This is a genomic window from Streptomyces sp. NPDC048417 (genome assembly GCF_040651615.1).
Classification (GTDB): Bacteria; Actinomycetota; Actinomycetes; order Streptomycetales; family Streptomycetaceae; genus Streptomyces.
The window spans coordinates 1-104,078 of the sequence record NZ_JBEZKI010000038.1 but is presented as its reverse complement, the minus strand read 5'-3'; the positions used below and the strand labels follow the sequence as shown (position 1 = coordinate 104,078).

Annotated in this window: 90 protein-coding genes, 3 pseudogenes and 1 riboswitch; of the genes and pseudogenes, 22 read left to right on the top strand and 71 right to left on the bottom strand. The window is 70.9% G+C overall.

What is annotated here, in order from left to right:
- Positions 1-200: 200 nt before the first annotated feature.
- The 16 genes from AB0D59_RS43005 to AB0D59_RS42930 all read right to left on the bottom strand — a co-directional run bounded on the left by AB0D59_RS43005 (position 201) and on the right by AB0D59_RS42930 (position 15,717).
- Positions 201-569: a hypothetical protein gene (locus AB0D59_RS43005; RefSeq protein ID WP_362576756.1), complete on the bottom strand. Its 369-nt coding sequence runs from the start codon at positions 567-569 to the stop codon at positions 201-203.
- A gap of 40 nt (positions 570-609) precedes the next feature.
- Positions 610-1,785: a 2-oxo acid dehydrogenase subunit E2 gene (locus AB0D59_RS43000; protein WP_362576755.1), complete on the bottom strand. Its 1,176-nt coding sequence runs from the start codon at positions 1,783-1,785 to the stop codon at positions 610-612.
- On the bottom strand, positions 1,778-2,785 hold the full coding sequence (locus AB0D59_RS42995; RefSeq protein WP_362576754.1) for a transketolase C-terminal domain-containing protein: 1,008 nt from the start codon (positions 2,783-2,785) through the stop codon (positions 1,778-1,780). The genes AB0D59_RS43000 and AB0D59_RS42995 overlap by 8 nt, the downstream gene beginning before the upstream one ends.
- Before the next feature lie 3 nt (positions 2,786-2,788).
- Positions 2,789-3,718 (bottom strand): thiamine pyrophosphate-dependent dehydrogenase E1 component subunit alpha, encoded by a 930-nt coding sequence (locus AB0D59_RS42990; RefSeq protein ID WP_362576752.1) that lies wholly within the window; start codon positions 3,716-3,718, stop codon positions 2,789-2,791.
- Positions 3,719-3,899: 181 nt separating this feature from the next.
- Positions 3,900-5,006, bottom strand: coding sequence for a C45 family peptidase (locus tag AB0D59_RS42985; RefSeq protein ID WP_362576750.1), 1,107 nt, complete (start codon positions 5,004-5,006; stop codon positions 3,900-3,902).
- Entirely contained in the window at positions 5,003-5,617 is a 615-nt protein-coding gene (locus AB0D59_RS42980; RefSeq protein WP_362576749.1) for a GNAT family N-acetyltransferase, read from the bottom strand. The genes AB0D59_RS42985 and AB0D59_RS42980 overlap by 4 nt, the downstream gene beginning before the upstream one ends.
- Position 5,618: 1 nt before the next feature.
- Positions 5,619-5,879 (bottom strand): phosphopantetheine-binding protein, encoded by a 261-nt coding sequence (locus AB0D59_RS42975; RefSeq protein WP_362576747.1) that lies wholly within the window; start codon positions 5,877-5,879, stop codon positions 5,619-5,621.
- Positions 5,869-7,407 carry an AMP-binding protein gene (locus AB0D59_RS42970; RefSeq protein WP_362576745.1) on the bottom strand — a complete coding sequence of 513 codons (1,539 nt, stop codon included), beginning with the start codon at positions 7,405-7,407 and terminating at the stop codon, positions 5,869-5,871. Before AB0D59_RS42970 ends, AB0D59_RS42975 begins: the two co-directional genes overlap by 11 nt.
- The gene (locus tag AB0D59_RS42965) at positions 7,404-9,419 is read right to left on the bottom strand and encodes a class I tRNA ligase family protein (RefSeq protein ID WP_362576743.1); all 2,016 of its coding nucleotides are present in this window, start codon (positions 9,417-9,419) and stop codon (positions 7,404-7,406) included. Before AB0D59_RS42965 ends, AB0D59_RS42970 begins: the two co-directional genes overlap by 4 nt.
- The gene (locus AB0D59_RS42960) at positions 9,416-10,492 is read right to left on the bottom strand and encodes an FAD-dependent oxidoreductase (protein WP_362576742.1); all 1,077 of its coding nucleotides are present in this window, start codon (positions 10,490-10,492) and stop codon (positions 9,416-9,418) included. The genes AB0D59_RS42965 and AB0D59_RS42960 overlap by 4 nt, the downstream gene beginning before the upstream one ends.
- A gap of 3 nt (positions 10,493-10,495) precedes the next feature.
- Positions 10,496-11,791, bottom strand: a complete 1,296-nt coding sequence (locus AB0D59_RS42955; RefSeq protein ID WP_362576741.1) for a SidA/IucD/PvdA family monooxygenase — start codon at positions 11,789-11,791, stop codon at positions 10,496-10,498.
- A 110-nt stretch (positions 11,792-11,901) separates the two neighbouring features.
- On the bottom strand, positions 11,902-13,137 hold the full coding sequence (locus tag AB0D59_RS42950) for an acyl-CoA dehydrogenase family protein (protein WP_362576740.1): 1,236 nt from the start codon (positions 13,135-13,137) through the stop codon (positions 11,902-11,904).
- A gap of 472 nt (positions 13,138-13,609) precedes the next feature.
- Positions 13,610-14,527 (bottom strand): 3-oxoacyl-ACP synthase, encoded by a 918-nt coding sequence (locus tag AB0D59_RS42945; protein WP_362576738.1) that lies wholly within the window; start codon positions 14,525-14,527, stop codon positions 13,610-13,612.
- A 176-nt stretch (positions 14,528-14,703) separates the two neighbouring features.
- Entirely contained in the window at positions 14,704-14,859 is a 156-nt protein-coding gene (locus tag AB0D59_RS42940; protein WP_362576737.1) for a hypothetical protein, read from the bottom strand.
- Complete coding sequence (locus AB0D59_RS42935; RefSeq protein ID WP_362576735.1) at positions 14,856-15,224, bottom strand: hypothetical protein; 369 nt, start codon at positions 15,222-15,224, stop codon at positions 14,856-14,858. Before AB0D59_RS42935 ends, AB0D59_RS42940 begins: the two co-directional genes overlap by 4 nt.
- Positions 15,225-15,258: 34 nt before the next feature.
- Positions 15,259-15,717: an acyl carrier protein gene (locus AB0D59_RS42930; RefSeq protein WP_362576733.1), complete on the bottom strand. Its 459-nt coding sequence runs from the start codon at positions 15,715-15,717 to the stop codon at positions 15,259-15,261.
- 856 nt (positions 15,718-16,573) lie between these two features.
- Between AB0D59_RS42930 and AB0D59_RS42925 the strand changes: the two genes are divergently transcribed.
- On the top strand, positions 16,574-16,747 hold the full coding sequence (locus tag AB0D59_RS42925) for a hypothetical protein (RefSeq protein WP_362576732.1): 174 nt from the start codon (positions 16,574-16,576) through the stop codon (positions 16,745-16,747).
- A 145-nt stretch (positions 16,748-16,892) separates the two neighbouring features.
- Here the strand turns inward: AB0D59_RS42925 and AB0D59_RS42920 are convergent, their stop codons facing one another.
- Genes AB0D59_RS42920 through AB0D59_RS42900 form a run of 5 tightly spaced genes read right to left on the bottom strand, consistent with a single transcriptional unit; the run spans position 16,893 to position 25,644 of the window.
- The gene (locus AB0D59_RS42920) at positions 16,893-18,152 is read right to left on the bottom strand and encodes a TIGR02679 family protein (protein ID WP_362576730.1); all 1,260 of its coding nucleotides are present in this window, start codon (positions 18,150-18,152) and stop codon (positions 16,893-16,895) included.
- Positions 18,143-22,336, bottom strand: a complete 4,194-nt coding sequence (locus tag AB0D59_RS42915) for a TIGR02680 family protein (RefSeq protein WP_362576728.1) — start codon at positions 22,334-22,336, stop codon at positions 18,143-18,145. The genes AB0D59_RS42920 and AB0D59_RS42915 overlap by 10 nt, the downstream gene beginning before the upstream one ends.
- Positions 22,337-22,344: 8 nt before the next feature.
- Entirely contained in the window at positions 22,345-23,604 is a 1,260-nt protein-coding gene (locus AB0D59_RS42910) for a TIGR02678 family protein (RefSeq protein ID WP_362576726.1), read from the bottom strand.
- Positions 23,601-25,142 (bottom strand): TIGR02677 family protein, encoded by a 1,542-nt coding sequence (locus tag AB0D59_RS42905; protein WP_362576725.1) that lies wholly within the window; start codon positions 25,140-25,142, stop codon positions 23,601-23,603. The genes AB0D59_RS42910 and AB0D59_RS42905 overlap by 4 nt, the downstream gene beginning before the upstream one ends.
- Positions 25,143-25,200: 58 nt before the next feature.
- The gene (locus AB0D59_RS42900; RefSeq protein ID WP_362576724.1) at positions 25,201-25,644 is read right to left on the bottom strand and encodes an ATP-binding protein; all 444 of its coding nucleotides are present in this window, start codon (positions 25,642-25,644) and stop codon (positions 25,201-25,203) included.
- A gap of 146 nt (positions 25,645-25,790) precedes the next feature.
- Between AB0D59_RS42900 and AB0D59_RS42895 the strand changes: the two genes are divergently transcribed.
- Both AB0D59_RS42895 and AB0D59_RS42890 read left to right on the top strand, forming a co-directional pair.
- Positions 25,791-26,639 (top strand): helix-turn-helix transcriptional regulator, encoded by an 849-nt coding sequence (locus AB0D59_RS42895; RefSeq protein WP_362576722.1) that lies wholly within the window; start codon positions 25,791-25,793, stop codon positions 26,637-26,639.
- Positions 26,636-26,866, top strand: a complete 231-nt coding sequence (locus AB0D59_RS42890; protein WP_362576720.1) for a DUF397 domain-containing protein — start codon at positions 26,636-26,638, stop codon at positions 26,864-26,866. The genes AB0D59_RS42895 and AB0D59_RS42890 overlap by 4 nt, the downstream gene beginning before the upstream one ends.
- Here AB0D59_RS42890 and AB0D59_RS42885 read toward each other — a convergent pair.
- From AB0D59_RS42885 to AB0D59_RS42855, 7 genes and pseudogenes are all read right to left on the bottom strand, one after another.
- Positions 26,863-27,294, bottom strand: a pseudogene (locus AB0D59_RS42885) (3'-5' exonuclease); the annotation flags it as partial. The gene AB0D59_RS42890 and the pseudogene AB0D59_RS42885 sit on opposite strands and share 4 nt — an antisense overlap.
- 74 nt (positions 27,295-27,368) lie before the next feature.
- Entirely contained in the window at positions 27,369-29,105 is a 1,737-nt protein-coding gene (locus AB0D59_RS42880) for a CocE/NonD family hydrolase (RefSeq protein ID WP_362576718.1), read from the bottom strand.
- Entirely contained in the window at positions 29,102-30,064 is a 963-nt protein-coding gene (locus AB0D59_RS42875; protein ID WP_362576717.1) for an MBL fold metallo-hydrolase, read from the bottom strand. Before AB0D59_RS42875 ends, AB0D59_RS42880 begins: the two co-directional genes overlap by 4 nt.
- Positions 30,065-30,101: 37 nt before the next feature.
- Positions 30,102-31,025 carry an alpha/beta hydrolase gene (locus AB0D59_RS42870; protein WP_362576715.1) on the bottom strand — a complete coding sequence of 308 codons (924 nt, stop codon included), beginning with the start codon at positions 31,023-31,025 and terminating at the stop codon, positions 30,102-30,104.
- 4 nt (positions 31,026-31,029) lie between these two features.
- Positions 31,030-32,145, bottom strand: coding sequence for an NAD(P)/FAD-dependent oxidoreductase (locus AB0D59_RS42865; protein ID WP_362576714.1), 1,116 nt, complete (start codon positions 32,143-32,145; stop codon positions 31,030-31,032).
- Positions 32,146-32,156: 11 nt separating this feature from the next.
- The gene (locus tag AB0D59_RS42860) at positions 32,157-33,113 is read right to left on the bottom strand and encodes a phosphotriesterase (protein WP_362576712.1); all 957 of its coding nucleotides are present in this window, start codon (positions 33,111-33,113) and stop codon (positions 32,157-32,159) included.
- A 48-nt stretch (positions 33,114-33,161) separates the two neighbouring features.
- The gene (locus tag AB0D59_RS42855) at positions 33,162-34,136 is read right to left on the bottom strand and encodes a phosphotriesterase (protein ID WP_362576710.1); all 975 of its coding nucleotides are present in this window, start codon (positions 34,134-34,136) and stop codon (positions 33,162-33,164) included.
- A gap of 550 nt (positions 34,137-34,686) precedes the next feature.
- Here AB0D59_RS42855 and AB0D59_RS42850 point away from each other — a divergent pair.
- On the top strand, positions 34,687-34,890 hold the full coding sequence (locus AB0D59_RS42850; RefSeq protein ID WP_362576708.1) for a hypothetical protein: 204 nt from the start codon (positions 34,687-34,689) through the stop codon (positions 34,888-34,890).
- A gap of 24 nt (positions 34,891-34,914) precedes the next feature.
- Here AB0D59_RS42850 and AB0D59_RS42845 read toward each other — a convergent pair whose 3' ends face one another.
- The 6 genes and pseudogenes from AB0D59_RS42845 to AB0D59_RS42820 form a co-directional block, all read right to left on the bottom strand.
- A complete protein-coding gene (locus AB0D59_RS42845) occupies positions 34,915-35,523 on the bottom strand; it encodes a TetR/AcrR family transcriptional regulator (RefSeq protein ID WP_362576707.1) in 609 nt (202 codons plus the stop codon).
- Positions 35,524-35,663: 140 nt separating this feature from the next.
- Positions 35,664-36,407: a CoA-transferase gene (locus AB0D59_RS42840; protein ID WP_362576705.1), complete on the bottom strand. Its 744-nt coding sequence runs from the start codon at positions 36,405-36,407 to the stop codon at positions 35,664-35,666.
- A gap of 249 nt (positions 36,408-36,656) precedes the next feature.
- Entirely contained in the window at positions 36,657-37,925 is a 1,269-nt protein-coding gene (locus AB0D59_RS42835) for an FAD-dependent oxidoreductase (RefSeq protein WP_362576703.1), read from the bottom strand.
- A gap of 12 nt (positions 37,926-37,937) precedes the next feature.
- The gene (locus tag AB0D59_RS42830) at positions 37,938-38,582 is read right to left on the bottom strand and encodes a maleylpyruvate isomerase N-terminal domain-containing protein (protein WP_362576702.1); all 645 of its coding nucleotides are present in this window, start codon (positions 38,580-38,582) and stop codon (positions 37,938-37,940) included.
- Positions 38,579-39,406 carry a fumarylacetoacetate hydrolase family protein gene (locus tag AB0D59_RS42825; RefSeq protein ID WP_362576700.1) on the bottom strand — a complete coding sequence of 276 codons (828 nt, stop codon included), beginning with the start codon at positions 39,404-39,406 and terminating at the stop codon, positions 38,579-38,581. The genes AB0D59_RS42830 and AB0D59_RS42825 overlap by 4 nt, the downstream gene beginning before the upstream one ends.
- 128 nt (positions 39,407-39,534) lie before the next feature.
- Positions 39,535-40,677: pseudogene (locus AB0D59_RS42820) on the bottom strand (cupin domain-containing protein); the annotation flags it as partial.
- A gap of 71 nt (positions 40,678-40,748) precedes the next feature.
- On the opposite strand from AB0D59_RS42820, the gene AB0D59_RS42815 reads away from it, so the two are divergent.
- Positions 40,749-41,525: an IclR family transcriptional regulator gene (locus AB0D59_RS42815; protein ID WP_362576698.1), complete on the top strand. Its 777-nt coding sequence runs from the start codon at positions 40,749-40,751 to the stop codon at positions 41,523-41,525.
- 162 nt (positions 41,526-41,687) lie between these two features.
- On the top strand, positions 41,688-43,334 hold the full coding sequence (locus AB0D59_RS42810) for an MFS transporter (protein ID WP_362576696.1): 1,647 nt from the start codon (positions 41,688-41,690) through the stop codon (positions 43,332-43,334).
- A gap of 427 nt (positions 43,335-43,761) precedes the next feature.
- Here the strand turns inward: AB0D59_RS42810 and AB0D59_RS42805 are convergent, their stop codons facing one another.
- The gene (locus tag AB0D59_RS42805; RefSeq protein ID WP_362576694.1) at positions 43,762-45,090 is read right to left on the bottom strand and encodes a TRAM domain-containing protein; all 1,329 of its coding nucleotides are present in this window, start codon (positions 45,088-45,090) and stop codon (positions 43,762-43,764) included.
- Between the two features lie 216 nt (positions 45,091-45,306).
- A complete protein-coding gene (locus tag AB0D59_RS42800) occupies positions 45,307-47,352 on the bottom strand; it encodes an APC family permease (protein ID WP_362576692.1) in 2,046 nt (681 codons plus the stop codon).
- A 363-nt stretch (positions 47,353-47,715) separates the two neighbouring features.
- On the opposite strand from AB0D59_RS42800, the gene AB0D59_RS42795 reads away from it, so the two are divergent.
- Positions 47,716-48,387: a TrkA family potassium uptake protein gene (locus AB0D59_RS42795; protein ID WP_362576690.1), complete on the top strand. Its 672-nt coding sequence runs from the start codon at positions 47,716-47,718 to the stop codon at positions 48,385-48,387.
- Positions 48,387-49,058 (top strand): TrkA family potassium uptake protein, encoded by a 672-nt coding sequence (locus tag AB0D59_RS42790; RefSeq protein WP_351710019.1) that lies wholly within the window; start codon positions 48,387-48,389, stop codon positions 49,056-49,058. Before AB0D59_RS42795 ends, AB0D59_RS42790 begins: the two co-directional genes overlap by 1 nt.
- Positions 49,059-49,204: 146 nt before the next feature.
- Here the strand turns inward: AB0D59_RS42790 and AB0D59_RS42785 are convergent, their stop codons facing one another.
- The 8 genes from AB0D59_RS42785 to AB0D59_RS42750 form a co-directional block, all read right to left on the bottom strand.
- Complete coding sequence (locus AB0D59_RS42785; RefSeq protein ID WP_362576688.1) at positions 49,205-49,960, bottom strand: DUF3159 domain-containing protein; 756 nt, start codon at positions 49,958-49,960, stop codon at positions 49,205-49,207.
- Between the two features lie 3 nt (positions 49,961-49,963).
- Positions 49,964-50,362, bottom strand: coding sequence for an OB-fold nucleic acid binding domain-containing protein (locus AB0D59_RS42780; protein ID WP_351325771.1), 399 nt, complete (start codon positions 50,360-50,362; stop codon positions 49,964-49,966).
- Between the two features lie 191 nt (positions 50,363-50,553).
- Positions 50,554-51,240, bottom strand: a complete 687-nt coding sequence (locus AB0D59_RS42775; RefSeq protein ID WP_351710013.1) for a response regulator — start codon at positions 51,238-51,240, stop codon at positions 50,554-50,556.
- Positions 51,237-53,816, bottom strand: coding sequence for a sensor histidine kinase KdpD (locus AB0D59_RS42770; RefSeq protein WP_362576687.1), 2,580 nt, complete (start codon positions 53,814-53,816; stop codon positions 51,237-51,239). The genes AB0D59_RS42775 and AB0D59_RS42770 overlap by 4 nt, the downstream gene beginning before the upstream one ends.
- Before the next feature lie 168 nt (positions 53,817-53,984).
- Entirely contained in the window at positions 53,985-55,151 is a 1,167-nt protein-coding gene (locus AB0D59_RS42765; RefSeq protein ID WP_362576686.1) for an alginate lyase family protein, read from the bottom strand.
- Between the two features lie 165 nt (positions 55,152-55,316).
- Entirely contained in the window at positions 55,317-56,081 is a 765-nt protein-coding gene (locus AB0D59_RS42760; RefSeq protein WP_362576685.1) for a DUF3710 domain-containing protein, read from the bottom strand.
- Between the two features lies 1 nt (position 56,082).
- Positions 56,083-56,646, bottom strand: coding sequence for a dUTP diphosphatase (dut, locus tag AB0D59_RS42755; RefSeq protein WP_362576684.1), 564 nt, complete (start codon positions 56,644-56,646; stop codon positions 56,083-56,085).
- Positions 56,643-57,227 carry a PaaI family thioesterase gene (locus AB0D59_RS42750; RefSeq protein ID WP_362576683.1) on the bottom strand — a complete coding sequence of 195 codons (585 nt, stop codon included), beginning with the start codon at positions 57,225-57,227 and terminating at the stop codon, positions 56,643-56,645. The genes dut and AB0D59_RS42750 overlap by 4 nt, the downstream gene beginning before the upstream one ends.
- Positions 57,228-57,285: 58 nt before the next feature.
- Between AB0D59_RS42750 and AB0D59_RS42745 the strand changes: the two genes are divergently transcribed.
- On the top strand, positions 57,286-57,747 hold the full coding sequence (locus AB0D59_RS42745; RefSeq protein WP_362576682.1) for a DUF3093 domain-containing protein: 462 nt from the start codon (positions 57,286-57,288) through the stop codon (positions 57,745-57,747).
- 28 nt (positions 57,748-57,775) lie between these two features.
- Here the strand turns inward: AB0D59_RS42745 and AB0D59_RS42740 are convergent, their stop codons facing one another.
- The 4 genes from AB0D59_RS42740 to AB0D59_RS42725 form a co-directional block, all read right to left on the bottom strand.
- Entirely contained in the window at positions 57,776-58,693 is a 918-nt protein-coding gene (locus tag AB0D59_RS42740; RefSeq protein ID WP_362576681.1) for a hypothetical protein, read from the bottom strand.
- Between the two features lie 13 nt (positions 58,694-58,706).
- A complete protein-coding gene (locus tag AB0D59_RS42735; protein ID WP_005481602.1) occupies positions 58,707-59,003 on the bottom strand; it encodes a DUF4193 domain-containing protein in 297 nt (98 codons plus the stop codon).
- 401 nt (positions 59,004-59,404) lie between these two features.
- Positions 59,405-60,664: a HAMP domain-containing sensor histidine kinase gene (locus tag AB0D59_RS42730; protein ID WP_362576759.1), complete on the bottom strand. Its 1,260-nt coding sequence runs from the start codon at positions 60,662-60,664 to the stop codon at positions 59,405-59,407.
- A 5-nt stretch (positions 60,665-60,669) separates the two neighbouring features.
- Complete coding sequence (locus tag AB0D59_RS42725; protein ID WP_351728548.1) at positions 60,670-61,323, bottom strand: response regulator transcription factor; 654 nt, start codon at positions 61,321-61,323, stop codon at positions 60,670-60,672.
- 415 nt (positions 61,324-61,738) lie between these two features.
- On the opposite strand from AB0D59_RS42725, the gene AB0D59_RS42720 reads away from it, so the two are divergent.
- Positions 61,739-61,912, top strand: a complete 174-nt coding sequence (locus AB0D59_RS42720; protein WP_165939545.1) for a hypothetical protein — start codon at positions 61,739-61,741, stop codon at positions 61,910-61,912.
- 384 nt (positions 61,913-62,296) lie between these two features.
- Here AB0D59_RS42720 and AB0D59_RS42715 read toward each other — a convergent pair whose 3' ends face one another.
- Positions 62,297-63,112, bottom strand: a complete 816-nt coding sequence (locus AB0D59_RS42715) for an inositol monophosphatase family protein (protein ID WP_362576680.1) — start codon at positions 63,110-63,112, stop codon at positions 62,297-62,299.
- 8 nt (positions 63,113-63,120) lie between these two features.
- Positions 63,121-64,248: a ferrochelatase gene (locus AB0D59_RS42710; RefSeq protein WP_362576679.1), complete on the bottom strand. Its 1,128-nt coding sequence runs from the start codon at positions 64,246-64,248 to the stop codon at positions 63,121-63,123.
- 164 nt (positions 64,249-64,412) lie between these two features.
- Here AB0D59_RS42710 and AB0D59_RS42705 point away from each other — a divergent pair, with 164 nt between their 5' ends.
- Both AB0D59_RS42705 and AB0D59_RS42700 read left to right on the top strand, forming a co-directional pair.
- Positions 64,413-65,651 (top strand): MFS transporter, encoded by a 1,239-nt coding sequence (locus AB0D59_RS42705; RefSeq protein ID WP_362576678.1) that lies wholly within the window; start codon positions 64,413-64,415, stop codon positions 65,649-65,651.
- Positions 65,611-66,939, top strand: a complete 1,329-nt coding sequence (locus tag AB0D59_RS42700; RefSeq protein WP_362576677.1) for a D-arabinono-1,4-lactone oxidase — start codon at positions 65,611-65,613, stop codon at positions 66,937-66,939. The genes AB0D59_RS42705 and AB0D59_RS42700 overlap by 41 nt, the downstream gene beginning before the upstream one ends.
- On the opposite strand, the gene AB0D59_RS42695 is transcribed toward AB0D59_RS42700, so the two are convergent.
- The gene (locus tag AB0D59_RS42695; RefSeq protein WP_362576676.1) at positions 66,863-67,651 is read right to left on the bottom strand and encodes a hypothetical protein; all 789 of its coding nucleotides are present in this window, start codon (positions 67,649-67,651) and stop codon (positions 66,863-66,865) included. The two genes, AB0D59_RS42700 and AB0D59_RS42695, sit on opposite strands and share 77 nt — an antisense overlap.
- A gap of 471 nt (positions 67,652-68,122) precedes the next feature.
- Between AB0D59_RS42695 and sepH the strand changes: the two genes are divergently transcribed.
- Positions 68,123-69,160, top strand: coding sequence for a septation protein SepH (gene sepH / locus AB0D59_RS42690; protein ID WP_362576675.1), 1,038 nt, complete (start codon positions 68,123-68,125; stop codon positions 69,158-69,160).
- Positions 69,161-69,234: 74 nt separating this feature from the next.
- Here sepH and AB0D59_RS42685 read toward each other — a convergent pair whose 3' ends face one another.
- Positions 69,235-70,077, bottom strand: coding sequence for a sulfurtransferase (locus tag AB0D59_RS42685; RefSeq protein ID WP_362576674.1), 843 nt, complete (start codon positions 70,075-70,077; stop codon positions 69,235-69,237).
- A gap of 314 nt (positions 70,078-70,391) precedes the next feature.
- Between AB0D59_RS42685 and AB0D59_RS42680 the strand changes: the two genes are divergently transcribed.
- A complete protein-coding gene (locus AB0D59_RS42680) occupies positions 70,392-71,195 on the top strand; it encodes a VOC family protein (protein WP_362576673.1) in 804 nt (267 codons plus the stop codon).
- 1 nt (position 71,196) lies between these two features.
- Here AB0D59_RS42680 and AB0D59_RS42675 read toward each other — a convergent pair whose 3' ends face one another.
- The 4 genes from AB0D59_RS42675 to AB0D59_RS42660 form a co-directional block, all read right to left on the bottom strand.
- Positions 71,197-71,844: a thymidine kinase gene (locus AB0D59_RS42675; protein ID WP_362576672.1), complete on the bottom strand. Its 648-nt coding sequence runs from the start codon at positions 71,842-71,844 to the stop codon at positions 71,197-71,199.
- 41 nt (positions 71,845-71,885) lie between these two features.
- Entirely contained in the window at positions 71,886-73,079 is a 1,194-nt protein-coding gene (locus AB0D59_RS42670) for a nucleotide pyrophosphatase/phosphodiesterase family protein (RefSeq protein WP_362576671.1), read from the bottom strand.
- Positions 73,079-73,666 (bottom strand): DUF5998 family protein, encoded by a 588-nt coding sequence (locus AB0D59_RS42665; RefSeq protein ID WP_362576670.1) that lies wholly within the window; start codon positions 73,664-73,666, stop codon positions 73,079-73,081. The genes AB0D59_RS42670 and AB0D59_RS42665 overlap by 1 nt, the downstream gene beginning before the upstream one ends.
- Positions 73,667-73,756: 90 nt before the next feature.
- Positions 73,757-76,630 (bottom strand): GNAT family N-acetyltransferase, encoded by a 2,874-nt coding sequence (locus AB0D59_RS42660; protein WP_362576669.1) that lies wholly within the window; start codon positions 76,628-76,630, stop codon positions 73,757-73,759.
- Positions 76,631-76,806: 176 nt separating this feature from the next.
- Between AB0D59_RS42660 and AB0D59_RS42655 the strand changes: the two genes are divergently transcribed.
- Entirely contained in the window at positions 76,807-77,088 is a 282-nt protein-coding gene (locus AB0D59_RS42655; protein WP_133919479.1) for an HPr family phosphocarrier protein, read from the top strand.
- Positions 77,089-77,396: 308 nt separating this feature from the next.
- On the opposite strand, the gene AB0D59_RS42650 is transcribed toward AB0D59_RS42655, so the two are convergent.
- The 4 genes from AB0D59_RS42650 to AB0D59_RS42635 form a co-directional block, all read right to left on the bottom strand.
- Positions 77,397-78,092, bottom strand: coding sequence for a GntR family transcriptional regulator (locus AB0D59_RS42650; protein ID WP_362576668.1), 696 nt, complete (start codon positions 78,090-78,092; stop codon positions 77,397-77,399).
- A gap of 511 nt (positions 78,093-78,603) precedes the next feature.
- A complete protein-coding gene (locus tag AB0D59_RS42645) occupies positions 78,604-79,359 on the bottom strand; it encodes a M23 family metallopeptidase (RefSeq protein ID WP_362576667.1) in 756 nt (251 codons plus the stop codon).
- Between the two features lie 12 nt (positions 79,360-79,371).
- A riboswitch (cyclic di-AMP (ydaO/yuaA leader) is annotated at positions 79,372-79,535 on the bottom strand.
- 246 nt (positions 79,536-79,781) lie between these two features.
- The gene (locus tag AB0D59_RS42640) at positions 79,782-81,170 is read right to left on the bottom strand and encodes a pitrilysin family protein (RefSeq protein ID WP_362576666.1); all 1,389 of its coding nucleotides are present in this window, start codon (positions 81,168-81,170) and stop codon (positions 79,782-79,784) included.
- On the bottom strand, positions 81,167-82,570 hold the full coding sequence (locus AB0D59_RS42635) for a pitrilysin family protein (RefSeq protein WP_362576665.1): 1,404 nt from the start codon (positions 82,568-82,570) through the stop codon (positions 81,167-81,169). The genes AB0D59_RS42640 and AB0D59_RS42635 overlap by 4 nt, the downstream gene beginning before the upstream one ends.
- Before the next feature lie 280 nt (positions 82,571-82,850).
- On the opposite strand from AB0D59_RS42635, the gene AB0D59_RS42630 reads away from it, so the two are divergent.
- Positions 82,851-85,307, top strand: a complete 2,457-nt coding sequence (locus AB0D59_RS42630; RefSeq protein WP_362576758.1) for a DNA topoisomerase IV subunit A — start codon at positions 82,851-82,853, stop codon at positions 85,305-85,307.
- Here AB0D59_RS42630 and AB0D59_RS42625 read toward each other — a convergent pair.
- Complete coding sequence (locus tag AB0D59_RS42625; protein WP_362576664.1) at positions 85,304-86,377, bottom strand: GTP-binding protein; 1,074 nt, start codon at positions 86,375-86,377, stop codon at positions 85,304-85,306. The genes AB0D59_RS42630 and AB0D59_RS42625 overlap by 4 nt on opposite strands.
- A 131-nt stretch (positions 86,378-86,508) precedes the next feature.
- Complete coding sequence (locus tag AB0D59_RS42620; RefSeq protein ID WP_362576663.1) at positions 86,509-87,672, bottom strand: citrate synthase/methylcitrate synthase; 1,164 nt, start codon at positions 87,670-87,672, stop codon at positions 86,509-86,511.
- Positions 87,673-87,780: 108 nt separating this feature from the next.
- Here AB0D59_RS42620 and AB0D59_RS42615 point away from each other — a divergent pair, with 108 nt between their 5' ends.
- From AB0D59_RS42615 to AB0D59_RS42600, 4 genes are all read left to right on the top strand, one after another.
- The gene (locus AB0D59_RS42615; protein ID WP_362576662.1) at positions 87,781-89,037 is read left to right on the top strand and encodes a citrate synthase; all 1,257 of its coding nucleotides are present in this window, start codon (positions 87,781-87,783) and stop codon (positions 89,035-89,037) included.
- Positions 89,038-89,118: 81 nt separating this feature from the next.
- Positions 89,119-90,063, top strand: a complete 945-nt coding sequence (locus AB0D59_RS42610) for a sucrase ferredoxin (RefSeq protein WP_362576661.1) — start codon at positions 89,119-89,121, stop codon at positions 90,061-90,063.
- Between the two features lie 117 nt (positions 90,064-90,180).
- Complete coding sequence (locus AB0D59_RS42605) at positions 90,181-91,836, top strand: sensor histidine kinase (RefSeq protein WP_362576660.1); 1,656 nt, start codon at positions 90,181-90,183, stop codon at positions 91,834-91,836.
- Complete coding sequence (locus AB0D59_RS42600) at positions 91,833-92,513, top strand: response regulator (RefSeq protein ID WP_362576659.1); 681 nt, start codon at positions 91,833-91,835, stop codon at positions 92,511-92,513. Before AB0D59_RS42605 ends, AB0D59_RS42600 begins: the two co-directional genes overlap by 4 nt.
- A gap of 28 nt (positions 92,514-92,541) precedes the next feature.
- Here AB0D59_RS42600 and AB0D59_RS42595 read toward each other — a convergent pair whose 3' ends face one another.
- Genes AB0D59_RS42595 through AB0D59_RS42585 form a run of 3 tightly spaced genes read right to left on the bottom strand, consistent with a single transcriptional unit; the run spans position 92,542 to position 95,310 of the window.
- Positions 92,542-93,585: an ABC transporter substrate-binding protein gene (locus AB0D59_RS42595; RefSeq protein WP_362576658.1), complete on the bottom strand. Its 1,044-nt coding sequence runs from the start codon at positions 93,583-93,585 to the stop codon at positions 92,542-92,544.
- Between the two features lie 53 nt (positions 93,586-93,638).
- Positions 93,639-94,505 carry an ABC transporter permease gene (locus AB0D59_RS42590; protein ID WP_362576657.1) on the bottom strand — a complete coding sequence of 289 codons (867 nt, stop codon included), beginning with the start codon at positions 94,503-94,505 and terminating at the stop codon, positions 93,639-93,641.
- Positions 94,495-95,310: an ABC transporter ATP-binding protein gene (locus AB0D59_RS42585; protein WP_362576656.1), complete on the bottom strand. Its 816-nt coding sequence runs from the start codon at positions 95,308-95,310 to the stop codon at positions 94,495-94,497. The genes AB0D59_RS42590 and AB0D59_RS42585 overlap by 11 nt, the downstream gene beginning before the upstream one ends.
- A 158-nt stretch (positions 95,311-95,468) precedes the next feature.
- On the opposite strand from AB0D59_RS42585, the gene AB0D59_RS42580 reads away from it, so the two are divergent.
- On the top strand, positions 95,469-96,161 hold the full coding sequence (locus AB0D59_RS42580; protein WP_362576655.1) for a response regulator: 693 nt from the start codon (positions 95,469-95,471) through the stop codon (positions 96,159-96,161).
- A gap of 26 nt (positions 96,162-96,187) precedes the next feature.
- On the opposite strand, the pseudogene AB0D59_RS42575 reads toward AB0D59_RS42580, so the two are convergent.
- From AB0D59_RS42575 to AB0D59_RS42550, 6 genes and pseudogenes are all read right to left on the bottom strand, one after another.
- Positions 96,188-97,771 (bottom strand): annotated as a pseudogene (locus AB0D59_RS42575) (cation acetate symporter); the annotation flags it as partial.
- A complete protein-coding gene (locus tag AB0D59_RS42570) occupies positions 97,768-98,325 on the bottom strand; it encodes a DUF485 domain-containing protein (protein ID WP_362576654.1) in 558 nt (185 codons plus the stop codon). The pseudogene AB0D59_RS42575 and the gene AB0D59_RS42570, both read right to left, overlap by 4 nt.
- 69 nt (positions 98,326-98,394) lie before the next feature.
- Complete coding sequence (locus AB0D59_RS42565) at positions 98,395-99,078, bottom strand: response regulator transcription factor (protein ID WP_362576653.1); 684 nt, start codon at positions 99,076-99,078, stop codon at positions 98,395-98,397.
- The gene (locus AB0D59_RS42560) at positions 99,075-100,226 is read right to left on the bottom strand and encodes a histidine kinase (RefSeq protein ID WP_362576652.1); all 1,152 of its coding nucleotides are present in this window, start codon (positions 100,224-100,226) and stop codon (positions 99,075-99,077) included. Before AB0D59_RS42560 ends, AB0D59_RS42565 begins: the two co-directional genes overlap by 4 nt.
- On the bottom strand, positions 100,223-100,756 hold the full coding sequence (locus tag AB0D59_RS42555; protein ID WP_362576651.1) for a DUF1453 domain-containing protein: 534 nt from the start codon (positions 100,754-100,756) through the stop codon (positions 100,223-100,225). The genes AB0D59_RS42560 and AB0D59_RS42555 overlap by 4 nt, the downstream gene beginning before the upstream one ends.
- A 374-nt stretch (positions 100,757-101,130) precedes the next feature.
- Positions 101,131-103,254 carry a DNA topoisomerase IV subunit B gene (locus AB0D59_RS42550; protein WP_362576650.1) on the bottom strand — a complete coding sequence of 708 codons (2,124 nt, stop codon included), beginning with the start codon at positions 103,252-103,254 and terminating at the stop codon, positions 101,131-101,133.
- A gap of 441 nt (positions 103,255-103,695) precedes the next feature.
- Between AB0D59_RS42550 and AB0D59_RS42545 the strand changes: the two genes are divergently transcribed.
- Positions 103,696-103,926, top strand: coding sequence for a hypothetical protein (locus AB0D59_RS42545; RefSeq protein ID WP_362576649.1), 231 nt, complete (start codon positions 103,696-103,698; stop codon positions 103,924-103,926).
- Positions 103,927-104,078: the final 152 nt, after the last annotated feature.

Sequence of the window (104,078 nt, the reverse complement as noted above, 5' to 3'; positions counted from 1 at the left end):
TGTCGCCGCGGCCGATCCGTACGCCGTTGAAGGTGAAGTCCTCGGTGGCCGTCCGCCGGTTGTACGGCGTCGCCGGCGAGACAGACCCACGGCCGTCTCAGGATCGGTTCGAGGTGGGTGGCGGCCGCGTGTCGGCGCGCTGAGCAGGGCGGAGCTCCGGTGGGACGAGGGTTCTCACACCAAGTCGTCAGAGCCGGAGTTCAGTTGCTGATTGAGTCTGCCATCCCCGAGGTCGGGTTGTCCGCGATCGGGGACCGGGTGTCGTCGCCGGCGGCAGGACCGCCCGTCGAGGTCACCCGCGAGGTGTCGTCGGGTCTGCCGGCCAGGCTGGGTGAGGTGGGCGACGGGCGCCGTGACCAGGGGCGGCTGTATCCGGTGGCGGCGGTGCCGGCGCCGGCCGCCGGGGCGGTGGTGACCGGGACACGGTCGCCGAGCGTCCCGGCGAGCGCCGCGCCGAGGTAGGGCAGGATCGGGTCGGCGGTGCAGCCGGCCGCGATCCCGATCCGTGGACCGGCCGACGCCGGGTCGCCGGCTGCTTGGTAGGCGGCGCGCAGCGCGCGGAGGTCCACAGGGGCGTCGAAGAGCGGCAGTGGCTTCGTCGTCCTCCCGTCAGCCCGCGAGCCGGGCGATGGCGTCGGCGGTCTCCAGGTCCTGCTTCACCGCGGTGAGGAAGCGGACCGCGTCGCAGCCGTTGAGATAGCGGTGGTCGTAGGTGGCGGCGACCGTGGTGACCGGCCGGGTGAACGGCGTGCCGTCCTCGGTCAGCGCGACTTCGCTCCGCTCGGCACACAAGGTCACGACGCAGGTGCGGCCCGGATGGACGATCGGCGCGGCCAGGATGATGTCCGGATCGTTGTGCAGCGAGAGGGTGATGGCCTCGTCGGCGAACGCGTCCTCGCGGAAGTTCTGCCGCAGGGCGCTGACTCGGAAGTCCATGAGGTCGTCGGTCAGGTCGGCGATCGGACGGCGGGCGGCGTCCTTGAGCACCGGGATGAACAGCCCGGTCCCGACGTCGACGGTGACCCCGACGTTGGCGGCCGACGCGAGGGTGAGGGTGTGGTCCGCACCGGGCGTGGCGAAGAACAGCGGGAAGTCGGCGTGGCGAGCGGCCATGGCCTTGACCAGGAGCTCGACCAGCCCGTATGGAGCGCCGCCGCGGGTGGCGCGGAACGCTGTCAGGTCGACCGCGATCGCGGCGAAGGCGGCCGGGATGGTGCGGTGCGCCTCGCTGACGACGGCGGCCACCGCGCGCTGGCGCGGACTGAGGCTGACGACGACGGCGTCCGCGGACGCCGCGGACGCCCCAGCCGTCACGGACGCCGCCTCCTGGTCCATGAACCCCTCGTCGATGAGCCGCTGGACGTCGGAGGCCTTCACCACCCGCTTGCCGAGCTTGCGCAGTTGCTCGGTCCGGATGCCGTGATCCTGGGCGAGGGTGCGCGCGGCGTCGCTGAGGATCGGGTCCTGGCCGCCATCGTGGTCCTCGCCCTCGCCCTCACCCTCGGGTGCGGTGGTCACGACGGCGGCCGCCAGGTAGTCGTCCCGTTCCTGGCGGCTGTCGAACAGCAGCCCCACGGGCCGCCCGAACTCGCAGTGCGCTCCGGCCTCGACGAGCCGGTGGAGGACGCCGTCCGCGTCCGCGACGAGTTCCTCCAGGGCCTTGGCAGTCTCGACCTCGGCGACGACCGCGTCCGCGGACACCGCGGCACCGTCGTCGACCGTCCAGCCGACCAGGACGCAGCCCTCGTCGTTGTTGTTGAACTTCGGCAGCAGCAGTTCACGCATGCAACGCCTCCCAGATGGCGCGGTGGATGTCAGAAGCTTGGGGGAGCACGGCCTGTTCCAGGTGTGCGGCGGTCGGGATCACCTCGGCCTCGGCGCTGCACAGCACGACCGGGCGCCGCAGCCGGCCCCACAGCCGCTGATAGACGCGCGCGGCGACCTCCGAGCCCCAGGTGCCGCCGGCGGCGCAGTCCTCGACCAGGCACACGACCTCGGCGCCGGCCAGGGCGGGCAGCAGTGGCTCCACGTCGAACGGGTACAACCGGGTCGGAACGATCACCTCGCAGGTGATCTCGTGCTCGGCGAACAGCGTCCCGGCCGCCGCCAGCGCCCGCCGGGCCACGCCGCCGGGCACGATGATCACGCAGTCGGCCGCGTCGTCGCCGTCCGACGCCCGCAGCCGCGCCGGGCCGCCGGCTCCGAACGGGAAATCGGCGACGAACGGCCCGTCCGTCCCCGGCTCGTGCATCGGCTGCGTGTAGAGCACCTTGTCCTCGAACAGGACCGCCGGCTCGCCTTCGGCGAGCAGGCCGGCCAGCAGCGCCGAACTGTCGTGGAACGGCGAGATCTCGTGCACCGACAGGTGCGGCACGCCGATGAAGTGCTTCTGCAGGCTCTGACTGTGGGTCGGGCCGTACCCGCGCCGCCCGCCGGTGGGACAGCGCACGATCACCGGGACCTCGACGCGGCGGCCGTACATCGCGACCGATTTGGCCGCGAAGTTCACGATCTGGTCGAAGGCCAAGGTGGCGAAGTCGCCGAACATGATCTCGACGATGGCGCGCCCGCCGGACAGCGCCAGCCCGTTGGCCACGCCCACCAGCGACTGCTCGCTGATGGGCGTGCTCAGGACCCGGTCGGGGTAGCCCGACGACAGCCCTTTGGTGATCTTGAAGGCGCCGCCGTACGGATCGGCGACGTCCTCCCCCAGCAGGAACAGGTCGGGATCGGCGGCGAAGGCCGCGTGCAGAGCCCGGTTCAGATTCTCAGCGACACGCTCCACGGCTCAGCCCCTTTCCCACACCGAGGCCGGACGGGCCAGGACCCGGTCCACGGCCTCGGCGATCCGCGTCCGCTGCTCGTCCTCGACCTTGGCGAACAGGTCGGGGTCCAGGCGCCGATAGGCGTCGTGCCAGTCGTGCTCCCGTTCGGCGGCGATTTCGGCGGCGGAGCGCGTGTCGTCGCCCTTGCTGTGCGGGCCGAGGCGGTGGGTCGCGAACTCCACGACGGACGTCCCGCCGCCGGTGCGCGCCCGTTCGATCACCGGTGCCAGGCGCGCGCGGATCGCGGCGACGTCGCTGCCGGTCACGGACACATGGGGGATTCCGAACGCCGCGGCCCGCCCGGCGATGTCGCCGGCCATGGCGCGCGCGGTCGGCGTGGTCTGCGCGATGCCGTTGTTCTCCACGACCACCAGCAGCGGCAGCCGCCACAGCGCGGCCAGGTTCAACGCCTCGTAAACGGCGCCCTCGCCCCAGGTGCCGTCGCCGATGTAGGCCACGGCGATCCCGGGCCGGCCGGTCCGCTGGAACCACAAGGCCGTGCCCACGGCCACCGGCAGGCTCTCGCCCTGCACGCCGGTGGACAGGTAGGTGCCCCGGAAGATGTGCTGGCTGCCGCCGACGCCCGAACAGACGGCGCCCTCGCGGCCGGTCATCTCGGCCAGCAGGCCCTCGGGGTCGTCGAAGCGGGCCAGGTAGTGTCCGTGGCCGCGGTGGTTGCTGAACACGAAGTCGTCCGGGGCCAGCAGCGGCCCCAGGGCCACCGGCACGTACTCCTGACCGAGGCAGGTGTGCGTGGTGCCGTTCAGCAGCCCGCGCGCGAACAGGTCCAGGACGGTCTGCTCGAAGTGCCTGATCATCAGCAGGCTGGAGAGGTCTTCGACGTCGATACCGGCATCGATCCCGGCGATGCCGACGGCAGTGCCTTCCTTCATGACAGGCTCCCTTCCGGAAACGCTTCTGGCGCGTGTCCCTCGAGGACTGTCGTGAGCTGATGCTCGTGGTTCACAAGGACGACGGATCGCCCGTTCTCGTCATCGAGCACGTTCATGTTCCCGCCCGTCGGTGTTCGAAAAGTTCAAGATGAGGTCGCTTGAGTCATGTCGGCATGGATGGTCAACGCTCGGCCGTGTCCATGTCCTTGTGGATGGGAACGCCGGCAGTGCAGCAGTCCGGGTCCGCAAAGGTGAACTCCCTGGTGACAGATGTGGCGGGATCACCCGGCCTGATGTACAACTCACCGCTCCCCGGCAATGCGACGGCAGCAGCGACGGTGCGCTCGTACCGGACGTCACCGGTTCCGACAACTCGGATGGGAGGGACCGAGAGCAGAGCGAAATGCTCCTCCACCCCTGCGGCCGGTGCCATCGCGGCGAGACCGGCGCGGCACGCCTCCAGCCTTCGGCGTGAGGAGTTCCGCGCGAAGACGTTGATCTCGTCGAAGGGTTCGAACTCGGGGTGGAGGAAGTGGTTGGTGTGCTCGGCCTGTTGGGCTTCGAGGCACCGGAACCGGCCGTCCAGAGCCTCCACCCAGACCGCTTTGCCCGCGTCGCAGAGCATGAACGACCGTGAGCTGGCCAACGGGAGACCGCGGAGGCACTCGACCGCCTCATCGACGGTGGCAGCGGAGTCCAACACGTGGCGAATGGCCAGGTACGGCGGGACTCCGGGTTTCCAGTCGCCGCCGAGGACCAGGTTGAGGCCCACGGCCAGGCCGTCGCTGTTGACCCCGAGATAGCCGAGCAGGCCCGCGAAACTGAGCACCAGGGCCCGGCGCGGGGAACCTGTGAGTCGGACGTCGAGGACGCTGATCTGATCGTCCAGGTCGCCGTTGAGGTCCACAGTCTGGGCCAGGACCGGATGGGAACCGGCCTTGGCGTAGGTGGTGCAGTCGCCTCGCGCCGGGATCTTCCGGTAGCCCAGGATCTCCCGGCGCAGTTGCAGCAGCAGCGCCTGGTCGCGGTGGATTCCGATTCCGTCGGCGAGTCCGGTGATCTCCTCGGCCAGCCGTGGCAGCTCTGCCGTGATCACCTTGTCGAACGCGGACAGCACCGGTTCGAGCCCGGCCGTCGTGACCGGTTCGTCCACAAGCAGGTTGAGGCGGCAGAGCGAGTCGTCGACGAAGCCGCGCAGCGGACCGGCGAGAGCTGCCCCGTGCTGTCGGCCGACCTCATAGGGATCGCCGCAGAGATGCAGATGGGCGACGCCCGCTCCGCCGGTCACACCGCCATGCCCTGACGGGTCACCTTCGCGTGGGTGGCCAGCTCGTCCTTGAGCCACGACCACTCACCGCGCAACACGCTGTAGTAGACAGCGTCCCGGCGCCTGCCGCCAGGCATCGGGTTGAAGCTGCGAAGGACGCCCTCCTCCACGGCGCCGATGTTGCGCAGGCCCCGTCGGGCCTGCGCGTTGAGCTGGTCCGTCTTGAACTCCACGCGCTCGGCGCCCAGGTTCTCGAAGGCGTGCTCGAGCAAGAGGTACTTGGCCCAGCGGTTGATGCCGCGGCCCTGGAAGTCGACGCCCAGCCAGGACCAGCCGATCTCCAGGCGCGAGTCCGCCTCGGAGAGGTTGCCGAAGCTCATGCTCCCCGCGCATCGCCCCGCCGTCTTGTCGGTGATGTGGAAGACCACACGCCTGCCTGCGGCGTGGTCAGCGACCATGCCCTGGAAAAAGGCGTCGAAGTCCTCCTCCGTCTCGACCAGGCTCACGAAGTAGCGCCAGATCACCGGGTCCATCGCGATGTCGTGGATCGACTCGCGGTCCTCGGGACTGATCGGACGCAGCCTCACGTGGTCGTTCTCCAGCGTGGCCGCGGCCAGCTCTGCCCAACTCACTCTAGGAAGCCTTTCCGGCGTAGCGTGACAGTGTGTCTACAACATCGTGGAGCGTGCGCATCTCTGCGACGTCGCGCTCGGTCAGATGCGCGAGGTCGACCGTGAGGTCCTCGCAGAGCCGAGTCAGGAACAGGACCTTCTGCAACGAGGTCAAGCCGTAGTCGGTCAACTCGAGGTCGAGTTCGATCTCGTGCGGATCCGCGGCCGGCTGGAGCGCGGCCGACAGGTTTTCCCGCGCGATGGTCTCGACGTCACTGGGCATGGATACCGTCCTGGTTGTTCGTGATCTCCGACTGGAAGGCAGCGAAAATGGCCTGCCGTTTCGGCTTGAACTGCGAAGTGAGCATTCCGTTGGCGATACTGGGCCGCGGGCTCGCGACCACGACCTTGCGAATCTGTTCATCGCGGCCGAACGAGGCGTTGGTGCGGGCCAGTTGTTCGGCGATCGCCTCGAGGTCGGCCGTGTCGGAGGAAGGCGAGACCACCGCCACCAGTGACGTCTGCGCGGGGCAGAACACCACGCACTCCTCGATCGCCGGACTCGTCCGCATGTGCTCCTCGATCCGCCGGACGATCACCTTCTTGCCGTTCCCAAGCACGATGACGTCGTCGGCGCGGCCCCGGACGAACAGGAAGCCGTCCTCGTCCACGTAACCGAGGTCACCGGTGCGCACCACCCCGTCCGCGACGAACATCCGCTCGGAGTCACCGGGCTCGGCGAACTCGTAGCGCTGGTTCACCGGATGCTCGCTTCGTACCAGGATCACGCCGGCCTCGTCGAACAGCACCTCCTTCCCCCGCAGTACCCTCCCCACGCTGCCCTCCCTGTGAGCACCGGGATGGTTCTTGCTGACGATGCACGTCTCGTTCAGCCCGTAGCCCTCATAGATGGGAAGGCCCGCGTCGGTGAGGTAGCGCAGCACCTCCCTGTCCGCCGGCGCTGATCCAGTCCACAGGTAGCGGATCCGATCGCCGAACAGCCGCCGCGCGGCCGCGCGGCGAGCCGCCTCCGGCGCGACGCCGTCCGCGCGAGCGGCATCCTGGCTGATCTGCTGCCTGGCGGCCTCGAAGAACGCTGGTACGCCCATCACCACAGTCGGCCGGGCCGTTCCCAGTGCGGCGAAGGCCGCCTCGTACGTGGTGACGGTCGCATCGTGGCCGAAGCAGAGGGCGGAGTAGAGCCAGTACCGCTGCTGCAGCAGCGACAGCGGAAGGAAGACGAAGAGATTGTCGTCGCCCCGGTGCTCGAAGATCTCCTGCACAGCCTGCATCGACGCGTCGATACTGCCGACCGTGGCCCCGAGTCCCTTCGGCTCACCGGTGCTGCCGGAGGTGAACTTGATCGTCGTCACATCCTCGGGCTCGTACACGACGGGTCCGGGCGGCTCCGGCCATGCCTGCCTGGCAGCCTCGGCGACATCAGTGAAAGTTCGGACGGCCGCCGGCGCGTCCGCCGGCACGTCCTGGTCGGTGAACACAACCGTGAGCCCGTAGCGTGCCACCAGCTCTCCGGCATCGGTGAACTTGCCTGGCTCGAAACCTGCGACCACCACCTTGAGCCGCAGCGCGGCAAGGTCCAACAGAACCCATTCCAGGCTGTTGGCCGCCAGGATTCCGATGCGGTCCCCGGCCTCGACGCCGAGGCTCCGAAGGTAGGCGGCGACATGGCCTGACTGTTCGTACAGTTCGGTCAGGTCCAGCGTCCTGAGACTGCCGAGCCGGATGAAGGAGATCCGGTGGCCGGGAGCCGGCGGCCCCGCCACCAAGCGGTTGATCACGGAGTCCGTCATCCCATGGCTCCCTCGGCGAGCGACCAGTCCGACGGCAGGGCCTCGAAGTAGGACTGTTGTTCGAGGCCGATCAGGGTGCCGGGCGCGACCAGCTCGACCTGGGAAGGCCAGGACGAGAGGCCGGTCGTCCCCAGCGCCTGGGCGAGCCGCGCGGCGAATCGAGGCATGATCGGCGTGGCCGCGCGGGCCAGCAGTCGTGCCGCGGCCAGTTCCAGCGCGATGGCCGTTCGGGCCTCGTCCTTCCAACCGGCGATCAGCGCGGTCCGTGCCTCTGCTTCAGCGAACCGCCGAGTGTCGACGACGATCCCGTCCAATTCAGCGGCCGCACGGTTCAGCGAGAATCCGTCCTGCCCGAAGCTGTCGGCGACTGCGGCGAGCCGTACGCCCAGGCGGTTGAGGAACGCCGTGTGCTCAGGAGTCCAGACACCGGCGTCAGGGGCGATCCCGCCGTACTGCCCGGCGACCCGTGCGCCCAGGTCGTTCAGCCAACCCTGCCAGCCGTCCACCAGGACCCGCTGGACGGTCTCCGTGTATGCCTCGAGTTCGAAGTTCGTCCGTCGCCGCTCCGGACGCGTGAGCGACAGGTAGTAGCGCACCGCGTCCACGGTCTCCGGTCGCAGGATCTGCTTACCCCAGATGGCATGGCGCCTGCTGGTGGAGAACTTGCCGTCCTCCAACAGGTAGAACTCATTGACGTGGTAATCGATGTCTGGATTCCACTGCGGGTACGCCAACCGGTAGAGAGCCGGGTAGAGCACGGCATGGTAGAAGCTGTTGTCGTAGCCGAAGAAGTGGACGAACTTCCAGTCCTGCTGGGGAGTCACGGCTTGCCAGTCACGGCCCAGACGGCCGCCGAGGGCCTCGATGCCGTGGAGAAAGCCGTAGGACATCTCAGGCCAGACCCAGATCACCTGCCCGTCCACTGTCGTATCCGCGGGCGCGACGCCCCAGTCCGACGGGTGGGTCACGGGAATGTCGAGCCTGGTACGCGCGAACACCCGGTCCGCCAGTTCGCGGAGTCGGGCCGGGACCCGACCGAGACGGTGGTGGTCGGCGACCTCGCTGCCGAACTCGTGGAGGGGCAGGACGAAGCGTGGGACAGGTTGCTGCTTCGGCGGCGCCTCCGACCGGCTGCTGCGCGGGTTGACCAGGTCGACGCAGACGTTCGGTTCGCCGCACTCTTCGCAGATGTTGCCGCTGGTGCCGCCCCCGCATCCGGGACAACCGCCCGAGACGTCCACCTCGTAGAGGTAGGCGTCCGTCTCGTCGTCCACCAGGGCAGCCGCCTGCTGGACGGTAACCGCCCCCGAGTCGACCAGCTTCGAGAAGTATCTGCGTAGACCGTCCCGGCAGCCGGGGTCCTCGTTGGTCACTGTGTACTGGTCGACCTCGATGTCCATCAGACGGAGCGTCGCGGCGATCTCGGCACTGTAGTGCTCGGCGGTACGCGCCGGTTCGCGCTCCTCACGGCGGGCGCAGTCGACCACGTAGCTCTGGAAGTCGTCGCTCCCGGTGAGGTGCCACACCTCAGTGCCCTGCATGCGTTGGAACCGGACGTAGGCGTCAGCTCCCAGGTAGGGACCGGACAGGTGGCCGAGGTGGAGGTCGCCGTTGGGAGTGGGCGGGGTCGAGAAGACGAAGACCGGCCTCTCGTGGAACCGGCGGCGCGTACCGCCTGCCGCTGCGGCCTGGGCGGCGCGCACCGGGTCGCGCCAGTACAGGTCGAAGAAGACCAGGTCGACGTCTCCGTCGTTCTCGACGACGTGTGTCTCGAAGGGCTCGAACTGGCACACCGTTCCCGGCTCCACCCGGATACGCCGACCATCGAAAGCCACCCATCCGGTTCCGGCGACGACGACGAACATCTCGATCTCGTCGTGCTGGTGTGGATCGGAGGTGACGCCCGGCGCGACCCGGCCCCAGCCGGCTCCGGCACTCATCTTCTCCACGGAGCTCATCTCGATGCCGAATGCCTGGTGCAGTTCCTCCGTGGAGAAGACGCTCACGTTCATCGGTGGCTCCCTTGGTCGGAAACGTTCTCAACGGCTTTACGGAGCAGGTGCGCTGCCTCTGCGGCGATGGCGGGTGCGAGCCGGTAGCCGGAGCCGTTGGCGGAACCCGCGAACACCAGTCGGCCCTCCTCGTCCAGAGCGCGTACCAGCGGCTCCCGATCTGCGCTGTACGCGTCGCAGAACACCCTTCCGCTGCGAGCGGAGTCGGCCAGGCGGGGGGCGCGGCTGATCAGCACCTCGCGGGCCTCAGCCAGGTCCGACGGGGAGACGCTGCCGGTGAGCCGGTCGGGGTCGACGTCCCAGACCTGACTGGTGTGGCTGAAGAGCCAACGCCTCTGCTCGTGCAGCGGGAGCAGGAATGCGTCCTCGTCGTGGAAGACGACGACTCCGTCCTCGGGTGCGGGCGGCTGTTCGATGTGCAGCGCGACGACCTTCTTCACCCTGACGTCCAGGGGGGTGAGCCGTTCCCGCCAGGCTGGTGCGGCCAGCCACGGGCCGGGCGCGAGCACGACCGAGTCGGCCGTGACGCGTTCTCCTGTGCCGAGCCCGAGTTCGTAGCCGCTCCCGACCCGGTCCAGGGAATCGACGGAGACCCCTTCCCTGAAACTCGTCCGTGGCCGCAGAGACCGGGCCAATGCTCGGGTCAACGCCCCGACGTCGGCGTACTGGCAGCCCTCGCCCGTCCAAGCCGCCGTCTCGTCCGACAGTGGTGGCAGCCAGTCCGGCAACGCGTCCACGCGGGACAGTCCGGCCTCGTCAAGATAGGCCGCCTCCACCAGGTCCACGGTCGCACGGTCGGACACCACCAGCATGGGAACCGGATGAATGGGCAACGCCGGATCAGCGTCGAGCAGGGCCCTGTAGTAGGCCTGGCTGTAGCCGGCCATGCGGCGCACACGCTCCGTCGCGCCACGAGGGAAATGCAGACCGGCCGACCGGCGACTGGCTCCGGACCCGACGGCATCTTTTTCGAGCACCAACACGGAAGCGTGCGGAGCCCGTAGCACCAACTCCCGCGCGATCGTGCACCCGATGATTCCGCCACCGACGACTGCGAAGTCGACGTGCGTCATGGCTCACACCACGCTCTCGTCCGGGCTGAGCTTCGCCGACCATTCGATGAACGAAGGAACCGGATCGTCACTGCGCACACATCGAACGCGGTCGATGATCCGCTGGCTCCGCCAGGCAAGCAGGCTGAGGTTCTTGTCCGCCAGTCCGCGCTGTCGCAGGGCCGCGTTCTGGAGGAAGATGCTTCGGTTCGAAGGACCGTCCCACTTCACGGCGAAATCACTGTCGATCCGGTACTCGTCGCCCTCACGCTCGAGTCGGTCCGCGATCGGCGCGAGGAAGTCGGGCGCGACGGTGCGGAATCCGGTCGCCCAGACCACTACGTCGGCGTCGACCTGCCCGAGGACCGCCGGATGGTTGCCGTTGTGCAGCTTCAACGACCACGCGTTGTCGGAGGCGGAGACCGCGATCACGTTCCGGTTCGGGTACAGCGAGACCAGGTCGGTGTTGCCGTGGATGAACCGCTCGGCGTAGATACGCTGGTAGATCTCGCGGAGTGTGCCCTCGGAGATGCCGTCACTGGTGAGGACTTGCTCCCGGTTGAGCGATTCGCGCGTCCCCTGGTCCAGCCTGGAGAAGTAGTCCGAATAGCCGGGCATGTAGAAGTCGTTGGTGAAGGGCGAGTCGTCGATGGGGTAGAAGTTGTGGCGGCGCGACACCCACGAGACCCGGCGCGGTCGTTCAGCGGACGGACGCGAGATGAGGTCGAGGAACGCCTCAGCGCCCGACTGGCCGCCGCCGACCACACAGACTCTCTTCCCCGCCAAGTCCCGGCTGAGAGGCACGAATTCGCTGACGTGGAACTGAGTGAGGCCGAGATGGTCACGGGCCACCGCCGGCACCCAGGCATGTCTGCCGATGCCGATTGACACGTTGTTCGCCGTGACAGTGCGTCGGTTGGTGCGCAGAACGAATATGCCGTCGAAGTCGACGGACACGACCTCCTCGCCGAACACCACGTTCTGGTTGCGCCGGCTCGCCCATTCCAGGTAGTTGCGGAACTCCTGCCGCGGCACCGCGCTGAACTGAGCATTGATGAAGTGGTAGATCCGCCCTTTGTCCTTCAGGTAGGACAGGAACGAAAAGGGACTGGTCGGGTCCGACAGACTCACCAGATCCTTGAAAATGGACACCTGGAGGGTCGCATCTGGGATCTGCTGTCCATCATGCCAACTGAACACCTCACGCTTCTCAAAGAAGAGGTTCGGTAGCCCCGGACAACCGTGCAACAGAGATGCAAGACTCAGGTTCGCAGGGCCGACGCCTATACCGACACACTCGTAGTGCTGTTCGTCACTCATGGCTCTCCCCGTGTATGCATCGGATGTCTTTCCGCGCCCGGCAGCCAGTGCGAGCCAGGATGCACGGGTACGGATCTGCCCGCGTCACTGCTACGACAGGGGACGACAAGTCAGCGCTCCACTCGACTTGCACTGCGTCCGGATGCTGCTCGGGATCGGCCCGCGTGCGGCCGTCGTCCTAGCGCGTCCGCGATGATCAGCTTCTGGACCTCGGACGCTCCCTCGTAGATACGCAGGGACCTGACCTGCCGGTACAAGCGCTCGGGGACGCTGTCGGCAACCAGGCCGGCCGCCCCGTGGACCTGGACGGCAGCGTCGACGATCTCCTGTGCGGCCTCGGTGGCGGCCAACTTGGCGATACTCGAGTGCTTCGCGTAGCCGGGGTTCCCCTGGTCGAGCTCCCACGCAGCCCGCGCGACCAACATCGCGGAACAGTTCAGCTTTATTTCCATGTCGGCAAGCGCACCCTTCACAAGCTGAAGGTCCATCAGCTTGCCGCCGTGGATCCGCCGCTCACGGGCCCGCTGGACTGCCGAGTCGAAAGCGCGCCGCGCAAACCCCACCGCGGCCGCCCCCACCGTCATCCGGAATCGCTCCAGCAGGTCCGTCGCGACCACGAACCCCTGTCCGGGGCGTCCGAGTACGCTCGATTCGGGGACCAGGCAGTCTTCGAAGGCCAGGTGTCCGAACGAGCGCGGAGCAACCAACCGCACCTCCTCCAGCACCCGGACTCCAGCCGTGCGCGCCGGCACCAGAAACGCCGTGAGCCCCAGCGCACCGGGTCCCCCACCTGTTCGCGCGATCACGCAGTGCAGATCCGCGATGCCGGCGTTGGCGATCCAGGCCTTTCGGCCGTTCAACAGATAGCCGTCGGACACTCGGTCGGCAGTCAGACCGACTGCTGAGATGTCGGAGCCGGCCTCCTCCTCCGAGATCGCGAACGATCCCGTCACCTCGCCCGACGCCATTCGCGGCAGATACTCCAACTGCTGCTCACTGTTTCCGTATTGGACGATCGGGGTCGCCGACAGCGCTTGGATGGAGAAAGCGAAGTCCGCCAGATCGTCGGCGTACGCAAGGATCTCCCTGGCCAGACAGATCGAGCGCTGGTCACCGGCGGCGGACCCGTTCGCGGGATCGAGGAATCCCAGCCATCCGGCGGAGCCAAGCGCGCTCAGGATCTCCCTGCCGGCCTTCTCCGGGGTCTGCTCCAAAGGACGTGACCACAGGCCGGCGTGGCCGGCGCACCAGTCCGCGAGTTCCACGGCAAACGTGCGGTGCTGCTCCTCGTAGAACGGCAACGCCAGGATGTCCTCATCGAGACCACTGAGCAGCGCGTAATTCATGTCGCCCTTTCAGATTCCGCAGGTCAGCATCGGTCGAGACGGCCGCGACCCGGCGGCACCTTGATCAGGCGATGCTCGATGAAACGTACGCGACCAAGGCGCAGCCCGGCCAGATCCGCCGCCCTCTCGCGGCACCACACCGATGTCGGCGCCGTGACGGGCCTCCTGTCATCAGGAAACGACGATGGTCGTGAATTCACGGGCATGACAGACGGCGAAATCGTGGATCACCAGTGGTCGCAGCACTAGGCGCATCTTCACTTCACCGATGTCGGTTGATCACCTCGTGGCGGGGATTCGGCAAGAAGGCACGGAACCTGATGATCGTCTGGTGCCGGATGCCGTACGACCACAGGATCCGCGCTCCGCCTGCCGTCTTCACCATGAGCCTGCTGCGACGTGTCGGCCGACGCCTGTCTCGCCAGCGAGACAACGCCCCCGCCCGGCGATTCCGATGATGCCGGTTCGAGTGCTAACGCGTCTGCTTGCGAAGCAGAACCCCGTACCGTACTCCCGGAACCGAGGCGGCCAGCAGGTAGTGCCCGTTGTCGCGAAGGCGACCGGCTGCTGCGAGGTCCGTCAGGTTGATGATCGGGTCAGCGGCGAAGCAGTGGCCTACCCGTGCGATGTTGTCTGTATACAGCTGCGCTGCGGCAAATCCCGCCTGAAGCTCTTTCATGACGATGATGGCTTCGAAGATATTGGCGTGCATGAGGATGTCGACCTGGTCGATTCCCATGGACGCACGTTTCATCAGCTGCGTGTTCACGCGGCGGGAGAGGTCCGGGCTGATCTGGTTCGACCAGTCCAGGTCCTTCGTCTCGTGCGCCGCGGCACTTGCGACGATCTCGTACTCCCCGTCGGTGTCCGTCACCAGCACACCGGCCGCGCCATCGCTGAACAGGGCGAACTTGGCCAGTCTTTCCGCCTCGACAGTGACTCGATCGGTGGTGATGACCAGGACCCGCCGATGGATTCCGGCAGCCACGAAGGCCTCGGCGACTCGCAGGCCCGCCAGCAGGTTCGTGCATCGGTCGAGCGTGATGCCGAGGAAGTCGGCCTCACGCGTTCCCAACCCCTCCGAGATGGTCCGCACGAAACTGCCGTGGCTGTCCGGCCCCCCTGGAAAACTGGTGCAGCACAGCACCAGTGCGTCGACGGAGGAGGGGTCGACGCCGGCGGCACGGAGAGTCGCCTTGCCCGCCTCGACCGCCAGGTCCTCCAGCGACTTGTGGCTCCGGTGCACCTGGCCCCAGCCCCAGAGCTCCGGGGCATACGGCACCCCTAGTTCAGCGGCCCGCGCCTCCAGATCCGGAGTCTCGGTATGGTGCGACGCGATCTCCCCCAGCACGTACTGCGGTCCGCTCAGGAAGACAGGGGAGGAAGTCATCGAGGCTCCACAACGGGATGTGTATTGGGTCGGTCAGGCCACGGCGGTGGCTGGCTCGGCCTCGGGCCCGGCACCCGCCGCCGATTCGTCCGACCGGGCCTCCTCGATCATGTACAGGTCCCGCATCCTCCGCAGCGGCGAGAAGAACGCCTACAACCCCGCACACCAGCAACCGATCACCGAGACCCATAGCGTTTCACGGACCCCACCGCCGTGCCCAGCATGCCGCCGACGACCACGCCGACCGGCATCCAGCCCCAGATGATGAAGCGCACGCCGGCGTTCACCCGGCCCAGCAGCTCCGGCGGCGTGATCGACTGACGACAGGTCACCCGCGCGACGTTGAAGACGACCCCCTGAGCAAGCAGAAGGTGCCGCCCACGAACAGCAGCACGCCCCAGCCCGGCGACGCCATCGGCAGCGCGAAGGTGAGGTGCAATCCGGGCAGCGTGGCCGGCGGGATCGAGGCCAGCAGCAGCAAGCGACCGATGTCGCACCACATCATCAGCTTGTGCTTGGCGAGGCGGTCGACGACGACACCGGCCGGGAGGGAGAAGAGCAGGAACGGCAGTACGCCGAGGCTTGACAGGATCGCTACGTCCAGCGTCGATGACTTGAGCGGGACGACGCGGCAAGCGGGATCGCCAGGAGATTCCGCAGTAGAGCCTTGAGCACCGCACAGGTCGTCGGCCGGCACGAACGATGGACGGCCCGTGTCGGGGAGACCGAGCTCAGTCCGCGGGCGTTGTCTCGGATCCGGGTCCGAGTCCGGTCGCCAGGCGCTCCATCCCCGCGTAGTCCAGGCCGTCGAGGGTCGCCAGCAGCTGCGCGGCCGCCTCCGGAGAGGCGTCGTCGAGGTCTGCCCCGGCGGGTCCGCCGGCAACCGGTCCGGCAGCGAACGCCGCGACAGACCCGCCTTCCGCCCGCACCCGCGCCGTCAGGCCGTCCAGGGTGAGGTCCAGCAGTTCGCCGGCCGGGACGTCCACACCGAGGTCGGTCCGCAGCCGGCTCCACAGCTCGATGGCCGCGAGCGAGTCGAACCCGAGCGAGACCAACGGGACGTCGCAGCTGAACGGGCTGGTCAGTCGCGCCCGGATCAGCCCGTCGAGATAGCCGCGGACGGCCAGGAGGCCGTCGCCGTTGCCGATCGTCACCTGCCCGCCGCCTCTCTGCCGCGGCTCATCGGCCATCTCCCTGATCCTCGAACTGGGTTCGCCATGACTCTCCTGTGCAGACAATCCGACACTCGACATCCGAACGGCGGCCGACACCACTTCGCCGCGGCACATGAACACCCTCGCAGGCCCTCCCCATGCTGTGCCTGTCTCGCCGGCGAGACAACACCGCGCAGACCATTCCCGGCCCGCTCCGCATGCAGTGGTCCGCAAGCACGGCCGTTCCAACATCATGATGTGAGTCCGAGGATGTGGAACGGGTGTGCTGCCCGTCGTGCTGCCCGGCGAGTGGCTTCGGCGGTGCCGTCGCGTCCGTGCAGGTGAAGCGCCCCGATGGCGAGGTTCCGCAGCGCGGCCATGACACGCGGGCCGGAACTGGTGCGGACGCGGCCAGGCGCGGCCGCACCCCGTCGAGCCCGCGGCCTGCCAGCAGCCGCCGGCGAAACGCACCCGGTCGCCCATACGCAGCACCTTCATACGCAGCTCACCACCGACAAATCTCCGTGCCGTCGCGGCTCGCGCGTCCGCACGCCGTGGTACAGGCCAGACAGAGCGAAACCCAACCGCTGGGCCTCACGAAACCCGTCCAAGGACGTGCCCTCCGGCTCATCCAAGCGAATGGGCCGGCACCCCCGGCCGCTCCCTCGAAGAGCAGCTCGCCGAGATCGCCCAAGAGGTCACTCTCCGCGGCGAGGCCGCCGGCCGCAGACGCCAGGACGAGATCGAAGCGGCACGCCAGAAGCGCATCCGCTGGGAAGCCGCCAGCGAAGAAGCCCGCATCCGGTACGCGGAGGCGTACCGCATCAGGCACTTCGAGGCGCAGGAAGCGGCTCGGCGCCGCGCCACCCGATTGACCGAGTACGTAAGCGCCGTGCGCGCGCGAGTCGAGGCCATGCCGCCGGGGCAGGCCAGAACCGACGCCGAGGCATGGATCAGCTGGGCAGCGACCACCGTCGAGCGCGTCGACCCGCTGAGCTCACCACCCCGGTTGCCGGACGTCCCCGAACCGCGAGCCGACGACCTGAGGCCCTTCCTCGGGCACTGAAGCCCTTACGGACCGACCTATTGAGCGCCCGCTCCGCCAACGTCCGGCCATGCTTCTCCAGCTGTGGCCGGTGCTGCGCGGACTCGTCGAGGCCCGGCGGCTCGTCGACCGCCGGTCGAGGAGCCTCGGCACCGTCCCACGTCTGTCAGTGAGCCGCGGTCCGCAGATCCGAGAGCAGAGCATCGAGGATCAACTCCTCTTCGACGCGTACTCCGTGCTCGGTCATCGCGGCGGCCAAGCGCGGATCCCACGGCGTCGCGGAGGCCGTGCCCGTCAGGTACTGCGGCTCGCTCACCCCGGCCACGGCCGCCAGGTAGTCGGCGGCTTCGTACCGCCAGGGGCGCCATGGGGCCACTCGCCCGAGCGCGGTGGCGATGCGCGCCCCGCCCCAGTCGAAGTCCGCGTGGTGCAGGAGCACCGCTCCGCGTGCGGACAGGCCGCGCAGCAGGGTGAGCGCTGCCGCCGAGGGCTGTCCCTGGAGGCACACCATGGGCGGGCATGCCGGGCCGAGGGTGTCGGCGGCGGCGGACAGGACGGCCGGGTTCTCGCACACGTGGACGTCTCCGGTCGCCGTCGTGATCCCGTTCGCGGTCCGGCGGGTGAGGGAACGGAGCGTCAGGACCGCGGGTTCGCCCTCGTCGGCCGTCCAGTCGAGGGCGGGTGTGCCGCGCAGGTTGAGGGTGAGGACGGTGGACGACAGGTCGTCCTTGAGCAGTCCGGCCGAAGCCCAGGCCTCGCGCCGCCACTCGGCGCCGGCTCCGTCGGGGAAGTCGGTGAGCGCACGGATCCCCGAGAGCACGAGCGTGGCGAGCGGGGTTCCCTCGTCCAGGGCATGGGCGCCGGTCAGCCGCAGTGCCGCGAACGCCGCCCGTGACATCGGGGGGTCGGCCGGCAGTGCGTGGAGTGCGCGCACGGCGGCGGTGACCAGGGGGCGCGCGGCCTCGGGGGTGCGGGCGAGTCGTCGTACGAGGCCGTCCTCGCGGATCCGACCGGCCCAGTCGGCCAGTTCGGCGTTCACGGTGGCGAGCGGGGCCAGTGCCTCCTCCCACGCCTCGGCAAGCCTGTCCCGTGTCTCCGCGCGCGGTATGACCGGGCCGGTGAGGGCGACCACGGCGGTCTCCAGGCCGTCTGGGCTGACGCCGGAGCGGCGCAGGACCTCGTCCACCGTGTCGAGGCGTACGGTCAGGGACCGTCCGGCGCTCGGGGGGCGTCCGAGCAACCGCTCGGCGGCTCGGCGTTGGAGGTCGTCGGGGCGCGCCAGGGTGACCGTCCCGGTGAGCGGCCGTCCGGCCACCATCCGCAGCCTGACGCGCTCCAGGAGCCAGGCCAGCCCCGGGTCCCCAAGCAGCCGCCCGAGCCGGTCACCGTCGACTTTCGCCTCGGTCGCCAACGGGTTCACGTCCACGGGGTCCCCGGTTCCACCGTGGCGCGGAAGGCGTCGAGGGCGCCGGCTTCATGGGCGGGGCCGGGGAATGGGGCAGGAACCGGTGCCGGGTCCGCGGTGGTGCCGGGCTCGGGACCGCGTCTCCGTTCGCCGCCGTCCCATTCCCACCGGGTCACCAGCACGGCGTCGATGTCGTCGACCCGGGAGAGCTGGGCGATGGCGATGCCGGGCACCTGCGGGTAGCAGGCCCACTCGCGTTCGCTGGTCATGACGACGTCGAGATCGAAGGCGCGCAACAGGCCCAGGCACTTGGCGCGGGAGTCGTCGTCGACTCCCGCGAACGCCTCGTCGAGGGTGACGAGGCGCGGCGCGTGGGCGCCGCCCGCACTCGCGTAGTGGGAGGAGGCGGCGGCGAACAGGGGGACGGACGCGGCGAGGACGCGTTCGCCGCCGGAGGCGGGGCCGGTGGCAGGCACCCATCTGCCGTGCTGGTGGCGCTCGACGCCGAACTCGTGCCAGGCGCGGTAGTCGAGGGCGGCGGTGAGGTCCTCCTGCCAGCTGCCGGTACGGTCGTCGGCCTGCCGGCGGGCGATCTGCTCCTGGAGGAAGGCGCCGACGGCGGCCCGGTCCTCGGGGGACCAGGCGTCGGCGGACTGGCGCAGCCGGTCCCGGGCCTGGGCCAGCCCCTGCGGTGCGCGGCGGGAGGCGCGCCAGACCAGGCGCAGCTTCATGCCCGTGGACGTCGGACGCTCCTCCAACTCCCTGTTCATGGCACGCACTTGGCGTTCGGCCGAACCGATCAGTTCCTGAAGGGTGCCGGCGACCTCGGTGATCAGGTGGGTCTGCAGGATCTCGCGTTCGTGCGCGGACAGGATGCGGGTCAGCTCGGCGACCTCGGTGGTGAGGGCTTCGGCGAGCTCGGGTACGGCGCGTTCGCGGCCCTGGTAGACGATGTCGACGCGCATGCCGTCCTCGCCGGGGCGGGCCGTGGCGGTGTGGCCGTGCCGGGACAACGCGTCCTGGAGCCGTCCGAGTTCCTCGCTGAGATAGCGCTGGATGCGTTCCCAGGCCGCGTCGGAGTCCTCGGTCGTGGCAAGACGGGACTCGATGGCGCGGGCGAGGGTCACGGCGGGGGTGGCCGCCCAGGGTCCGCCGTCCTCGTCCGGTACGGGCAGGTCGGGAAGGGCCACGGCGAGCAGTCCGGTCGCCGTGAACCGCTGGAGCGCGACGACGGCCCGTTCGCGTGCGGCGGTGGCGTCGGTGACGTCCTCGGCGAGCCGCTCGATGCGCCCCTCGGCATGGCCGGCCCGCCGGTCGGCGGCCTGGATGTCCTCCTGGGCGCGCTGCTGTTCGCGCTCGCAGGCGCGTGCGGCTTCCCCGGTCTCCTCCAGCAGCCGCTGGAGTTCGGCGACGGCCGCTCCGACGGTCGAGCGGAGGGTGCGCAGATGTTCGTCGGCGGCCGCGGCGAGGCGGGCCGCCTGCGTTGCCCGTTCGGAGAGTTCGGCGGCCAGTTGTTCGGCGCGGCCGGTCTCGGTGCGTTCCCCTTCGACCGCCTGCTCGGCGTCCGCGCGCTCGCGCGAGGCGGGCCAGAGCGCGGCGAGGTGCACGGCGTGGTCGGCGAGCGCATGCCGTACGGCGGCCAGACCGTCCCGTCCGGCGGGGAGGTTCAGGTCGCTTGCCGTGCCGTCGAGTTCGTTCGCCGCACGATCGGCCTCGGTCACCGCGCCGGCCAGTTCGGCGGCTCGCTCCCGCTGCCGGGTACGGGCCCGGTGGACGGCTTCGGCCGCTGCGCCGAGCAGGGCGTGGGCGCGGCGCAGGTCGTCCTCGCCGGGCACGGCGGCGAGTTCGATGTCGAGGACGGTGCGCCGTTCGGACACCGTCCGTCGGTCCTCGGCGAGTTGCTCCCGTTCGGCCTCCAAGGCGGCCTGTTCGATGCGCAGTTCGGCGATCCGGTTCCGGCGGTCCTGTTCCCGTGCCTTCTCCCCCACATACTGGGCGCTGTCCTTGGCCCAGCCGCCGGTGAGCGCGCCGACCCGGAAACGGCCGTCGGCACAGACCCAGGTACGGCTGTCACCGTCCTGGTCCGCGTCCACCAGCGCGATGGCGGCCAGCAGGCGCTGGACGGTCTGCTCGCCGACGGCCGCGGCCCCGGCGTCGGTGTGGTCGACGGCCGGGCACAGCGCGCGGTCGAGTCCGTTGCCGGTGGGCAGGTCGAGGGGGTCGAGAAGGACGTCGTGGGCGTGCGCCGACACCGCCGTGCCGTCCGGCCGCACCCAGGCGTCGAGGAGCCCGGAGGCCTCCAACGCGGCTTCCAGGCCTGCCTGTTGCGCCTGCGTCACGTGCGGACGGAAGTCGACGAGCCGCCACAGCGGGGCGCCGAGGGCGCGGGTACGGACGTCGGCGGTGCGCGTGTGGGGGGCGGTGGGTCCGCGCTGTCCGCCGGTTTCCAGTGCGGCCAGTTCCTCGGCGCCCCGGCGCAGGTGTTCGGCGGTGGCCATCTCCGACTGAGCCAACGCCGCGGCCCGGTCGGCCAGTCGGGCGCCGAGGACGCGATGGGCCGCGGTGGCGGCGAGTCGGGCCGGGTGGGGTCCGTCCAGGGTGCTCGTCCAGCCCTGCACGGTGTCGAGCACCCCCGGCAGCCCGTCGACGCGCAGTTCCACGAACCCCGACAGCTTCTCCCTGACGGCCGCGACCAGGGCGTCTCCGGCCTCCGCAACCGCCTCCTCCGCCTCGGCCAGCTGTACCGCGCCGCGCCCGGCCTCCTCGTCGGCCTCGTCGGCGCGCAGCCGGGCGGCCCTGCGGGCCTCCTCCGCGCGTTCGGCGGCCGTCACCAGGGTCTCCACATGGTCCACGGCCCGCCGTCTGCTCGCCATGGCCTCGTCGGCGGCCCGGCGCAGGGCCGGGGCGGGGGCTCCGGAGGTCCGGGGTACGTCGATGCGGGCCGCCGCCGCGCTGTCGGCGACCCTGCCTTCGATGTCGTCCAGGGCCTCCTGGGCTGCGGTCAGCCGGTTCGTGGCGGTGGCGAGCCGGCCGCGGGCCCGGGTGTGTGCTTCGGCGGCTTTCTGCCGGTCCGCCTCGAAGCGGACGGCGTCGCCGGCCGTGCGGGAGGCGTCGGCCGCCGCCTGGTCGAGGGCGCGGGCGTCGCGCATCTCGGGCCCGGACCGCAGTGCCGCGTCCTGTGCACCGAGCCGGGCCGCCCGCTCGGCGAGCGCCGCCGCGCGCTCCTGCGCCTCGGTCCGGTCGGTGACGGCCTGGCCGTGGTCGGCCTGTGCCCTGCCGAGTTCCCGCTGGAGGTGTTCGTAGCGGGCGTGTTCGGCGCGGGGCAGGCGGGCCCGGCGCCGGGCGGCGATGCGGGCGTAGCGCCGGTAGTGGTCGAGGAACGCCGACGACGCCTGCTGGGCCTCGCGGGCCGCCCGCAGTTCCTCCTTCTCCTCGTCCAGTGACCGGAAAGCCTCCGCCGCGTCGGCGACGACCGCCTGGTCCATCGGCGGCAGCGCCTCCGTCAACGCCCGTGACAGCGCTGCCTCATTGGGCCGCTTGGACAGCTTGGGCTGGCGCAGCTGGATGAGCAGGTCGACGAGCGCGCCGTAGCGCCGCTCCCCCAGCCCGAACAGGGCCTCGTCGACGGCGCGGCGGTACGCCTTGGCGGTGTCGTAGACCATGCCGTGGCCGCCGATGGCCTCGGCGAGCCGGTCCCGGGACAGGGCGGTGCCGGTGGCGTCGAGCAGGTCGAGTCCGGCGGCGATCCGCTGCGTGGTGACGGCGAACCAGTGGCGGGCGATGCCGCGTCCGGCGACGGCCTTCAGGCCGCACAGCAGGGTGCGGAAGTGGGCCTCGCCGGTGGTGTCGTCGAGCCGGCCGAACTCGATCCAGGTGTAGCCGAGACGTTCCGGGTGGGGGTGTTCGCCGCCCAGGAGCAGGTTCCACTCCATGCGCTTGCCGGGGTCGCCGTCCGGCTCGACACGGCGCGCGGAGAGGTCGCCGTCGAGCAGGAACGGCAGCGTGAGAGCGAGCACCTTCGACTTGCCGGTGCCGTTGTTGCCGCGCAGCAGCAGCCGGCCGTCGCGGAACCAGAACTCCTCGACGTCGTAGTGGAACAGGTCGACGAGCCCGATCCGCAGGGGCCGCCACCGGCCGGGAGCGGCGGCGGGCAGAACGAACGCCGGGGGCTCGGTCCGTACGGTCTGCGCGGGTGGGGCGGTCACGGCGCGGGTCACCTTTCGTCGCCGGTGGTTGTGATGACGGCGTCGCCGACCGCGTACCGCGCGAGGGCGGGGCGGGGCACGACGCCTCGCGGGGTGTCCTCGGCGAGTCCGAGGGCCTGGAGCTTGGTGAGGGCCTGGGCCACGAGTGCGGGTTCGGATCCCGGCTCACGGGCCGTCTTCGACCAGAAGTTGCCGTGCTCCGCGGCGAGTTCACGCACGTGCGCGGCCAGCTCGACGACCGTGACGGGCCCGTCGGCCTGGGCCAGGTGCTGGGCGAGGAGCAGGGTGATGTGGCCGTGGGTGCCCTGTTCCGGCATGCGTACGTCGGTCAGGTCGTTGGGGGCACCTCCCAGGCGAAGCTCTGGGGGAGGATCGACCATGGCGATGCCTTCGGCCCGGACCTCCGCGACCAGGCCGGTCAGTTCGGTGATCCGGGCGGTGATGAAGCCTCGTTGCCGGGTGAGGTAGGCGAGTTCGTCGTCGGTGAGGTCGTCGTAGTAGAGCACGGGGTCGTCGAGGAGACGGCGGGTCAGTGTCCAGCGGATGGTGCGGAAGCGCAGTTCGTCACTGTCGAGGGCGGTCCGCGCCGTCATCTCCGTCAGGCGTCCCGCGAAGTCCTCGGCCTCGATCAGGGAGGGGCCACGCAGGGCGGCGGGCATCCCCGCGAGGACGCGTCGGCGAACGTCGTACAGCACGTCACCGGAGCCGCTGACGTACGCCTCCTCGTCACCGGCGACCCGCCGCAGCACCCCGAGCCGGAGCAGCAGGCGTACGACGGCTGCGAGGTCGAGGCGTTCGTCGCGCCGCTCCAGGGTGAACTCGATTCCGGCGGCGAGGAGTTCGGGGTCGGCGGCGGCCAGGACGACCTGTTCGGCGAGGCGGCCGAGGGCGACCTGGGCCTCGCCGCGCTCCAGGGCGGCGAGGGTCAGGCAGAGGAGGACGTAGCGGCGGCGGGTGAAGGGCAGGGCGGTGCGGGCCGCCTCACGGGCGGGGTGCGTGGCGTCGGTGAGGGTGCCGGGTGTCTTGCGCAGCCGGGCCGCGTCGGCGTCGGTGCGCAGCGTCCAGCCGACGTTGCGTTCGAACCAGTCGCGCAGTGCGGCGGCGTGCCGGCGCACCAGCCGGAACTCGTCGGCGTACGGCCCGTCGGCGGTCAGCAGCGGCTCCTTCAGCAACGCGCGTGCGGCGCGCTGGAGTTCGGCCGCGCGCTGGCCTTCGAGGACCTCCGCCAAGGGGCCAGAGGGGCCGACGGGTCCGGAGGGGCCGGTCATCGTTCCTCCCCCGTCCCGGTCGCGGTGAGGTCGACGATGTCGATCAGGTGGTCGGGGCCGGTGAACACCCCGTCGGGGGTGTGCACTTCGGCCGTCGTGCCGTCGTCGAGCGCGGTCAGCCGTATCTCCATCGAACCGTCCGAGCTGGTCGCCGTGGTGGTGGTCATGCCGGGCCGCCAGGTGGCGAGGGCGTCGCCGAGCAGGCGCAGGAACAGCTGGAAGGCGAGGGGGTCGAGTTCGCCGAGCCGGGACAGCCGTACCGGCCCGCCCGTCGCGAGCCGGTCGCGGGCCCGTCCGGCCTCCGCCGTCTGCCGGGCGGCGAGTTCGGCGAGCCGCCGTTTCGCCTCGCCCCGGTCGGCGACCCGGCGCGGCTTGCCCCGGCGTTCGTAGCTTCCGGTTCGGCGCAGCTGGGGGCTGATCCGCAGCGGACGCGACTTGGCCCAGGGCGTCGAGGCGGGCTCCGGGGCGGCGGCGCGTTCGGCGAGGGTGTCGGCGTCGACGGTGAGGTGCCGGGACGAGTGCAGTCCGAAGGCCACCCGCCACAGCCGGTGCCGCGTCTCGTCGTCCGGTGCCTGGGCGAACCAGCGGGCCAGCGTGCGGAAGTCGGCGGAGCGGTCCGAACGCCCGGCCCGTCGCTCGTTCAACTGCCGCACGACGGCGAGAAGTTGCGGAATCGCACCGAGGGCACGCCCGCGCAGCAGCCGGGCCTGCGACTCCCGGTCCTCCTCCGACACGAACCACTGGGCGAGCCCGGACCAGCGCGCCGCCCACCTCTCGTACGCCACCGCTTCCGCCCGCTCGGCCTCCTCGGGAGCGGCATCGGCGGCCTCCCGCCCGGCAGCGAGGGCCAGCAACGGTTCCACCCTCCCCTGTTCCTCCAGTTCGCCGATGAGCAGGGCGATCCGCCCGCCGAGCGTGATCAGATCCTGGATGAACCGCTCCAGGTACTGGATCAGCCGGTCCTTGTAGGCGAGGAACGCCTCGACCTCGATGTCGTGCAGGTCGATGGTGCGCTGCAACGACCCCATGAAGGCACGCGCGTTGTCCGCGAGGTCGGTGAAGCGTGTCGTGAGGACGGACAGCGCGATGGACGCCTTGGCCGGGTCGGGCTCGTCCTCCTGGGCGATCACCAGCAGCGCCCGCAGCTGCGTGACGATGTCGTGCAGCGCGACCGCCTGGAGTTCCCCGCGCCGTCCGAGCGTCGCGTCGTACGTCCCGAGCGCCGCCTCGGCCGCCTCACCGGCCCGGGTGAGCTGGTAGATGAACCGCCTGCGGTAGAAGTCCTCGACCGCCGTCACCCGGGCGTGGTCGGGATCGGCCCGTAGGTTTCCCCATCCCACAAGCCTGTCCAGCGCCGTCACCACCGACTCGACGTCACCGGGCCGCGCGTCCGCGTCCAGCGCCGCGAACACGTCCTCAGGCCGCAGATGCACCGCGAACCGCTCCTTGGCGGCGAGGAACGCCCCCATCACCTGGCGGTAGAGGGCGGAGTTGGGCGTGGTGAGGTGCGCGAACGGGCTGTAGTCCTGCGAGGTCATCGTGGGACCATTGTCCCTGATGGCCACCCCTGCCCGGGCGCGATGTCCGGTTTTCGTCTCACGCCGGGGGCACGACCGCGCACTCCGCCCACACCGTCTTGCCCGGCCCGTCGGACCGCGCCTGCCAGCCCCAGCGGGACGCGAGCCCTGCGACGATGACCAACCCCCGGCCTTCGGTGTCCTCGGGGTCCGCCGCGCGCAGCGCCTCCGGGCAGGGCGGTGTGCGTTCGGCGCGGGTGTCGGTGACCTCGATCCGGACCACCGCGGCGGCCGGTCCGGTCACGTACAGGCGCAGGTGGAAGTCCCGGCCGGACACGTGCCCGTGCCGCACCGCGTTGGCGGTCAGCTCGCCGACGACCAGCGCGATCGCCTCGTGCGGGCCACCGCCGTACGGGATCCCCCAGGTGTCCAGCCGGTGGGCGGCCAGCCTGCGGGCGAGACGGGCGCCGCGCGGGGTGGAGGTGAAGCGCATCTCGAAGGCGGTGCCGGGTTTGTTCGTCATGCCGACAACGGTGTCTTCGGTCGCGTAGCGTGACCAGTGGTGACGCACTGACGCGGGCCGGTTGTACGCGCGGTGGCGGTACGAGTACGAGCGGCGCGGCGTGACGCCGTCCCGGAGACGGGCGTTGGGGCAGGGAGGCGGCAGAGGTGACCGAGGTTACGGAAGAAGAGGGCACCGCGGGCCAGGCGGCGGACGCCTCGGGCCGGGGCGTGGTCGCCGCGTTCGGCCAGACCATGAAGACGCTGCGGCTGCGGGCGGGCCTGGAACGCGAGGAGCTGGGACGGCGGATCGGCTACTCGGCGTCCACGGTCGCGTCGTTCGAGCAGGGGCGGCGGATCCCGTCCCCCAGGACCATCGACAAGGCCGACGAGGCGCTGGGGGCGGAAGGGCTGCTCACGGTGTGGAAGGAGCAGGTGGAGAGGGCGCAGTATCCGGTGTTCTTCCAAGGGATGGCGAAGTTGGAGAAGGAGGCCGTTGAACTGCTCGCGTACGACACTCATGTGCTCAACGGCCTGCTTCAGACCGAGGAGTACATGAGGGCCGTGCTCGACCTGCGCCGCCCGGTTCTGGACCAAGAGATCATCGAGCAACGAGTGACCGCACGACTGGCCCGCCAGGAGATCTTGCACGGGCGGTCCGCGCCACTGTTGAGCTTCGTGCTCGAAGAGGCGGCACTGCGACATCCTTGGGGCGGCGAGGCCGTGCATCGAGGGCAGTTGGAGCAGCTGCTGTTGACCGGCGAGAGGCGGAACATCGAGATTCAAGTCATGCCGACGGACCGCCGGTACAACGCCGGTGTGGACGGTGCGTTCACGGTCATCACGCGTAAGGACGGAATGAGGTTCGTCTACGTCGAAGCCCAGGGGACCAGCGTCCTGCAGACCGACCCGGAACAGACGACTCTGGCAGCCGCCCGCTATGGGATCATCCGATCGCAGGCTCTCCCCTCGGGAGAATCGCTCGACTTCCTGGAAAGGTTGCTGGGATCGCTATGAACAACTCCGATCTCGTTTGGTTCAAGAGCAGCTACAGCGGAGCTGAGGGCGGCCAGTGCGTCGAGGTCGCCTGGTTCAAGAGCAGCTACAGCGGAGCTGAGGGCGGCGACTGCGTAGAGGTCGCCGCCGACCCCGGAGTCGTGCACGTCCGTGACTCCAAGGCCGTGGCCGGACCCGTCATGCGTGTGTCGCGTGAGGCGTGGGCGGGGTTCCTCGGACGCCGTTAGACCGGCAGGTACGGGCTCGGCCTGCCGTACCAGCTGATGCGCAGGGCGTCACGGGCCCGGGTCGCCGCGACGAACAGCAGGGAACGGGCCTTGAGTTCCTCGCGGGCGAATCGCTGCGGGTCCGTGTCGCGGTAGCGCTGGACGACCGAGGCACGGGGGATGACGCCGTCGCGGGCACCGACGATGGCGAGCCGCTGGTATTCGAGGCCCTTGAAACGGTGCATGGTGCCGACGTGGATGTCGCCGTCTCCCTTCGCGCCGTCCTTGGTGAGTTCGGCGACGGTGAGGCCGGCCTGGGTCACCAGGTGGTACATGACCTGGCTGACGGCCTCGCGGTCGGCGACGCAGACGGCGATGGTGCCGCGCGGGTCCCGGGATGCGCCGTCGGCACCGCCGGTGGCGAGCTCCTCCCGCCAGGCCCGGAGCGTGGTGCCGAGTTCAGGACGCCCTTGCAGCTCATCCGTGCTGAGCGAGCCCGCCCGCTCCTGTCGCGTGCGGCGCGTTACCGGGTCGCGTCCGCGGCCGGTGCCGTCGTGAACGGCAGCACCAGACGGGACGGGTGTGCGGCGTCGCGGTAGATCTTGTGGGTGACGGGGCGGCCCACCGGGAGGTGGAAGGCGTCCGGCGGCAGCAGCGCGTTGTGCGCGTCGGCCAGGGGCTCGTCGTTCGACAGCTCCACCACCAGGCGGTGACCCGGCCGAAACGTCGCGGCGAACGGGTAGAGCCGCAGCACGTACTCCTCGATCTGCCCGGGCTCCACCGGCACCGCCCGGGTGTGCGGGTGGTACGGGTCGCCCTCGGTGGTGCGCTCCTCGTCGAGTTCCCGGTGGGACGCCTTGAGGTAGCCGGTGGTGATCAGTTGCCGCTTGCCGCCGGGTGCCTCGTCCCACAGGCGCAGGATGAAGTTGGTGTCGTCCTGGTCGATCTCGGCGAACAGGTGCGCCGCGCCGGTGCCGATCATCTCGGTGGGTTCCTCGAAGGGCTCCGTGCTCCACTTGAGCACCTCGACCTTGTCGGTGACGGTGAGCGGCGCCTGGTAGAAGCCGTCGGGGGCGGCGTGTTCGGTACCCATGTACTCGGGCTCGAAGGAGAGCTTGTGCCGCGGGCGCAGGTAGAGCGACCTGTGCTGGTTCTCCTTCGGCGGCCACTGCGCCGCGGTGACCACCTCCCGCGAGCCCTCCACGAAGACGCTCACGGCCGGCTCGTCCATGATTCCGTTGTCGATGCCCTTGAGCCAGTACTCGTACCAGCGGAACATCGTGTCGTGCTCCTCGATCCAGGGACGCGACTGCATCGGGGGGTAGGAGCCGATGTCGAGCTTCTTGGGCCCCTTGAGCACGTTGAAGAGCTCGATGTGACCGTCCACCGTCCAGCCGCGGCCCTGGTCGATCTGGAGGTAGACCGGGATGTCGATGTTCCGGGCCAGGTTGACGGGATTGCGTTCCTCGTACCAGTCGCCGTCGAGCGGGTTCATGACGATGTCGAACCAGAACTCGCGGTTCTTGGGGTACTTGAGCACGTGGACGAGGTTCGGCCAGGCCGCGACGTCCGGGTCGTTGAGCCGCTCGTCGACGAGCTTCCTCAGCTTCTCGGGGCTGTGGACCTCCTGCATGCGGGACTTCACGTCGGTGTGCGCGATGCCGGAGTCGCCGCCGCGGCCCTCGCGGGCGGCCCGCGGCATGAACCACATGACGCCGCCGTGGTACGTCGTCTCGTAGAAGTCGAAGTGGCCGCCGCTGACGAAGATCGCCTTGAGGTGCGGCGGGCGTTCGGCGGCGGCGAGCACCTGCATCGAGCCGAAGTAGGAGATGCCGATCATGCCGACGTTGCCGTCGCACCACGGCTGCGCGGCGACCCACTCGATCAGGTCGTGCAGATCCTGTCCCTGGGGGACTCCGCCGGCGTTGTAGTTGCCGATCATCTCGCCGCCGGAGTCGCCCGTGCCGCGCATGTCGCCGATGACGTGGACGTATCCCTCGCGGACGACGCGGGCGATGTCACCGGCCTCGATGCAGCCGTCCCACATCGGGCTGGGCCGGCGCTGTGGGGGCGTCGTCAGGGCGAGGGCCTGCAGCTCCTTGCCGTAGGCGCTCATCGCGATCAGGGCCGGCCGGGGCGCGTCGTCCATGCCGTGGTAGGCGTCCACGGCCAGTTCGACGCCGTCCCGCATCGGCACCCGCAGGTCCTTGTGGACGGCGATGGCCTGCTCGCCCGCCCGGATGGTGTGAAGGTCTGTCATGGTGCGAAGCTCCTGTACTGCACGGTCTGGTGGTGCTGCGCGCGGTAGCCGTGCAACGAGGTGAAGAAGGGCGACGGCTCCAGCGCCGGGTCGCCGGTGTAGCCGAGCGCGTCGGCGACGGGGGTGAAGGGCGAGTACGGCGAGTCCGTCTCGCCGAGGCCGGCGTCGAGGCAGGCGCAGGCGGCCTCGGCGACCCGGTGCTCGGCGGCGAGGCTCTGGGTGAGGGCCTCCCGGGCCTGCGCCTCGTCGAGCTCGACGCCGTACGGGGTGCCGTCGGCGCGGCGGTACGGATGGCCGAGGTACAGGCGCCGCGGGCGGATCTCGTCCCGCAGGTACCGCAGGCTGCCGCGGTAGCCGGCCGGGTCGGTGTAACCGGGGAAGCCGTTGGCGGCGCCGTGGACCTGCACGGCGTCACCGACGAAGACCGAGCGCTGCCCGTCGAGGACGTAGGCGACCGAGCCGGGGGTGTGACCCGGGATCGCGTGCACCGAGACGGTGACGTCGCCACCGAGGGAGAGGGTCTCCCCGCCCCGGACGAGCAGGGAGGGTTCCATCTCCCCGGAGATGACGGCGTGCGCGGCCGCCGCCACCCCGGCCTCGCCCTCGGCGTCGCGGAGGTAGCGGCCGCGTCCGGCGCGGTACTCCTCGACGTGCGCCCGCCGGGAGCGGAGCATCGGTGCGTCGGCCTCGTGGATCACCACCTGTGCGCGCCGGCCGGTGAGTTCCCACAGGGCGTGCGCCCCGCCGACATGGTCGATGTGGCCGTGCGTCAGCAGGATCCAGCGCACGTCCTCGATGCGGCGCCCGATCGCCTCCAGTGCCGGGGCCATGCCCTCGGCGGGCGAGCTGGCGATCCCGGTGTCGACGATCGCCGGTTCGGGTGCGTCGACGAAGAAGCTGTACAGACCGAACCGGCCCCATGGCGAGACCAGGGGGTGGACGGTGACGTCGTGTGTCATGGTCCTCTTTCCGAACTCGTGCGCGACGGCGGCCGGCTCAGTGCCGGGTGAGGAAGTCGCGGGTCTCGGTGAAGACCCGGTGGTACTCGGGGAGCCGGGAGAAGTGCTGGACGAACCCGTGGCCGGCGCCCTCGTACCGGCTCACCCTCGCCGCCACGCCGGCCTGCCGGAGGCGGCGGCCGTAGAGTTCGCCCTCGTCACGCAGCGGGTCGAACTCGGCGGTGACGACCAGGGCCGGCGGCAGTCCACTCAGGTCCTTCCGCTTGACCGGGGAGACCAGCGGGTCCGCGGGGTCGGCGCCGCTGTCGAGGTAGAAGGAGTTGAACGGCTTGAGGCCTGCTGTCTCCAGGCCGTAGCCGACCGCGTTCTCCCGCAGCGAGGCGTACCGGTCCTCGTCGAAGTCCAGGTCCAGCGAGGGGTAGTAGAGGACCTGGTGGGTGATCCGGTCGAAGCCGTCGTCGTGCGCCCGGGCCGCCACGGCGGCCACGAAGGAGCCGCCGGAGCTGTCCCCGGCGAGGGCGAGGGTCGTCCCGTCCCAGCCCAGGCTCTCGCCCTGCTCGGCGGCCCACCGGGTCACGGCGTGGCAATCGTCGAGACCGGCCGGGAAGGCGGCCTCGGGCGCCCGCCGGTAGCCGACGGAGACCACCTTGAGCCCGGTCTCCTTCGCCAGCGAGCGCGCCACGTGGTCGTGCGTCTCCAGGCTGCCGAGGAAGAACGCTCCCCCGTGGAAGTAGACGAGCAGGCCGTGGCGGTCCGCGGCGGTGGGCGTGTAGACGCGCACCGGCACGTCACCCGAGGCGGTGTGCGCGGTCAGGTCCTCCACCGCGTGCAGCGGCAGGCGCTCCTCGACGGGGGGTACGTGTGCCTCTTCCGCGGCGCGCATCGCGACCGGGTCGAGCGGGCCCTCGGGCGGGGGCGGGAGGGTCGCGAGGAACGTCGCGATCTCGGGGTGCAGCGGCATGATCTCACTCCTTCGTCGCGGCGGCCGCGGGCCTCTGGCCGGGGAAGACGTCGTTGATCTCGTCCTCGGTCCAGCCCTGCCGCGAGATGGCCTGCAGCTTGTCGGTGACCGGCTTGCGGGTGGCCTGGTACAGGGCGAGGCCCTCCTTCAGGGAGTCCGCCCCGCGCAGGGCGTCGGCGAGCGCGCCGGCGTCCTCGATGGCCGAGTTGGCGCCCTGGCCCTGGTGGTGCAGCATCGAGTGCGCGGCGTCACCGACGAGGACGACGGAGTCGGAGTGCCAGGTGTCGACCGGGTCGATGTCGTAGACGGCGCGGATGTTCACGGTGTCCATGTCGAGGCCGCGCGTGATGTCGACCAGGCGCTCGTCGAAGCCCTCGACCGTCCGCAGCATGTCCTCCTTGGTGACCTGCGGCGTCCACGTGCCGTCCGGGCACAGGGCGGTGATGTCGAAGGACACCTGGTTCCGGTGGCGCAGCGGCAGCAGGTAGATCTTGGTGCCGCGGCCGATGTACATGCGCAGGTTGTCGTCGGTGACCATGCCGTGGGCGTCGTCCACGGAGATGACGGCGCGGTAGGCGTGCTCGCCGGAGAACACCGGGCCCTTGTCACCGGACAGCTGCTGCCGGACGACCGACTTGATGCCGTCGGCGCCGACGACGAGGTCCGCCTCGACGGTGGTGCCGTCCGCGAAGGTCAGGACGGAGCTGTCGCCCTTGTCCTCGACGGTCTCGAGCCGGTGGCCGAGGCGCACCATGCCCTCGGGCAGCACGCCGAGCAGGGCCTCGATGAAGTCGCCGCGGTGGATCAGGTGCGTGTGGGTCTGCTCGCCGTCGGCCGGCCACGCTTCCTTCATGATCGGGTCGCCGGTGGCGGTGAGGATCTCGAAGCACTCGCTGGGCGAGCTGACCCGGGCGATCGCGTCGAAGATCCCCCACTGGCGGAACCGGTTCATGGTGGCGGGGCGCAGACCGATGCCGGCGCCGACCTCCCGGATGCGGTTGGCCTGCTCGTGGACAGTGACGTCCGCGCCGAGCAGGCTGAGGGCCTTGGCCGCCGCCGCGCCGCCGTATCCCGCTCCGACGATCGCGATCTTCAGGTTCTTCAGGTCCGAGGACTGCATGGGGGTCTCTCTTACTTCTGGATGGTCAGGAAGTCGGCGGGGTTGCCGACGAAGATCGTCCGGATGGCGGTGTCGTCGAGGCCGGCGGCCCGCAGGTCCGGGATCAGGTCGTCGAAGAGGTAGTTGACGGTGTGACCCTTGACGCCCGGCCAGCCCAGCGGGGAGCAGTTGGCGTCGGCGGAGGCGAGGACCTGCCGGATCCGGCGGCCCCCGTCGACGAAGCGCAGGAAGTGGTCCAGGCGCTCCTTGCGGGGACGGGCCCAGAACGGGGGGTCGGGCAGCTCGGTCTCGTAGCCGAAGGTGTCGAAGCCGATGCGCCCGCCCTGCTCGGCGATCCAGACGTCGCGCGTCCTGTCGGCGTTGACCCCGTCGTCGACATGCCCGAAGAGCACGCGGTGCAGGGGGAGTCCCTCTTCCTCGAAGATCGCGATGGCGTTCTCGGCGTCGATCGCGAGGTGGGTCAGGATCGGTACGCCCGTGGTGAGCGCGGCGCGGGCGGCGGCACGGTAGATGCGCTTGTCCAGGTCGGTCATGCGGCCGCCCCGGCTCACGCCGACCTTGACGACGCCGGCGAGGCTGCCGGTGTCGCCGATGCCGACGGTGATCTCGTGGACGAACTGCCGCGTCAGGTAGTCGACGTCGGCACGGGCGAAGTGCGGCAGGGCGGTGTCGCCGCCGACGAAGCCGGTGCAGGCGACGATGTGGACGCCGGTCTTCGCCGACAGCGACTTGTAGTGGTCGACGTCGCGGCCGTTGCAGATGCCGGTCGCGTCGACGAAGGTGCCGCCGCCCAGCTCGTGGAACCTGCGCAGCTTCGGGACGGTTTCCTCGTGACGCTGCTCGGGGGTCTTCCACCATTTCGTGTCCAGCTCGGAGCCGGGCATGCCGTAGCCGACGTGCTCGTGGATCGCCACGAAGCCCAGTTCCTCGGCGGGGACCGGCCCCAGGACGGTGTTCACTCGCGACACAACACTCACCTTCGGAAAAGATCTTGACAGTCGATCGGGACGGCGCGTTCAGCGCATCGCGAGCAGATCGCGCGGGTTGGCCTCGAGGATGCGCCGCACGTCGTCGTCGCCGACGCCGTGCGCCGTCAGCAGCGGCACGAAGGCGGTCAGCACGTGGCTGTACGGCAGGTCGTTCGCGGGGTGCCCCTTGGCCACGCCGGTCGCGCCGACGGAGAGCAGGATCCGGTCGGCGTGCCCGGCCCGCACGAGCTCGGCGACCAGGGCGGCGCGTTCGGCGTCGGTGAGGTGCTCGGCGTCCTCGGTGCCGATGTGGTCGAGGACGAGGTGGGCGCCGCGGTCGGCCACCTTCTCGGGTGCGCCGGCCGCGACGGCGTCCCTGCGGTCCAGTCCGCCGACGGCGACCCGCTCGGCCGGCAGCTTCTCGTCCAGGACGACGTCGAGTTCCCCTACGGCGTCGCCGCCGTACCGGAGGGAGACGGCGACGCCGGTGGCGAGGGCGGCGCGGGCAGCTCCGCGCAGCAGGCTCTCGTCGGTCGGGGTCATGCCGGCGCGGGTGGCGGCGGTGGCGACCAGTCCGGCGGGGCCGCGGCGCTCCACGCGCGGGACGACCATGCCCTCGGTGATCTCCCGGGTGAAGAGGTCGGCGAACTTCTCGGCCGGCCAGGGGGTCGGCGGGTTGGTCTGCGGGGTGAGGAAGTAGCCCCCGAGCAGTTCCTCGGGCCCCTGGCCGGTCGAGGTGACGATGTGCACGCCGGTTGCGCGGGACAGGGCCTCGTACAGCCTGACGTCGCGGCCGTGGAACATGCCGGTGCTGTCGACGACGGTGCCGCCGCCGTGGGCGCGGAAGTCGCGCAGCTTGCCGGCGAGCGTCTCGAAGATCTCGGCGCGGTCCAGGGTGATGTCGAAGGCGTGCTCGGCACCCGGGAGCACCGACAGCAGCGCCTCGTGGACCGAGACGACGCCCAGCTCATCGGCGGGCACGGGGCCCAGGACGGTGTGGACGGTGTTGCTGTTCACGCTCATGGCTGCCTCACGTGTCCGGTGCGGGTGCGGCGGTGCACCCTGTGGCTGCCCGTCACGGTAGCCATTCGGTTTACATGACGTCAATGAAACGTACATCACGAGAAGACATTGTCCACGGGGTTGCGCTGGAGCGCGGCATCAGAGCACGGCACGGGCACCGAGCCAGGCCGTGTGAATCATTCGATGGACGCGACGGGGGCCACTTTCACCGAGGGGCACGCGCTATGAGGTCATCCATAACGCCCTCGCCGACCGGGAGTCGTCCCTCGTCGATGTAGATCGCCTTCGATCCGGCGGCCGACCAGGGCCTGACCGGCACCTGGCCGGCGTCCGACCCGCCGGTGCACACCCGGCTGCCCGCCGCCCTCGCCGAGAACCTCTCGCCCCGCGCCCTGCCCGGACCGAAGGGGCGGATCAAGGCCAAGGACGACGCCGGTCACGGCCGACGGCCTGGCCGAGGGCTCGGTGGGCCCCGGCATCTTCGACGCCGAGGCTCGCGGGGAGGCGAAGGAGGGGAAGTCGATGATCTGCGCTGCCGCTGCCGTTCCACGTGGCCCGCGCCGGGGGCGTCGCCCTGCTGAGCTACCGGGTGGCCGCCACCATGCGCACCCTCGCCGCGCCGCGGGTCGAGGAGTTCCCGTGCCCGCTGCCCGGGCCCGGCGTCCACATGGTCTGGAATCCGCGGCCGGCCGACCGCGCTTCGTCGCCCGGCTGCGGGCGTTGCTGCTCGACGCCGCGACCGACCGAGCGGTGAGAGGACCTGTCCCGCCCGTGGCGGTCAGGTCAGCAGCCGCACCCAGCTGGCGCTCAGCTCGTCGAGCATCTGCTCGCGGGTGAGCCTCCAGTCGGCATCGCCCCAGTGCTGGGCGACGTAGTCCAGCTCGGCCATCGCCAGCACGCCCCGGAAGCGGCGCTGGTGGCGGTCGAAGCGCCCGGCCTGCGTCAGGCCGTCCTCGATGTCGCTGATGGCCTCCTCCAACCACCGCTCGACCAGGTCGCGCAGCTCCGGGTCGACCGCCGCGGCGTCCCGGCCCACGCGGATGATCGGCCGGATCTCGCTCCAGCTGCCGGCGGTGCGGCGCAGCCAGGCGCCGATCGCCTCCGGCGCCCCGTCGGCCACGGTGGCGACCAGGTCCTGCGCCGTGGAGCCGTGCTCGGGCGAACGGACGCGCTGGAGCGCCTCGTTGAGCCGCTCGTCGATGAGCGCCTTCATCAGATCGCTGCGGGAAGGGAAGTAGGCGTAGAAGGTCACCCGGGTGGTGCCCGCCGCGGTCGCGATGTCGTCGACCGTGGTGGCGGCGTAACCCTTCGCGGTGAACAGCTCGAGCCCGGACTCCAGCAGCAGGCGGCGCGTCATCTGCTTCTGCGCCTGTCGAAGGTTCGCCATGCCGGAGATCCTAGCCCCACGTCGCACGCCGGACGTACGGACCGGTTCCGCCGCTGACACCCTGCTCGGGTCATGGACGGTGTGTAAAGCGTCCCGGGGGGCCGGTGCCGTGGGCCGTCACCGCAGCGGCGCCCACGCCTTCAGACGAGCGGTTCGACAGAGAGCCGCTCGCGCAGTTCGGCCACCGTGATGCCGTACGTCTCCCGTACGCGCACCCCGTCCGGACCGGGCTCGAAGACGCCGTGATCGGTGTAGACGAGGCTCACGCAGCCGACGCCGGTCAGCGGGTACGTGCACACGGGCACCAGCTTCGGGGCGCCGTCGCGGGCGAACAGCTTCATCATCACCAGCACCCGGCGCGCCCCCACGGCCAGGTCCATCGCGCCGCCCACGGCGGGAACGCGGTCCGGGTCGCCGGTGTGCCAGTTCGCCAGGTCGCCCCGCCGGGAGACCTGGAAGGCCCCGAGCACGCACACGTCGAGGTGGCCGCCGCACATCATCGCGAAGGAGTCGGCGTGATGGAAGTACGCTGCCCCGGGCAGCTCGGTGACCGGAACCTTCCCGGCGTTCGTGAGGTCGGGGTCCACCTCGTCGCCCACCGCGGCCGGGCCCATGCCGAGCATGCCGTTCTCGGTGTGCAGCACGATGCCCGCGTCGGGTGGCAGCTGCTCGGCGATCCGGGTCGGCTGCCCGATGCCGAGGTCGACGCAGGAGCCGGGCGGGATGCCGCGGGCCGGGAAGGCGCGGTCCGGCTTGGGCACCACCCAGGGCGCGCGGGTCATGGACTCCAAGCCGCCGGCGCCGACGACGTCTGCGTCGCCCGACTCCAGGGTGCGCGAGGCGATGATCGCGGCGTCGAGGCCTGAGCCGCACAGCCGGTTCACGGTGGTGGCGGGGACCTCACCGGCAGCCCGGCCAGCGGGACGGCCATGCGGCCGACATTGCGGTTGTCCTCGCCGGCGCCGTTGGCGTTGCCCCACACCACGTCGCCGACGGCGGCGCGGTCGAGGTCCGGGGGCTGCGCGAGCAGGCCGGTCAGCGCGGTGGCGGCGAGTCGTCGGAGCGCACCCCGGACAGGCCGCCGCCGAACCGGCCGAAGGGGGTGCGAGCGGCGGCGTAGAGGTAGGCGTCGCTCATGCCGTACCAGCCGCCGTCACCGCATCCTCGGCGGCCGTGGAGGCGAGCGGAATCGGCGTGAACATCTCGGGCTCCTCGTCCGGCGTCAGCGCGGTGGGGCCGTACAGCCAGTCGGTGAAGGAGTAGTCGGAGGTGTCGCGGGCGCGCAGCAGCACGTTGCGCTGCTCTCGTGCGAACCCGTCGAGGTGCCACAGCTCGCCCCACTTCCGGGAGGTGGTCAGCACCCGTCGGCAGTGCTCGGGGCGGACGGCCTCGTAGGCGGCGAGGGCGGCGTGCCAGTCGATCGTGCCGTCCTCGGCGCGGTTGCGGGCGACGTGCTCGCCCAGCACCCAGCCGTCCTCGACGGCCATGATCGCGCCCTGCGCGATGTACTGCAGCGGCGGATGCGCGGAGTCGCCGAGCAGTGCGATCCGGCCGTGGACCCACTTCGTGATCGGGTCGCGGTCGAACATCCGCCACCACTTGTCGCGCCACATGAACGGCAGGCCGTCCCTGACGAAGTCGCAGGTCCGGGCGAAGGCGGTGTCGAGCTCGTCGGGTGTGCCCCAGTCCTCCCGGCCGGCCAGGGCCTTGGGCGACTCGAAGACCGCGACCTGGTTGAGCAGCTCGCCTCCGCGCAGGCCGTAGTGGACGAAGTGGCAGCCCGGGCCGACGTACACCACGACCTCGCTGAGGTCGACGGACGTCACCCGCGGCTGCTCGGCGGGGACGGTGCCGCGGTAGGCGACGTACGCCGAGGAGACGGGCCGGTCGTCGGCGAGGAGCTTGCGGGCGACGGAGTGCAGGCCGTCGGCCGCGATCACGACCCCGGCCTCGTGCGTCGCGCCGGAGGCGAGCGTCACGCGGGCGCCGCCGTCGGTGTTCTCGTACGACGTCACCTGCGCGGCGTTGATCAGCTCGACACCGGCACGCTCGCAGGCGCGCAGCAGCAGGCCGTGCAGGTCACTGCGGTGGATGACCAGGTACGGGTAGCCGTAGCGCTTCTCCAGGTCGCGCAGGTCCAGCCGGGTCAGCTCGTCGCCGTCGACGGCGTCGCGCATGACCATCGCGTCCGGGACGACGCCGAGGCTCTTCGCCTCCTCCAGGAGGCCGTAGTCGTCGAGGATGCGGGTGCAGTTGGGGGCGAGCTGGATGCCGGCGCCGACCTCGCCGAAGGCGGGGGCGCTCTCCAGCAGGCGGACGGAGAGGCCCTGGCGGGTCAGGGAGAACGCCGCGCCGAGGCCTCCGATGCCGCCACCGACGACGATCACATCAGGTTGGGACATGGGACTCTCCTGTCAGAGCCACGGGCCGAGCTCGGGGGCGTCGGCGAGCGAGTGGGGCCGGCCGGCCAGCCAGGCGGCGACCTCGGGCAGCGGACCGTCGGGCAACCCGGCCAGCCCGCGCTTGGCGCGGATCTCCTCGGCCAGGGCGGCCAGGAAGCCCCTGGGCAGGTCGGCGAAGGTGACGACGCCGCTGCCGAGATCCACGACGTGGACGCACACCTCGCGGGCGCGCATCCACGGCAGCTCGGTGGCGGGGACGGTGCGGCCCTGGGCGGTGACGACCTTGCTCTGCCACTGCTCGTCGGTGAGTCCGTCCAGTCCCTCCGCGAGCCGGTGCGCCGAGTTGGTCAGCCAGGAGCGCAGTTCGTCGGCCGACAGGGTGGGGCCCTTGGCGATGCCGGCGGCGCGTTCTTCGGCGGAGCCGTACATCGGCGTCTCCTCGCCGGTGGCCGCCCAGTGCACCAGGTTGCACAAGGCGTCGGCGTTGGCGGCGACATGCGCCACGAGGTGCTTGCGGGTCCAGTCCGGCAGCACGCTGGGGGCCGAGAAGCCGGCCTCGTCGAGTCCCGCGGCGGCGTCCAGCAGCAGAGCGGTGCCGGTACGAACCCACCCACGCGCGTCGGCGAAGGTCCGCGTGCCGGCAGCCGTGCCGGTCATCCCTCGACCACCTTGTTGGTGCAGGCGCCCAGACCGGCGATCTCGGTGACCACGGTCTGGCCGGGGAGCAGGAAGACCTTGGGGTCGCGGGCGTTGCCCACACCGGCCGGGGTGCCGGTGGCGATGATGTCGCCCGGGCGCAGGGTGATGACGGTGGAGATGTACTGGACCAGGAAGACCGGGTCGAACAGCAGCGTGCCGGTGTCGTCCTGCTGCATGACCTGGCCGTCGACGACCGTCTTCACTCCGAGTGCGGGGCGGACGCCGCCGACCTCGTCGGGGGTGACGACGTACGGGCCGACCGGGGTGGTGGCCTCCCAGATCTTGCCCTGGGTCCACTCGATGGTGCGGAACTGCCAGTCGCGCACCGAGATGTCGTTCATGACGGTGAAACCGGCGATGGCGTCGGCGGCCTGCTGCTCGTCGGCGCGGCGCACCGCCTTGCCGATCACGACGGCCAGTTCGACCTCCCAGTCGAACGCCTCGGTCTCGGCCGGCCTGACGATGTCGTCGTTCGCGCCGAGCAGGGTTTCGGCGAACTTCGGGAAGAGGGTCGGATGGGCGGGCAGGTCCCGGCCCATTTCCTTGATGTGGTTGGTGTAGTTGTGGCCGACACAGACGACCTTGGACGGGTTCGGCACGACCGGCGCGAAGTCCGCGCCCTCGACCGGGTACGTGGCGCCGGATGCGGCGGCGGCCTTGGCCTGCCAGCCGTCCTCGGCGAACAGCTCGCCCAGGTCGGCGTACCCGAGATCCACGAGGACGTCGCCGTCGAGGCGAACCGCCCGGGTTCCGTCGGCGGCGCGGAGGGTGGCGAGCTTCATGGTCAGGCGTCCTTCTGGGTTCGGTCGGTGCGGTCGGTGCGGTCGGTGCGGTCGGTGCGGTCGGTGCGGTCGGTGCGGTCGGTGCGGTCGGTGCGGTCGGTGCGGTCGGCGCGGTCGGCGCGGTCGGCGCGGTCGAGCTTGAGCGCCTCGAAGACGGGTGCGTCGGAGAAGCGGAACAGGTCGAGGGAGCCGGAGTCGGAATCGGTCGCGCCGGCCTCGGAGCGGGCGGAGAACGGCTCCCAGGACGGGACCACGAACAGGTCACCGCGGGTCACCGTCCACGCGGTGTCGCCGACGGTCACCACGCCGGAGCCGTCGAAGACCTGGTAGACGGAAGAGCCGGTCTCGCGCGTCGGCGCGGTCTCGGCACCGCGGGCGATGCGGTGGAACTCGGCGCGGATGGTCGGCAGGACGTCGCAGCCGTCGTGCGGGTTGGCGTAGCGCACCGCGGCGTGGCCGGGCTCGACGGTGCCGCCGAAGCCCTCCTTCTCCAGCAGGAGCTGGTCCCGCAGGGCCGCGTCGGTGTACTGCCACTTGTAGGACAGCAGCGGGCTGCCGGGCGTGGCGGGTGCGGCCGACAGCGGGCGCAGGCCGGGGTGGCCCCACAGGCGTTCGGACCGCGACCGCTCGGGTGTGGTCCGCTCGGCGTCGCTGATCTCGTCGCGCCCGAACTCGAAGAACTGCGCCTCGGTGACGTACTGGAAGGGGATGTCCAGGCCGTCGATCCAGGCCATCGGCTCGGAGGTCGCGTTGTGGTGGGCGTGCCAGTTCCAGCCGGCCTGCGGCAGGAAGTCACCGCGGTTCATGGGCACGGGGTCGCCGCCGACGACGGTCCACACGCCGGAACCCTCGACGACGAACCGGAACGCGTGCTGGGTGTGCCGGTGCTCGGGAGCGTCCTCACCGGGCATGAGGTACTGGATGGCCGCCCACAGCGTCGGGGTGGCGAAGGGCCGACCGCCGAGCGAGGGGTTGGCCAGGGCGATGGCCCGGCGCTCACCACCGCGGCCGACGGGGACCAGTCCGCCGGCCCGGTCCGCCAGCTCCCGCAGCCGCTCCCAGCGCCACAGATGCGGCACGGCGCGCGAGCGCGGGTGGGCGGGCATCAGGTCGCCGATCTCGGTCCACAGCGGGACGAGGAGTTCCTGCTCGAAGCCCCGGTACAGCTCCTCGAGCGCCGGGGTGACCTCGGGTTGCCCCTCCTCGGCGACGGCCTGCAGCCGGACGGGGGAGCCCGCGGTGATGTCTTGGGTGATGGAGGACTCAGTCACAGGCTCAGCGTGCCGCGCGTCTGCAGCGGGAACATCTAGATTCTGGAGAGCAGAATTCACGAAGGATCACCATGGACAAGCCGCTGAAGACACCGCCGCCCTATCCCATCGCCAGCGTGGACCATGCCCTGCGGGCGGCGACCATCCTCCAGATGGAGGGGGGCGCGACCGTGGCACAACTCGCCGAGCGTCTGGGTGTCGCCAGGTCGACGGCCCACCGCATCCTGGCGATGCTCGTCTACCGGGATTTCGCCGTGCGGGGCGAGGACCGCGTCTACCGCGCGGGCCCGGTACTGGAACTGGCCGCGCACTCCCAGTCCCTCGTGTCACGGCTGCGCGCGGCGGCTCTTCCCCATCTTCACCGGGTCGTCGACCTGGTGGACGAGACCGCGAACCTGATCGTGCGCACCGGGGACACCGCGCGGTTCATCGCCAGCGTCGAGTGCCGGCAGGCCCTGCGAGTCGGCTCCCGAGAGGGCATGGTCTTCCCGGCCCACCGCACCACGGCGGGACTGCTTCTGCTCGCCGACCTGACCGACGAGGAACTGGAGGAGGTCTACGCCCCCGAGCGCTACCGCGACCGCCCGGCCGACCGCCCCGACCTCGTGCGGCTGCGGACGGAGCTCAGGCGTATGCGCCGCAACGGCTTCGCCGTCAACAGGGAGCGGTCCGAACGCGGTCTCGTCGCGGTCGGTGTCCCGGTGCGCGACCGGGACGGCACAGCGTTGGCCGGCCTCTCCGTCTCGATGCCCAGCGTGCGCTACGACCCGCACCGGCTCCAGGCGCTGGTCAAGACCCTCCAAGCCTCAGCGGACGCGCTGGAGCAGGACCTGTCTCACCAGGACTGACACACCTGGCCGGGGCAATCAGTTTCCATGGTGGCCATTACCTTGCTTGTACGCATACATCATTGACGTGACGTAAAGCGAGTGTCATTCTCCACGGCATTGCACCCTCTTCGGGCTCCCGCTCACGGGACGTCCGTCTTTCCCCAGCCAGGGAGAACAGCAATGACGCTCAACAACGGGACGACCATGTCCCAGGGCCCAACCGCGGGGGCCGCCCGGACGCCGGGCTACGCGGGAACACTGGCTGCCGCCTGCGGTGCGGTCTTCGTGGCCCAGGTCGCGAACGCACTGCCGGCCTCGCTGAACGGACTGTTCCAGCAGGACCTGAACACCCGCGGCTCGCAGCTCACCTGGATCACCGCCGCCTTCATGGTCGCGGTGGTGTGCTTCGAGTTCACCTTCGGCGTCCTCGGCGACCTGTTCGGACGCCGCAGGCTCGTCGTGGCCGGTACGGCTTTGGTCGCCGCGGGCAGCACCGTCGCCGCGCTCGCCCCGACCGTCCAGGTGCTGTGGCTCGGCACCGCCCTGAACGGCCTGGGCGCCGGCGCCATGTTCCCCGGCTCGCTCACCGCACTGAACGCTCACACCCGCGACATGCGTCAGCGGTCCCACGCGGTCGCGGTCTGGAGCGGGTTCCTGTCCGCCGGCGCCGCCGTCTCCCCCCTCCTCGGCGGCGTGTTCGCCAGGGTGGGGTCGTGGCGCGGCTCCTTCTGGGTCCTCGTCGGCCTGGCCCTGGTCAGCATGGTGCTCACCGTGGCCCTCGCCACGGAGTCGAGGGCGCCCGAGGGCCGCAGGCTCGACGTGGCCGGTCAGGTCACCTTCGCGCTCGGCCTCATTCTGGCGCTGTACGGCGCCGTCGAGGGACCCGAGTCGGGCTGGACCACCCTGCCCGTCATGCTCTCCCTCATCCTCGGCGCGGTGTTCCTCGCGGGGTTCGTCGTGGTGGAACTGGGGGCCGGGTCCCCGATCTTCGACCTGCGGTTGTTCCGCAACCGCGCCTTCGCCGTGTCGTCCGCGGCCGCGGTCATCGGCATGCTCGCCTTCCTCGGTGCCTGTTACGCGACGAGCATGTGGCTGGGTCCCGTGCAGCACCAGGACCCGATCCGCGTCGCGATCCCCTTCCTGCTCCTCCAGGGGCCCGCCTTCCTGCTCATTCCGGTCGTCTCGCGGCTGCTCCACCGGGTCGCCGCGTCCTGGCTGCTGACCTCCGGATTCGTCCTGATGGCGGCCGGCTGTCTGCAGTGCGCCCGGCTGGACGTCACCGACCCGCGGCTCGCCGCGTTCGTGGCGCCCGCCCTGCTGATCGGCGTCGGTTTCGCCCTGACCGTCAGCTCCGTCACGGCCGTGGCGCTGAACAGCGTGCCCCCGCGCCTTGCAGGCATGGCCAGTGCCACCACCAACATGCTGCGCGACCTCGGCTTCGTACTCGGCCCGGTCGTCGTCGGCGCGGTGGCCCTCAGCAACGCCGGGTCGGCGTTCGCGACGAACTTCTCCGGCGCGGGCCTGTCGGCCGCTCAGACGGAAGCGGCACAGGAGATCGCGAGGGCCGGCGGACCGCTGGCCGTGAACAGCGTGCCGTCCGGTGCTCCTGGCGCGCCTGCCCACGGCCTCGCCCTCGACGCCCTGGGCAGCGGGTTCGGCACCGCGTTCCTGGTATGTGGGGCGGCGGCGGCCGTCGCCGCGGCGCTCACCGCCTTCGGCATGATCGGCCTCCACGCCGGCGGCCATGCCGGCGACGAGGTGGCGGCGCCTGCGCCGCCCGGCCACGACGGCAGCCCGGAACCGGTTGCCGGCGCCACACATCCCTGACCTCCGCATCCCTCGGGACGCCAGAGGGAACGATCAGCACGGCCCGTCCGCCCTACACCATCAGCGCGCACGGCCCGTCCGCCCTACACCACCGGGGTGCGGACGGGCCGCGCCGCCGCTCGTCGACGGACCTCGCCCGCGCTCCGTTCACGCCTTGAGCCGCGCCCGGCACAGCAGGCGGCGTTTGGTGAACGGTGTGCAATCCGGGACCGTCCGCCCCCGGGTGACGGCACATCAGAACGAGCGTCACCTGAGCGTCGGGACGGTTGGCGCCGTGCCGAGCATGATCGGCCCTCACCCCAGCACGGCCGCATGAAGGGCCTGGTCAAGTGTGGTTCACGAGAAGCAACGCGCCTCACGTCGTGCTTATCCGGAAACACGTCGCAGCGCCCGGCACCACACTCGCTCACCTGCACGAACGTGCAGGTCAGACGCCCTTGGTGACGGGTTCGAGAATGGCGACGCACTCCACGTGATGCGTCATGGGAAACAGATCGAACGCCCGCAGCGTCCGTACCCGGTACCCGCCGTCCCGGAAGTACGCCAGGTCGCGGGCGAGGGCGGCCGGGTCGCAGGCGACGTAGGCGATTCGGCGGGCGCCCAGTGAGGTCAGGTGCTCCACCGTCTTGCGCCCCGCGCCCGCGCGGGGCGGGTCGAGGACGATGAGGTCGACCTCGGTGATTCCGGTGCGCGGGAGTACCGACTCGACCTTGCCCTGTTCGACGCGGACCCGGGGAAAGTCGGCCAGGTTGTGGCGCGCGTCCTCCACTGCCCGCTTGCCGGACTCGATGCCCAGCACCGCGCCCTTCTCGCCGAGGCGGTCGGCGAGGGCGCCGGCGAACAGGCCGACTCCGCAGTAGAGGTCCAGCGCCATCTCGCCCTTGCGCGGCAGCAGGCCCTGCATCACCGCCGTCACCAGGGTGTCCGCCGCCTTCGGGTGGACCTGCCAGAAGCCGCCGTTGCCCACGCGGTGGGTGCGGCCGTCGGCCCGTTCGCGGACGAAGGCGCGGCCGTGGACGCGGTGGATGCCGCCGTCGTTCTCGTCCACCCGCAGGACCGAGACCGGCTTGTCCAGTTCGACCAGGGGCAGGCGGGCGCCGGGGCGGGGCTCCAGGATGACCATCCGGTCCTGGGAACCGGTCGCGGCGATCGCGTCCACCGACACCATGCCCGACCAGTCGCGCTCCTCGATGCCGAGCTCGCTGACACCCGGCGCCGCGATCATGCAGTGCTCGATCGGCTCCACCTCGTGCGAGCGGTGCCGGCGCAGTCCCGCGTTGCCGTCGGCGTCGACCGCGTACTGCACGCGCGTGCGCCACTGCGGCACCTGGCCGGCCGGCAGCTTGTCGCCCTCGGCGGGCAGCACCGTGCCGTCCCAGCCCGCCTCCTCCGGCGTGAGGCCGGCCAGCCGCCGCAGCTGCTCGGCGATCACCTCGCCCTTGAGCCGGCGCTGGGCGCCCGGCTTGGCGTGCTGCCAGTCGCAGCCGCCGCAGCGGCCGGGGCCGGCGTAGGGGCAGGGCGCCTCGACGCGGTCCTTGGAGGCGTCCACGATGTCGACCGCGTCGGCGCGCAGGAAGCGGGCCCCCTCCTCGCCCTCGGTCACCCGGGCCACGACCCGCTCGCCGGGCAGCGCGTGCCGGACGAACAGCACCTGGCCCTCGGCGGTCCGGGCGATGCAGTGCCCGCCGTGCGCGACCGGGCCCACCTCGACCTCGTACTCCGTCCCCACCAGAGATTTCTTCGGTTCTGCCTGCATGGCGGGGTGACTCCAGATCAACGAGAGGGGGTACGGCCGCGCATGGGCCGACGACAGCCCACCAGTCTACGTGCTCGGCGGGACCTCCCGCCGACACACGGTCGCCGAAGCCGTCTGCCCACAGGCCGCACGGGCCTACGCAGCGCAGGCCCGCACAGGCCTACGCAGCACAGGCCCACGCAGGCCCACAGGCCTGCACGCGGCGCCTCCTCCCGCTCAGCCCCCGCTGTGCTCCTTCGGCCGGTGTTCGGCCGGCCCGCGCCGGACCGCGCCCGGTGCGTTCCAGTCCTGCCGCTTGCGGGCCCGGTTCCTCGCGACCTCCGAGGACTCCAGCTGGTAGGGCACCGAGGTGACCATGACACCCGGTGTGAACAGCAGCCGGCCCTTGAGGCGCAGGGCGCTCTGGTTGTGCAGCAGATGCTCGTACCAGTGGCCGACGACGTACTCCGGGATGATCACGGAGACCGCGTCCCGCGGGGACTGGGCGCGCAGGCTCTTGACGTACTCGATGATCGGCCGGGTGATCTCGCGGTAGGGCGAGTCGAGGACCTTCAGCGGCACGTCTATCCCGCGCCGCTCCCACTCCTCGCGCAGCGCCTTCGTCTCGGCCGGGTCGACGTTGACGGTGAGCGCCTCCAGGGTGTCCGAGCGCATCAGCTTGGCGTAGGCCAGGGCGCGCAGGGTGGGGCGGTGGATCTTGGAGATCAGGACGACCGAGTGCACGCGGGACGGCCGTACCAGGTCGTCGTCCGGCTCCTCGGGGGCCGAGATCTCCTCGGAGACCCGGTCGTAGTGCTTACGGATCGCGGTCATCGTCGCGTAGAAGATGCACATGCCGAGCAGCGCCACCCAGGCGCCGTGGGTGAACTTCGTGACCAGGACGACGACCAGCACCAGGCCGGTGAAGAAGGCGCCGAACGCGTTGATCGCGCGGGAGCGCATCATGTGGCTGCGCTTGGCCGGGTCCCTCTCGGTCGCCAGGTGGCGGTTCCAGTGCCGGACCATGCCGGTCTGGCTGAGCGTGAAGGACACGAACACACCGACGATGTACAGCTGGATGAGGCGGGTCGAGTCGGCGCCGTAGATGACCACCAGCAGGGCGGCGGCGCCGGCGAGCAGCACGATGCCGTTGGAGAAGGCGAGGCGGTCGCCGCGGGTGTGCAGCTGGCGCGGCAGGTAGCGGTCCTGGGCGAGGATCGAGCCGAGCAGCGGGAAGCCGTTGTACGCGGTGTTCGCCGCCAGGAACAGCACCAGGGCGGTCGCGGCGGCGAGCAGGATGAACAGGAAGCTGCCCTTGCCGAAGACGGCCTCGGCGACCTGGGAGATCACCGGGTTCTGGACGTAGCCGGAGCCGATCGCGACGCCGTTGTGGAGCAGGTCGGTGGCCGGGTTCTCGGCCATGCGGACCTTGGTGACCATGGCGAGCGCGATGATGCCGCAGAACATGGTGACCGCCAGCAGACCCATCGCGGCCAGCGTGGTCGCCGCGTTCTTCGACTTGGGCTTGCGGAAGGCCGGGACGCCGTTGGAGATCGCCTCGACACCGGTGAGCGCGGCACAGCCGGAGGAGAAGGCGCGCAGCAGCAGGAAGACCAGGGCGAAGCCGGCCAGGCCCTGGTGCTCGGCCTTGATGTGGTAGGCCGCGGTCGGCGCGCGCATCGTGTCCCCGAGGACGAGGCCCCGGAACGCGCCCCACGCGATCATGATGAAGACGCCGCCGACGAACACGTAGGTCGGGATCGCGAAGAGCTTGCCGGACTCCTTCACCCCGCGCAGGTTCATCAGGGTCAGCAGAACGATCACGGTGACCGCGCAGAAGACCTTGTGCTCGACCACGAAGGGGATCGCCGAGCCGAGGTTCTCGATGCCGGAGGCGATGGAGACGGCGACGGTCAGGACGTAGTCGACGAGCAGGGCGCTGGCCACGGTGAGGCCGGCCTTGGGGCCGAGGTTGGTGGTGGCGACCTCGTAGTCGCCGCCGCCGCTCGGGTAGGCGTGCACGTTCTGCCGGTAGGAGGCGACCACCGTGAACATCAGCACGACGACCGCGACGGCGATCCAGGGGCTGAAGTGGTACGCCGACACGCCCGCGATGGACAGGACCAGCAGGACCTCCCCCGGCGCGTAGGCGACGGAGGACAGCGGGTCGGAGGCGAAGACGGGGAGTGCGATGCGCTTCGGCAGGAGTGTTTCGCCCAGCCGGTCACTGCGCAGAGCGCGCCCGATCAGGATCCGTTTGGGCACGTCGGTCAGTTTGGACACGAGAGAGGATCGTAGGCCTTCCACCTGGCAGGTCTCCAGCCGCAGTACGGGATCTGCCTCCCGAGTGAAAAAAGTGACGGTCGGAACTGCGGATTCCGCAGCTTACGTCCGATCCGTGCCTAGATGACAGACCCCGCCTGTCGTCGCACTTCGGAGGTCTCATGCCCGCGACCGCAGAACTGATCGGCGCCACGCTGGCCCTCGTCGGCCTCGGAATCCTCACTGCCTGGAGCGTGCGCAGCATCACTCGCCGATGAGCATGACCAAGGGGTGCCCAGCCTGGACGGTGCGTGTGTAGCTTGGGCCTCGGTCTGAGACCCTGATGGGGCTGAGCAGTAACTTTTGGACACCGGAAGGACGGTCGTGCACATCGTCATCATGGGCTGCGGCAGAGTGGGTTCCGCTCTCGCCCAGACCCTGGAGCAACAGGGGCACACGGTCGCCGTGATCGACCAGGACCCCACCGCCTTCCGCAGGCTGGGCCCGGGGTTCGGCGGCCGCCGGGTCACCGGGGTCGGCTTCGACCAGGACACCCTGCGCGAGGCGGGCATCGAGGAGGCCGGCGCCTTCGCCGCCGTCTCCAGCGGTGACAACTCGAACATCATCTCGGCCCGGGTGGCCCGCGAGATGTTCGGTGTGGAGAACGTCGCGGCCCGCATCTACGATCCGCGCCGCGCCGAGGTCTACCAGCGCCTCGGCATCCCGACCGTCGCCACGGTCCGCTGGACCGCCGACCAGATGCTGCGCCGGCTGCTGCCCTCGGGTGCGGAGCCGCTGTGGCGCGACCCCACCGGCGGGGTCCAGCTCGCCGAGGTGCACGCCTCCCCGAAGTGGGTCGGCCACAAGATCAGCACGCTCCAGGAGGAGACCGGCGTCCGGGTCGCGTTCCTCACCCGGCTCGGTGAGGCGATGCTGCCCAGCTCGCAGACGGTGCTGCAGGAGGGCGATCTGGTGCATGTGATGATGCGGACGGACGACGTCGACAAGGTCGAGGCCGCCTTCGCCGGGGGTCCGGAAGAGGAGAGCGGTCACTGATGAGGGTCGCCATTGCCGGAGCCGGCGCCGTCGGCCGCTCGATCGCGGGCGAGTTGCTGGAGAACGGCCACGAGGTCCTGCTGATCGACAAGGCCCCGACCGCCATCTCGGTCGAGCGGGTCCCGCAGGCGGAGTGGCTGCTCGCCGACGCCTGTGAGATCACCTCCCTGGACGAGGCGGCGCTGCAGCGCTGCAACGTCGTGATCGCCGCGACGGGCGACGACAAGGTGAACCTGGTCGTCTCGCTCCTCGCGAAGACGGAGTACGGCGTTCCGCGCGTCGTCGCCCGGGTCAACAACCCGAAGAACGAGTGGCTGTTCAACGAGGCCTGGGGCGTGGACGTCGCCGTCTCGACGCCCCGTCTGATGTCCGCCCTGGTCGAGGAGGCGGTGAGCGTCGGCGACCTGGTCCGGCTGCTCCGCTTCAGCCACGGCGACGCCAACCTGGTGGAGCTGACCCTGCCCGAGGAGTCGGCCCTGGCCGGCACCCAGGTCGGCGACGTGGAATGGCCCGAGGACACCTCCCTGGTCACGATCATCCGCGGCACCCGGGTTCTCACCCCCTCCCGCGAGGACTCCCTGGAGGCGGGCGACGAACTCCTCTTCGTCGCCGCCCAGGCCCGCGAGGAACAGCTGGAGGACCTGCTGTCGGTACGGCGGGAAGACGTCTGAGGCGGCGCAGAAAGCTCTGTGGCAGCGCAGGAAGTTCTGAGGCGGCGCAGGAAGCTCTGACGCGGCGCAGGAAGCTCTGACGCGGCGCAGGAAGAAGGGCGCCCTCCGTAGCGGAGGGCGCCCTTCTCTCGTATCCGGGTTCCCGCCTACTTGCGGTACCGTCCGCCGGAGGGCTCGCCGCTCTCCGCGGCCAGCGCGGCCTTGCGCTCCTCCTCGGCCTTCTCCTCCGCCTCCATCTCGGCGAAGACGTCGATCGGCGCCGGCGCCTTCGCCAGGAACACCCAGGTGAGCCAGACGGCGAGCAGGAACGGCGGGATCTTCAGCGCGACCAGCACCCAGCCGAGCTGGGCCGTGTTGGCCCACCAGTACAGCGGGAAGAGGATCGCGCACTTGGCGAGCAGGATCAGGCCCCAGGCCCAGCTGGCCTTGGCGTACGCCTTCTTGCGGCCGGGGTTACGGGTGCGCCAGGAGAGGTTCTCCTTGAAGACCGGGCCGAGGATCAGGCCGATCAGCGGCACCCCGCACAGCGTGGTGATGATGTAGGCCACGGCCAGGCCCAGCGTGTAGAGCATGCCGGGCAGGTAGAAGTCCTTGGCGTTGCCGGTCATCATCGCGAAGACGACACCGAAGGCGACGCCGAAGACCCCGCTGAAGGCGTGCTTGACGGTGTCCCTCATGGCCAGGCGGACCACGACCAGCACCACGGAGACCGCGAGGGCGGCGATCGCCGACCAGTGCAGGTCCTTGTTGATGGTGAAGATCGTGACGAACAGCAGGCCGGGCAGCACCGTCTCGACCATGCCGCGCACGCCGCCGAAGGCCTCGAACAGCGCGGCCTCGGTCACCGCCCGCGCATCGTCCTCCGCCTGAGTGTCTTCGGTCGGCTTGTCGAGCGACGTCACCGGCTACTCCCTACCAAGGGGTCTCAGTTCGTACTTGGGGTTGAACAGCACCCGGCGGCCCCGGCTCAGCGAGATCCGGCCCGATGCGATCAGCCTGCGCCCCGGTTCTATGCCCACGATGGAGCGCCTGCCGAGCCACACCACGTCCAGTGCCGCGGAGCCGTCGAACAGCTCGGCCTCCAGGGCCGGGACTCCGGCGCGCGGCCGCAGGGTGACCGTGCGCAAGGTACCAGTAACGGTGACGATCTGCCGGTCCTGACAGTCGCCGATCCGGATGCAGCCCGCCGTGTCGGCGTCCTCGCGCAGTTCCTCGGACTCCAGGTCCTCCTGCGACGAGGACAGCCGGCCCAGCATGCGCCGGAACCGGCCGGCCGGCTTTTCGGAACGAGGAACAGCACTCATGTCTGAAGCGTACCGGGGCTCACCGACACTGCCGTAGTCCAGCTCACGCCCCGGACTCGCTTCCCGAACCGGCCGCCCGGCTCACTTCGCGAACCGGTACCCCGTCCCGGCTCAGTGATGCCGCATCCCCACGGGGGACGCTGTACCTGATTGCCGCTGCGCGGCGGGCCGGGCCTCCGGCCGCCCCCGGCTCATTTCTCGAACCGGTACCCCATCCCCGGCTCAGTGATGAAGTGCTTGGGGTGCGAGGGGTCCGCCTCCAGCTTCCGGCGCAGCTGTGCCATGTACACGCGTAGATAGTTGGTCTCCGTCCCGTACGACGGTCCCCACACCTCCTGCAGCAGCTGCTTCTGGCTGACCAGCCGGCCGGTGTTGCGGACCAGCACCTCCAGCAGATGCCACTCCGTGGGGGTCAGCCGGACGTCCCTGCCGGCCCGGTTGACCTTCTTCGCGGCCAGGTCGACGGTGAACCCCTCGGTCTCCACCAGCACGTCGTCCTCGCCGCCCCCGGCGACCGGCTCGGCACGGCGCACGGCGGCCCGCAGCCGGGCCAGCAGCTCGTCCATGCCGAAGGGCTTGGTGACGTAGTCGTCGGCGCCCGCGTCGAGCGCCTCGACCTTCTCGTCGGAGGAGTGGCGGGCGGAGAGCACCAGGATCGGCACCCGGGTCCAGCCGCGCAGCCCCTTGATCACCTCGACGCCGTCCATGTCGGGCAGGCCGAGGTCGAGGACGACCACGTCGGGGTGGCGGGAGGCGGCCAGTTCGAGGGCGGTACGGCCGTCGGGGGCCGCGTCGACCTCGTACTTGCGCGCCTTGAGGTTGATCACGAGGGCGCGCACGATCTGCGGCTCGTCGTCGACCACGAGCACACGGGTCATGAGGCCTGCCTTTCCGGTTCTGCCGCGGCCTGTGCTGCTGCTTCCGCCACGGGTTCTGCTGCTGCGGTGACCGATCCTGCCGCGCGAAGGGTGAGGACCATGGTGAGGCCGCCACCGGGCGTGTCCTCGGCGTTGAGGGTGCCGCCCATCGCCTCGGTGAAGCCCCGGGCGACCGCGAGCCCCAGACCGACCCCGGCGCCGCGCGGAGCGTCACCGTAGCGCTGGAAGGGCTCGAATATGCGTTCCTTGGCATCGTCGGGCACGCCGGGGCCGCGGTCCACGATCCGCAGCTCCACGCGGTCGGCGATGGCGCTGGCGGACACCAGAACCACACTGCCGGGCCGGTCGGGCGGGCTGTACTTGACGGCGTTCTCGACCAGGTTGGCCACCGACCGCTCCAGGAGCCCGGCGTCGGCCTCGACCATGGGCAGGGTCTCGGGGACGTCCAGCTCGACGCTGCCCTCGTCCACCCCGACCAGCGCCATCGGGACCACCTCGTCGAGGTCGATCTCCCGGACGATCGGGGTGACGGTGCCGGTCTGCAGGCGGGACATGTCGAGCAGGTTGCCGACGAGGTGGTTGAGCCGGTCGGCGCCCTCCTCGATGCCCTCCAGCAGCTCCGCCCGGTCCTCCTCGGACCACTCCACGTCGTCCGATCGCAGCGACGACACCGCCGCCTTGATCCCGGCGAGCGGGGTGCGCAGATCATGGCTGACGGCGGCCAGCAGGGCCGTACGGATCCGGTTGCCCTCGGCGAGCGCGCGGGCCTGCTCGGCCTCCTCCTGAAGCCGCCTGCGATCCAGTACGACGGCTGCCTGGGCGGCGAAGGCGGCGAGCACCCGGCGGTCTTCGGCGGGCAGCACCCGGCCGGTCAGCGCGAGGGCCATGTGGTCGCCTATGGGCACGTCGACGTCGGCGTCCTCGGGCCGCCGCAGGGCGGGTCCGACGCCGGCCCGGCCCGCGCAGCTCCACGGCTGGACGTCGGCCGCCCGTTCCAGGAGGGCGGCGGAATCCATGCCGAAGGTCTCCCGGACCCGCTCGAGCAGTTCCTCCAGGCTGGTCTCGCCGCGCAGCACGTTGCCGGCGAGGAAGGAGAGGATCTCGGACTCGGCACGCAGCCGGGCCGCCTGGTGGGTGCGCCGGGCGGCGAGGTCGACGACCGAGGCGACGGACAGCGCGACCCCGAAGAAGATCACGATGGCCACGATGTTCTTCGGATCGGCGATGGTCAGCCGGTGCAGGGGCGGGGTGTAGAAGTAGTTCAGCAGCAGGGACCCGAAGGCCGCCGAGGCCAGCGCCGGGAAGAGCCCGCCGAGCAGCGCGGCCGCGACCGTGAGGGTCAGGAAGAGCAGCATGTCGTTGGCGAGGCCGAGGTCGACGGTGTTCAGCAGCACCGCCATGACGGCCGGGCCGACCAGGCCGACCAGCCAGCCCGCGATGATCCGGCCGCGCCCGAGCCGGGCGCCCCGGGCCACCGGCAGCCCGCGTCCCTTGGCGACCTCCTCGTGGGTGACGATGTGGACGTCCAGGTCGGGTCCCGACTCGCGGGCGACCGTGGCGCCGACGCCGGGCCCGAGGACGTACTGCCAGGCCTTGCGGCGGGAGGAGCCGAGCACGATCTGGGTGGCGTTGACCCCGCGCGCGAAGTCGAGCAGGGCTGCGGGGATGTCCTCGCCGACGACCTGGTGGAAGGTGCCGCCGAGGTCCTCGACCAGGGTGCGCTGGACGGCGAGTTCCTTCGGGGAGGCCGAGGTCAGGCCGTCGCTGCGGGATATGTAGACGGCGAGGACCTCGCCGCCGGCGCCCTTCTCGGCGAGCCGCGCGGCCCGCCGGATCAGCGTGCGCCCCTCGGGCCCGCCGGTGAGCCCGACGACGATCCGTTCCCGTGAGCCCCAGATCGCGGAGACCCGGTGCTCGTTGCGGTACTGCTTCAGGTACTCGTCGACCCGGTCGGCCACCCACAGCAGCGCCAGCTCGCGCAGGGCGGTGAGGTTTCCGGGGCGGAAGTAGTTGGAGAGGGCCGCGTCGACCTTGTCCGACTGGTAGATGTTGCCGTGTGCCATGCGCCGGCGCAGCGCCTGGGGCGACATGTCGACCAGCTCGATCTGGTCCGCGCGCCGTACCACCTCGTCGGGCACGGTCTCGCGCTGGCGCACTCCCGTGATGGACTCGACGACATCGCCGAGGGACTCCAGGTGCTGGATGTTGACGGTCGAGACGACGTCGATCCCGGCCGCCAGCAGTTCCTCGACGTCCTGCCAGCGCTTGGCGTTGCGGGAGCCGGGGATGTTGGTGTGGGCGAGTTCGTCCACCAGGGCGACGGCGGGGGCGCGGTGCAGCACGGCGTCCACGTCCATCTCCGTGAACAGGGCGTCCCGGTACTCCAGCTCCTTGCGCGGGACCTGCTCCAGGCCGTGCAGCATCACCTCGGTGCGCTGCCGGTCGTGGTGCTCGACGAAGGCGACCACGCAGTCGGTGCCGCGCTCCACGCGCCGGTGGGCCTCGGAGAGCATGGCGTAGGTCTTGCCCACGCCCGGTGCCGCACCGAGATAGATCCGAAGCTTGCCGCGTGCCATGGTCCCATTGTCTTCCGCTTACTGCCGCCTACGCAGCGTCGACCTTACGGCCAACAATCCGGGCGAATGAGACAGGCGGTTCGACGGCGGGCATCTTTGACGGAACCCTGATGTGCCCCGCGGGCCTCCCTGAGGGCACCGCGGGGCACCGGGCGGGCACCAGGGGGCTCAGTTGGGGTTGTCACCGTGGGTGAGGGTCTCCCAGGCGACGAAGAGGTTGTTGGTGCCCGCGGGACGGTTGTTCTGGGTGAGCGTCTGGGTGTTGGACATGGCGATGCCCAGCCGGTTGTGGAGGGCGTTGTAGCCGACCTCGGTGACGGGCCCGAGGCCGAGGGTCAGGGAGCCGCCGCAGAGCCAGCTGGGGACGGCGGTGCCCAGCTGGTACTTGGACTGGAAGCCGAGCGCCTGCCGCAGCCGCTCGCCGACGTCGGTGCCGTAGAGGTCCTGGCCCTGGATCCGGCTGGTCTCGGCGACGTGCGAGATCGAGGAGATGCCGTAGCCGGTGTGCGTGAAGTCCCGGCAGGTCTCCTGGGTGAGGCCGGTGACGAAGGTGGACTGGCCCTGCCAGTAGGAGACGATCTTGGCGGTGGTGTCGAGGTTCTGGCTGGGCACGGTCTTCGGCACCGACCCGTCGGAGGCCAGGTAGACATAGGCGGCCGTGCGGGTGCGGAACTTGGCCATGGCCGTGTCGTACGACGCCTTGTCCTCCAGGAAGACGGAGATGCCGACGGCGGCCTCCATCATCGTCAGCTCCCAGTTGCCGTTGGAGTTGGAGCCCTTGATGACGGTGGGGAGGTAGACGTTGCGCAGCATGGTGGCGAAGCGGGCCTCGTTCGCCCAGGTGCCGGTGTAGGTGTACCTGATGATCTCGGCGGCCTTGGGCCAGGAGGAGCCGGCCCAGCCGGTCTGCAGGGGCGCGTTGCTGTTGGTGTGACTGGTGATGGTGGCCGACCAGGCGTCCATGATCTGGATGGCCTTCTGGGCGTAGCGGGCGTCCTTGGTGATGTACCAGGCGAGGGCGTCGGTGTAGGCGGCGATCGCGTCCTCGCGCTCGTCGGTGCAGCCGTAGTTGGGGTTCGAGTACGACCCGCACTCGACCGTCGCCCTGGGTGCGGGCGTCCGGTTCAGGTCGGCGTACTTGCTGGCCATCATCTGGTCGTAGGCCGCCTTCCAGGGCTGGGCGCCGGCCAGTACCTCGGTGCGGGCGAAGTCCAGCTGGGCCCTGGAGACGGTGACCCCGGGATGGACGAAGGTGGCGGGGGCGGCCTGGGCCGGCCAGGAAAGGGCTCCGAGGACGAGGGCGACGACGGCCGCGAGGAGTCCGGTTCTGCGCATACCTGAAGGCCTCTCGTTCATGTGGGTGAACGTGAAGCGCCTTTATGAACGGCGCGTTGAGCCGTGACCGTAGGTACAGACCAATGCGCCGTCAAGGGGGTGCGCACACAAAAGAGCCGCACCCCGAAGGGTGCGGCTCTCGAACGGCTCTCCCGGGCGGAGCGCCTAGCGGACCTCGGTGATCTCCGGTCCGCGCTGGAGCTGGCCCATGCCGCCGGAGAAGCGCGAGGACTCCTCCTGCTGCTGGACGCCCTCGGGGACCATCTGGGCGTCATTCGGCAGCTTCAGGACGATCGGGTCACGGGGGGCCATCGGGCCCTCGCCGCGGACCACGACGGTGTCCCGGAAGATCTGCTCCAGGAGCCCGGCGGCCTGCGGCTGCACCGCGCCCTGCCCGGAGATCACACCCCGCAGGAACCAGCGCGGACCGTCCACACCGACGAACCGCACGACCTGGAAGCCGCCCGTGCCGTCCGGCAGCTGCACCGGCACCTGGGCGCGCAGCTCCCAGCCCAGCGGACCCTCGACCTCGTCGACGATGCCGCCCTGCTGGGTGATGCCGGAGCCGATCTCCTCGCGCACCTCGCCCCAGATGCCCTCGCGCTTGGGAGCTGCGAAGGCCTGCAACTGCACGGCGCTGTCCTTGAGCACCACGGTCGCCGCGACGATCGCGTCGCCCGCGACCTCGACCCGCAGCTCCATGCCGTCGACGCCGGGCACGAACAGCCCGCCGAGATCCACCCGGCCCTCACCCGGCTCGCGCACCTCGGAGTCGTCCCACGGCCCGTCGGGCCGGGGCTCCGGTTCCAGGCGTACGCGCGCGCGCTCGCCCTCTTCCTCGTCCGCCTCGGTGCCGACGCTGTCGACGACCTGCTCGGCCTCGCCGGCCGCGTCCTCGGCGGCACCCTTCTTGTTGCGACGTCCGAACACGTCACTGTCCTTCCCGGTCGGATACGACCGAAGCGTATCGATTCCCACCCGTCCGGCCACCGTCGGCGGCCTGACCGCTTGTGCCGCTCACGTCGCCCACCGCGGCATGCCCGCCGGTGGACCCGAAGCCCCCCTCGGCCCGCGCTGAGCCGGGAAGCTCCGCCACCTCCTGGAAGCGGACCTTCTCGACCTGCTGGACGACCAGTTGGGCAATCCGGTCGAAGCGCTCGAACCGCACGGCCTCGCGCGGGTCGAGATTCACCACGATCACCTTGATCTCCCCACGGTACCCGGCATCAATCGTCCCTGGGGCATTCACGAGGGCCACACCGCACCGGGCGGCGAGCCCCGAACGAGGGTGTACGAAGGCCGCGTACCCATCCGGGAGGGCGATCGACACCCCCGTGGGCAGTACGACCCGTTCGCCGGGCTTCAGCTCGCACGCCTCGGTGGTACGCAGATCGGCTCCCGCGTCACCGGGGTGCTCGTACGCCGGAAGCGGTACGCCGGGGTCGACACGGCGGATGAGCACGTCGAGAGGGCTCACTGGGGATGCGGGGTTCACGGGTTCACCTCGAAGGCGCGGGTGCGCCGGATCTGGTCCGGGTCGTTCATGGCGGCCTTGATCTCTTCCTCGCGGCCGTTGTCGACGAAGTGCTCGACCGGTACCTCCACGAAGAGGGCGTCGGCACGGACGGCGACGGGTCCGCCGGGGCCGTCCAGGCGCCCGGTGGCGGTCGAGTAGATCTTCCGGCCGGCCACCGCGACGACCTCAGCCGCCAGGTACAGCGTGGTGCCCACGGGCACCGGCCGTACGAAGTCGGTCTCCAGCCGTCCGGTGACGGCGATCTTCCGCAGCAGCCAGTTCAGCGAGCCGAGCGTCTCGTCGAGGGCGGTGGCGAGGACACCGCCGTGCGCGAGGCCGGGGGCGCCCTGGTGGGCGGCCCGCACGGTGAACTCGGCGGTGAGGGAGACCCCCTCGCCGGCCCGTACCTCCAGATGCAGCCCGTGCGCGTGCTCGCGGCCGCACCCGAAACACTGTTCGTAGTGGGCGCCGATGAGCTCACCGGGCACGGGAGCGTCGGGATGCCGCACCGGTTTCCGGGCACTGGCGGGAGGCTGAAGAGCTGCGGAACTACCACTCACAGCCGCAGACCTTACCCGCGCGTCCGGTGAATCCGGACACCGTGCCAAGCTTGGCTCCATGCAGCTCTCCGCCACCCCGTACGAAGAACGCCTCACGGCCCCCCGGTCGTGGTGGTTCCTCAGCTTCCTGATCGGCGTCTCGTGCGCCCTGGTCCTGCTTCCCTTCGGCACTCTGCCGACGCTGGGCGGCCTGGTGGGCGGCACGGCGGCGGCAGCGGTGGTGGCCAGTTCGTACGGCTCCCCGCGCATCCGGGTGGTGGGCGACTCGCTGATCGCCGGGGAGGCGAAGATCCCGGTGTCCGCCCTGGGCGCCTCCGAGGTCCTGGACCCGGAGGAGGCGCGCGCCTGGCGCACGTACAAGGCCGACGTCCGCGCCTTCCTCCTGCTGCGCGCCTACATCCCCGGGGCCCTGCGCGTGGAGGTCACGGACCCTGCGGACCCGACGCCGTACCTGTACCTGTCGACGCGGGAGCCGGAGGCTCTGGCGGCGGCGATCGAGGCTGCGAAGCAGGCCCAGTAGGCCCGGTCGGTCCCTCAGCCGGCCGGCGTCAGCCTCCGAAGTCCTCGGGCAGCTCGGCGATCGGCAGCGGCTCCGCCGGCTTCTCCAGCGGCGGCAGCTCGGGCAGTTCCTCCCACGGCACCTGGATCTTCCTCAGGTCCGCCCGGATCCGCGCCGCGAGCTTCTTGGTGTCCCGGCGGTTCATGACCGCGCCCACCGCGGCGCCCACCATGAACGGCATCAGGTTGGGCAGGTCCCGCACCATCCGCTTCATGATCTGCTGGCGCAGCTCGCGCTTCATGTGCCCGCCGAGGGCACCGTTGATCGTCGACGGCTTCATCACGTCGATCCCACGCTCCCCCGACCAGGAGGACAGATACGCGGTGCTGCGGGCCTTCAGGTTTCCCGGCGGCCGCACGCCGTAGACCTCGTGGAGCTCGGCGATGAGCTTCAGCTCGATCGCCGCGACCCCGGTGATCTCCGCGGCCAGCTCGGTCGGCATCGCCGGCGGCACCGGCAGCATCGCCGCCGCGCCGACCCCGGCCCCGACCGCCGAGGTCGCACCCGCCGCGCCCGCCACGAGCTTGTCGGCGAGCTGCTCGGGTCCGAGGTCCGGGAACTGCCGACGGAGGGACGCGAGGTCGCGTACGGGGACACGCGGGGCGATCTCGATGATCCGGTCCGCGAGGTAGGCCAGCCCCGCTCTCGCCCGGCTGCCGCCCTTACGGGCGCCTTCCCGGGCCAGATTCACGGCCCTGTCACGGATGACCCCGGCCCGTCGCCGTGCGACGGGCGCGGGCTGATCCGCCGGCGCCGGGAGGTCACCCCGGTCGGCCGCCGGTTCGAGCGAGGCTCCCGGATCGGATGAGCCTCGCTCGTCGTCACGCGCGCGTGGGCCGTCGGACGGCCCCGAGTCCGCTCCCGGAAGAGAGAAGCGGCGCCTCCGAGGTGGGGTCGAGCCAGTCATGCCCGACCCCTCCTCAGTCGCAGTCGCGGCAGATCGGCTGACCGTTCTTCTCCCGGGCCAGCTGGCTGCGGTGGTGCACCAGGAAGCAGCTCATGCAAGTGAACTCGTCCTGCTGCTTGGGCAGCACCCGGACGGCCAGCTCCTCGTTCGAGAGGTCCGCGCCGGGCAGCTCCAGGCCTTCGGCGGCCTCGAACTCGTCCACGTCCACTGCGGACGTGGACTTGTCGTTCCTCCGAGCCTTCAGCTCTTCAAGGCTGTCCGAGTCGACGTCATCGTCGGTCTTGCGTGGAGTGTCGTAATCGGTTGCCATGTCGCTCTCCCCCTCTGGGTGTCTGCGGTGTCTCCAGCGCACGTAACGCGTGAGAGGCCGGACTTGTGCCCGACCCGAGGCGGAGATTTTGCCTCACATCAAGGTCTGTTACTCAATCGACACCCAACCGGATCCCCCAAGAGTGATCGGGTTGAATGGCGATGGGGACCGTACACGGTTCTCACGAGACACCTCAAAGGCGCCTCACCCTGTACTTCCCGTGATCAAGACCCCTGAAAACAGGGATTTTCCCGGCTTTATTCCCCTAGTCATGATCACGGAGAGTATATGGCCGGAAAACCGCCCCTGTGATCGATCACTCAAGGGGTACCACGCCACCCCGAGAGAAAATTCCGCGCAAAGCGAACACCCTCCGCGTGTGTCGCGATCTTGTAACGGCATCAGGTAGGCAGGGTGACTCTCATCACGAGCCCACCGCCCTCACGGGGCTGAGCCGCGATGTGGCCGCCGTGCGCCCGGGCCACGGACCGGACGATGGACAGACCGAGGCCGACGCCCTTGTCGCTGCCCGTGCGGTCGGTACGGAGCCGCCTGAAGGGCTCGAACAGGTTGTCGATCTCGTACGCCGGCACCACTGGGCCGGTGTTCGCGACGGACAGTACCGCCTGGCCGTGCTGGATCTCGGTGTCGACCTCGACCCAGCCCTCCTCGGGCACGTTGTAGCGCACCGCATTCTGCACCAGGTTCAGCGCGATCCGCTCCAGCAGGACGCCGTTGCCCTGCACGACCGCCGGCTTCCGCACGCCCCGGATGGTCACGCCCTTGGCCTCCGCCTCGGCGTGCACCTGGTCGACGGCCTGGGTGGCCACCTCGGCCAGGTCGACCGGTTTGCGCTCGACGATCTGGTTGTCGCTGCGGGCGAGCAGCAGCAGGCCCTCCACGAGCTGCTCGCTGCGTTCGTTGGTGGCCAGCAGGGTCTTGCCGAGCTGTTGCAGCTCCATGGGCGCGCCCGGGTCCGAGAGGTGCACCTCCAGGAGCGTGCGATTGATCGCCAGTGGCGTGCGCAGCTCATGGGAGGCGTTGCCGACGAAACGCTGCTGGGCGGTGAAGGCCCGTTGCAGTCGCTCCAGCATGTCGTCGAAGGTGTCCGCGAGTTCCTTGAGCTCGTCGTCCGGGCCGTCCAGCTCGATCCGGCGGGACAGGTCCGAGCCGGCCACCGCGCGGGCGGTGCGGGTGATCCGGCCGAGCGGGGACAGCACCCGTCCGGCCATCGCGTAGCCGAACGCGAAGGCGATCACGGCGAGGCCGAGCAGGGCCAGCAGCGAACGGCTCAGCAGGTCGTCCAGGGCGGCTTGGCGCTGGTGGTCCACGCAGTGGGCGATCGCGTTGTTGAAGTCCTGCAGCGACAGGGTGGCCGTGCCGCTGGCCATGTTGATGGCGGGGCAGTTGTCGCTGGAGACCTGGAGATCCGAGTATTTGACGATCTTGAACAGCGGCTGGTTGCCGGTGCTGATCGCCTGTGCCGCGAGCAGGTAGATGATCGAGAGCAGCAGGATGCCGGCGATCAGGAACATGCCGCCGTACAGCAGCGTGAGCCGTATGCGGATGGTGGGGCGCAGCCACGGGAAGACGGGCTGTGGCCTCCGGGGGTCCCAGGTGGGCTTGGGGGGCGCTTGCGGAGGTGCGGGAGTGGTGGCCACGGTCATCAGATCCGGTAACCCGAGCCGGGGACGGTGACGATCACGGCGGGCTCGCCCAGCTTGCGGCGCAGCGTCATCACGGTCACCCGCACGACGTTGGTGAACGGGTCCGTGTTCTCGTCCCAGGCCTTCTCGAGGAGCTGCTCGGCGGAGACCACCGCGCCCTCGCTGCGCATCAGCACCTCCAGGACCGCGAACTCCTTGGGCGCGAGCTGGACCTCCTTGCCGTCGCGGAAGACCTCGCGGCGGTTCGGGTCGAGCTTGATGCCGGCGCGCTCCAGGACCGGGGGCAGCGGCACGCTGGTACGGCGGCCGAGGGCACGCACGCGTGCGATCAGCTCGCTGAACGCGAAGGGCTTGGGAAGGTAGTCGTCGGCGCCGATCTCCAGGCCCTCCACGCGGTCGCTGACGTCGCCGGACGCGGTGAGCATCAGCACGCGCGTGGGCATGCCGAGCTCGACGATCCTGCGGCAGACGTCGTCGCCGTGCACGAGGGGGAGGTCGCGGTCGAGGACGACCACGTCGTAGTCGTTGACGCCGATGCGCTCCAGGGCGGCCGCACCGTCGTACACGACGTCGACGGCCATGGCCTCCCGGCGCAGTCCGGTGGCCACCGCATCGGCGAGCAGTTGCTCGTCCTCGACGACGAGTACGCGCACGTCGCTTGTCCTTCCTCTGTCCACCCGCGTAGCGCGCACCGGCGCACGTGGGCAGGGGTCTCCATGGGGTGTGTGGCCTCCATCCTGCCCTTTTCGGCCATAAGTCGGCAGTAAGGCGGCGGCGGGGGCGGTCGGATCGATGCCGCCGGGCGGGAATGCGAGATTTTCTGTTCCGGTTAGGTTTCCACGGAAGGGAGCGAGGGGAGGACGGCATGTACACCCCGCGATCACGCTCTGCATGTGCCGCAGCACCATGCGGTACGTACGTCGCCGCTACAGCAGAGTGGACGATGGGGGTGTCCGGCACCGTCGCCGCCCAGCAGGGCAGCGCTGGGCACCCGCGAGAGACGTGATCGCCCCTTCAACGGCACACCCCCGTGCCACCGACCCACGACCCAGGACGAGGGGGCGCAGCATGGACGCATTCACCACAGGACTTCTGCAGCGCATAAAGGCGACCGAGTCCGACATCACCCGGGCTCGTGACGAGGGCGACGACTTCCTCGTCGAAGTGGAACAGGCCGAGCTCGACGACCTGCGCCGCCTCGCCGCCGAACACGGCGTGGAAGTCGGCGCGACCAGCGTCTGACAGTCCCGCAGCAGCAGCTCACCGGCACAGGAACAGGGCCCCGGCGAATCCAGCGCCGGGGCCCTGCTCATACCTTGACCAGTACCCACCGCAACAACGTTCGATTCCCCCCAGGCCAAAAGAACCCAGGGCCCCCTACGCCCACACCACTCGCAACAGCCCCTCCCCACCCCTGCTCAAGCCCGCCCACGCCTCTTTCCGTCTCCCGGTCAGGCCTGCGCGCGCCCCTCCCGACCCCCGACCCAAGCCTGCACGCGACCCTTTCCGTCCCCCGGCCCAGCCGCACGCGCGCCCCTCCCGCCCCCCAACCACCGCCGCACCTTTCCCGCCGCGACGGCGGTTCCCGGCGGTGCCGTGCCCCCCCTCAGCCCGAACGTCCGGGGCTCAGTCGTGCCAGGCTCCGAAGTCGTCCAGCAGGCGCTGGAGCGGCTCGAAGACGCCCGGGGTGGCCGCGACCGTCAGGGCACGGGACGGGGGTTCTCCGGGGCGGCCGCCCGTGAGCGCGCCGCCCTCTCTCGCGATCAGGTCGCCCGCACCCCAGTCCCACGCGTTCAGCCCGCGCTCGTAGTACCCGTCCAGCCGGCCGCAGGCCACATCGCACAGGTCGATCGCCGCCGACCCGCTCCGGCGTACGTCGCGGAGCAGCGGGATCAGCCGGGCGGCGACCTCGGCCTGGTGGGTGCGGACCTCCGTCACGTAGTTGAAGCCGGTCGACACCAGCGCCTGGTCCAGCGGCGGTGCCGGGCGGCAGCGCAGCTCCCGCTCGCCCTCCCACGCCCCGGTCGCCCAGGCCCCGCCACCCCGTACCGCGTGGTACGTCTCGCCGCGCATCGGCGCCGCCACGACCCCGGCCACGGTCTCGCCGTCCTGCTCGGCCGCGATGGAGACCGCCCAGGTCGGCAGCCCGTAGAGGTAGTTGACCGTGCCGTCGAGCGGGTCGATCACCCAGCGGATCCCGCTCGTGCCCTCCGTCGACGCGCCCTCCTCCCCGAGGAAGCCGTCGTCGGGGCGGTGTCCGGAGATCAGGTCGGTGATCAGCTTCTCCGCCGCGATGTCCATCTCGGTCACGACATCGATCGGGCTGGACTTGGTCCGGGCCACGGCGAGGTCGGCCGGGCGGCCGTCCCGCAGCAGCTCGCCCGCGCGGGCGGCCGCCTCCCGGGCGAGCTTGAGCAGGTCGGTGTGCAGGGCGTCGGTCACGGGGCTCCTCACGCGTACGGGCTGTCGGCGCCGGCCGCGGCCGGCCGGGGGGCGCGGGCCGGGCAGCAGCCGACCGGGCACAGGTTGTGGCTCGCGCCCAGCGCGCCCAGCGCGCACGGCGTGACCTCCCGCCCGCTCTCCACTGCCGCGCGCTCCAGGACCAGCTCACGGATCGCGGCGGCGAACCGCGGGTCGTCCCCGACGGTCGCGGACCGCCGTACCGGCAGGCCCAGTTCCCCGGCCTTGGCCATGGCCTCCGTGTCGAGGTCGTAGAGGACCTCCATGTGGTCGGAGACGAAGCCGATGGGGGCCATGACCACGGCCGGGACCCCGGCGCCGTGCAGCGCCTCCAGGTGGTCGCAGATGTCGGGCTCCAGCCACGGGATGTGCGGGGCGCCGGAGCGGGACTGGTAGACGAGCCGCCAGGGGTGGTCGATGCCGGTGCGCTCGCGGACCGCGTCGGCGATGAGCTGGGCCACGTCCAGGTGCTCCTCGACGTACGCGCCGCCCTCGCCGTGCGTCTCGACCGGGCCGGAGGTGTCGGCACTCGCGGTCGGGATGGAGTGGGTGGTGAAGGCGATATGGGCGCCCGCACGGACGTCCTCGGGGAGTTCGGAGAGGGACTGGAGCACTCCGTCGATCATCGGGTCGAGGAAGCCGGGGTGGTTGAAGTAGTGCCGCAGCTTGTCGATCTTCGGCGGTTCGAGTCCCTCGGCCGCCAGCTCCGCCAGCGAGTCCGCGAGGTTCTCGCGGTACTGGCGGCAGCCCGAGTAGGAGGCGTAGGCGCTGGTGGCGAGCACCAGGATGCGTCGGCGGCCGTCGGCGACCATCTCGCGCAGGGTGTCCGTCAGATACGGCGCCCAGTTGCGGTTGCCCCAGTAGATCGGCAGGTCCAGGCCGTGCTCGGCGAAGTCCTTGCGCAGGGCGTCCAGCAGGGCGCGGTTCTGGTCGTTGATCGGGCTGACCCCGCCGAACAGGAAGTAGTGCTGCCCGACTTCCTTGAGACGTTCCTTCGGGATACCGCGCCCGCGCGTCACGTTCTCCAGGAACGGAACCACGTCGTCCGGGCCTTCCGGGCCGCCGAAGGAGAGCAGGAGCAGGGCGTCGTAGGGGGTGGCATCGAGCGCGTCTGACATGAGCCGATCCTGCCACCCGGCGCTGACAGCCCGGAAACAGGAGCGTGAAGAGTCGGATTCGGGAGGTTTATCCCCGGTGCCGAGCGGGTGCGGCACGGCGACCTCACTCGTAAGCTGTATCAGCCGCAATCGCGCCTTACCCAGTACAGCCGTCGGAGACCCCCGTGCCCAGCCCCTATCGCGCCCTGTTCGCCCTCCCCGGCACCAAGGGCTTCTCCGCCGCGGGCTTCGTCGGCCGGATGCCGCTCTCCATGATGGGCATCGGCGTGGTCACGATGATCTCCCAGCTCACCGGGCGCTACGGCCTCGCGGGCGCGCTCTCGGCCACCATCGCGCTCGCCGCCGCCGCGGTCGGCCCGCAGGTGTCCCGGCTGGTCGACCAGTACGGCCAGCGCCGGGTGCTGCGTCCCGCGACGCTGCTCGCGCTGGCGGCGGCGGCCGGGCTGCTCCTCGCCGCGCACTACGGGTGGCCCGACTGGGTGCTGTTCGTCTGCGCCGCCGGGATCGGCGCGGTGCCGAGCCTGGGCGCGATGATCCGGGCCCGCTGGGCCGCCCTCTACCGGGGCACCCCGCAGCTGCACACCGCCTACTCGTTCGAGTCCGTCGTCGACGAGGTCTGCTTCATCTTCGGGCCGATCATCTCCATCGGCCTGTCCACGGCCTGGTTCCCGGAGGCGGGGCCGCTGCTGGCCGCCTGCTTCCTGGCCGCCGGCGTCTTCTGGCTGACCGCCCAGCGGGCCACCGAGCCCACGCCGCACCCGCGCGAGCACCACGCCCGCGGTTCGGCGCTGCGGGCGCCCGGCCTCCAGGTGCTGGTGGCGACCTTCGTGGCCACCGGGGCGATCTTCGGGGCGGTCGACGTGGTCACCGTCGCCTTCGCCGACGAACGCGGCCACAAGGGCGCCGCGAGCGTGGTCCTGGCCCTGTACGCGGCGGGCTCCTGCCTGGCCGGGGTGGTCTTCGGCCTGATGCGCTTCGCGGGGAAGCCGGAACGCAGGTGGCTGCTGGGCATATGTGCGATGGCCGTGAGTATGATCCCCCTCCTACTGGTCGGAAACTTGCCGCTTCTGGCCGTGGCGCTGTTCGTTGCGGGCCTGACCATCGCACCGACGATGATCACGACGATGTCCCTCATCGAAAAGCACGTACCTCGCGCGAAGCTCACCGAGGGCATGACCTGGGTGAGCACCGGCCTCGCGGTCGGGGTGGCGCTCGGCTCCTCGGTCGCCGGCTGGGTGATCGACGCTGCCGGTGCCCGCGCCGGGTACGGGGTTCCGGCCGTGTCCGGGGCCGTCGCGGTCGCGGTCGGTTTCCTCGGGTACCGCCGGCTCAACAGGCCGGTCACGGGTCGGGGAGGCACCGTTGAGCAGTACAGCGAGCGGGAAGAACGGCGCGTGGCGTAACTGGGGAGGGAATGTCACCGTCCACCCCGCGCGGGAGGTCACGCCCGCCTCCGTGGACGAGCTGGCGGCGGCGGTAAGGCGGGCGGCGGCGGACGGCCTGAAGGTGAAGGCGGTCGGCAGCGGCCACTCCTTCACGTCGATCGCCGCGACCGACGGCGTCTCGATCCGCCCTCAACTGTTGACCGGGATCCGCAACATTGACCGTAAGGCCATGACCGTCACGGTCGAGGCGGGCACTCCGCTCAAGAGACTCAACATGGCCCTGGCCCGCGAGGGCCTGTCGCTGACCAACATGGGCGACATCATGGAGCAGACGGTCTCCGGGGCCACCAGCACCGGCACCCATGGCACGGGCCGCGAGTCCGCCTCGCTCGCCGCCCAGATCCGGGAACTCGAACTGGTCACCGCCGACGGCTCGGTGCTCACCTGCTCGGAGAAGGGGACCGAAGAAGAACGCGCGGTCTTCGCGGCCGCACGGGTCGGCCTCGGCGCGCTGGGGATCGTCACCGCGATCACTTTCGCCGTGGAACCGGTCTTCCTGCTCACCGCGCGCGAGGAGCCGATGACCCTGGACCGGGTCCTCGCCGAGTTCGACCAGCTCTGGGCCGAGAACGAGCACTTCGAGTTCTACTGGTTCCCGCACACCGGCAACACCAACACCAAGCGCAACAACCGCAGCGCGGGTCCGCCGCAGCCGGTGGGGCAGCTGGCCGGCTGGTTCGAGGACGAGTTCCTCTCCAACGGCCTCTTCCACGGTGTGCAGTTGCTCGGCCGCGCGGTGCCCGCCGTCGTACCGACGGCCGCCCGGATCTCCAGCAGGGCACTGTCCGCGCGGTCGTACACGGACATTCCCTACAAGGTCTTCACATCCCCGCGCCGGGTGCGCTTCGTGGAGATGGAGTACGCCGTGCCGCGCGAGGCTCTGGTGGACACGCTGCGGGAACTGAAGGCGATGGTCGACCGTTCCGGTCTCAGGATCAACTTCCCGGTCGAGGTCCGCACCGCCCCGGCCGACGACATCGCCCTGTCCACCGCCTCCGCCCGGGACACCGCCTACGTCGCCGTGCACATGTTCCGGGGCACGCCGTACCAGGCGTACTTCACCGCCGCCGAGCGCATCTTCACCGCGCACGAGGGCCGCCCGCACTGGGGCAAGGTGCACACCAGGGACGCGGAGTACTTCGCGACGGCCTACCCGCGCTTCGGTGAGTTCACCGCGCTGCGAGACCGGCTCGATCCGGATCGGCTGTTCCAGAACGACTACTTGCGGAGGGTTCTGGGTCAGTAGCCGAGGACCCGGCGGGCGAGGAGGCCGTGCTCGGCTCCCCGCTCGCGGACTCGCTCGGGGACGGGGCCGGTGTCGTGGCCCCCTCGCTCGCGGGCGTCCGTGACGCGTCCGAGGAGGACGACGGCGACGGGGCCGGCGAAGTGGCCCTACCGTCACCGGACTCCGGGCCGGGGGAGCCCGAAGGGTCCGAGGAGTCCCCGGGATCCGAGGGGTCCGACGACTTCGAGGACGTGGTGTCGCCGGTGACGGCGCCGCTGACCGTCGTACCGGAGCCGCCGCTGAAGCTGCTGCCGGAGACCAGTTCGTAAGTCGTGATGCCGGCCATGGCCACCGCGAACACCAGGGCCGCCGCGAACACCGGGCGCCGCCAGGTCCGCACCCGGGCGCGGTAGACGGTGCCCTCGGTGAACTCGCCGGGCGCCGGGGGCGCTTGCTCGTGGGGCCGGGTGGTCACCGACGCGTCGCGCAGTTGTTCTCCGGTGCGCCTGAAGAAGTGCTGGAACAACGAGCCGCCGCAGGTGGCGACCACGCTGACGACTCCGGCGCCGAGGATCGTGCCGTACACCCCGACGTAGGACGCGAGTTTGGCGGCCACCACCGCGGCCACCGCGCTGCCCGCGACCTGGGGAACGCTGAGATCGATCCGCTTCGAACTTCCCTTCGCCTCCTCCCCCGCACTGGTCTGGTCACCGGAACCGGGCCTTTCACGCATTCCCGAACCTTGCCTGCCCTTCCCGCACTTGTTCGATCCACTGCATGAAAAAGGGACGTACGGGCGAAACCATTAGTTCCGTTTCTGCGGATTGCGTGAAGTACGCCACGTTCAAGATCGACCGAAGTGGGCAACCGGAGGCCAGGGAGGGGTCGTTGCCAGAAGTTGGGCGGCGCGCCAATCCACGCACGTGGCCCGAATGGAGTACTGTTGCGAGCCCTGGGTCCGGTCTCCCGCCAGGGCGTCCGGGGCCTTGCAGGACCGCCGGGAGGGGGCTAGTTGCACAGGGTGACGGTTTTGGTCACTTAGCGTTGCGAATAGGTAACCGTGCCATAACGGCGGTGCAGGGCCTGTGCCCGACACGCCGGGCAACTCGGCAAGGTTGTGGCAGGCTGCACCCGGGCAGGCCACACTCGACTAGCGGAAGCAGCGACGCACGTGACGTCGGCAGGCACCACCCGGGAGGTCCCCATGCCCGAACTGCGTGTCGTGGCCGTCTCCAATGACGGCACACGGCTGGTGCTCAAGGCTGCCGACTCTACGGAGTACACGCTTCCGATCGACGAACGGCTCCGTGCCGCCGTACGCGGCGACCGGCCCCGGCTCGGCCAGATCGAGATCGAGGTCGAGAGCCATCTCCGGCCCCGAGACATCCAGGCGCGGATACGGGCGGGTGCGACCGCGGAAGAGGTCGCCCAGCTCGCCGGGATCCCCGTCGACCGGGTGCGGCGCTTCGAGGGTCCGGTACTGGCCGAGCGCGCCTTCATGGCCGAGCGAGCCCGCAAGACGCCGGTCCGCCGGCCCGGCGAGAACTCCGGGCCGCTGCTCGGCGAGGCCGTCCAGGAGCGGCTGGTGCTGCGCGGTGCCGACAAGGACACCGTGCAGTGGGACTCCTGGCGGCGTGACGACGGCACTTGGGAAGTCCTCCTCGTCTACCGGGTCGCGAGCGAACCGCACTCGGCGAGCTGGACCTACGACCCGCCCCGGCGGCTCGTCCAGGCCGTCGACGACGAGGCGCGCTCGCTGATCGGCGAGTCCGACGACCTCGCCGTACCGGAGCCCAGCTTTCCGTTCGTGCCGCGGATCGCACGGCTGCCGCGCGACCGCCCGATGGACCGTCCCAGCGACCGGGACCGGCCGAGCCTGCCCGCGCAGTCGTCCGACCCCGTCGAGGAGACGGCCGGCGAGCGGGACTCGCTGACCAGCCTCCTGGAGGCGGTGCCGAGCTTCCGGGGCGACATGGTGGTCCCGGAACGCCCCGCGGAGGTCGTCGCCCCGGAGGAGCCCGCCCCGGAACCGGCGGCGGAGGAGCCCCCGGCCCCCGCGGCCTCGGCCGGCTCCGCCTACGCGGACGTCCTCATGCCCCGCTCCGTCGGCAGCCACCGCGACCGGCTGGTCGGCGCCACCGACCGCCAGGCCGAGGCGGACGGCGTCCGCCCGGGCCGCCGGGCCGCCGTGCCGAGCTGGGACGAGATCGTCTTCGGGACGCGGCGCAAGAAGCAGGAGTAGCAGGAGTCGTACGGCCGTACGAAGAGGGGGCACGCGCGCGTGCCCCCTCTTCTCGCTGCCCTACTGCCTCTGCCCTACTGCGGGTCGGGGCCGACCGCGACCGGACGGGACGGGTCCGCGGACCACTCCGACCACGAACCGACGTACAGCGCCGCCGGAATGCCCGCCACGGCCAGCGCCAGCACCTCGTGGGCGGCCGAGACACCCGAGCCGCAGTAGACGCCCACCGGGGCCGCCCCGGAGGCGCCCAGGGCCTTGAAACGGTCACTCAGCTCCCCGGCGGGCCGGAAACGGCCGTCCGGGCCGACGTTCTCGGTGGTCGGCGCGGAGACGGCGCCCGGGATGTGGCCGCCGATCCGGTCGATCGGCTCCACCTCGCCCCGGTACCGCTCCCCCGCGCGAGCGTCGAGCAGCACACCCGCGCGGGCCAGCGCGGCCGCCCCGTCCGCGTCGAGCAACTCCAGCGCGCCGGGCGCCGGTTCGAAGTCACCCTCGGCCGGCTCGGCCGCGTCAGTCGAAAGAGCGCCTTCCCAGGACGGCAACCCGCCGTCCAGAACCCGCACATCCGGGTGACCCGTCCAGCGCAGCAACCACCACGCGCGCGCCGCCGCCCAGCCGGCTCCGCCGTCGTACACGACCACTGGCCGGTCCGCCGACACCCCCGCACGGCGCATCGCCGCCGCGAAGACGGCCAGGTCGGGCAGCGGATGGCGGCCGCGACCTGCGGGCGCGGCGGCCAGCTCCGTGTCCAGGTCCACGTAGACGGCGCCCGGCAGGTGCCCGGCGGCGTACTCGGCCCGGCCGTCGAAGGCCGCGCCGCCCAGCATGGTCAGCTGCCAGCGCACGTCCAGCAGCACGGGCGGGTTCGGCCCGGTCAGGTCGTCGGCGAGTTCGGTTGCGGTGATGATGGCTTCCATGGCCCCATCCTTACGCCAGGGGTGGCCGCAGCGTCCAGGTACGACTACTCTGCTCGGCCGGACAGGCTCGATCACCGGGCGTGCGGGATCGGGCACATGCTGTACAGCTGATGGACACCCGGCGGCAATCGGCCGGAAACGGGCGAGAAACGGCAGATCAGGCATCCTCGCGGCGAAGGCCGCCGCCACGGCCTGGACGCAGGACGCCACGGAGGGTGCGAGCATCGGCACGGGGCGTGCCCGTGGCTGTGGCACGGCCGGTCCGGAGAGCGGAAGCGACACGGCCACCGCGAGGGGCCGAGGAGAGAGTGACGATGACCGAGGTACGGGGATCGGCCGGCCCGAACGGCGGTACACACGCTCGGCGCGCGCCCGGCACCCCCTGCTGGGTGAGTCTGATGGTGCACGGCTTGACCGCGACCGAGGAGTTCTACGAGGCCCTGTTCGGCTGGGAGTTCCAGCCCGGGCCGCAGCAGCTCGGCCCCTACGTCCGGGCGCTGCTGGACGGTCAGGAGGTCGCGGGGATCGGGCAGCTGCCGCCGGACCGCCGGTTGCCGATCGCCTGGACGCCGTACTTCGCCTCGGAGGACGTGGATCTGACGGCCGAGACGGCCCGGCTGTGCGGCGGCACGGTGGGCGTCGGCCCGCTGGACGCGGCCGAGGCCGGGCGGATGGCCATCGGCTCCGACCCGTCGGGCGCGGTGTTCGGCATCTGGCAGGCCTCCGCCCACCTCGGCACGGCCGTCACCGGTGTCCCCGGCACGCCCGCCTGGAACGAACTGCTCACCTTCGAGACCGTGAGCGTCGCCAAGTTCTACGAGGCGGTGTTCGGTTACGCGGCGGAGCCGGTGGTGTCCGCCGACTTCGACTACGTGACCCTGCACGTGGAGGGCCGCCCGGTGGCAGGCATCCACGGGGTCGGCCTCTCGCTGCCACGGGAACAGGGACCGCACTGGCTGACGTACTTCGAGGTGGCCGACGCGGACGCGACCCTGCGCGAGGTCGCCGAACTGGGCGGGCAGGTGCTGAAACCGGCCCGGGACAGCGCACACGGCCGGGTCGCCACCGTGGCCGACCCGGAGGGCGCGGTCTTCTCCGTGATCGAGAGCCAGCGCTGAGTCAGGTCGTGACGGGCAGGACGTCCGGGGAGAGGGCCGCCGCATGGGCCGACGCGGCGGTCATCCGGCGCCGGTGGTGGCGGCGGCACAGCACCTCGTAACCGACCTTCCCGGCCGACCCGTTGACATCGCCCACGACCACCTGGGCGCCCTCGACGACCATCTCGCCGCCCACCGTGCGGGCGTTGTGGGTGGCGCGGGCGCCGCACCAGCACAGGGCCTCGACCTGGAGCACCTCGACCCGGTCGGCCAGCTCCACCAGCCGCTGGGAGCCGGGGAACAGCTTGGAGCGGAAGTCGGTGGTGATGCCGAACGCGTAGACGTCCAGGCCCAGATCGTCGACCACGCGCGCGAGCTGGTCTATCTGCTCCGGCGCCAGGAACTGCGCCTCGTCGGCGATGACGTAGTTCGCGCGGCCGCCCTGCGAGAGGTGGTCGACCAGGTACGCGTACAGGTCCTGGCCGTCCTCGACCTCCACGGCGTCGGTGACCAGGCCCAGCCGGGAGGACAGCTTGCCGTAGCCGGCGCGGTCGTCACGGCTGAAGATCATGCCGACGAGGCCGCGGGCCGACCGGTTGTGCTCGATCTGCAGAGCCAGGGTCGACTTCCCGCAGTCCATCGTTCCGGAGAAGAAGACCAGCTCGGGCATGGGGAGTTGAGCACCTTTCGGGGGTGGTGTGATCAGGGGCGCTAGGAGCGTACTTCGAGCAGCGGGACGAGTTGCTCGACGGGGGTCATCGAACCGTGGTTGCCGACCATCGCCGACTCCTTGGGCTCCCGCTCGGAGGCGATGATCAGGACGTCGTCGTGCGCCGCCGCGATGACATCGCCGATCCGCTCGTACACCCGCTCGTCGAACCGGTCCGGCGGGCCGAACCAGCCGGCCGCGATCGCCTCGTCACGGGAGGCCACCCAGAACTGCTCGCCGAGCACCTCGCGCCAGCAGGTCAGCACGTCGTTCTGGGCACCCGGGACCGCGTAGACGTGCCGGGCGCGGCCCTCGCCGCCGAGCAGGGCGACGCCGGCCCGCAGTTCCCAGTCCTCGTCGAAGTCGATGCGGTGCTGCTCGTCGAACGGCACGTCGAGCATGCCGTGGTCGGCGGTGACGTACAGCGCGGTGCGCGGCGGGAGCTGCTCGGCGAGCCGCTGCACCAGCCGGTCGACGTGCATCAGCTGGCCGCGCCAGGTGTCGGAGTCGACGCCGTAGCGGTGCCCGGCGCCGTCCAGTTCGGCGTAGTACGTGTACACCAGGGAACGGTCGGCGGCGGCCAGTTGCTCCGCCGCGAAGTCCATCCGCTCCTCGCCGGTGAGTCGGCCGTGAAACGTTCCGCCGCTGAGCGCGACCTTGGTGAGGGGAGTGCGCTCGAAGGCCGGAGAGGACACCTGGGCGGCGTGCACCCCGGCGTCGGCGGCGAGCTGGAAGACGGTGGGGTACGGCTGCCAAGAGCGCGGGGAGGTCCACGGGTGCCAGCGGAGCTGGTTCATCAGCTCGCCGGTGGCAGGGTTCCGGACGGTGTAGCCGGGCAGGCCGTGCGCACCGGGCGGCAGGCCGGTGCCGACGGAGGCAAGGGAGGTGGCGGTGGTCGCGGGGTAGCAGGCGGTGATCGGCCGTCCGGTGCCGCCGCGAGAACTGCCGAGCAATGAGGCAAGGAAGGGCGCCTCGTCCGGGTGGGCCCTGAGCTGTTCCCAGCCCAGCCCGTCGACCAGGAACACGCAGTTGCGGTCGGCGGCGGTCAGTTCCGTGATCGACGCGGTCATTCCGGGTACGGCCATCCCGGCGGCCAGGGTGGGCAGCAGGTCGGCGAGGGAACCGCTGCCGTACTCGGGCAGCGGCGCGGAGCCGAGGGCCAGCGGTTCCGGATGGTCCCAGGTGGCGTACGCCATCAGTGCGTGACGTCCGCGGTCGCCTCGGAGATGGCCTGGGCGAAGGCGAGCGCCTGGCGCACCGTCTCCGGGCCGTCCCCCGCCTCGCTGACGCGCAGGCTCAGGTCGTCCGCCGTGGAGTTGCCCGTGTAGCCGTGGTCGGCCTCGCAGTTGGGGTCGCCGCAGGCGGCGGGCTCCAGGTCGATACGGGATACGGCGCCCCAGCCGATGGTCAGCACGATCTCGCGGGGCAGGGTGCCCGGCGTGTACTGCTCCGGGTTGGCCACCACCCGGCTGACCACGACCGACGAGATCCGGCCGAGCTTCACCGACTCCGTCGAGGTGGTGGCGTACGGCGTCGGGGAGGTGGTGTCGGCGGCCTGCTCGTCGGTGTGGCTGACGATGAAGCGGTTGCCGGTGAGGACGAGCACGGTCACGTGCCGCCGCACCTCGTTCTGGTCGAACGTCGTCTCCTGGTGGACCAGGTACGACCGGATCGGCTCACCGCCCACGGAAGCCTCCACCGCCTCGGCCACGAGGGCCGGGTAGTAGCCGCTGCGCTCGATCGCGACGCGCAGCCCCTGGGTCGTCGTACTGGTCTTGGCCATGGCGTCCATCCTAATCCGTGGGCAAGGGGGGTCCGGGCCAGTCGACGCACCCTCTTGGAAAGCCACCGCGGGGGCGGGTGTTCGCGGCGGTCAGTAGGCGGGCAGGGTCCGCGGACCCAGGTCGTCGCGGGCGGGCGGGGGCGCCAGGCGGACGGTGGCTCCGAGGACGCTGACGCCGTGCCGGGCGACCACGACCGGTTCCAGGGTGACCGCGACCACCTCGGGGTGGTCGTCGACCAGTCTGGAGACGCGCAGCAGCAGCTCCTCCAGGGCGGGCGTGTCGACGGGGGCCGAGCCGCGCCAGCCGAAGAGCAGGGGTGCGGTCCGGATCGACCGCACCAGCGAGGTCGCGTCCCGGTCCGTCACCGGGATCAGCCGGTGGGCCGTGTCCCCGAGCAGCTGCGAGGCGGCCCCGGCCAGCCCGAAGGACAGCACGGCCCCGGCCGCCGGGTCGATCACGGCCCGTACGACGGTGTCCACGCCCCGGGGTGCCATCCGCTGCACCACCGGGCGCAGTTCCCCCGGCGGCCCGAAAAGCTCGGTCAACTCGCCGTACGCGCGGCGCAGTTGCTCCTCGTCCGCCAGGTCGAGCCGTACTCCGCCCAGGTCGGCGCGGTGGCGCAGGTGCGGGGCGGTGGCCTTGAGGGCGACCGGGTAGCCGAGGTCTCGGGCGGCCGCGACGGCGGCCTCGGGGGTGGGGGCGGCCGGCGCGCGGTGCACGGCGACGCCGTACCTGCCGAGGAGCTCGCAGGTCTCCTCGGTCCCGAGGGTGAGCCCCTCCCCGCGCTCCAGCAGGGCGCCGATCAGCTCGGCGGCCCCCTTCTCGTCGATGTCGTCGTATTCGGGCACCTTCCCGGGATCGGCGGCCTCCCGCCGCCACTGCGCGTACTTCACGGCTTCGGCGAGGGCCCGGACGGCCCGCTCGGCGGCGGGGTAGGCGGGGATCAGCCGGGAGCAGGGGTGGGGGGCGGGGGGCTTGGCGGCCTCGGCGACGGCGGCGGGGGGTGTCCGGGCTCCTGTCTCCACCGCGGTGGGCTGTCGTTGCGACGGCCGGGACAACTGGGCGCCGGGTGCCATGACAGCGGTCTGCGGTGCGGTGCGGCCAGCGGCCGAGAGCGCCTCGGCGAGCCCCCCGAGCTCCACATGCACCACCAGCACCGGCTTCCCGGGAACGCTCTCGGCAGCCGACCGCAGCGCCTCCGCCAGCTCCGCGTCCGCGACCGCCCCCTCCCCGATCGTCGGAATGGCCGTGACGACCACCGCGTCGCATGACTCGTCCGCCAGCGCCTCCGACAGCGCCCGATGGAAGTCCGCGGGGGTCGCCATGGTCGTCAGGTCCAGCGGCGGCGCCGGCCGGAGCCCCTCCGCCAGGCACCGGTCGTAGGTCAGCAGACCCAGCGACTCGGAGTTCCCGAGGATCGCCACCCGGGGCCCGGCCGGCAGCGGCTGCCGCGCGAGCAGCAGTCCCGCGTCGACCAGCTCCGTGATCGTGTCGACGCGGATCACCCCGGCCTGCCGGAGCAGCGCGGACACCGTGGCGTGCGGCAGCCGCGTGGCCCGTACCGCGTGCCCCTGCGGCGCCGAACCGGCGCTCTGCACCACGACCAGCGGCTTCGCCGCCGCCGTGCGCCGCGAGAGGCGGGTGAACTTGCGCGGGTTGCCGATGGACTCCAAATACATGAGGACGACATCGGTCTCGGCGTCGTCGTACCAGTACTGGAGGACGTCGTTGCCGGACACGTCCGCGCGGTTGCCGGACGACACGAAGGTCGACACGCCGGTGGTCCCGGTGACGCCGCCGCCGCGCCGGTGCAGCCGGGACAGCAGAGCGATCCCGATGGCGCCGGACTGGGCGAAGAGGCCGATCCGGCCGGGGCGGGGCATCTCGGGCGCGAGGGAGGCGTTCAGCCGTACGTCCGGGGCGGTGTTGATGATCCCGAAGGCGTTCGGCCCGATGATCCGCATGCCGTACGTGCGCGCGTGCCGGACCAGTTCGCGCTGGCGTTCGCGGCCGTCCGGACCGCTCTCCGCGTAGCCGGCGGCCAGGACGACGAGCCCCTGGACGCCGTGTTCGCCGCAGTCGGTGACGGCGTCCGGGACCTGCTCTGCCGGTACGGCGACCACGGCGACGTCGACCGGCCCGTCGATGTCGCGCACGGAGCGGTGCGCGGGTACACCGTCGACCTCCTTGAGGTCCTCGGGGAAGGCCTGGTTCACGGCGTGCAGGCGGCCGGTGAAGCCGGCGTCCCGGAGGTTGCCGAGGACGCTGCGGCCGACGCCGCCGGGCGCCCGGCCGACGCCGATCACGGCAACGGAACCGGGGGTCAGGAGCCGTCGTACCGAACGGGCCTCCGCCCGCTGCTCCCGCGCGCGCTGGACGGCGACCGAGCGGTCCGTGGGCTCCAGGTCGAACTCCAGCCGGACCACGCCGTCCTCGAAGCTGCGCTGCTGGGTGTAGCCGGCGTCCGTGAACACCTTGATCATCTTGCTGTTGGCCGGCAGCACCTCGGCGGCGAACCGGCGGATACCGCGCTCCCGCGCGACGGCCGCGATGTGCTCCAGGAGGGCGGAGGCGACGCCCCGGCCCTGGTGGGCGTCCTGGACGAGGAAGGCGACCTCGGCCTCGTCGGCGGGCGCAGAGGCGGGCATGCCGTCGGCGCCAATGCGGTCATAGCGTACGGTTGCGATGAACTCGCCGCCGATGGTGGCCGCGAGTCCCACCCTGTCCACAAAGTCGTGGTGCGTGAAGCGGTGGACGTCCTTGGCGGAGAGCTTGGGGTACGGCGCGAAGAAGCGGTAGTACTTCGACTCGGCCGAGACCTGCTCGTAGAAGCTGACCAGGCGGTCGGCGTCGTCGACAGTGATGGGCCGGACGCGCGCGGTACCACCGTCGCGCAGCACCACGTCCGCCTCCCAGTGGGCGGGGTACTCGTGCCGGTCCTGCCGGTCCGCCGGGGTCTGCATGGGCCCCAGAGTACGGCTCGCGTCCGACAGTGGCGCGAGGCAGTCTGTGGAGGACGCAAGTCGGGCCGAGGCCGCGGTCCGACGACACACCCGGAAGGGCTCACGTCCGCTCCGGGCATGCTTCACGATATGGGAAACTGGTCTAGACAACCCTGAACACCGAAGGGCAGCATCACATGGCTGAGCGCCGCGTCAACGTCGGCTGGGCCGAGGGTCTCCACGCCCGCCCCGCTTCCATCTTCGTCCGAGCCGCCACGGCCACAGGCGTCCCGGTGACGATCGCCAAGGCCGGGGGCAACCCCGTCAACGCGGCCTCCATGCTGGCTGTCCTGGGCCTGGGCGCCCAGGGCGGCGAGGAGATCGTCCTCGCCTCCGACGCCGAGGGCGCGGACGCCGCCCTCGACCGCCTGGCCAAGCTGGTCGCCGAGGGTCTCGAGGAGCTCCCCGAGACCGTCTGAGCGCCGCAGCGCCCGCACGGCGGAGGCCGCGCCGCCCCCACAGGGGTGGCGCGGCCTCCGCCGTTCCCGCAGCCGGCCTCCGCCGTTCCTGCCGGGGCCGTGACCTCGCTCGGCGCCGGTCTTCATGAAGGGCCGCCCTTTATACGGGGCGGTACTTTGCGCCGGGCACAGTTAATTCCCCATCGGGCACACCGATGACGCGCCGCCGGAAATTCCGGGCGCGCGCGAAATAAGGGCGGCGGAGACCGACAACGGGCAACGTAAATACCGCTCCACCGAATAACACGTCTTTGTATACGGCGCCTGTGTTAATGCCGCAGGCCCGTCATGTTTACGGGGTGTTGCGAAGTCCTCACACCGTTCGCCCGGTCGGCGCCGCCGGAAAAGCGCAGCCGGTGGGAGACCGTGGACCGCTCGGTGTGCAGCGCGGTGATCGCCCGCGCGCGTTCGCTGTCGCCGCGTGTCACGGCGTCCACGATGGCGCCGTGCTCGGCCCAGGACTCCACGGGGTTGGCGGGCGCGTCGACGGCGTACATCCAGGCGATCTTGTGCCGCAGCTGGGTGAGTGTCGAGGTCAGGGCGTGGCTGCCGGTGGCCTGGGCGAGCGTCTCGTGGAACCAGCCGCCCAGGGAGCGCAGGTCCTCGCTGCCGCCCCTGCGGGCCCGTTCCTGGCCCAGCCTGACGAGTCCGCGCAGCACCTTGAGGTGGGCCTCGGTACGGCGCTGGGCGGCCCGGGAGGCGCCGAGCGGCTCCAGGAGCAGGCGCATCTCCAGCAGGTCGGCGGCCTCCTGCTCGGTCGGTTCCGCGACGCACGCGCCCGCGTGCCGGCGCGTCACCACGAAGCCCTCGGCCTCCAGGGTGCGCAGGGCCTCGCGGACGGGGACGCGCGAGACGCCGTAGCGACGGGCCAGGAGTTCCTCGGTGAGCCGGCTGCCGCGCTCGTAGACACCCGCGACGATGTCGTCCCGGATCGCTGTGCATACCGAGTGCGCCGGAATACGCATGTCCGACCTCCGCCTTAATCCCCGTGAAACGCCGCCGAGTGGCGTCCGTTCCGTGACTCTATTGCAATGGGCGGGAATTTCCGACGGCGGCCCTGAATCCATGCATATTTTTTGGACACCGGGGTCACGAAAACGACGAAAGCCCCGGCTCGGGGGGCCGGGGCTTCGGGACTGCCGCCCTGTGGCGTCACGTGTTCATCGTCGGGGGCGCGCGGTCGGAGATATGTGGTGCGCCCGCGCGGAAACCTTCATGCGGCGCTCGGGGCGGAGGCGCACACGCCAGGGGGCTCGCGCGAGAGGTGCACGCCGGGGTCGCGCGGGAGCGGTGCACGCAGGGTGCTCGGAGAACGCACACGCCGTGGTGACATGCTCGCGCGCCCCGCGCCCCGCGCCCCGCGCCCCGCGCCCCGCGCCCCCGCGCCCCCGCGAGGGCTGCGCGGGGCGTGCGCGCCGTAACCCGCGCGGGGCGTGCGCGCGGTATTCGCGCGCCGAGCGTGCGCGCCGTGGTCGGTCAGACGTTCACGCCGTGCTTGCGGAGGTAGGCGACCGGGTCGACGTCCGAGCCGTACTCCGGGGTCGTGCGGGCCTCGAAGTGGAGGTGGGGGCCGGTCACGTTGCCGGTCGCGCCGGAGAGGCCGATCTGCTGGCCCGGGGTGACCTTCTGGCCCACCGAGACGCCGATCGACGACAGGTGGCCGTACTGGGTGTACATGCCGTCGGCCATCTTGATGACGATCTGGTTGCCGTAGGACCCGCCCCAGCCGGTGGAGACGACCGTACCGGTGCCGACGGCGTGCACCACCGTGCCGGTGGCGGCGTGGAAGTCGATGCCGGTGTGGGCGCCGGAGGACCACAGGGAGCCGCCGGTCTTGTAGCCGGTGGAGACGTACGAGTCGGAGATCGGCGCGACGAAGGCGTTGAGGCGCTTGCGCTCCGCCTCCCGCGCGGCGCGTACCTCGGCCTCGCGCTCCTTCTTGGCCTTCTCCACGGCCTTCTTGCGCGCGGCCTCCTCGGCCGCCTTGCGCTCGGCGGCGGCCTGCTGCGCGGCGGCCTGGGCGTCGATCTGGTCGGCGACCGAGTCGCTGACGGTGATGACCGGGGTGAGGCCGGTCTGCTCGACGGAGTTCTCGGCGGCGAGCGCCGGGGCGGCCGAGACGGTGCCGATGACACCCGTGGTGGTGAGGGCCGCGATGCCGGCGGCCTGCGCGGTGGTGCGCTTCACCCGGCCGGGACGACGGTGCTTCCCGGAGGCGCACATGAACGCCATGTAGAGGCTGGTCCTTTCCTTCCCTCTCGCCTACCGGGTTAGCTGACGGGTTCGGAGCAGGAAGGTCTCCTACGGGCCCCCTCGCGGCTCGCGCGGGCGCCCGATTCACCCCAGGGACTGCGTGGGTCCCCGGCTCCCCTGGCTCGCGCCGTACGGGGACTCGGCGATGGCTGTCCGGTGCCGCGGGCGCGGCGCACTGCCTGACGAACAGCCCGGAAGAACCTACGAGGACGTCCTCGCAATGCTCAAACGGATCACGTCTTTTGTCGCGCATCCCACAGGGCAGACAGGCAACCTCCGCCCTAATTCGGACATTCGGCGGCCCTGGTGACGCACCAGTCACCAGGGCCGCTTCACGCGCGCGTGCCGCTCGTCCGGACGCGCTGGTTGCTTCGCCGCTCGCTTCGCTCGGCTTGCTCCGCCTACTCCGCGGCGACGACCGTCACTTCGCCGATGCCGAGGGCCTCGACGGGCTCCTTGATCTGCGCCGCGTCGCCGACGAGGACGGTCACCAGGTGGTCGACCGGGAAGGCGTTCACGACCGCCGCGGTGGCCTCCACGGTGCCGGTGGCGGCCAGTTGCCGGTAGAGCGTGGCCTGGAAGTCGTCGGGCAGATGCTGCTCGACCTGGTCGGCCAGGGTGCCGGCGACGGCCGCCGCCGTCTCGTACTTGAGCGGTGCCACGCCGACGAGGTTCTGCACGGCGACGTCGCGCTCGGCGTCCGTGAGTCCCCCGGAGGCGAGGGTGCGCAGCACCGTCCACAGGTCGTCGAGCGCCGGGCCGGTGTTCGGGGTGTCCACGGAGCCGCTGATGGCGAGCATCGCGGCGCCGCTGCCGTCGGGGGCGGACCGCAGGACCTGCCCGAAGGCACGGACGCCGTAGGTGTAGCCCTTCTCCTCGCGCAGGACGCGGTCCAGGCGCGAGGTGAGGGTGCCGCCCAGGCAGTAGGTGCCAAGTACCTGGGCGGGCCAGACGCGGTCATGCCGGTCCGCACCGACGCGGCCGATGAGCAGTTGCGTCTGGACCGCTCCGGGGCGGTCCACGATGACGACACGGCCGGTGTCGTCGGCGGAGACCGGGGGCACGGGCCGGGGCTGGGCGGTGGAGCCGCGCCAGGCACCCAGGGTGTCGCCGAGCAGCTCGTCCAGGTCGATGCCGGTCAGGTCGCCGACGACGACCGCGGTGGCAGTGGCGGGCCGCACATGCCGGTCGTAGAACGCGCGTACGGCGGCCGCGTCGATCTTCTCTACGGTGTCCTCGGTGCCCTGGCGCGGACGGGACATCCGCGTGGTCGAGGGGAACAGTTCCTTGTAGAGCTGCTTGGCGGCCCGGCGGCTGGGGTTGGCCAGCTCGTGCGGGATCTCGTCGAGGCGGTTGCGGACCAGCCGCTCGACCTCGCTGTCGGCGAAGGCGGGTGCCCTGAGCGCGTCGGAGAGCAGCCCGACTCCCTTGCTCAGGCGGGAGGCGGGGACCTCCAGGCTGAGCCGGACGCCGGGGTGGTCGGCGTGTGCGTCGAGGGTGGCGCCGGCCCGCTCCAGCTCGGCGGCGTACTCCTCGGCGGAGTGCTTGTCGGTGCCCTCGGAGAAGGCGCGCGCCATGATCGTGGCGACGCCGTCCAGGCCGGCCGGCTCAGCGTCCAGGGGCGCGTCCAGGAGCACCTCGACGGCGACGACCTGTTGGCCGGGGCGGTGGCAGCGCAGCACGGTCAGGCCGTTGTCCAGGGTGCCGCGCTCGGGTGCCGGGAAGGCCCAGGGCCGGGCGTCGCCCGCTTGGGGCCGGGGGTGGAATTCCATGGTGGCGAGCTCGGTCACTTGGCCGTCTCCTCGTCGTCGTGCTCGGCGGTTGCGGCCTCGACCGTGGCCTCGGCCTCGGGGTCCTCGGGTACGTCGGCGTCCTCGACCGCCTCCGGGGACTTGGGCTCGTAGACGAGCACCGCGCGGTTGTCGGGCCGCAGCCGGGCCTTGGCGACCTCCTGGACCTCCTGCGGGGTCACCGCGAGGACGCGCTGGACGGCGGTCAGGGCGAGCTGCGGGTCACCGAACAGGACGGCGAACCGGCACAGTTCGTCCGCGCGGCCGGCGACGGTGCCCAGCCGGTCCAGCCACTCGCGCTCCAACTGGGCCTGGGCGCGCTCCATCTCCTCGGGCGTGGGGCCCTCCTCGGCGAACCGGGCGAGCTCCTCGTCGATGGCGGCCTCGATGACCGGCACCTCGACGTCACCGGAGGTCTTCACGTCCAGCCAGCCCAGGGAGGGTGCGCCGGCGAGCCGCAGCAGGCCGAAGCCGGCGGCGACGGCCGTACGGTCGCGCCGTACGAGGCGGTTGTAGAGGCGGGAGGACTCGCCGCCGCCGAGGACGGTGAGGGCCAGGTCGGCCGCGTCGGACACGCGCGTGCCGTCCTCCGGAAGCCGGTAGGCGGCCATCAACGCGCGCGCGGGCACCTCCTCCACGACGACCTCGCGCAGCTGCTCGCCCATGATGTCGGGCAGCGAACCGTCGCGCGGGGCGGGCTTGCCGTCGTGCGCCTGGATGGAGCCGAAGTACTTCTCGATCCAGGCAAGGGTCTGCTGGGGGTCGATGTCGCCGACCACCGAGAGCACCGCGTTGTTGGGCGCGTAGTAGGTGCGGAAGAACGCCCGCGCGTCCTCCAGGGTGGCCGCGTCCAGGTCAGCCATCGAGCCGATCGGCGTGTGGTGGTAGGGGTGGCCCTCCGGGTAGGCGAGCGCGGTCAGCTTCTCGAAGGCGGTGCCGTAGGGGACGTTGTCGTAGCGCTGGCGGCGCTCGTTCTTGACGACGTCCCGCTGGTTCTCCATGGACTCGTCGTCCAGGGCGGCGAGCAGGGAGCCCATGCGGTCGGCCTCCAGCCAGAGGGCGAGCTCCAGCTGGTGGGCGGGCATGGTCTCGAAGTAGTTGGTTCGCTCGAAGCTGGTGGTGCCGTTGAGCGAGCCGCCGGCGCCCTGGACGAACTCGAAGTGTCCGTTGCCCTTCACCTGGGCGGAGCCCTGGAACATCAAGTGCTCGAAAAGGTGAGCCAGGCCGGTACGTCCCTTGACTTCGTGCCGGGAGCCGACGTCGTACCAGAGGCAGACCGCCGCGACCGGGGTCAGGTGGTCCTCGGAGAGCACCACGCGCAGACCGTTGGCCAAGCGGTGCTCGGTCGCTGTCAGGCCTCCGGAGCCTGTCTCGGCCGTGGTCGTGTGACCCATGGGCATGTACGTCCCTTCACTCGCGTCACTCACTCGCGGAAGCGGTCTCGAACCGCGGTTTTCCTGCCGGTCCTGCCACTGTATGCAAGCGTGCCGGGACCCGGCGAAGTTCCCGCACCGCGTACGCCCACAGCGGATCGCGTAGCCTGCGTCCGACCCGCTCCCGAACGCCTCCGAGGCACCGGGGCGGGCCGCGGAGACCGGGGCCTGGCCCGGGTTGTCGGTGCCGCGGTCCACAATGGTCAGCGTCAGATCCCGTTCACGCATGAGCAAGGAGCCGGCAGCGATGGCCCGCCGCAGCACGAAGACCCCGCCGCCCGACGACTCGTACGAGGAGAGGATCCTCGACATCGACGTCGTGGACGAGATGCGCGGCTCCTACCTCGAGTACGCGTACTCGGTCATCTACTCGCGCGCCCTGCCGGACGCCCGCGACGGCCTGAAGCCGGTGCACCGCCGCATCGTCTACCAGATGAACGAGATGGGTGTGCGCCCCGACCGCGCCTATGTGAAGTGCGCGCGCGTGGTCGGCGAGGTCATGGGCAAGCTGCACCCGCACGGCGACGCGTCGATCTACGACGCGCTGGTGCGCATGGCCCAGCCGTTCTCGATGCGCGTCCCGCTGGTCGACGGCCACGGCAACTTCGGCTCGCTGGGCAACGACGACCCGCCGGCCGCCATGCGGTACACCGAGTGCCGGATGGCCGAGGCGACCAGCCTGATGACCGAGTCGATCGACGAGGACACGGTCGACTTCGCGCCCAACTACGACGGCCAGGAGCAGGAGCCGGTGGCACTGCCCGCCGCCTTCCCGAACCTGCTGGTCAACGGCTCGTCGGGGATCGCGGTCGGCATGGCGACGAACATGCCGCCGCACAACCTCGGCGAGGTGATCTCGGCCGCCCGCCATCTGATCCGGTATCCGAACGCGGACCTGGACACGCTGATGAAGCACGTCCCGGGCCCCGATCTGCCGACCGGCGGCCGGATCGTCGGCCTGGAGGGTGTCCGGGACGCCTACGAGACAGGCCGCGGCACCTTCAAGATCCGGGCCACGGTGGCGGTGGAGACGGTCACGGCCCGCCGCAAGGGCCTGGTCATCACCGAACTGCCCTTCACGGTCGGCCCCGAGAAGGTCATCGCCAAGATCAAGGACCTGGTCAACTCCAAGAAGCTGCAGGGCATCGCCGACGTCAAGGACCTCACCGACCGCGAGCACGGGCTGCGTCTGGTCGTCGAGATCAAGAACGGCTTCGTGCCGGAGGCGGTCCTGGAGCAGCTCTACAAGCTGACGCCGATGGAGGAGTCCTTCGGCATCAACAACGTCGCCCTGGTGGACGGCCAGCCGCTCACCCTGGGCCTGAAGGAACTGCTCGAGGTCTACCTCGACCACCGCTTCAACGTGGTCCGCCGCCGCAGCGAGTTCCGCCGCACCAAGCGCCGCGACCGCCTCCACCTGGTCGAGGGTCTGCTCACGGCCCTGGTCGACATCGACGAGGTCATCCGGCTGATCCGCTCCAGCGACAACAGCGCGCAGGCCAAGGAGCGCCTGATGGAGCGCTTCTCGCTGTCGGAGATCCAGACCCAGTACATCCTGGACACGCCGCTCCGCCGGCTGACCAGGTACGACCGCATCGAGCTGGACGCGGAGAAGGACAAGCTCACCACGGAGATCGCCGAGCTGACCCGGATCCTGGAGTCGGACGCGGAGCTGCGCAAGCTGGTCTCGACCGAACTGGCCGCGGTGGCGAAGAAGTTCGGCACCGAGCGGCGCACGGTCCTGCTGGAGGCCTCGGGTGCCCCGGCGGCCTTGGTGCCGCTCCAGGTGGCCGACGACCCGTGCCGGGTGCTGCTCTCCTCGACGGGCCTGCTGGCGCGCACGACGAACGGCGAGCCGTTCCCTGAGGACGCCGACGGCAAGCGGGCCAAGCACGACGTGATCGTCTCGGCGGTCCCGGCGACCGCCCGCGGCGAGGTCGGCGCGGTGACCTCGTCCGGCCGCCTGCTCCGGGTCAACGTGGTCGACCTCCCGCAGCTCCCGGAGACGGCGACCGCCCCGACCCTCGCGGGCGGCGCACCCCTGTCCGAGTTCCTCTCCCTGGAGGACGGCGAGTCGGTGGTCTGCCTGACCACGCTGGACGAGTCCTCACCGGGTCTCGCCCTCGGCACCGAGCAGGGCGTGGTCAAGCGCGTGGTCCCCGACTACCCGTCCAACAAGGACGAGTTGGAGGTCATCACCCTCAAGGAGGGCGACCGGATCGTCGGCGCGATGGAGCTGCGCACCGGCGAGGAGGACCTGGTGTTCATCACGGACGACGCGCAGCTGCTGCGCTACCAGGCCTCCCAGGTGCGCCCGCAGGGCCGTCCGGCGGGCGGTATGGCGGGCATCAAGCTCGTGGAGGGCGCGAAGGTCATCTCCTTCACCGCGGTGGACCCGGCGGCCGACGCGGTGGTCTTCACGGTGGCCGGTTCGCGCGGCACGCTCGACGACTCGGTGCAGACGACGGCCAAGCTGACCCCGTTCGACCAGTACCCGCGCAAGGGCCGGGCGACCGGCGGGGTGCGCTGCCAGCGGTTCCTGAAGGGCGAGGACTGCCTGGCCTTCGCCTGGGCGGGGCCGGTGCCGGCCAAGGCGGCCCAGAAGAACGGCACGCCGGCGGACCTTCCGGAGGCCGACCCGCGCCGGGACGGCTCGGGAGTCTCGCTGCCGAAGACGGTGTCGGTGGTGGCGGGCCCGGTCTAGGCCCCGTAGCCACCTTCCTCAGGGCCTTCCTCGAGGCCCCGTACATAGCGCAGGACGCCCCACATGCCGTGCTCGTCGGCGTGCGGGGCGTCGCTCGTGCACGCGTCCAGTTCCTTGCGCAGGGCGGGCACGTCGATGCCGGAGCCGATCAGCACGAGCTGCGTCAGCCGCTCCTCGTCCGGCCCCCAGGGCTCCGGGTAGAACCGCAGAAACCGCCCGACGGCATGCACGGCGTACCGGTTCCGGGTGTCGTACGGCCCGAAGCCGACGTACCCCTTGATCCGGTAGAGCCCCTCGGGCCGGCTGTCCAGGAAGGCCATGAGCCGACGGGGATCGAGGGGCCGATCGGAGACGAAGGACAGGCTGTCGTACCGGGTGTGCAGGTGTCCCGCGTGCTCGTCGCCTTCTCGATGCTCGTGCAGATCGTCGAAGGACAACTGCCCGATGCGCTCCTCGCCTGGCCGGCAGTCGAAGAGGAACTCGGGGTCGATACGGCCGTAGGTGGCCGGGACGACGGCGGCCCCGTGGTCGCTGAGCGACCACACGAGCCCCAGGACACGCTCGCCGCCCCGCTCGGCCCGGTCGAGCTTGTTGACCACGACCAGGTCGGCGAGGGCGAGGTGCCGGTCGATCTCGGGGTGCTTGGCGCGCGTGTCGTCGAACTCGGCGGCGTCGACGACCTCGACGAGTCCGCCGTAGACGATGCCGGGGTGCTCGCTGGCGAGCAGCATCCGGACGAGTTCCTGGGGCTCGGCGAGACCGCTCGCCTCGATGACGATGACGTCGGCACCGGTGGCGGGGTCGGCGAGCCGCTCCAGGTAGAGGTCCAGTTCACTCGCGTCGACGGCGCAGCACAGGCAGCCGTTGCCGAGCGAGACGGTGGAGTCGCCGAGGGCGCCGGCCACGGCCATCGCGTCGATCTCGATGGCCCCGAAGTCGTTGACGATCGCCCCGATCCGGCTGCCTCCGCTGCGGTGCAGCAGGTGATTGAGGAGCGTGGTCTTCCCGGAGCCCAGGAATCCGGCGAGCACGACTACCGGGATCTGCTGGGGGCTGCGGTGGTGCTCCAACGGGGGCCTCTTTCGTGCGGACGGGGGTGTGGGCCGGTCCAGGATAGGAAACGACCTGCCGCCGAGAACCGCGCCCGTCGCCCCGGCGTGCCGACCGGGGAACGACGGTTCGTGACGATCGCCGCAGAGGCCTACCGAGCCGCGGCCGCCACCCTCGGCTCCGGTCCCACATACCGTGCCACCGGCCGGATGATCTTCGAGTCCGCGGCCTGTTCCAGGATGTTGGCGCTCCAGCCGACCGCACGGGCCGCCGCGAACGTCGGGGTGAACATCTCCCGGGGCAGGCCGCAGAGTTCCATGACCACGCCCGCGTAGAACTCGACGTTGGTGTGCAGTTCGCGGCCGGGCTTCAGTTCGGCGAGGATGCGCTCCACATGGCGTTCGACCTCGACGGCGAACTCGACCCGCAAGCCGCCGAAGTCCTGCGCGATCTCGCGCAGCATGCGGGAACGCGGGTCCTCCGTACGGTAGATCGCATGTCCGAAGCCCATCACGCGGTCACCCGCCAGGACCCGTTCGCGGGTCCACGGGTCGATCCGGTCCGGCGTGCCGATCGCGTCCAGGGTGTCCAGCGCCCGGCTGGGCGCGCCCCCGTGCAGCGGCCCGGACAGCGCACCGACCGCTCCCACGAGGCAGGCAGCGACGTCCGCGCCGGTCGACGCGATGACGCGGGCGGTGAATGTTGATGCATTGAATCCATGATCAATAGTTGAGATCAAGTATTGCTCGACCGCACGCGCCTGCCGGGGATCCGGTTCCGAACCCGTCAACATGTACAGGTAGTTGGCCGCGTACGACAGGTCCGCGCGCGGCTCCACCGGGTCGAGCCCCTGCCCGAGCCGGTACAGCGCGGTGAGCAGCGTCGGTACGGCCGCACAGGCGGCGACCGTGTCGGCGCGGCGCTGGTCCGCGTCGATGTCGTACACCGGCCGGAATCCCCGCGCCGCGCCGAGCAGCGAGAGCGCGGTGCGCATCCCGGCCAGCGGTCCGGACCGGCCGCTCGCCGCGGCCACTGCGGGCAGGGCCGCCCGGACCCCGTCGGGCAGGTGTCGGAGTGCGGCGGTCTCGGCGGCGAACGCGGCGGCTCGCTCCGCGTCGGGCAGTTCGCCGTGGACCAAGAGGTGCCAGACGTCCTCGAAGCCCCGGGTGCGCGCGAGTTCGACGGCCGAGTACTGCCGATAGTGGTAGAAGCCCTCGATCCCCCGGACGTCCCCCACCTCGGTGTCCGTGACGACGACACCGGCGAGCCCACGCGGCACCTCGACAAGGGCCGACGCGCTCCTGTTGACGGTCATGACGTGCCTCCGTTTTCTCCCTGAACTTGATTCGACTGTCCATGCTTGACTATTCTTCTGTCAATATTGATCCAATCAATGCACCCCTGACACGACTACGGTGGCGCCATGCGCGATCAACAACCCTCTCCCGGCAGTCCCGCGCGGCGGCTGAGCACCAAGGAGACCGCCGAACTGCTCGGGGTGAAGCCCGAGACCGTGTACGCCTATGTGAGCCGCGGTCAGCTCAGCAGCAGGCGCGAGCCCGGTGGCCGCGCCAGCACCTTCGACGCCGGCGAGGTGGAGGCGCTCGCACGGCGCAACAGGCGTGAGGCCGTGGGGACTTCGGGCTCCGGCGGGGATCTCTCGGTGCGCACCCGGATCACCCTGATCGAGAAGGACCGCTACTTCTTCCGGGGTGTCGACGCGACCGAACTCGCCGCGCGCCACTCCTACGAGGAGGTGGCCGAGTGGCTGTGGACGGGCCGGATGACCCCGGGTGTGGCCCTCACCGCCCCGGAGGCCACCGTCGCCGTCGCCCGTCGGGCCGTCGACGCGTTGCCGGAGCACACCTCCCCCACCGACAGGTTGCGGGTCGCCACGATCGCCTCGGCCGCCGAGGACCCCCTGCGCTTCGACCTGTCCGAGGACGCCGTCCTCGGCACCGCGCGCGTGCTGATCCCCACGCTGGTCGCGGCGCTGCCGGTACAGCGCGAGCGCCGGCACGACGACGGCCCGCTGGCTCACCGGTTGTGGCGCCGGCTGACCGGCATCGACCCCAGCGACGCGGCGCTGCGCGTACTGGACACGGCGCTCGCCCTGCTCGTCGACCACGACCTGGCCGCCTCCACGCTGGCGGTCCGGCTCGCCGCCTCCGCACGCGCCCACGCGTACGCGGCCGTGTCGGCCGGGCTCGGCGTCCTCGAAGGCCCCCTGCACGGCGCCTCCAGCGGCCTCGCCCACCGGATGCTGCTCGACGTCCTCGACCAGGGCACCGCCGTCCCGGTGATCGCGGACGAACTCCGCGCGGGCCGCCGTATCCCCGGACTCGGCCACCGGCTCTACCAGGGCGAGGACCCACGCGCGCGTGTCCTGTTCGGCCTCCTGGAGGAGGTCCCCCGCGCGGAGCCCGCCCTGCTCGCGGCACGGGACATCGTCGCCACGACCGCCCGGCACGCTCCGCTGCACGCCAACGTCGACCTGGCGCTGGCCGTGTTCACGGCCTCCTGCGGCATGCCCGCCACCGCGGGCGAGACGATCTTCGCGGTCGCCCGGACGGCGGGATGGATCGCGCACGCCCTGGAGGAGTACGGGGAGCGCCCGCTGCGGATGCGACCCAGCGGTCACTACATCGGTCCGAAGCCGCCGCAGCCCCTGCCGGAGTAGTCCACCCCGGCAGCCCGCCGGAGAGGCGAACGCGCCGGGGCCGGAAGTCACTCCGGGCAAAGTCAGGTTAGGCTCACCTCCGTGAGTAGGTGCGCAACCGTCTCCCGGATGCTTGACGAGCCCGTTTCCGGCACCGCCGCCACCGCGACGACGTGGCTGCTGCTGGAACAGTCCGGCCCGTGGGGTGCCAAGGCGCTCACTTCGAGCCATCTGGACCCCGCGCTGGGCCGCGCTCTGGAGGCTGCCGCCAAGGGAACCGGCGTGCGGATCGCGCTCATCCGCCGCGCCGGCAGGCACGCCGATCCGGGCACCCCCGCCATGCGCCAGGTGTACGCCGCCCACACGGTCCCCGGGAACGTCTGGCTGCACAGCGCCGCCACCCGCGACCCCGGGCGGCTGCTCGGCCTCGACTTCGCCGCGCTCGGCGCGGGCGACCACCGTTCCTTCGGTACGGCGCTCGGCGGCCGGCCGCACGGGGGCAACCCCCTCGCGCTCGTCTGCACCAACGGCAAACGCGACCGCTGCTGCGCCCTGCTGGGCCGCCCGCTCGCCGCGGAGCTGGCCGCGTCCGGTGTGAACGGCATCTGGGAGGTCACCCATCTGGGTGGTCATCGCTTCTCGCCGACGGTGCTCGTCCTGCCGTACGGCTACGCGTACGGCCGCGCCGAGGCCCATGCCGTCAAGGAGGTCCTGCACGGCGCCCAGGAGGGCCGTGTGGTGCTGGACGGGTGCCGTGGGTGCTCCGCCTGGGAACGGCCCGGCCAGGCGGCCGAGCTGGCCGTGCGCGAGGCTGCGGGCGAGTACACGGCGGGCGTGCTGAGCGTCGTACTGACCGAGGGCGCGGCCCCGCACTGGGACGTCACCGTCGCCCACGCCGACGGCCGGCGCTGGCGGGTCGGCGTGGCCCAGGGCACCTCCCTGCCGCCCCGCGCGGAGAGCTGCGGAGTGTCGGTACTGGGGTCGCCGGCCCGGATGGACGTGGTGTCGCTGCGGGAACTGCGGACGACGACGGCTCTGGCGAGCTGACGCGACCGCGAAGCGTGAGCTGACGCGACTCCGAAGACGGATTTCCCCAAGAAATAGTCAAGAGATCCACGCCACACCCCTACGGCCGGGCCCGCACGCCCACGTACCGTCGTGGGTATGAGCCCCACTCCCCCCGTGCGCCGCCTGCGCCTCGGCCTGCCCCGACGGGCGTTCTCGCAGGTCCTGCTCATGCAGGTGGTGATCGCCGCGGGGGTCGCGGTGCTGGCGACCGGGCTCTTCCTGGCACCGCTGAGCAAACAGCTGGACCAGGAGGCGATGCGCCGGGCGCTGGCGATCGCGCAGACCACGGCCCAGGACCCGGAGATCGCCGAGGGTGTCCTCACCACCCGGCCGAGCACGACCGGCCCGGTGCAACGGGAGGCGGAGCGGATCCGGAAGGCCACCCACGCCGAGTACATCGTGGTGATGGACCGGCGGGGGTTCCGCTGGTCGCACACCACGCTCTCGGAGATCGGCCGCCATGTCTCGACCAGCCCGAGGGAGGCGCTGGCCGGCGAGGACGTCATGCAGATCGACAACGGCACCCTGGGCCGCTCCGCGCGCGGGAAGGTGCCGTTGTACGACGCGAAACACCGGATCATCGGTGCGGTCTCGGTCGGTATCGCGTACGACAGCGTGCGGGCGCGCCTGCTCAGCGCGATCCCCGGGCTGTTCGCCTACGCCGGCAGCGCTCTGGCGGTCGGTGCGCTGGCCGCCTGGCTGATCTCCCGGCGGGTCCAGCGGCAGACCCGCGATCTGGCCTTCTCCGACATCTCGGCGCTGCTCGCGGAGCGCGAGGCGATGCTGCACGGCATCCGGGAGGGCGTCGTCGCCCTCGACCGCAGCGGCCGCATCCGCCTGCTGAACGACGAGGCGAGACGGCTGCTCGGCATCGGCGACGAGGCCGTCGGCCGGTCTCCTGACGAGGCGCTCGGCGAAGGCCGTACGACCGATGTCCTGGCCGGCCGGGTGACCGGCACCGATCTGCTCACCGTGCGCGGCCAGCGGGTCCTGGTCGCCAACCGCATGCCCACCGACGACGGAGGCGCCGTCGCCACCCTGCGCGACCGCACCGAGCTGGAGCAACTCGGCCGCGAACTCGACTCCACGCGCGGGCTGATCGACGCCCTGCGCGCCCAGGACCACGAGCACGCCAACCGTATGCACACCCTGCTCGGGCTGCTGGAACTGGAGATGTACGACGACGCCGTGGACTTCGTCGGAGAGGTGGTGGGTGACCACCGGGTCACCGCCGAGCAGGTCACCGAGAAGATCCAGGACCCGCTGCTGGCCGCTCTCCTGGTCGGCAAGGCCACCGTCGCGGCCGAGCGCGGGGTCGCCCTGTGGGTGTCGGACCGCACCTGGCTCCCGGACCGGCTGATCGACCCCAGGGGCCTGGTCACGGTCGTGGGCAATCTCGTGGACAACGCGCTGGACGCGGTCGCCGGCACTCCGCACGCGCGCGTGGAGGTCGAGTTGCGCGCCGAGGGCCGCGCGGTCGTTCTCAGGGTGCGCGACACCGGGCCCGGGATCCCCGCGGAGCAGCGGGAGCTGGTCTTCACCGAGGGGTGGTCCACCAAGAAGCCGCCCGCGCACGGCAAACGCGGCATCGGGCTCTCGCTGGTGCGCCGGCTCGCCGAACGGCAGGGCGGCACCGCGGCCGTGGGAGAGGCGGACGGCGGGGGCGCGCAGTTCACGGTCGCGCTCCCCGAGGCACTGACCGAGCAGGAGTCGGAACCGGCGCTCGTCCCGGCCGACGAGGAGACGCGATGATCGAGGTCCTGGTCGTGGACGACGACACCCGGGTCGCCCGGGTCAACGCCGCCTACGTCGAGAAGGTGCCGGGCTTCCACGTGGCCGGCGAGGCCCACAACGCGGCGGAGGCGCTGCGCCAGCTGGAGACGCTGCCCCGTCTCGACCTGGTCCTCATGGACCACTACCTGCCCGACGACACGGGCCTCGCGGTGGTCCAGGAGATGCGCCGGCGCGGCCACCAGACCGACGTGATCATGGTGACGGCGGCCCGGGACGTGTCGACCGTGCAGGCGGCGATGCGGCACGGCGCCCTGCAGTACCTGGTCAAACCGTTCGCGTTCACGGGACTGCGCGCCAAGCTGGAGGCGTACGCCGAGCTGCGGCGCACCCTGGACGGCGGCGGCGAGGCCGAACAGGCAGAGGTGGACCGTATCTTCGGCGCCCTGTCCACGACGTCCGAGCCGGACCTGCCCAAAGGGCACTCCCCCACCACGGCCGAGCTGGTGCGCCAGTCCCTGATGAACGCCGAGGGCCCGCTGTCGGCCCAGGAGATCGCCGAGCGGACCGGGGTGAGCCGCCAGACCGCCCAGCGCTATCTGAAGCTCCTGGAGCGCACGGGACGGGCCCGGCTGACCCTCAAATACGGCGACGCGGGCCGCCCCGAACACCGTTACGTGTGGGCGACCCGCGGCTGAGCGGCTGAGCGAACCGAGGCCCGTGTCGTTACTTGGCGGCCTCGACGAACTCGGTCGTGTACGTCTTGGCGAGGTCGACATCGGCGTTCTGGATGTTCGGGTTGAACGCCTTGAGCACCTTCTCAACGGTCTCGGGACCGTTCTCGGGCATCACACCGTCGTCGGTGAACATCGGCAGCGTGCTCTTGATGGCTTCCGTGTAGAGGGTCTTGTCGCCCTGTGAGTAGTCGGCGGGCATCTTGGCCGCGATCTCGGAGGCGCTGTGGGTGGACATCCACTTGAGCGTCTTGACGAATGCATTGACCATTTTCTGGACGGTGTCCTTGTGCCCGTTGACCCAGTCCGTCTGCATGTACAGGCTTGACGAGGGGTACGGCCCGCCGAGCGCCTCCTGGGATCCCTCCGGGGTCCGCATGTCCAGGAGGATCTTGCCCGCCTTCTTGTCCAGGATCGTCGCGACGGTCGGGTCGGTCGTCATACCGCCGTCGATGGAGCCCTGCTGGAGCGCCGAGATGAAGGTCGGGCCCGCGCCGACGGCGACCGGCGTGAAATCGCTGACCTTCACGCCGTTCTTGACAGCGAGGTATTTGGTGAGGAAGTCGGTGGAGGAGCCGAGGCCGGTGACGCCGAGCTTCTTGCCCTTGAAGTCCTTGGGCGAGGTGATGTCTCCGGACGCCTTGGTGGAGACGACCTCCACCTCGCCGGGCGCGCGCGAGAACTGCACGACGGACTCCACTGACTTGCCCTTGGTCTGCAGGTCCAGCGTGTGGTCGTAGAAGCCGACGGCCCCCTGGACCTGACCGGAGACGAGCGCCGTCTCGGCCTGGACACCGGCCGGTTCGCTCAGCAGCTCCACGTCGAGGCCCTCGGCGTCGAAGTAGCCGAGCCGCTGGGTGAGCATCGCCGGCATGTAGATGACCTTGTCCAGGCCGCCGACCATGATCTTGACCTTCGTACCCTTGCCGGAGCCGGTGGAGGCCGTGCTCGCCGCGTCGTTGGCGCACGCGGTGAGGGAGGAGAGGGCGAGCAGCCCGGCGGCGGCCAGGGTGGTGTATCTGGCGGACTTGCGCATGACGGTTCACGTCCTTGTGAGAGGGCGGTGCGGGGTGGAGGAGAAAGGGGTGGTCAGCTGTCGGAGTCCGACGGCTTCCAGCGGAAGATGCGGCGCTCGGCGAAGGTGAGCAGCCCTTCGGCGGCGAGCGCGACGACGGCGAGGATGACCATCGCGGCGTAGACACCGGCCGCGTTGAAGGTGCCCTGCGACTGCGCGACGAGCAGGCCGATGCCCTTGGTGGCGCCGATGTACTCGCCGACGATGGCGCCGATGAGGGCGAAGCCGAAGCTGACGTGGAGACTGGTGAAGATCCACGAGGTGGCGGACGGGATGACGACCTGGAGGGTCACCCTGCGGTTGCTCGCGCCGAGGATCCGGGCGTTGGCGACGAGGTTGCGGTCGACCTCGCGGGCGCCCTGGAAGGCGTTGAAGAACACCGGGAAGAAGACCAGCACGACGGCCGAGGCGACCTTGGAGGACGCGCCGAGCCCGAACCAGATCACGAAGATCGGGGCGAGCACGATCCTGGGGATCGAGTTGAGCACCTTGATGTAGGGCCCGAGGACGTCGGCGAGGAAGGCGATCCGCCCGAGAGCGATACCGAAGACCACACCGGCGATGACACCGATGACCCAGCCGAGCAGCGCCTCGTAGAGCGTGTACCAGATCTGCTCGCCGAGGGAACCCTGGGCGGTCCCGTGCATCATCCAGGTCCAGATCTGGTCCCAGATCTTCGACGGCATCGAGAAGTTGAACGGATCGATGACCTTGGCCCGGGACAGGGCCTCCCACAGGCCGAGGACGGCCACCAGAAGGAGTACCCGTACGGCGAGCACGATCACCTTGCGTCTGCGAGCGGCCTGGGCCCGCGACCGGGCGCGGTCCGGGCCGGCCTTGACCGTGTCGACGACCGGTGTGCTGAGCGTCTCAGGCGACATTGGCGGCACCCCTCTCGCGGGTGATGCGGACCTCTTCGCCGAGGGACTCCCAGATCTCGCGGTAGATCTCGATGAACCGCGGCTCCAGACGCACCGACTCGACCTTGCGGGGGCGGGGCAGGTCGATGTCGAAGACCTGCTTCACGGTCGCGGGCCCGGCGGTCATGACGACGACCTTGTCGGCCAGCGCGATGGACTCCTCCAGGTCGTGGGTGACGAAGACGACCGAGGCGCCCGTGCCCTCCCACAGCTCAAGCAGCTCGTCCGACATCAGGGCCCGGGTCTGCACGTCGAGCGCGGAGAACGGCTCGTCCATGAGCAGGATCTCGGGGTCGTTGACGAAGGTCGCGGCGAGCGCCACGCGCTTGCGCTGCCCGCCGGAGAGCTGATGCGGATAACGGTCCTCGAAGGCGGCGAGACCGACCTTGGCCAGCCAGGCGCGGGCCTTCTCCTTGGCCTCCGCCTTGGGCACGCCCCGGAAGCGGGGCCCGGCCATCACGTTGGACAGCACCGTCCGCCAGGGGAAGGTGGCGTCCTGCTGGAAGACGAAGCCGACCTTGTCGCCGACGCCGACGACCGGCTCACCGGCCACCAGCACCTCGCCCTCACTGGGCTCCTCCAGCCCGCTGACCAGGGTCAGCGTGGTGGACTTACCGCAACCCGTCGGCCCTACGACGGCCACGAACTCACCACGCCCCACGGTGAGGTCGAGGTCGCGGACAGCCGTGTGCAGACCCCCCGACGGAGTCTTGAAGATCTTGCTAGCGCCCCGCAGCTCGATGGCGGGGCTGGTGTCTGCGCTCATGGGCCGGGACGGTAGGTGTGACCCGGACCACGGCAGCAGTCTTCTGGGCGCAAGCCGTTCTTTTGCTCGCAAGCATCTGTTGTGCTCTTTTTGCTCGCGCTACAACTGCGGAGCCGAAACACGGGCTTAACGCTCGCCGGCCTTGAAGGAGAGGCCTGATGATTGACGTCCTGGTGGTCGATGACGACTTCCGAGTCGCCGAGATAAACGCCAAGTACGTGGGAAAGGTTCCCGGCTTCCGGGTAGCCGCCCGCGCGCACAGTGCCGCCCAGGCCCTGGCCGCCGTGGAACGCGGCACCATCGACCTGGTCCTGCTGGACCACTACCTGCCGGACCAGACCGGCCTCGAACTCGTCCACCGGATGCGGGAACAGGGCCATGGCACCGACGTCATCATGATCACGGCCGCCAGCGACGTGACCACCGTTCAGAAGGCGATGCGCCTGGGCGCCCTGCACTACCTGGTCAAGCCGTTCACCTTCGCCGCCCTGCGCACCCGCCTCGACTCCTACGCGGCCCTGCGCCGCACCGTCGACCGGGTCGGCGGCCGGGGTCTGACCGGGCAGGAGCAGGTCGACCGGATCTTCGGCGCGCTGCGCACCTCACCGGCCCCGTCCGCGCCCGGGCTCCCCAGCGGCCACTCCGAACCCACCACCGACCTCATCTGCGGCGTCCTGCACCGCGCCGACCACCCGCTCTCCGCCCACGAGGTCGCCGCCGAGACCGGCCTCAGCCGCTCCACCGCCCAGCGCTACCTCCGCCATCTGGAACAGGCGGGCCGACTTCACCTCTCCCTGAAGTACGGCGACACGGGCCGCCCGGAGCACCGGTACGCCTGGGTGGCGCCGTAGCGGCTCCACCCACGGGTCAGACGGCCCCCCGCCCCGGTCAGCGACCGCACCTCGGTCTCCGCGTGCCTGGCCTCGTCCGGGACCTCATCCGAGGTGACGGTGCCCAGCCAGCCGGCGACGAAACCGAGCGGGATGGAGACGATCCCCGGGTTCTGCAACGGGAAGTACTGGAAGTCCACGCCCGGGAACAGCGCGCCCGGGCTTCCCGACACCACCGGCGACAGCACGACCAGTGCCAGGGCCGGAACCAGCCCGCCGTATACGGCCCATACCGCGCCGCGGGTCGTGAAATCCCGCCAGAACAGCGAGTACAGCAGTGCGGGCAGGTTCGCGGAGGCGGCCACCGCGAAGGCCAGCCCCACCAGGAAGGCGACGTTCATGTCGCGGGCCAGCAGACCGAGGGCGATCGCCACCACCCCGATGCCGACCGCGGCCGTGCGCGCCACCGCCACCTCGCTGCGCTGCTTGGCGTGCGGCCTGCGCAGAGAGGCGTACAGGTCATGGGCGACGGAGGCCGAGGAGGCGAGGGTGATCCCGGCGACCACCGCGAGGATCGTCGCGAAGGCGACGGCCGCGACCACCGCGAACAGAACCGTTCCGCCTGTGGAGCCCGCGCCACCGCCCAGATCGAGCGCCAGCAGCGGAACGGCCGTGTTCCCCGATGCGTTCGACGCGCGCACCGCGTCCGGTCCGACGAGGGCCGCCGCGCCGAAGCCGAGCACGATCGTCATCAGGTAGAAGCCGCCGATCAGCCCGATCGACCAGACCGCCGAACGCCGTGCCGCCCGCGCCGTGGGCACCGTGTAGAAACGGGACAGGATGTGCGGCAGCCCCGCCGTGCCCAGCACCAGCGCCAGCCCGAGGCTGATGAAGTCCAGTCGCGCGCTCCAGCTGCCGCCGTACTTGAGGCCCGGCGCCAGGAACGCCTGCCCGTGTCCGCTGCGGTCGGCTGCCGTGAGCAGCAGGCGGTCGATGTCGCCGTGGAACCGCAACAGCACCAGAACGGTCAGCACCACCGTCCCGCTGAGCAGCAGGACCGCCTTCACGATCTGGATCCAGGTGGTCGCCCGCATCCCTCCCAACGACACATAGATCACCATCAGCGCACCGACCCCGATGACCGTCCACGCCTGCGCGGCCTGGCTCGTCCGCCCCAGCAGCAGCGCCACCAGGCTGCCCGCCCCGACCATTTGCGCCACCAAATAGAGAACGGACACGGTGATCGAGGAAGTTCCCGCCGCGATCCGCACCGGCCGCTCCCGCATCCGCGCCGCGATCACATCGGCGAGCGTGAACCGCCCGCAGTTGCGGACCAGTTCGGCCACCAGGAACAGCACGACCAGCCAGGCGACCAGGAAGCCCACCACATACAGCAGCCCGTCGTAGCCGAAGAGCGCGATGAGCCCGGTCACACCCAGAAAGGAGGCCGCCGACATGTAGTCGCCCGCGATGGCAAAACCATTCTCCATCGGGGAGAAGAGCCGCCCGCCGACGTAGAACTCCTCCGCCGAACCATGCCGTCGCCGGCTCACCCACGTCGTGATCCCGAGCGTCACCGCGACGAACGCGCTGAACAGCAGCAACGCCAGCGTCTGATGGTGCCCCGTCATGACTCACCACCCCGAGCGCCCCGGGTCAGCTCCTGCGTGTCCCAGCGGAGCTCCAGCGCCGCACGGTCCCTGCGCAACCGCGCGTGCCGGGCGTAGGCCCAGGTGAGCAGGAACGTCGTGAGGAACTGTCCGAGGCCCACGACCATCGCCACGTTCACCGCCCCCGCGACGGGCCTGGCCATCAGCCCCGGCGCGGTCGTCGCGGTCACCACGTACCCCACGTACCAGGTGAGGAAGACGGCGACTCCCGGCACCACGAACCTCCGGTAGCGGCTGCGCACCTCCTGGAAGGCCGCGCTGCGCTGCACCTCCAGATACACGTCACGGGCGCGAACGGCCGCCCCCTCCCACTCCGTTCGCGCGGCCGGTACGGCGGGAGCCGGCACCCCGGTACCGTCCAGATCGCCCCAGCCGGAGGCCAGTGCGTCGTACCAGGGGTCCTCGTACCTGACTTCTCGGGAGGCCGTGCCGTACTCGCCCTGGTTCTCGTGCGTCTCGGCCGAACTCTCGGGACCGCCCCCGCCGTCGCGGTGACGATCGTTGCTTGACTGCATGCCCAAGGATGGACAGATCGGGAAGATCCCCGACACTTCTTCTCGCGGCTCTTCACCCCATTAGGTGACTCAATCCGCTGGTGGCCGTACCAGTCCCTTCCCATAGGCGTAACGAACCGCCTGGGCGCGGTCCTTGAGCCCCGTCTTGGAGAACAGGTTGTTGATGTGTGTCTTCACGGTCGCGGTGGAGACATGCAGCCGACGGGCGATCTCCTGGTTGGTGAGCCCCTCGGCGATCAGCACCAGGACCTCGGTCTCCCGCACGGTCAGCCCGTCGGGCGCTTCGGTGGCCACGGGCGCCGGTTCGGGCTGCGACAGCCTTTCCAGCAAACGCCGTTGGATGCTCGGCGACAGTCCCGCGTCCCCCGAGAGCACGCTCTGCACCGCCCGCACGATCTCGTCGCCACCCGCGTCCTTGGTGAGATAGCCACGGGCACCGGCTCTCAGCGCCGGAAACAGCGACTCGTCGTCCGCGAACGTGGTGAGCACCACGACCTGTGTCCCCGGGTACTCCGACCTGATCCGCCGGGTCGCCTCCACACCGTCGCAACGAGGCATCCGCAGGTCCATCAGCACCACGTCCGGGGCGAGTTCGGCGACCAGCCGCACCGCCTCCTCCCCGTCCCCCGCCGCTCCCACGACCTCCACGCCGGGCAGCAGGCCGAGGAGCATCACGATGCCTTCCCTGACCACTGTCTGGTCGTCGGCGACCACCACCCGCGCGGGCTTCTTCTCCCCCTCCGTCTCCGTCATACGGGCACCCTCAACGTCACCTCGAACCCCTCGTCATCACGCCCTGCCTCCAGCGACCCGCCCAGCAACTCGGCCCGTTCCCGCATACCCAGCAGACCGTATCCGCCGCCGACGTCGGTGAGTTCACCGGGACGACCACCCGAGTCCCGCACGTTCAGGGTCACCTCGCGCTCCTGGTAGTCAAGCCGTACCTGGACCTTGGCGCCATAGGCATGCTTGCGGACGTTCGTCAGCGCCTCCTGGGCGACGCGTCGTACGGTCTGCGAAGCTTCTGCGCGCAGGGCCTTGCGTTCACCCGTGACGGTGACCTCGGCGCCGTCGGTCGAAGCGACGATCTCGGTGAGGAACTCCTCCAGCGGGGTCAGCTCGCCGCGCAGGGCGGACAGGGCCTGGCGGGTCTCGGCGAGTCCGTCCCGGGCCATCCCCCGGGCAGCCACCACCCGTTCGAGAATCTGCTCCCGGTCGGCTCCGCGCTCGATCAGCAACCGCGCCGCCTCCAGGTGCACCATCTGGGCCGAGAGGCTGTGGGCCAGCACGTCGTGGATCTCCCGCGCGATCCTGGCCCGCTCCGCCAGCGCCGCCGACTCCGCCTCGGCCGCTCTCGCCGCGCGCTCCTGGGCCAGCAGCCGCTGAGCGTGGCCCCGGGCCTCGGCATCGAGTCTCATCACGTACCCGGCGAGTGCCATTCCGACGACGGTGGCCGCGGTGGTCAGCCACACGTCGTTGTTGAACGCGGAGTACGAGGCGAGGGCCACGGACGTGACTGGCACCGCGACCGCGATCGGCAGCCGCTCCAGGGCGGAGATGCCGCAGCCGCACCAGATCACGAGGGCAGGTCCCCGGAATCCGTTGGCCTCCGCCGCGACCGCGACGGCCAGGAGGACCCCGATGAGGAGCAGGGCCGGCACTAGCCGGTGGGCGTAGGTGGTCCGGTAGAAGCCCCAAGAGGCCACGGCGGTCACGCCGACACCCGCCACGGCCGCGGCCATGCTCCAGCCGTGGACGTGTGACTGGCTGAAGGCGCCCCACAGCAGCAGGGCCAGGAGCATCAGTCGCACGGCCCAGGCGAGCATGCGTCGGGGCGGGGAGATCGCCGCGCGGCTCAGTGCCTCACGCGAGGGCCAGCGTGTCCAGACGTTCTCCGTCACACGCCCTCCTTCCTGGTGACCCGGGCCATGCCGTCACCGTACGCCCGGGTCGGGCCGCCCGCGGATGGCGCGGAGGGGAGCGACTGCGCACGCCAGACGAGGATGCCGGCGCGAACCAGCAGGGTGACCGCCAGTCCGAGCATGAGGGCCGAGCTGTCCTGATGAACGCCGACGAGGGCGCCGAGGGCGACGAGACCGACGCGCACGGCTATCCCGACGAACCAGACGGCCGCGCTGGCCTTGGTGCTCTTGGTCCAGACGACCCCGTCGGGCTCCGTCCACATCCGGGTGGTCCAGGCCCAGGCGGCGCCTGTCCCGAGTCCCACCAGCATCTCGGCGCCGAGCAGCAAAGCGGATTCAGTGCCGTGCTGGGCATCGAGTATGCCGGGTTCGCGCAGCGCGACGACCGCGAGGATCACAGGCAGCAGCCACCAGCGCCGACCGGTGTCGACCGGGCGGGCGCGGAACTGGCGCACGATCACCACGACGACGACTGCCACGATCAGCAACGCATTGACGAGCCCGGCCATCAGAGCCTCCGTGAGCGGGAAGGGGCGGTGCCGGGAGCGGGAGCCGCCGACACCTCCGACGCTACGGAAATGCGCAGGTCAGCAGATCGGAGCGTGGGTGGATCACGGGTGGAATCCGACGAGCGGCTTCTCTCCACCCCCGGGTGGAGAGAAGCATGCGCGGGGCTGAGCGGACCGCTGCCGCCCGGCGGTCGGCGGGCGCCATGTCGGGAAGGCGACCGCGGGCGGCCGACAACGGGTGGGCGACGACGGGTGCGCGACGAGAGACAGGCGCCGACCGGTGGACGACGGGCGGCGGGCGCCGCTCAACTCACCGCCGCCCACCTTCACCTGCGCCCACCTCACCGCCCCGGCGGCCAAGCCCGGCGCAGCGGCTACGCGTCGATGCGCGACCGGTCCAGCGTCGCCGCCGAGCCGGAGATGAACTCCTTTCGGGGGGCCACGTCGTTGCCCATCAGCAGGTCGAAGACCTGCTCCGCCGCTTCGAGGTCGGAGAGGTTGATCCGGCGCAGGGTGCGGTGGCGCGGGTCCATGGTCGTCTCGGCCAGCTGGTCGGCGTCCATCTCGCCGAGACCCTTGTAGCGCTGGATGGAGTCCTTGTACCGGATGCCCTTGCTCTGGAACTCCATGAGCTTGTCGCGCAGCTCGCGGTCCGAGTACGTGTACACGTACTTGTCCTGGCCCTTCTTGGGCTGGACGATCTCGATGCGGTGCAGCGGCGGCACCGCCGCGAAGACCCGGCCGGCCTCGACCATGGGCCGCATGTAGCGCTGGAACAGCGTCAGCAGCAGGCAGCGGATGTGGGAGCCGTCGACATCGGCGTCGGTCATCATGATGATCTTGCCGTAGCGGGCCGCGTCGATGTCGAAGGTGCGGCCGGAGCCTGCCCCTATGACCTGGATGATCGCACCGCACTCGGCGTTCTTGAGCATGTCCGTCACCGAGGACCGCTGCACGTTGAGGATCTTGCCCCGGATCGGCAGCAGCGCCTGGAACTCAGAGTTCCGGGCCAGCTTCGCTGTACCGAGAGCGGAGTCGCCCTCGACGATGAAGAGCTCGCTGCGCTCGACGTCGTCGCTGCGGCAGTCGGCGAGCTTGGCCGGCAGGGACGAGGACTCCAGAGCCGTCTTCCGGCGCTGCGCGTCCTTGTGCTGGCGGGCGGCGATGCGGGTCCGCGCGGCTGCGACCGCCTTCTCCAGGACCACGCGGGCCTGGGCCGCCGAGTCCCGCTTGGTGGACGTGAGGAACGCCTTCAGTTCCTTGGTGACCACGTTGTTCACGATCCGGCGGGCCGCCGAGGTGCCGAGGACCTCCTTGGTCTGGCCCTCGAACTGCGGCTCGGCGAGGCGGACGGTGACGACGGCGGTGAGGCCCTCCAGGGCGTCGTCCTTGAGGATGTCGTCCTCGGCCACGCGCAGCAGCTTCTTGGCGCGCAGCACCTCGTTGAGGGTCTCGCGGACGGCCTGCTCGAAGCCGGCCACGTGGGTGCCGCCCTTGGGCGTGGCGATGATGTTGACGAATGACCTCACGGTCGCGTCGTAACCGGTGCCCCAGCGCAGCGCCACGTCGACGCCGAGTTCACGGGTGACCTCGGTGGGGGTCATCTGGCCGTGGTCGTCCAGGACCGGGACGGTCTCCTTGAAGGTGCCCTGTCCGGAGAACCGGAGGACGTCGCAGACCGGCTTGTCGGTGGCCAGGTACTCACAGAACTCGCTGATGCCGCCGTCGAAACGGAAGGACTCCTCGCCCTTGCTGCCGTCCGGGCCGAGGCCGTACTCGTCACGGACGACGATCGTCAGGCCGGGGACCAGGAACGCGGTCTGGCGGGCCCGCTGGTGGAGGGTCTCCAGAGTGAGCTTGGCGTCCTTGAGGAAGATCTGGCGGTCGGCCCAGTAACGCACGCGCGTGCCGCTGCGGGTCCTGGGGATCTTCTTGGTCTTGCGCAGCCCGCTCTTGGCCTCGAACTTCGCGTCCGGGCCGTCACCTGCGAAGACGCCCGGGACACCGCGGCGGAAGCTGATCGCGTGCACATGGCCGCCGCGGTCCACCTCGACGTCGAGCCGCGCGGAGAGCGCGTTGACCACCGAGGCGCCGACGCCGTGCAGACCGCCGGAGGCCGCGTAGGAGCCGCCGCCGAACTTGCCGCCGGCGTGCAGCTTGGTCATCACGACCTCGACGCCGGACAGGCCGGTCTTGGGCTCGACGTCCACGGGGATGCCGCGACCGTTGTCCCGGACCTCGACGGAGCCGTCGTCGTGGAGGATGACGTCGATGTGGTCGCCGTAGCCGCCCAGGGCCTCGTCCACGGCGTTGTCGATGATCTCCCAAAGGCAATGCATCAGACCGCGACTGTCGGTCGATCCGATGTACATACCGGGGCGCTTGCGCACTGCTTCGAGGCCCTCGAGGACGAGCAGGTGCCGCGCGGTGTAGTTGGAGCCGTCCCGGTCTGCTCCTGCCAGCAGCGCTGTGGACGGCACGGACGTGTCGGCGGTCACGCGGTTCGCTCCTCGCTGAATTTCAGTGGAGCCCCTTTTGGGTAAGGGGCCGGCTTCGGTTGCCGTTCAGAGGGTACCGAGGCCTGGTAGAGCCGTTGTAACGCCACCCTCGTCTTCAACTCACACTAGTCCACGGTCGTATGCGTGTTCGATCCCTCGATGGAGTGAAGTACATATCACGTTCCCTTCGAGGCATGAACCATTTAGGCTCCGGGCACGTCCTCACAAACAACCGGCAACCCGGCCGGGAGGATGAGACCGATGAACCGCGCGAACCCGTAAGCACCTAAGACGACGCAATACGGCACATTCGCCGCCAACCGGCAGCAGACGGCCACCTCGAAAGATTTTTTTCGAGGAGAAGCCCCGAGCGGGAACGTTTTCGGGCTGGTTGGATGTTGACCCTGGTACGACAGCTCGTCGAGCTAGAGAAGAGGCGACGTGACTACTGTTCTGACCCCCGCGAGCCACCTGACGGCCGCCGATCGCTGCGACCGCTGCGGCGCCCAGGCATACCTGCGCGTCGTGCTGCTCAGCGGCGGAGAACTGCTCTTCTGCGCCCACCACGGTCGCAAGTTCGAGCCGGAACTCAAGAAGATCGCCGCTGAGATACAGGACGAGACGGAGCGGCTGACGTCCGTTCCGAACACCGCCTCCGAAGATGATCGCTGACCTCTCGCACACACGACGAGCCAGCTCCGGTCCAGACCGGTGAACGGGCGGGGGGGGGCGGGGCCGGCGGGGCCGGCCGCGCCGGGCGCCACGGCCGCCCCCCCCCCGGGGGCCCGGGGCCCGGGGGGGGGGGGGGGGGGCGCGGCCGCGCC

Bases quoted from the DNA above. Each gene is read 5' to 3' on its own strand.
- AB0D59_RS43000 (WP_362576755.1), bottom strand. From the start codon at position 1,785: ATGCGTGAACTGCTGCTGCCGAAGTTCAACAACAACGACGAGGGCTGC.
- AB0D59_RS42990 (WP_362576752.1), bottom strand. From the start codon at position 3,718: ATGAAGGAAGGCACTGCCGTCGGCATCGCCGGGATCGATGCCGGTATC.
- AB0D59_RS42975 (WP_362576747.1), bottom strand. From the start codon at position 5,879: ATGCCCAGTGACGTCGAGACCATCGCGCGGGAAAACCTGTCGGCCGCG.
- AB0D59_RS42970 (WP_362576745.1), bottom strand. From the start codon at position 7,407: ATGACGGACTCCGTGATCAACCGCTTGGTGGCGGGGCCGCCGGCTCCC.
- AB0D59_RS42965 (WP_362576743.1), bottom strand. From the start codon at position 9,419: ATGAACGTGAGCGTCTTCTCCACGGAGGAACTGCACCAGGCATTCGGC.
- AB0D59_RS42960 (WP_362576742.1), bottom strand. From the start codon at position 10,492: ATGACGCACGTCGACTTCGCAGTCGTCGGTGGCGGAATCATCGGGTGC.
- AB0D59_RS42955 (WP_362576741.1), bottom strand. From the start codon at position 11,791: ATGAGTGACGAACAGCACTACGAGTGTGTCGGTATAGGCGTCGGCCCT.
- AB0D59_RS42950 (WP_362576740.1), bottom strand. From the start codon at position 13,137: ATGAATTACGCGCTGCTCAGTGGTCTCGATGAGGACATCCTGGCGTTG.
- AB0D59_RS42945 (WP_362576738.1), bottom strand. From the start codon at position 14,527: ATGACTTCCTCCCCTGTCTTCCTGAGCGGACCGCAGTACGTGCTGGGG.
- AB0D59_RS42930 (WP_362576733.1), bottom strand. From the start codon at position 15,717: ATGGCCGATGAGCCGCGGCAGAGAGGCGGCGGGCAGGTGACGATCGGC.
- AB0D59_RS42910 (WP_362576726.1), bottom strand. From the start codon at position 23,604: ATGACCGGCCCCTCCGGACCCGTCGGCCCCTCTGGCCCCTTGGCGGAG.
- AB0D59_RS42905 (WP_362576725.1), bottom strand. From the start codon at position 25,142: ATGACCTCGCAGGACTACAGCCCGTTCGCGCACCTCACCACGCCCAAC.
- AB0D59_RS42900 (WP_362576724.1), bottom strand. From the start codon at position 25,644: ATGACGAACAAACCCGGCACCGCCTTCGAGATGCGCTTCACCTCCACC.
- AB0D59_RS42890 (WP_362576720.1), top strand. From the start codon at position 26,636: ATGAACAACTCCGATCTCGTTTGGTTCAAGAGCAGCTACAGCGGAGCT.
- AB0D59_RS42880 (WP_362576718.1), bottom strand. From the start codon at position 29,105: ATGACAGACCTTCACACCATCCGGGCGGGCGAGCAGGCCATCGCCGTC.
- AB0D59_RS42875 (WP_362576717.1), bottom strand. From the start codon at position 30,064: ATGACACACGACGTCACCGTCCACCCCCTGGTCTCGCCATGGGGCCGG.
- AB0D59_RS42870 (WP_362576715.1), bottom strand. From the start codon at position 31,025: ATGCCGCTGCACCCCGAGATCGCGACGTTCCTCGCGACCCTCCCGCCC.
- AB0D59_RS42865 (WP_362576714.1), bottom strand. From the start codon at position 32,145: ATGCAGTCCTCGGACCTGAAGAACCTGAAGATCGCGATCGTCGGAGCG.
- AB0D59_RS42855 (WP_362576710.1), bottom strand. From the start codon at position 34,136: ATGAGCGTGAACAGCAACACCGTCCACACCGTCCTGGGCCCCGTGCCC.
- AB0D59_RS42845 (WP_362576707.1), bottom strand. From the start codon at position 35,523: ATGGCGAACCTTCGACAGGCGCAGAAGCAGATGACGCGCCGCCTGCTG.
- AB0D59_RS42835 (WP_362576703.1), bottom strand. From the start codon at position 37,925: ATGTCCCAACCTGATGTGATCGTCGTCGGTGGCGGCATCGGAGGCCTC.
- AB0D59_RS42830 (WP_362576702.1), bottom strand. From the start codon at position 38,582: ATGACCGGCACGGCTGCCGGCACGCGGACCTTCGCCGACGCGCGTGGG.
- AB0D59_RS42825 (WP_362576700.1), bottom strand. From the start codon at position 39,406: ATGAAGCTCGCCACCCTCCGCGCCGCCGACGGAACCCGGGCGGTTCGC.
- AB0D59_RS42815 (WP_362576698.1), top strand. From the start codon at position 40,749: ATGGACAAGCCGCTGAAGACACCGCCGCCCTATCCCATCGCCAGCGTG.
- AB0D59_RS42810 (WP_362576696.1), top strand. From the start codon at position 41,688: ATGACGCTCAACAACGGGACGACCATGTCCCAGGGCCCAACCGCGGGG.
- AB0D59_RS42805 (WP_362576694.1), bottom strand. From the start codon at position 45,090: ATGCAGGCAGAACCGAAGAAATCTCTGGTGGGGACGGAGTACGAGGTC.
- AB0D59_RS42790 (WP_351710019.1), top strand. From the start codon at position 48,387: ATGAGGGTCGCCATTGCCGGAGCCGGCGCCGTCGGCCGCTCGATCGCG.
- AB0D59_RS42780 (WP_351325771.1), bottom strand. From the start codon at position 50,362: ATGAGTGCTGTTCCTCGTTCCGAAAAGCCGGCCGGCCGGTTCCGGCGC.
- AB0D59_RS42775 (WP_351710013.1), bottom strand. From the start codon at position 51,240: ATGACCCGTGTGCTCGTGGTCGACGACGAGCCGCAGATCGTGCGCGCC.
- AB0D59_RS42770 (WP_362576687.1), bottom strand. From the start codon at position 53,816: ATGGCACGCGGCAAGCTTCGGATCTATCTCGGTGCGGCACCGGGCGTG.
- AB0D59_RS42765 (WP_362576686.1), bottom strand. From the start codon at position 55,151: ATGCGCAGAACCGGACTCCTCGCGGCCGTCGTCGCCCTCGTCCTCGGA.
- AB0D59_RS42745 (WP_362576682.1), top strand. From the start codon at position 57,286: ATGCAGCTCTCCGCCACCCCGTACGAAGAACGCCTCACGGCCCCCCGG.
- AB0D59_RS42740 (WP_362576681.1), bottom strand. From the start codon at position 58,693: ATGACTGGCTCGACCCCACCTCGGAGGCGCCGCTTCTCTCTTCCGGGA.
- AB0D59_RS42735 (WP_005481602.1), bottom strand. From the start codon at position 59,003: ATGGCAACCGATTACGACACTCCACGCAAGACCGACGATGACGTCGAC.
- AB0D59_RS42720 (WP_165939545.1), top strand. From the start codon at position 61,739: ATGGACGCATTCACCACAGGACTTCTGCAGCGCATAAAGGCGACCGAG.
- AB0D59_RS42710 (WP_362576679.1), bottom strand. From the start codon at position 64,248: ATGTCAGACGCGCTCGATGCCACCCCCTACGACGCCCTGCTCCTGCTC.
- AB0D59_RS42695 (WP_362576676.1), bottom strand. From the start codon at position 67,651: ATGCGTGAAAGGCCCGGTTCCGGTGACCAGACCAGTGCGGGGGAGGAG.
- sepH (WP_362576675.1), top strand. From the start codon at position 68,123: ATGCCCGAACTGCGTGTCGTGGCCGTCTCCAATGACGGCACACGGCTG.
- AB0D59_RS42685 (WP_362576674.1), bottom strand. From the start codon at position 70,077: ATGGAAGCCATCATCACCGCAACCGAACTCGCCGACGACCTGACCGGG.
- AB0D59_RS42680 (WP_362576673.1), top strand. From the start codon at position 70,392: ATGACCGAGGTACGGGGATCGGCCGGCCCGAACGGCGGTACACACGCT.
- AB0D59_RS42675 (WP_362576672.1), bottom strand. From the start codon at position 71,844: ATGCCCGAGCTGGTCTTCTTCTCCGGAACGATGGACTGCGGGAAGTCG.
- AB0D59_RS42670 (WP_362576671.1), bottom strand. From the start codon at position 73,079: ATGGCGTACGCCACCTGGGACCATCCGGAACCGCTGGCCCTCGGCTCC.
- AB0D59_RS42665 (WP_362576670.1), bottom strand. From the start codon at position 73,666: ATGGCCAAGACCAGTACGACGACCCAGGGGCTGCGCGTCGCGATCGAG.
- AB0D59_RS42660 (WP_362576669.1), bottom strand. From the start codon at position 76,630: ATGCAGACCCCGGCGGACCGGCAGGACCGGCACGAGTACCCCGCCCAC.
- AB0D59_RS42655 (WP_133919479.1), top strand. From the start codon at position 76,807: ATGGCTGAGCGCCGCGTCAACGTCGGCTGGGCCGAGGGTCTCCACGCC.
- AB0D59_RS42650 (WP_362576668.1), bottom strand. From the start codon at position 78,092: ATGCGTATTCCGGCGCACTCGGTATGCACAGCGATCCGGGACGACATC.
- AB0D59_RS42645 (WP_362576667.1), bottom strand. From the start codon at position 79,359: ATGGCGTTCATGTGCGCCTCCGGGAAGCACCGTCGTCCCGGCCGGGTG.
- AB0D59_RS42635 (WP_362576665.1), bottom strand. From the start codon at position 82,570: ATGCCCATGGGTCACACGACCACGGCCGAGACAGGCTCCGGAGGCCTG.
- AB0D59_RS42630 (WP_362576758.1), top strand. From the start codon at position 82,851: ATGGCCCGCCGCAGCACGAAGACCCCGCCGCCCGACGACTCGTACGAG.
- AB0D59_RS42620 (WP_362576663.1), bottom strand. From the start codon at position 87,672: ATGACCGTCAACAGGAGCGCGTCGGCCCTTGTCGAGGTGCCGCGTGGG.
- AB0D59_RS42615 (WP_362576662.1), top strand. From the start codon at position 87,781: ATGCGCGATCAACAACCCTCTCCCGGCAGTCCCGCGCGGCGGCTGAGC.
- AB0D59_RS42605 (WP_362576660.1), top strand. From the start codon at position 90,181: ATGAGCCCCACTCCCCCCGTGCGCCGCCTGCGCCTCGGCCTGCCCCGA.
- AB0D59_RS42600 (WP_362576659.1), top strand. From the start codon at position 91,833: ATGATCGAGGTCCTGGTCGTGGACGACGACACCCGGGTCGCCCGGGTC.
- AB0D59_RS42595 (WP_362576658.1), bottom strand. From the start codon at position 93,585: ATGCGCAAGTCCGCCAGATACACCACCCTGGCCGCCGCCGGGCTGCTC.
- AB0D59_RS42590 (WP_362576657.1), bottom strand. From the start codon at position 94,505: ATGTCGCCTGAGACGCTCAGCACACCGGTCGTCGACACGGTCAAGGCC.
- AB0D59_RS42585 (WP_362576656.1), bottom strand. From the start codon at position 95,310: ATGAGCGCAGACACCAGCCCCGCCATCGAGCTGCGGGGCGCTAGCAAG.
- AB0D59_RS42580 (WP_362576655.1), top strand. From the start codon at position 95,469: ATGATTGACGTCCTGGTGGTCGATGACGACTTCCGAGTCGCCGAGATA.
- AB0D59_RS42570 (WP_362576654.1), bottom strand. From the start codon at position 98,325: ATGCAGTCAAGCAACGATCGTCACCGCGACGGCGGGGGCGGTCCCGAG.
- AB0D59_RS42565 (WP_362576653.1), bottom strand. From the start codon at position 99,078: ATGACGGAGACGGAGGGGGAGAAGAAGCCCGCGCGGGTGGTGGTCGCC.
- AB0D59_RS42555 (WP_362576651.1), bottom strand. From the start codon at position 100,756: ATGGCCGGGCTCGTCAATGCGTTGCTGATCGTGGCAGTCGTCGTCGTG.